The organism is Allobosea eneae (genome assembly GCF_042657265.1).
GTDB lineage: Bacteria > Pseudomonadota > Alphaproteobacteria > Rhizobiales > Beijerinckiaceae > Allobosea > Allobosea eneae.
The window spans coordinates 1-90,555 of sequence record NZ_JBHSLW010000042.1 but is presented as its reverse complement, the minus strand read 5'-3'; the positions used below and the strand labels follow the sequence as shown (position 1 = coordinate 90,555).

89 protein-coding genes and 1 tRNA gene are annotated in these 90,555 nt (G+C 66.7%); 57 read left to right on the top strand and 33 right to left on the bottom strand.

The genetic code is table 11. The features are described 5' to 3' along the window. Window positions 1-178: 178 nt before the first annotated feature. The 7 genes from recF to ACFPOB_RS24025 all read right to left on the bottom strand — a co-directional run bounded on the left by recF (window position 179) and on the right by ACFPOB_RS24025 (window position 7,596). Window positions 179-1,306 carry a DNA replication/repair protein RecF gene (gene recF / locus ACFPOB_RS24055; RefSeq protein ID WP_377800890.1) on the bottom strand — a complete coding sequence of 376 codons (1,128 nt, stop codon included), beginning with the start codon at window positions 1,304-1,306 and terminating at the stop codon, window positions 179-181. A gap of 15 nt (window positions 1,307-1,321) precedes the next feature. Next, the gene (gene dnaN, locus ACFPOB_RS24050) at window positions 1,322-2,440 is read right to left on the bottom strand and encodes a DNA polymerase III subunit beta (RefSeq protein ID WP_377800889.1); all 1,119 of its coding nucleotides are present in this window, start codon (window positions 2,438-2,440) and stop codon (window positions 1,322-1,324) included. Between the two features lie 137 nt (window positions 2,441-2,577). Next, complete coding sequence (gene dnaA / locus ACFPOB_RS24045; RefSeq protein WP_377800888.1) at window positions 2,578-4,080, bottom strand: chromosomal replication initiator protein DnaA; 1,503 nt, start codon at window positions 4,078-4,080, stop codon at window positions 2,578-2,580. A gap of 797 nt (window positions 4,081-4,877) precedes the next feature. Then, window positions 4,878-5,144 (bottom strand): 30S ribosomal protein S20, encoded by a 267-nt coding sequence (gene rpsT / locus ACFPOB_RS24040; protein ID WP_377800887.1) that lies wholly within the window; start codon window positions 5,142-5,144, stop codon window positions 4,878-4,880. A gap of 169 nt (window positions 5,145-5,313) precedes the next feature. Beyond that, entirely contained in the window at window positions 5,314-5,709 is a 396-nt protein-coding gene (locus ACFPOB_RS24035) for a RidA family protein (protein WP_377800886.1), read from the bottom strand. Next, a complete protein-coding gene (locus ACFPOB_RS24030) occupies window positions 5,706-6,704 on the bottom strand; it encodes a threo-3-hydroxy-L-aspartate ammonia-lyase (protein WP_377800885.1) in 999 nt (332 codons plus the stop codon). Before ACFPOB_RS24030 ends, ACFPOB_RS24035 begins: the two co-directional genes overlap by 4 nt. Window positions 6,705-6,822: 118 nt before the next feature. Next, a complete protein-coding gene (locus ACFPOB_RS24025) occupies window positions 6,823-7,596 on the bottom strand; it encodes an enoyl-CoA hydratase (RefSeq protein WP_377800884.1) in 774 nt (257 codons plus the stop codon). A gap of 180 nt (window positions 7,597-7,776) precedes the next feature. Here ACFPOB_RS24025 and ACFPOB_RS24020 point away from each other — a divergent pair, with 180 nt between their 5' ends. Continuing rightward, complete coding sequence (locus tag ACFPOB_RS24020; protein ID WP_377800883.1) at window positions 7,777-8,250, top strand: SRPBCC family protein; 474 nt, start codon at window positions 7,777-7,779, stop codon at window positions 8,248-8,250. Here the strand turns inward: ACFPOB_RS24020 and ACFPOB_RS24015 are convergent, their stop codons facing one another. Together ACFPOB_RS24015 and mutM are read right to left on the bottom strand one after the other, a co-directional pair. Beyond that, entirely contained in the window at window positions 8,251-8,832 is a 582-nt protein-coding gene (locus tag ACFPOB_RS24015) for a chloramphenicol phosphotransferase CPT family protein (RefSeq protein WP_377800882.1), read from the bottom strand. It lies immediately after the preceding gene. Window positions 8,833-8,837: 5 nt separating this feature from the next. Beyond that, a complete protein-coding gene (gene mutM, locus ACFPOB_RS24010; RefSeq protein WP_377800881.1) occupies window positions 8,838-9,728 on the bottom strand; it encodes a bifunctional DNA-formamidopyrimidine glycosylase/DNA-(apurinic or apyrimidinic site) lyase in 891 nt (296 codons plus the stop codon). 95 nt (window positions 9,729-9,823) lie between these two features. Between mutM and ubiE the strand changes: the two genes are divergently transcribed. The 3 genes from ubiE (at window position 9,824) to ACFPOB_RS23995 (ending at window position 12,980) form a co-directional block, all read left to right on the top strand. Beyond that, entirely contained in the window at window positions 9,824-10,585 is a 762-nt protein-coding gene (gene ubiE, locus ACFPOB_RS24005; protein WP_377800880.1) for a bifunctional demethylmenaquinone methyltransferase/2-methoxy-6-polyprenyl-1,4-benzoquinol methylase UbiE, read from the top strand. A 16-nt stretch (window positions 10,586-10,601) separates the two neighbouring features. Beyond that, window positions 10,602-12,161, top strand: a complete 1,560-nt coding sequence (ubiB, locus tag ACFPOB_RS24000; protein ID WP_377800879.1) for a 2-polyprenylphenol 6-hydroxylase — start codon at window positions 10,602-10,604, stop codon at window positions 12,159-12,161. Between the two features lie 180 nt (window positions 12,162-12,341). Further along, a complete protein-coding gene (locus ACFPOB_RS23995) occupies window positions 12,342-12,980 on the top strand; it encodes a L,D-transpeptidase (protein WP_377800878.1) in 639 nt (212 codons plus the stop codon). A 9-nt stretch (window positions 12,981-12,989) separates the two neighbouring features. Here the strand turns inward: ACFPOB_RS23995 and ACFPOB_RS23990 are convergent, their stop codons facing one another. Beyond that, the gene (locus ACFPOB_RS23990; RefSeq protein WP_377800877.1) at window positions 12,990-13,874 is read right to left on the bottom strand and encodes an aldose epimerase family protein; all 885 of its coding nucleotides are present in this window, start codon (window positions 13,872-13,874) and stop codon (window positions 12,990-12,992) included. Window positions 13,875-14,090: 216 nt separating this feature from the next. Between ACFPOB_RS23990 and ACFPOB_RS23985 the strand changes: the two genes are divergently transcribed. The 4 genes from ACFPOB_RS23985 to ACFPOB_RS23970 all read left to right on the top strand — a co-directional run bounded on the left by ACFPOB_RS23985 (window position 14,091) and on the right by ACFPOB_RS23970 (window position 18,236). Next, complete coding sequence (locus tag ACFPOB_RS23985) at window positions 14,091-14,987, top strand: 2-dehydro-3-deoxygalactonokinase (protein WP_377800876.1); 897 nt, start codon at window positions 14,091-14,093, stop codon at window positions 14,985-14,987. Beyond that, window positions 14,984-15,892, top strand: coding sequence for a ribokinase (locus tag ACFPOB_RS23980; RefSeq protein WP_377800875.1), 909 nt, complete (start codon window positions 14,984-14,986; stop codon window positions 15,890-15,892). The genes ACFPOB_RS23985 and ACFPOB_RS23980 overlap by 4 nt, the downstream gene beginning before the upstream one ends. A gap of 151 nt (window positions 15,893-16,043) precedes the next feature. Next, window positions 16,044-16,562, top strand: a complete 519-nt coding sequence (locus ACFPOB_RS23975) for a retropepsin-like aspartic protease family protein (RefSeq protein ID WP_377800874.1) — start codon at window positions 16,044-16,046, stop codon at window positions 16,560-16,562. 174 nt (window positions 16,563-16,736) lie between these two features. Continuing rightward, on the top strand, window positions 16,737-18,236 hold the full coding sequence (locus ACFPOB_RS23970) for a phosphomannomutase/phosphoglucomutase (RefSeq protein WP_377800873.1): 1,500 nt from the start codon (window positions 16,737-16,739) through the stop codon (window positions 18,234-18,236). 30 nt (window positions 18,237-18,266) lie between these two features. Here the strand turns inward: ACFPOB_RS23970 and ACFPOB_RS23965 are convergent, their stop codons facing one another. Then, a complete protein-coding gene (locus ACFPOB_RS23965) occupies window positions 18,267-18,722 on the bottom strand; it encodes a pilus assembly protein N-terminal domain-containing protein (protein ID WP_377800893.1) in 456 nt (151 codons plus the stop codon). Between ACFPOB_RS23965 and ACFPOB_RS23960 the strand changes: the two genes are divergently transcribed. From ACFPOB_RS23960 to ACFPOB_RS23915, 10 genes are all read left to right on the top strand, one after another. Next, entirely contained in the window at window positions 18,624-18,938 is a 315-nt protein-coding gene (locus ACFPOB_RS23960; protein WP_377800894.1) for a hypothetical protein, read from the top strand. The genes ACFPOB_RS23965 and ACFPOB_RS23960 overlap by 99 nt on opposite strands. A gap of 300 nt (window positions 18,939-19,238) precedes the next feature. After that, complete coding sequence (locus tag ACFPOB_RS23955; RefSeq protein WP_377800872.1) at window positions 19,239-19,406, top strand: Flp family type IVb pilin; 168 nt, start codon at window positions 19,239-19,241, stop codon at window positions 19,404-19,406. A 139-nt stretch (window positions 19,407-19,545) separates the two neighbouring features. Beyond that, a complete protein-coding gene (locus tag ACFPOB_RS23950; RefSeq protein ID WP_377800871.1) occupies window positions 19,546-20,058 on the top strand; it encodes an A24 family peptidase in 513 nt (170 codons plus the stop codon). Between the two features lie 126 nt (window positions 20,059-20,184). Continuing rightward, window positions 20,185-20,961 (top strand): Flp pilus assembly protein CpaB, encoded by a 777-nt coding sequence (gene cpaB, locus ACFPOB_RS23945; RefSeq protein WP_377800870.1) that lies wholly within the window; start codon window positions 20,185-20,187, stop codon window positions 20,959-20,961. A gap of 5 nt (window positions 20,962-20,966) precedes the next feature. Beyond that, a complete protein-coding gene (locus ACFPOB_RS23940) occupies window positions 20,967-22,457 on the top strand; it encodes a type II and III secretion system protein family protein (protein WP_377800892.1) in 1,491 nt (496 codons plus the stop codon). 28 nt (window positions 22,458-22,485) lie between these two features. Beyond that, the gene (locus ACFPOB_RS23935) at window positions 22,486-23,223 is read left to right on the top strand and encodes a CpaD family pilus assembly protein (RefSeq protein WP_377800869.1); all 738 of its coding nucleotides are present in this window, start codon (window positions 22,486-22,488) and stop codon (window positions 23,221-23,223) included. A gap of 8 nt (window positions 23,224-23,231) precedes the next feature. After that, window positions 23,232-24,479 carry an AAA family ATPase gene (locus ACFPOB_RS23930; RefSeq protein ID WP_377800868.1) on the top strand — a complete coding sequence of 416 codons (1,248 nt, stop codon included), beginning with the start codon at window positions 23,232-23,234 and terminating at the stop codon, window positions 24,477-24,479. A 1-nt stretch (window position 24,480) separates the two neighbouring features. Continuing rightward, entirely contained in the window at window positions 24,481-25,926 is a 1,446-nt protein-coding gene (locus ACFPOB_RS23925) for a CpaF family protein (protein WP_377800867.1), read from the top strand. A gap of 16 nt (window positions 25,927-25,942) precedes the next feature. After that, window positions 25,943-26,923 (top strand): type II secretion system F family protein, encoded by a 981-nt coding sequence (locus ACFPOB_RS23920; RefSeq protein ID WP_377800866.1) that lies wholly within the window; start codon window positions 25,943-25,945, stop codon window positions 26,921-26,923. Window positions 26,924-26,935: 12 nt separating this feature from the next. Then, window positions 26,936-27,913 (top strand): type II secretion system F family protein, encoded by a 978-nt coding sequence (locus ACFPOB_RS23915; RefSeq protein ID WP_377800865.1) that lies wholly within the window; start codon window positions 26,936-26,938, stop codon window positions 27,911-27,913. Between the two features lie 157 nt (window positions 27,914-28,070). Here ACFPOB_RS23915 and ACFPOB_RS23910 read toward each other — a convergent pair whose 3' ends face one another. Then, complete coding sequence (locus ACFPOB_RS23910) at window positions 28,071-28,901, bottom strand: tetratricopeptide repeat protein (protein ID WP_377800864.1); 831 nt, start codon at window positions 28,899-28,901, stop codon at window positions 28,071-28,073. A 150-nt stretch (window positions 28,902-29,051) separates the two neighbouring features. Here ACFPOB_RS23910 and ACFPOB_RS23905 point away from each other — a divergent pair, with 150 nt between their 5' ends. From ACFPOB_RS23905 to ACFPOB_RS23895, 3 genes are all read left to right on the top strand, one after another. Continuing rightward, on the top strand, window positions 29,052-30,440 hold the full coding sequence (locus ACFPOB_RS23905; protein WP_377800891.1) for a leucyl aminopeptidase family protein: 1,389 nt from the start codon (window positions 29,052-29,054) through the stop codon (window positions 30,438-30,440). Between the two features lie 75 nt (window positions 30,441-30,515). Continuing rightward, entirely contained in the window at window positions 30,516-30,869 is a 354-nt protein-coding gene (locus ACFPOB_RS23900) for a MarR family winged helix-turn-helix transcriptional regulator (protein ID WP_377800863.1), read from the top strand. Window positions 30,870-30,908: 39 nt separating this feature from the next. Further along, on the top strand, window positions 30,909-31,766 hold the full coding sequence (locus tag ACFPOB_RS23895; RefSeq protein WP_377800862.1) for a C40 family peptidase: 858 nt from the start codon (window positions 30,909-30,911) through the stop codon (window positions 31,764-31,766). 57 nt (window positions 31,767-31,823) lie between these two features. On the opposite strand, the gene ACFPOB_RS23890 is transcribed toward ACFPOB_RS23895, so the two are convergent. The 10 genes from ACFPOB_RS23890 to ACFPOB_RS23845 all read right to left on the bottom strand — a co-directional run bounded on the left by ACFPOB_RS23890 (window position 31,824) and on the right by ACFPOB_RS23845 (window position 41,881). After that, window positions 31,824-32,768: a 2-hydroxyacid dehydrogenase gene (locus ACFPOB_RS23890; RefSeq protein WP_377800861.1), complete on the bottom strand. Its 945-nt coding sequence runs from the start codon at window positions 32,766-32,768 to the stop codon at window positions 31,824-31,826. Window positions 32,769-32,781: 13 nt separating this feature from the next. Continuing rightward, window positions 32,782-34,089 (bottom strand): thymidine phosphorylase, encoded by a 1,308-nt coding sequence (gene deoA / locus ACFPOB_RS23885; RefSeq protein WP_377800860.1) that lies wholly within the window; start codon window positions 34,087-34,089, stop codon window positions 32,782-32,784. After that, window positions 34,089-34,850 carry a deoxyribose-phosphate aldolase gene (gene deoC / locus ACFPOB_RS23880; RefSeq protein ID WP_377800859.1) on the bottom strand — a complete coding sequence of 254 codons (762 nt, stop codon included), beginning with the start codon at window positions 34,848-34,850 and terminating at the stop codon, window positions 34,089-34,091. Before deoC ends, deoA begins: the two co-directional genes overlap by 1 nt. A gap of 2 nt (window positions 34,851-34,852) precedes the next feature. Continuing rightward, a complete protein-coding gene (locus ACFPOB_RS23875) occupies window positions 34,853-35,665 on the bottom strand; it encodes a purine-nucleoside phosphorylase (protein ID WP_377800858.1) in 813 nt (270 codons plus the stop codon). Window positions 35,666-35,726: 61 nt separating this feature from the next. Further along, the gene (locus tag ACFPOB_RS23870; RefSeq protein ID WP_377800857.1) at window positions 35,727-36,137 is read right to left on the bottom strand and encodes a cytidine deaminase; all 411 of its coding nucleotides are present in this window, start codon (window positions 36,135-36,137) and stop codon (window positions 35,727-35,729) included. Next, window positions 36,138-37,109: an ABC transporter permease gene (locus tag ACFPOB_RS23865; protein WP_377800856.1), complete on the bottom strand. Its 972-nt coding sequence runs from the start codon at window positions 37,107-37,109 to the stop codon at window positions 36,138-36,140. Window positions 37,110-37,112: 3 nt separating this feature from the next. After that, window positions 37,113-38,213: an ABC transporter permease gene (locus ACFPOB_RS23860; protein ID WP_377800855.1), complete on the bottom strand. Its 1,101-nt coding sequence runs from the start codon at window positions 38,211-38,213 to the stop codon at window positions 37,113-37,115. Window positions 38,214-38,430: 217 nt separating this feature from the next. Then, a complete protein-coding gene (locus tag ACFPOB_RS23855; protein ID WP_092159982.1) occupies window positions 38,431-39,963 on the bottom strand; it encodes an ABC transporter ATP-binding protein in 1,533 nt (510 codons plus the stop codon). A gap of 13 nt (window positions 39,964-39,976) precedes the next feature. Then, window positions 39,977-40,978 (bottom strand): BMP family lipoprotein, encoded by a 1,002-nt coding sequence (locus ACFPOB_RS23850; protein WP_377800854.1) that lies wholly within the window; start codon window positions 40,976-40,978, stop codon window positions 39,977-39,979. A 132-nt stretch (window positions 40,979-41,110) separates the two neighbouring features. Then, window positions 41,111-41,881 carry an SDR family oxidoreductase gene (locus ACFPOB_RS23845; protein WP_377800853.1) on the bottom strand — a complete coding sequence of 257 codons (771 nt, stop codon included), beginning with the start codon at window positions 41,879-41,881 and terminating at the stop codon, window positions 41,111-41,113. A 128-nt stretch (window positions 41,882-42,009) separates the two neighbouring features. Between ACFPOB_RS23845 and ACFPOB_RS23840 the strand changes: the two genes are divergently transcribed. Both ACFPOB_RS23840 and ACFPOB_RS23835 read left to right on the top strand, forming a co-directional pair. Continuing rightward, on the top strand, window positions 42,010-42,801 hold the full coding sequence (locus tag ACFPOB_RS23840; RefSeq protein WP_377800852.1) for a HesA/MoeB/ThiF family protein: 792 nt from the start codon (window positions 42,010-42,012) through the stop codon (window positions 42,799-42,801). Next, a complete protein-coding gene (locus ACFPOB_RS23835) occupies window positions 42,798-43,433 on the top strand; it encodes a histidine phosphatase family protein (protein ID WP_377800851.1) in 636 nt (211 codons plus the stop codon). Before ACFPOB_RS23840 ends, ACFPOB_RS23835 begins: the two co-directional genes overlap by 4 nt. Here ACFPOB_RS23835 and gshB read toward each other — a convergent pair. The 3 genes from gshB to rsmI all read right to left on the bottom strand — a co-directional run bounded on the left by gshB (window position 43,430) and on the right by rsmI (window position 45,748). After that, window positions 43,430-44,380 (bottom strand): glutathione synthase, encoded by a 951-nt coding sequence (gene gshB, locus ACFPOB_RS23830; RefSeq protein WP_377800850.1) that lies wholly within the window; start codon window positions 44,378-44,380, stop codon window positions 43,430-43,432. The genes ACFPOB_RS23835 and gshB overlap by 4 nt on opposite strands. Before the next feature lie 70 nt (window positions 44,381-44,450). After that, the gene (locus tag ACFPOB_RS23825) at window positions 44,451-44,831 is read right to left on the bottom strand and encodes a YraN family protein (RefSeq protein ID WP_377800849.1); all 381 of its coding nucleotides are present in this window, start codon (window positions 44,829-44,831) and stop codon (window positions 44,451-44,453) included. Beyond that, window positions 44,828-45,748, bottom strand: coding sequence for a 16S rRNA (cytidine(1402)-2'-O)-methyltransferase (gene rsmI / locus ACFPOB_RS23820; RefSeq protein ID WP_377800848.1), 921 nt, complete (start codon window positions 45,746-45,748; stop codon window positions 44,828-44,830). Before rsmI ends, ACFPOB_RS23825 begins: the two co-directional genes overlap by 4 nt. Before the next feature lie 170 nt (window positions 45,749-45,918). On the opposite strand from rsmI, the gene ACFPOB_RS23815 reads away from it, so the two are divergent. Continuing rightward, on the top strand, window positions 45,919-47,130 hold the full coding sequence (locus ACFPOB_RS23815) for a penicillin-binding protein activator (protein ID WP_377800847.1): 1,212 nt from the start codon (window positions 45,919-45,921) through the stop codon (window positions 47,128-47,130). A 134-nt stretch (window positions 47,131-47,264) separates the two neighbouring features. Here ACFPOB_RS23815 and ACFPOB_RS23810 read toward each other — a convergent pair whose 3' ends face one another. Further along, complete coding sequence (locus ACFPOB_RS23810) at window positions 47,265-49,553, bottom strand: NADP-dependent malic enzyme (RefSeq protein ID WP_377800846.1); 2,289 nt, start codon at window positions 49,551-49,553, stop codon at window positions 47,265-47,267. A 211-nt stretch (window positions 49,554-49,764) separates the two neighbouring features. Further along, window positions 49,765-51,597, bottom strand: a complete 1,833-nt coding sequence (locus ACFPOB_RS23805) for a methyl-accepting chemotaxis protein (RefSeq protein WP_377800845.1) — start codon at window positions 51,595-51,597, stop codon at window positions 49,765-49,767. A gap of 104 nt (window positions 51,598-51,701) precedes the next feature. On the opposite strand from ACFPOB_RS23805, the gene mutS reads away from it, so the two are divergent. After that, entirely contained in the window at window positions 51,702-54,428 is a 2,727-nt protein-coding gene (mutS, locus tag ACFPOB_RS23800) for a DNA mismatch repair protein MutS (protein WP_377800844.1), read from the top strand. Here the strand turns inward: mutS and ACFPOB_RS23795 are convergent. Next, entirely contained in the window at window positions 54,412-55,632 is a 1,221-nt protein-coding gene (locus tag ACFPOB_RS23795; RefSeq protein ID WP_377800843.1) for a BaiN/RdsA family NAD(P)/FAD-dependent oxidoreductase, read from the bottom strand. The two genes, mutS and ACFPOB_RS23795, sit on opposite strands and share 17 nt — an antisense overlap. Further along, on the bottom strand, window positions 55,629-56,672 hold the full coding sequence (locus ACFPOB_RS23790) for a GMP reductase (RefSeq protein ID WP_377800842.1): 1,044 nt from the start codon (window positions 56,670-56,672) through the stop codon (window positions 55,629-55,631). Before ACFPOB_RS23790 ends, ACFPOB_RS23795 begins: the two co-directional genes overlap by 4 nt. A gap of 189 nt (window positions 56,673-56,861) precedes the next feature. Between ACFPOB_RS23790 and ACFPOB_RS23785 the strand changes: the two genes are divergently transcribed. From ACFPOB_RS23785 to phoB, 16 genes are all read left to right on the top strand, one after another. After that, window positions 56,862-57,215 carry an ArsR/SmtB family transcription factor gene (locus ACFPOB_RS23785; protein WP_377800841.1) on the top strand — a complete coding sequence of 118 codons (354 nt, stop codon included), beginning with the start codon at window positions 56,862-56,864 and terminating at the stop codon, window positions 57,213-57,215. Further along, complete coding sequence (locus tag ACFPOB_RS23780) at window positions 57,212-57,685, top strand: SRPBCC family protein (protein ID WP_377800840.1); 474 nt, start codon at window positions 57,212-57,214, stop codon at window positions 57,683-57,685. The genes ACFPOB_RS23785 and ACFPOB_RS23780 overlap by 4 nt, the downstream gene beginning before the upstream one ends. Window positions 57,686-57,750: 65 nt before the next feature. Continuing rightward, a complete protein-coding gene (locus ACFPOB_RS23775) occupies window positions 57,751-58,425 on the top strand; it encodes a glutathione S-transferase family protein (protein ID WP_377800839.1) in 675 nt (224 codons plus the stop codon). Window positions 58,426-58,463: 38 nt separating this feature from the next. Continuing rightward, a complete protein-coding gene (locus ACFPOB_RS23770; protein ID WP_377800838.1) occupies window positions 58,464-58,940 on the top strand; it encodes an SRPBCC family protein in 477 nt (158 codons plus the stop codon). A gap of 145 nt (window positions 58,941-59,085) precedes the next feature. Then, the gene (locus tag ACFPOB_RS23765) at window positions 59,086-60,879 is read left to right on the top strand and encodes an ABC transporter ATP-binding protein/permease (RefSeq protein WP_377800837.1); all 1,794 of its coding nucleotides are present in this window, start codon (window positions 59,086-59,088) and stop codon (window positions 60,877-60,879) included. Window positions 60,880-60,957: 78 nt separating this feature from the next. After that, entirely contained in the window at window positions 60,958-61,521 is a 564-nt protein-coding gene (locus ACFPOB_RS23760) for a hypothetical protein (protein ID WP_377800836.1), read from the top strand. Window positions 61,522-61,850: 329 nt separating this feature from the next. Continuing rightward, on the top strand, window positions 61,851-63,374 hold the full coding sequence (locus ACFPOB_RS23755; RefSeq protein ID WP_377800835.1) for an ABC-F family ATP-binding cassette domain-containing protein: 1,524 nt from the start codon (window positions 61,851-61,853) through the stop codon (window positions 63,372-63,374). Between the two features lie 218 nt (window positions 63,375-63,592). After that, a complete protein-coding gene (locus ACFPOB_RS23750; RefSeq protein WP_244543452.1) occupies window positions 63,593-64,540 on the top strand; it encodes a lysylphosphatidylglycerol synthase domain-containing protein in 948 nt (315 codons plus the stop codon). A 102-nt stretch (window positions 64,541-64,642) separates the two neighbouring features. Continuing rightward, entirely contained in the window at window positions 64,643-65,749 is a 1,107-nt protein-coding gene (locus ACFPOB_RS23745) for a helix-turn-helix transcriptional regulator (protein ID WP_377800834.1), read from the top strand. 86 nt (window positions 65,750-65,835) lie between these two features. Continuing rightward, on the top strand, window positions 65,836-66,888 hold the full coding sequence (locus ACFPOB_RS23740; RefSeq protein ID WP_377800833.1) for an ATP-binding protein: 1,053 nt from the start codon (window positions 65,836-65,838) through the stop codon (window positions 66,886-66,888). A 108-nt stretch (window positions 66,889-66,996) separates the two neighbouring features. Beyond that, complete coding sequence (gene pstS / locus ACFPOB_RS23735) at window positions 66,997-68,022, top strand: phosphate ABC transporter substrate-binding protein PstS (protein WP_377800832.1); 1,026 nt, start codon at window positions 66,997-66,999, stop codon at window positions 68,020-68,022. A 104-nt stretch (window positions 68,023-68,126) separates the two neighbouring features. Then, window positions 68,127-69,095 (top strand): phosphate ABC transporter permease subunit PstC, encoded by a 969-nt coding sequence (gene pstC, locus ACFPOB_RS23730; RefSeq protein WP_377800831.1) that lies wholly within the window; start codon window positions 68,127-68,129, stop codon window positions 69,093-69,095. Window positions 69,096-69,110: 15 nt separating this feature from the next. After that, window positions 69,111-70,001, top strand: a complete 891-nt coding sequence (gene pstA, locus ACFPOB_RS23725) for a phosphate ABC transporter permease PstA (RefSeq protein WP_092160026.1) — start codon at window positions 69,111-69,113, stop codon at window positions 69,999-70,001. Between the two features lie 33 nt (window positions 70,002-70,034). After that, window positions 70,035-70,835 (top strand): phosphate ABC transporter ATP-binding protein PstB, encoded by an 801-nt coding sequence (gene pstB / locus ACFPOB_RS23720; protein WP_377800830.1) that lies wholly within the window; start codon window positions 70,035-70,037, stop codon window positions 70,833-70,835. 41 nt (window positions 70,836-70,876) lie between these two features. Continuing rightward, window positions 70,877-71,602 (top strand): phosphate signaling complex protein PhoU, encoded by a 726-nt coding sequence (gene phoU, locus ACFPOB_RS23715; RefSeq protein WP_092160029.1) that lies wholly within the window; start codon window positions 70,877-70,879, stop codon window positions 71,600-71,602. Between the two features lie 32 nt (window positions 71,603-71,634). Then, window positions 71,635-72,333, top strand: coding sequence for a phosphate regulon transcriptional regulator PhoB (gene phoB, locus ACFPOB_RS23710; protein ID WP_137883968.1), 699 nt, complete (start codon window positions 71,635-71,637; stop codon window positions 72,331-72,333). Between the two features lie 9 nt (window positions 72,334-72,342). On the opposite strand, the gene ACFPOB_RS23705 is transcribed toward phoB, so the two are convergent. Continuing rightward, window positions 72,343-72,663 carry a YnfA family protein gene (locus ACFPOB_RS23705; protein WP_377800829.1) on the bottom strand — a complete coding sequence of 107 codons (321 nt, stop codon included), beginning with the start codon at window positions 72,661-72,663 and terminating at the stop codon, window positions 72,343-72,345. Between the two features lie 79 nt (window positions 72,664-72,742). Beyond that, window positions 72,743-73,294 carry a GcrA family cell cycle regulator gene (locus tag ACFPOB_RS23700; RefSeq protein WP_377800828.1) on the bottom strand — a complete coding sequence of 184 codons (552 nt, stop codon included), beginning with the start codon at window positions 73,292-73,294 and terminating at the stop codon, window positions 72,743-72,745. 718 nt (window positions 73,295-74,012) lie between these two features. Between ACFPOB_RS23700 and ACFPOB_RS23695 the strand changes: the two genes are divergently transcribed. Genes ACFPOB_RS23695 through ACFPOB_RS23685 form a run of 3 tightly spaced genes read left to right on the top strand, consistent with a single transcriptional unit; the run spans window position 74,013 to window position 77,154 of the window. Then, entirely contained in the window at window positions 74,013-75,224 is a 1,212-nt protein-coding gene (locus ACFPOB_RS23695; protein ID WP_377800827.1) for an aspartate aminotransferase family protein, read from the top strand. Between the two features lie 2 nt (window positions 75,225-75,226). Next, window positions 75,227-76,156 (top strand): ornithine carbamoyltransferase, encoded by a 930-nt coding sequence (argF, locus tag ACFPOB_RS23690; RefSeq protein WP_377800826.1) that lies wholly within the window; start codon window positions 75,227-75,229, stop codon window positions 76,154-76,156. Then, window positions 76,156-77,154 carry an Hsp33 family molecular chaperone gene (locus tag ACFPOB_RS23685; protein WP_377800825.1) on the top strand — a complete coding sequence of 333 codons (999 nt, stop codon included), beginning with the start codon at window positions 76,156-76,158 and terminating at the stop codon, window positions 77,152-77,154. The genes argF and ACFPOB_RS23685 overlap by 1 nt, the downstream gene beginning before the upstream one ends. Window positions 77,155-77,274: 120 nt before the next feature. On the opposite strand, the gene argE is transcribed toward ACFPOB_RS23685, so the two are convergent. Both argE and apaG read right to left on the bottom strand, forming a co-directional pair. Further along, window positions 77,275-78,450: an acetylornithine deacetylase gene (gene argE / locus ACFPOB_RS23680; protein WP_377800824.1), complete on the bottom strand. Its 1,176-nt coding sequence runs from the start codon at window positions 78,448-78,450 to the stop codon at window positions 77,275-77,277. Beyond that, window positions 78,447-78,839 (bottom strand): Co2+/Mg2+ efflux protein ApaG, encoded by a 393-nt coding sequence (gene apaG, locus ACFPOB_RS23675; RefSeq protein WP_092160036.1) that lies wholly within the window; start codon window positions 78,837-78,839, stop codon window positions 78,447-78,449. Before apaG ends, argE begins: the two co-directional genes overlap by 4 nt. 243 nt (window positions 78,840-79,082) lie before the next feature. On the opposite strand from apaG, the gene ACFPOB_RS23670 reads away from it, so the two are divergent. The 13 genes from ACFPOB_RS23670 (at window position 79,083) to ACFPOB_RS23610 (ending at window position 90,348) form a co-directional block, all read left to right on the top strand. Beyond that, window positions 79,083-80,246, top strand: a complete 1,164-nt coding sequence (locus ACFPOB_RS23670) for a 2'-deoxycytidine 5'-triphosphate deaminase (protein ID WP_280142120.1) — start codon at window positions 79,083-79,085, stop codon at window positions 80,244-80,246. A gap of 259 nt (window positions 80,247-80,505) precedes the next feature. Next, complete coding sequence (locus tag ACFPOB_RS23665; protein WP_377800823.1) at window positions 80,506-80,802, top strand: hypothetical protein; 297 nt, start codon at window positions 80,506-80,508, stop codon at window positions 80,800-80,802. A 126-nt stretch (window positions 80,803-80,928) separates the two neighbouring features. Next, a tRNA-Gly gene (locus ACFPOB_RS23660) sits at window positions 80,929-81,003 on the top strand. 379 nt (window positions 81,004-81,382) lie between these two features. Continuing rightward, window positions 81,383-81,943: a glycosyltransferase family protein gene (locus tag ACFPOB_RS23655; protein ID WP_377800822.1), complete on the top strand. Its 561-nt coding sequence runs from the start codon at window positions 81,383-81,385 to the stop codon at window positions 81,941-81,943. After that, window positions 81,940-82,356 (top strand): glycosyltransferase family protein, encoded by a 417-nt coding sequence (locus ACFPOB_RS23650; protein WP_377800821.1) that lies wholly within the window; start codon window positions 81,940-81,942, stop codon window positions 82,354-82,356. Before ACFPOB_RS23655 ends, ACFPOB_RS23650 begins: the two co-directional genes overlap by 4 nt. Before the next feature lie 220 nt (window positions 82,357-82,576). Further along, window positions 82,577-83,632 (top strand): dTDP-glucose 4,6-dehydratase, encoded by a 1,056-nt coding sequence (gene rfbB, locus ACFPOB_RS23645; protein ID WP_377800820.1) that lies wholly within the window; start codon window positions 82,577-82,579, stop codon window positions 83,630-83,632. 17 nt (window positions 83,633-83,649) lie between these two features. Next, window positions 83,650-84,207, top strand: coding sequence for a dTDP-4-dehydrorhamnose 3,5-epimerase (rfbC, locus tag ACFPOB_RS23640; RefSeq protein WP_377800819.1), 558 nt, complete (start codon window positions 83,650-83,652; stop codon window positions 84,205-84,207). An 18-nt stretch (window positions 84,208-84,225) separates the two neighbouring features. Next, window positions 84,226-85,119, top strand: coding sequence for a dTDP-4-dehydrorhamnose reductase (gene rfbD, locus ACFPOB_RS23635; RefSeq protein WP_377800818.1), 894 nt, complete (start codon window positions 84,226-84,228; stop codon window positions 85,117-85,119). A gap of 6 nt (window positions 85,120-85,125) precedes the next feature. Then, on the top strand, window positions 85,126-85,992 hold the full coding sequence (gene rfbA, locus ACFPOB_RS23630) for a glucose-1-phosphate thymidylyltransferase RfbA (protein ID WP_377800817.1): 867 nt from the start codon (window positions 85,126-85,128) through the stop codon (window positions 85,990-85,992). 322 nt (window positions 85,993-86,314) lie between these two features. Further along, complete coding sequence (locus ACFPOB_RS23625; protein WP_377800816.1) at window positions 86,315-87,592, top strand: glycosyltransferase; 1,278 nt, start codon at window positions 86,315-86,317, stop codon at window positions 87,590-87,592. Window positions 87,593-87,626: 34 nt separating this feature from the next. Continuing rightward, window positions 87,627-88,595, top strand: a complete 969-nt coding sequence (locus ACFPOB_RS23620; RefSeq protein WP_377800815.1) for an NAD-dependent epimerase/dehydratase family protein — start codon at window positions 87,627-87,629, stop codon at window positions 88,593-88,595. Next, window positions 88,592-89,950, top strand: coding sequence for a glycosyltransferase family 4 protein (locus ACFPOB_RS23615; protein ID WP_377800814.1), 1,359 nt, complete (start codon window positions 88,592-88,594; stop codon window positions 89,948-89,950). Before ACFPOB_RS23620 ends, ACFPOB_RS23615 begins: the two co-directional genes overlap by 4 nt. Before the next feature lie 182 nt (window positions 89,951-90,132). After that, window positions 90,133-90,348 carry a hypothetical protein gene (locus ACFPOB_RS23610; RefSeq protein ID WP_377800813.1) on the top strand — a complete coding sequence of 72 codons (216 nt, stop codon included), beginning with the start codon at window positions 90,133-90,135 and terminating at the stop codon, window positions 90,346-90,348. The last annotated feature ends 207 nt before the right edge of the window (window positions 90,349-90,555 follow it).

The window sequence follows — 90,555 nt, the reverse complement described above, 5'->3', positions numbered from 1 at the left end:
CGCGTTGCCCTACGCTGCGAAAAGACCAAGCGAAATTTCGCAGCCATTGTCGCTCTCGCCGCAGCATTCGTCTTGGTAAAATCCGTCCACACCGCCTAGCAGCAAGCCGATCCCGCGTCTTATCGGCAAGCGTGATGGCGCTGATCACCGATTCTGACGCATCGCCGCACCGCCGCTGTCAGGAGACGGGGCGGACCTCGCCCGGCGTGACCAGCAAACGCTGCGCTCCATCAGGCAGATCGCCGAACAGGGCTGGGTCGGCGCCGGTCATCCAGACCTGGCAGCCGAGCTCAGCCAGTGTCGCGTAGAGCGCCGCCCGCCGGCGCGGATCGAGATGGGCGGCGACTTCGTCGAGCAGGACGAGCGGCGGCAGCTCGCTCATCGTCGCGACGAGGCGGGCATGGGCGAGCACCAGCCCGATCAGCAGCGCCTTCTGCTCGCCGGTCGAGCCCTGTCCGGCCGGGATGTCCTTGGCGGCATGGCGCACGGCAAGGTCCGAGGCTTGCGGTCCGGTGAGGGTGCGCCCGGCCGCCTTGTCGCGCGGGCGCATCTCCCGCAGCAGCTCGCGATAGCGGTCCTCGGCATCGAGCGCCGGCAGGGTGGCGACCAGCGCGTCGATCTCACCCTCCAGCGCGATATCGGCCTGCGGGAAGGGCGAGGTCTCGTCGGCCGTCTGCGCGATGATGGCGGAGAGCCGGGCTACGGTCTCGGCGCGGGCGGCCGCGACGGCGACGCCGAGCTCGGCGATCTCGCGTTCGACCGCGTCGAGCCAGCGCTGCTGATGCGGGCTCTCGTCGAGGATGCGGTTGCGCGAGCGCAGCGCCTTTTCGAGCGCGTTCGAGCGTGTACCATGGCCGGGATCGACCGCCAGAACCAGCCGGTCGAGAAAGCGGCGGCGATCACCGGCGGCGCCCCTGAACAGCCCGTCGAGATCGGGCGTCAGCCAGACGAGCCTGACATAATCGCTGAAGGCGAGGGCCGAGCCGGCCGGGGCGCCGTCGATGCGGGCGAGCCGCGCCCGACGCCCTTCGGCATCGGGCGGCTCCAGGCCGATGCCGAGCCGCGCGCCGTCATCGGCGAGCCCGATCGAGACGGCAAAGCCGCCATCGCCGGGCTGGCGCACCATCTCTGAGAGATCGGCGCGCCTGAGGCCGCGGCCGGGCGCGAACAGCGAGAGCGCCTCCAGCAGATTGGTCTTTCCGGCGCCGTTCTCGCCGCACAGCGCAACGAGCCGGCCCTCGATCATGAGATCAAGGGCCGGATAGGAGCGGAAATTCTGCAGTGTGAGGCGTTCGACCGCGGTCAAGATGCGCTCGCGGGATCAGACCCGCATCGGCATCAGCACATAGAGGGCCGAAGCGCCTTCACGGTCCTGGATCACCGTCGGCGAGCCCGGATCGGCGAGCTTGAGCAGGGCAGTGTCGCCGTCGAGCTGGGCGGCGATGTCCATCAGGTAGCGCGCGTTGAAGCCGATATCGAGCGGGCCGGCATCGTAGTCGACCTCGATCTCCTCGGTCGCCGAGCCGGAATCGGGATTGGTCACCGAGAGCGTCATCCGGCCATCGGCCATGGAGAGCTTCACGGCGCGGCCGCGCTCGGACGAGATCGTCGAGACGCGGTCCACCGACGCGGCGAAATCGCCCTTGTCGACGGTCAGCAGCTTGTCGTTCCCCGAGGGGATGACGCGCTGGTAGTCGGGGAAGGTGCCGTCGATCAGCTTGGAGGTCAGCACGACCTCGGCCGTGGCGACGCGGATCTTGGTGGCGGAGAGCTCGACCTGGACCTCGCTCTCGCCGTCTTCCAGTAGCTTCTGGATTTCGGCCACGGCCTTGCGCGGCACGATCACGCCGGGCATGCCGAGCGAGCCTTGCGGGGCGGCGGTGTCGACGCGCGCGAGGCGGTGGCCGTCGGTCGCGACCGCGCGCAGCACCGGGCGCCCGTCGACGTCGATGGCGTGCAGGTAGATGCCGTTGAGATAGTAGCGCGTCTCCTCGGTCGAGATCGCGAACTGGGTCTTGTCGATCAGGCGCTTGAACTCGCCGGCCGGCAGCACGAAGCGATGTGCCATCTCGCCGGCGGTGATGTCCGGGAAATCGCTTTCCGGCAGTGTCTGCAGCGTGAAGCGCGAGCGGCCCGAGCGCAGCACCATCTGGCCGGTCTCGCCGGTGGTCTCCAGCGAGACCTGCGAGCCGTCGGGCAGCTTGCGGACGATGTCGTAGAGGGTGTGGGCCGGAACCGTGGTCGCGCCGGACTCGAGCACGTCGGCCGGCACGGTCTCGACCACCTCGATGTCGAGGTCTGTCGCCTTCAGCTTCAGCCCGTCCTCGCTGCCGCGCAGCAGCAGGTTCGACAGGATCGGGATCGTGTTGCGCCGCTCGACGACACGATGGACATGCCCGAGCGACTTCAGGAGCGTGGAGCGTTCGACCGTAACCTTCATGGCGTCTTCTGGCATGCTGGCGCCCGCGGCGAGCCGGCAGGCAGAAAGGTGGCCAGCGACATTGCCGGACGGCTGGCCCATGCGCAAGGGCGCGTGAACCAGCCTGCACAGTTAACGAAGGCAGCGACGCCGAAGGCTCATTCCTGCAGCATGCGCTTCAGCAGGTCGACCTCGTCATGGAGCAGGCGGTCCTCGACGATCGCCTTCTCGATCTTGCGCACCGCATGCAGCACGGTGGTGTGGTCGCGCCCGCCGAAACGGCGGCCAATCTCGGGCAGGGAGCGCGGCGTCAGCGCCTTGGCGAGATACATCGCGATCTGGCGCGGCTTGACCACCGCCGCGGTCCGGCGCTCCGACAGGATGTCGGCACGGCTGACATTGTAGCGGGTCGCGACCAGCTTCTGGATGTCCTCGATCTTGACCCGGCGCGGCTCGCGCGTCCGCACGAGATCGCGGATTGCCGCTTCCGCGGTCTCCATCGTCACGCTAGCGCCGGTCAGCGTCGCATGGGCGAGAATGCGGTTGGCGGCGCCGTCGAGATCGCGGCCATTGGTGGCGACGAGCTTGGCGACATAGGCGATCACGTCGGGATTGACGTGGAAGCTGGGATGAGCGGCCTTCAGCCCGTCGAGCCGGGTCGTCAGGATCTTGACCCGCAGCGCCTCGTCGAGCTCGCCGATCTCGACGACGAGCCCGCCGGCGAGCCGCGAGCGGATACGCTCGTCGAGCGCCTCAAGATCGGCCGGCAGCCGGTCGGCGGCGACGACGATCTGCTTGCCGGCGTCGATCAGCGCATTGATCGTGTGACCGAACTCCTGCTGGATCGAGCGGCCCTGGATGAACTGGACGTCGTCGACGATCAAAAGGTCGATCCCGCGCAGCTTCTCCTTGAAGGCGAGCGCCGTCTGCGACTTCAGCGCGGCAACGAAGCCGTACATGAAGCGGTCGGCGGTAAAATAGGCGACGCGCTTGCCATGCTGACGCGCATCCTGGGCGATCGCCTGGATCAGATGCGTCTTGCCGAGGCCGACGCCGGCATGAAGGTAGAGCGGGTTATAGGGCGTCGAGCCGGCCGGGGCCGCCGAGATCCGCTCGGCTGCCGCGAAGGCGAGCGCGTTCGACTTGCCGACGACGAAGCTCTGGAAGCTCATGCGCCGGTCGAGCAGGGTGCCGCAGGCATCCATCGGATCGCGCTCGGAAGGCTGGTCGGCGGGAGTGACAACCGCAATTCCTGGGGCGGGTGCCGCCGGACGGGCTTGAGCCGGGCGGGCTCGGTGCGCCGAAAGGTCCTGGCTGGACTCAGCGCTCTCGCGTGCCACCTGGCGCACCGAAAGGGCCACGCCGTTGGGCGCATCGAGCTCGGCCATGCAGTGGGACCGCAGGCGCTCGGCGTAATGGGCTTCGAGCCAGCTCTTCAGGAAGCGGGTCGGTACGGTGAGATGGGCGACGCCCTCGACGATCGCGCCGATCTCGACGCGCGCGAACCAGCTGGAGAAGACATCCTCGCCGAGCTCTGCGCGCAGACGCCGGCGAACCCTATCCCAGCATTCCTTGATCCCGGCAACACCGGCAGGCTCGTTCAGGACAAGTCCCGTCAACGCCGTGGTGGTGGTTGCCTCGGTCAAGTTGCCAATCTCCATCCGTTCGAACATCCCGATTGCCCCGTTCAAGATCGTGCGCACTTACCCGCCCACCGAAGAATGCGTGGTTGTGCGATGTCAGGTTTCTAGGAAAAGCATCTCCCTCTCCGCCGGCATATGCCGCGAAGCCAGGTCACTCCAACGCTCTTCATGGTAATGCCGCCTGGCTCGAAAATCCGGCCGCGGCCATCAGTCATTTCAACGCTTTTAAATCTTCAAGACAAACAAGCCCATTCTTCCAACCCCTTCCGGTTGTAAGTCAAAACATCAACAATTCTGTGGAGAGCCGGTTGGACATTGCTGTCCGCCCGGCGATGAAAAGGACCTTACAGGGCCGCCTCGAACGGGGGCAATATCCCCCTCAGCCGGCTTCGTGGCTAAGGGGCATTCCGACCCCTGTCTGACCTACCGGAAAGTCCCTCGCAATCAGTTGGGGAAGTTAAGTTTTTCTTTACCGGGCGAGTCTCGTGCCGGCTCCGAATCTTTTTTTTTTGAGGCCGTCCACCGCCCCATCCGGGCCCCGGTGATTCACTCAACTGAATTGCTTTGCCCACTAAGATGATGAAAAATATAGAGGAATTTTGAGCGGCCTAAAGTCCCGTCCGGGACGATTTCCGACCTCCAAAACGATGCTGGTGTCAAGTCTGTAAAGTCGTGGAAAGATTGCGGAATTGGCGTTGACAGCGAGTGTTGCGCCGTAGCATCGGCCCCCTTTTTCCCAGGCTGTCCGGCAAAGAAAAACCCGGCCTTTCGGCCGGGTCGAAAACTGCGCAGAAATCCGCTCTGATGAACGGCGATCAGGAAGCCAGAGTGCTCACACGGTGAGCCAGACGCGAGACCTTGCGCGAAGCGGTGTTCTTGTGAACCACGCCCTTTTGCGCTGCCCGCATGATCTCCGGCTGCGCGGCCTTCAGCGCCTCGGCGGCGGCGCTCTTGTCGCCGGAGGCGATCGCCTCCTCGACCTTGCGCAGGAAGGTGCGCATGCGGCTGCGGCGCGCCTTGTTAACCTCGGTACGCCGCGCGATCTTACGCGTGGCCTTCTTGGCCGAAGTCGTGTTGGCCATGGTAACGTCCTCGTCCTCATCGCGGCAGGCGCCTGGCTATTTGCCGGCTGGCACGACCGCGAACCTTCGATGAAAATGCGAGCGACGGTCCTGCCGGAGCAAGACCGCCGCGAGGCCCGACCCTATAGTTCCTGCCGCGCCCGGCGTCAACGCGGAATCGTAGCCGCTTTCAATCCGTCTGGCGGCGGACCGCCACGGCCTCGATCTCGATGAGGTAGCCATGGTGCAGTTCCGGAACCGGAACGACGGTGCGAGCTGGCTTGTCCGCGCCGAAGACCTCGGCATAGATCGTGTTGAAGTCAGGCCAATGCGCGGCGCCGGCCAGATAGGCGGTGACCTTCAGCACATCGGCCGGGCCGCAGCCGGCGGCAGCGAGCACGGCGAGGAGATTGTCGAGCGCCTGGCGCGCCTGCACGGCGAAGGGCTCGCCGGCGGTAGGGCTGCCATCGGGCCGTGGTGCGAGCTGGCCGGAGACGAAGACCAGGTCCTTGTAGGCCACTGCCTGCGAATAATGTCCCGCCGGCGCCGGCACCTGCGGTGAGAGGATCGTCTCGATCTCGCTCAAGCGCCCTCGCCGACGAAGCGCGCGAAGCTGGCGAGATCGACATTGCCGCCGCTGAGGATGACGCCGACGCGCTTGCCTTCGACGGGCACGGCGCCGGTGAAGGCGGCGGCGGCGGCAAGGCAGCCGGTCGGCTCGACCACGAGCTTCATCCGCTCGGCGAAAAAGCGCATCGCCGCGACGAGAGCGGCATCGGGGACGGTGACGATGTCCTCGACCAGGTCGCGGATGATCGGGAAGGTGTAGTTGCCGAGAAAGGCGGTCTGGGCGCCGTCTGCGATGGTCTTGGGCACGTCGATCTTGACGATCTCGCCCTTGCGCAGCGACTGCTGGCCGTCATTGCCGGCCTCGGGCTCGACGCCATAGACCTTGCAGCCCGGATTGAGCGCCTTTGCCGCGAGCAAGGCGCCCGACAGCAGCCCGCCACCGCCGAGGCAGACCAGCAGTACGTCGAGTTCGCCTGCTTCCTCGATCAGTTCCTTCGTCGCCGTACCCTGGCCGGCGATGACCTCGGGGCGATCATAGGGCGGGATCAGCGTCAGCCCGCGCTCGCTCGCCAGCCGGTCGCCGAGCGCGAGCCGGTCCTGGGTATAGCGATCATAGGTCACGACCTCGGCGCCATAGCCCTTGGTCGCCGCCACCTTCGCCGCCGGCGCATCGAGCGGCATGATGATCGTCGCCGGCGCGCCGAGCAGCCTGCTGGCATAGGCGATCGCCTGGGCATGGTTGCCGGAGGAATAGGTCAGCACGCCGGCCCGGCGTTGCTCCGGCGTCAGCGCCGCGATGGCGTTGTAGCCGCCGCGGAACTTGAAGGCGCCCATGCGCTGCAGGTTCTCGGCCTTGAAGACGAGATTGGCGCCGGTGCGCTCATTGGCGGTGCGCGAGGTGAGCGCCGGCGTCCGATGCGCCACCCCGGCGATGCGCTGCGCTGCGGCCTCGACATCGGCATAGCTCGGCAGCGCGATGCCATCGGTGAGGGAGTGGGCTGCGGCGGTCATGGCGTATCCTGCGTGCTCTTCAGAGTGAGCCGCCATGGTCGAGCAGCGCCGCGGGCCTTTCAAGTGAAAGAAACTGGCGCCGGCCATGCGTGGCGCTGAGCTGCCGGGGCCTGTGGTCTCAGTAGTTCTTGAATTCGGGCTTCCGCTTCTCGATGAAGGCGGCCATGCCTTCCTTCTGGTCGTGCGTGCCGAACAGCGCCGAGAAGACGCGGCGCTCGAAGCGCAGGCCCTCGGCCAGCGTCGTCTCGAAGGCGCGATTGACCGATTCCTTCGCTGACAGCAGCGAGGGCAGCGACTTCGAGGCGATCTGCTCGGCCGCCTTGAGCGTCTCGGTCATGAGGTCGGCGAGCGGGACGATACGGGCGACCAGCCCGGCGCGCTCGGCCTCGGTCACGTCCATGAAGCGGCCGGTGAGGCAAAGGTCCATCGCCTTGGCTTTGCCGATCGCATGGGTCAGGCGCTGGGTGCCGCCGGCGCCGGGAATGACGGCGAGGTTGATCTCGGGCTGGCCGAACTTGGCGTTGTCGGCGGCGATGATGAAATCGGCCATCATGGCGAGCTCGCAGCCGCCGCCGAGCGCGAAGCCCGCGACCGCGGCGATGATTGGCTTGCGGCGCTGGCCGATCCGGTCCCAGTCGGCGAACTTGTCGTCGAGATAGGTGCCGGGATAGCTGCGCTCCTGCATCTGCTTGATGTCGGCGCCGGCGGCGAAGGCCTTCTCCGAACCGGTCATGACGATGCAGCCGATCTCGTCATCCTTCTCGAAGCCGTCGAGCGCCGCGTTGATGTCGGCGATCAGCTGGACGTTCAACGCGTTCAGGGCCTGCGGCCGGTTCAGCGTGATGATGCCGACCTTGCCCTTCACCTCGACGAGAATGGTCTCATAAGCCATGGCGGCCTCCCGGATGATCTTGTCGCGGCAGCATTAGCGGGCGGCGCGGGGGGAAGTCCATGCGCGCCCGTGCAAGGTGCGCATAGGGCTGAATGACCACGACAATTGATGGCACGAATTTTCGCCACCCAGAGGCCGTTCGCGCGTTGATGGTTCGCAGCTGTCGAATAGGAGGCGCGCATGGCCGACAAGACCCGAACCGATACCGCCTCGCGCCTCGTCAAGGCTTCGCCCGGCGTGATCTACAATGCCTTTGCCGATCCGGCCGTGCTGTCGCGCTGGCTGCCACCGAATGGGATGCGGGCGAAGATCGAGCGCTTCGAGCCGCGTCCGGGCGGCAGCTATCGCATGATCCTGACCTATGACGATCCGTCCGGCGCGCCCGGCAAGGCCAGCGCCGACAGCGATATCATCGAAGGCCGCTTCGTCGCGCTCGATCCGGGCCAGCGCATCGTCTGGGAGGTCGGCTTCGTCTCGGACGATCCGGCCTTCGCCGGCACGATGACGATGAGCTGGCGCTTCAAGGAGGTGCGTGATGGCACCGAGGTGACGATCCTGTGCGAAAACGTTCCCGCCGGCATCGGCAAGGCCGATCACGATGCCGGTCTGCGCTCGACGCTGGAGAACCTCGCGCGCTTCATCGAAAACGCCTGATCAGGCGGCCGGCCCGGCCTCGGCGAGCAGGCGTTGAAAGGCCGAGGGCGTCGCGCGCGAACGCCAGGCGGCGATCAGCCTGTCGGCATTGACCTCTGGTGGGACTACGGAATCCAGCTCCGCATCGTAGCGGCAATAGCTGTGGATCTGGTGGAAGTCGTGACGCGCATCGCCGATGCGCCGATCGCCGCGCGCGATCTCGCGGCGTTCCAATTCGGCGAGATCGCAATGCAGGCCAACGAAGAAAACATCCTGCCCTTCGAGCAGGCGAACCAGCCGCAGCAGCCAGGCGCGGCTCTCCATGATGTGCTCGACAATCAGGTTGTTGCCGCAGCGGACATAGGCCAGCAGCGACTGCTCGAAGCCCTCGAAGAAGGCGTCGCGCATTGTGGACCACTGGAATTCGCCCCTGCGGATGCGCGCGGTCGGCAGCACGCCGGAATCGCGCAGATGGTCGATCGAGATGTGCCAGAACGGCTCCTCGATCCGGGCCTGGACGGCGCGCGCCAGCGAGGATTTGCCGCTGCTGGAGGCGCCGTTGAGCAGGATGATCCGGCCGGGCGGCCGAGGCGTGTCCGGCATGATCCTCAGCCCCGCTTCTGGCAGCTCTTGCAATAGAAGGTCGAGCGACCGGACTGCACCACCCGCTTCACCAGATGCCCGCAGCCCGGCGTGATGCAAAGCTCGCCCTCGCGGTCATAGACCTTGAAGCGATGCTGGAAATAGCCGAGCGAGCCATCGGCATGGGCGAAATCGCGCAAGGTCGAGCCGCCGGCAGCGACGGCCTCCTCCAGGACGTCGCGGATGATCTGCGCCAGCAGATGCGCCTTCTCGCGTGGCTTGCCGGTCGGCGTCGCTAGCGAGCCTGCCTCGGCTTCGGGATGCAGGCCGGCGCGGAACAGCGCCTCGCAGACATAGATATTGCCGAGGCCGGCGATCAGGCGCTGGTCCAGCAGGGCAGCCTTGAGCGGTGCGACCTTCCCCGAGAACAGCTTGGCCAGCAAGTCGCCGGAGAGCTCGTTGCCGAGCGGCTCGATGCCCATTCCGGCGAAGTGTCTGCAAGTCTCAAGGCCGGCGCGGGGCAAAAGATCCATGAAGCCGAAGCGGCGCACATCGTTATAGGTGACGCGGGCGCCCGAGCCGAGATGGAAGACGACATGATCGTGGACGAGGTGCCGCCCGATCTCGTTGTAATAGGCGCCGGGCTCTGTCGGCGGCGTCCCCGGCGCCTCGACGATGAAGCGCCCGCTCATGCCCAGATGCATGACCAGCGCCTGGCCGTCGTCGAGATCGGCGATCAGGTATTTCGCTCGCCGCGACAGGGCTTCGATGCGCCGGCCGGTCAGGCGCTCGGCGAAGCGCTCGGGCAGGGGAAAGCGCAGATCGGGCCGGTTCTGCTCGACGCGTGCGAAGCGCTCGCCGAGCATGGCGGGCTCGAGCCCGCGCCGGACGGTTTCGACCTCGGGAAGTTCAGGCATGGCATCGGCTCTTCAGCATGCGTCGAGAGGGCCCGCGACAAGGCCCGACGCTTTCGCTATTCATCGCCTCACCCGAACACAAGAGCGGCCCAACCGTGACAGCAGCCTCCGACACCACCCATTTCGGCTTCGAGAACGTGCCGCTCGGCGAGAAGCAGGCCAAGGTCGACGACGTCTTCCACAAGGTCGCCGGCCGCTACGACCTGATGAACGACCTGATGTCGGCCGGGCTGCACCGCGCCTGGAAGGAGGCGCTGCTGACGGCGCTGAAGCCGCCGCGCGACCGGGCCTTTCATCATCTCGACGTTGCCGGCGGCACTGGCGACGTCGCCTTCAAGGTGCTGGAGGAGGGTGGGCCGCAGACCGAGGTCACCGTGCTCGACATCAACGCCGAGATGCTGGCCGTCGGCCGCGAGCGCGCGAACAAGCGCTTTCCGGAGGATCAGCGCATCCGCTTCGTCCAGGGCAATGCCGAGGAGCTGGCGCTGCCGGACAACAGCTTCGATGCCTATACGATCGCCTTCGGCATCAGGAACGTGCCGCGCATCGAGAAGGCGCTCGCCGAGGCCTATCGCGTGCTGAAGCGCGGCGGCCGTTTCCTCTGCCTCGAGTTCAGCCATGTCGACGTGCCTGTCCTCGACAAGATCTACGAGGCCTATTCGTTCAACGTCATCCCGCCGATGGGCAGGATGGTGACGGGCGAATCCGAGCCCTACCAGTACCTGGTCGAGTCGATCCGCAAGTTCCCGCGCCCGCAGATCTTCGCCAACATGATCGCGGACGCCGGCTTCCGCCGCGCCTCGTTCACGCCGATGACCGGCGGGGTCGTGGCGCTGCATTCCGGCTGGAAGCTGTGACGGGCGCTGCCGCCGCATGATCTCCGCGCTTGCCCATCTCGCCCGCTCGGCGCGGGTCGGCTTCGTGCTGGCGCGCGAGGGCGCGCTCGCGCTCGTCGACCCTTCCGTGCTGCCGCCGGCGGCGCGGGCGCTGATCGCGCTCGGCCGCCTGATCGAGCGGCGCGGCGCCGGCTCCTCCGCCACCCGCCTTGCCGCGGCGCTGACCCGCCTCGGCCCGTCCTATGTCAAGTTCGGCCAGTTCCTGGCGACCCGGCCCGACGTCGTCGGCATGAAGATCGCCGAGGACCTCTCGGCGCTGCAGGACCGGATGGCGCCCTTTCCGATGGCGCAGGCACGCGCCGCGATCGAGGCCGCCCATGGCGAGCCGGTCGAGGCGATCTTCGCCGAATTCGGCGAGCCGGTCGCGGCCGCCTCGATCGCGCAGGTCCATCGCGCCCGCCGCAAGGATGGCAGCGAGGTCGCCGTCAAAATCCTTCGGCCCGGCATCCGCGACCGCTTCCACCGCGACCTCGCGGCCATGCGCTTCGGCGCGCAGCTCGCCGAACGCCGTTCGCCCGAGGCGCGCCGCCTGCGTTTCGTCGCCATCGTCGAGACCCTGGCGCGCTCGGTCACCATGGAGATGGACCTGCGCCTGGAGGCGGCGGCGCTCTCCGAATTCGCCGAGAACACCAGGGAGGATGCCGATTTCCGCGTGCCGGTGCCGGATTGGCAGCTGACCGCCCGCGAAATCCTGGTCGACGAATGGATCGACGGCATCCGCCTCTCGGATGTCGAAGCGCTGCGCGCGGCGGGGCACGACACGGTCGCCCTCGGCCGCAACGTCATCCAGTCCTTCCTCAGGCACGCGATCCGAGACGGCTTCTTCCATGCCGACATGCATCCGGGGAACCTGTTCGTCGATGCGCAGGGGCGCCTTGTGGCGGTCGATGGCGGCATCATGGGCCGGCTCGGCCACAAGGAGCGGCGCTTCCTCGCCGAGATCCTGTTCGGCTTCATCACCCGCGACTATCGCCGCGTCGCCGAGGTGCATTTCGAGGCCGGCTATGTGCCGCCGCACCATTCGGTCGACGACTTCGCCCAGGCGATCCGGGCCGTCGGCGAGCCGATCCACGACAAGCGCGCCGACGAGATCTCGATGGCGAAGGTGCTGACGCTGCTGTTCGAGATTACCGGTCTGTTCGACATGGCGACGCGCACCGAGCTCGTCATGCTGCAGAAGACCATGGTCGTGGTCGAGGGCGTCGCCCGCACGCTCGATCCGCATCTGGACATGTGGACCACGGCCGAGCCGGTGGTGCGCGACTGGCTGACGCGCAATCTCGGCCCGATCGGGCGCATCGAGGATGCCGGCCGCAGCGTGCGCAGCCTCGTCGGGAGCCTTGCCAACCTGCCGGAGACAGTCGGCCGGGCCGAGCGCGTGCTCGGTCAGCTGGAAGAGTCGTCGCGCCACGGCTTTGCGCTCGACGAGGCCAGCATCCAGGCGATCGGCCGGGCGGAGGCGGCGCGCAACCGCTGGGGCAACTGGGCGCTCTGGCTGATCGTGGCGCTGCTCGCCTGGATCGTGTTCTTCGACTAGCGCCGAGCGTTTTCACAAGCGCGGGATTGGAAACCATTTGAACGGTTTGCGCTTTACAAGCGCCCGCCCCTCGGGATTCCTTTACGGCAAGGCCGGGGCTGGCTTCGCATGGCGCACGCGCCCGAGCGACAGCGACCAAAGAGCCGTTTTCTTCAGGTTGCGTCGTTCAGGAGTCGCGTCATGTCCCGCCTTCTCGGCATTCTCGCCTTTCTATGCGCGTCGTTTGCCGGCCTTGCGTCGGCGCAGGCCAAGCTCGATGTCCGCGTCGATATCGCCAACCAGCGCATGAGCGTCGCCACCAGCGACGGTGAAACCTACAACTGGGCGATCTCGTCCGGCCGTAAGGGCTTCCGCTCGCCCAACGGCGTCTATCGCCCGACGCGGCTCGAGCGCAGCTGGTACTCGCGCAAATATGGTGGGGCGATGCCCTATTCGGTGTTCTTCCGCGGCGGCTACGCCATCCATGGCACGACAGCCGTTGGCGCGCTCGGCCGCCCGGCCTCGCATGGCTGCATCCGCCTGCACCCGGCCAACGCCGCCAAGCTCTTCGCTCTGGTCAAGAAGCACGGTGCTGGCGGCACCCGCATCGCGCTGAACGGCGCCGCGACCGACAATCTCTCGCGCTTTGCCAAGGCGTCCTCGGGCAGCAAGCACAAGATCGCCAAGGCCAAGATCAAGACGCAGAAGGCCGTGCTGACCGCCAAGCAGCAGCGCCAGGGCCCCGCCTGGGGCGAAGCACGCGAGCAGATGCTGCTCAGACCGGCCATGCCGGCCGGCGCGATCGGCTTCCAGCCGTTGTCGGGGCCGGGCTGGCGCTAGCTTCGAGGTTCAGATCGCCTCGGCGGCGATCCGCACCCAGCCTGCCAGCGTCTCGCCCGGTTGCAGCCGGGCGAGCGGCGAGGCCTCGCGCACGATCCTTTCGCTCGGCGCTCCCGCGGCGTGGCTCTGCGGCTCGGCGCAGAGGAAATCGACGCCGGCCGGGGCCCAGACCATGGGATAGCGCAGGTTCTCGCTCGCGCTCAGCGTGATGGCGAGGCCGGTCGAGGGTGTCTCGATCCGGGCGGTGCCGTCCCAGCCCAGAAAGCTCCAGGCGCTCTCCGCTCCGGTGGCGAAGACCGGATTGTCGGCATAGGGGCCGCCATCTGCGAAAGTCTGCGTGCCGGTAGCCCGGAACTGGTTGTCGAAGATCAGCGCGCCGGTCGCCGTCATCCGCAGACGCGTATCGGCGGCGCAGGGAAACCAGGGATGCAGGCCCATGCCGAACGGTAGGGCCTGGTCGGCCTCGTTGGTCAATGCAAGCGTCACGGTCATACCGTCCTCGCCCAGCCGGATGTCCTGCCGCGCCAGGTAGCGATAGGGATCCGGGCCGTTCGTCCGGCGGTGCACCAGCACGGTATGACCGGCGGACTGTTCCTCGACCTGCCAGGCGGACTGCCAGCCGAAGCCGTGGATCGTGCCGGCAGGATTGTTGGACGGCACGGTGAAGCGGGTATGACCGTCGTCGACCAGGCTGTCGAAGGCGCGGTTGGCGAAGGGCAGCATCGCCCAGGCCCCGAACTTGTTCGGCGTCTCGGTTTGTGGCGCGACGCCGGCGGGCGCATGCAGTAGCGGCAGCGTGGTCCCGTCCGGCTTCTGCCAATCGAGCGCGGCGATCGTCCCGCCGGCGTCGGGGGCGATCCGGGCGATATAGCCGCCGGATGAGAGCGTGAGCATGGCAGTGTCCTTCACGGCAACCGGAGGAATGGCCCCCGGCTGGCGCTTTGCGGCACCGGACGGTTGCGTTCGCTCCCCTGCCTCGATTGCGCCCGCAGGCCCCATCGTCAAGGGCCGGCCGGGCTTGACCGGGCCGCGCTGGCCGGGGAGATTCCACGCCTCTTCGCTTCGCCTCGGCCGGAACGCCGGACAAGCCATGCAATTCCGGAGCCTGCCATGCCCACACCCCTGATCGCGCTCGACTGGGGCACGACGCGAGCCCGCGCTTTCCTCGTCGGCGAGGACGGCGCGGTGCTGGGCAGGCGCGTCGCCGATCGCGGCATCCAGTCAGTGCCACCGGGCGGCTTTCCGGCCGCCTTTGCCGAGATCGCCGGCGAGTTCCGCGAGGCGCGGCCCGACGCCTCGGTGCTGCTCGCCGGCATGGTCGGCAGCCGCAATGGCTGGGTCGAGGCGCCCTATGTCGCCTGCCCGGCGAGCCCGGACGAGATCGCAGCCGCGGGCCTTGCCGTCACGCTCGGCGACGGCACGCGCGCCACCATCCTGCCCGGCCTCTCCTGCGACGAGGGCGCCTTCGACGTGATGCGCGGCGAGGAGACGCTGATCGTCGGCCTCGGGTTGACCGACGGCATCGCCTGCCTGCCCGGCACGCATTCGAAATGGGCGCAGGTCGAGGGCGGCCGCATCACCCGTTTCGCCAGCTTCATGACCGGTGAGATCTACGGCCTGCTGCGCGAGCATTCGATCCTGTCTCGCCTCGCCACTGAGCCGAGCGGCGACGACACGACCGAGGGCATCAGGCGCGGGCTGGCCGCGGCGCAGCGGCCGGGAGGCTTCCTCAACGCCGCCTTTCATGCCCGCAGCGATGTTCTGGGCGGTCGCATGGCAGGCGGAGCGGTCGGCCCCTATCTGTCCGCCTTGCTGGTCGCGCAGGAAATCGAAGGCGCCCGCGCCCTGTTCGGCAGTCTGGACAACCTGCATCTCGTCGCCGATGGCGTACTGGCGCAAAGCTATGGCCGCGCGCTCGCCGCCGCCGGCCTGGACCATGGCCTGACCACGCCAGAGGACGCCTTCGTCGCCGCTGTGACCCGCCTCGCGCGGGGCCTTCAGGCATGATCGTCGTCTTCGGCTCGCTCAATGTCGATCTGGTCACGCCGGTCGAACGCCTGCCCGGCGCCGGCGAGACCGTGCTTGGCCCGGGCTACGCGCTGCATCCCGGCGGCAAGGGCGCCAACCAGGCGCTGGCAGCGAGGCGGGCCGGCGCCGGGGTGACACTGGTCGGGGCGGTCGGCCGCGACGGCTTCGCCGAGATCGCGCTCGGGCTGTTGGCCGAGGATGGCGTCGATCTCTCGCATGTCGCCCGCGTCGGGGCACCCACTGGCGCAGCCTTCATCGCCGTCGATGCCGCCGGCCATAACCAGATCGTCGTCGCGGCCGGCGCCAATGCGCTGGCAAGGGCCGATGCGGTCGAGGCCCTGAAGCCCGGCGAAGGTGATCTGCTGCTGCTCCAGCGCGAGGTGCCGGAGGGCGAGTGCCTGCGGGCCGCGCGGGCAATGCGCGCTGGCGGCGGCCGGGTGATCCTCAATCTCGCTCCGGCCGGGGAGCCGGCGCCCGACCTGCTTGCGCTCACCGACATCCTGATCGTCAACGAGCACGAGGCGCAGATCCTGGCCGGCTCGCTCGGCTGGGCCGAGACCGAACCCGATGCCATTGCGCAGCGGGTCGACGCCGAGCGCGGCATCGCCAGCATCGTCACGCTGGGCGCCGCCGGAGCGGTCGGCTGGCATGGCGGCGTTCGGCGCCGGCTCGAGGCACCAGTCGTCGAGGCGGTCGACACCGTCGCGGCCGGCGACAGTTTCGTCGGCGCCTTCGCCGCGGCGCTGCAGGCCGGCTTCGGCTTCTCGGGCGCGCTCCAGCGCGGGCTTGCCGCCGGCTCGCTCGCTTGCACGATTGCCGGCGCCCAGCCGAGCGTGCCGCGGCGCGCGGCGATCGAGGCGCTGGTCGGCAAGAGTTTCCTGTAAAACGCCTGCGGTTTCATTGACCGCGAGGTAAGCCTGGAATCGCTCTGCCGTTCGCAAATGCACGCCGAGCGACCGTTTCGGCAAGCCGATTTACGGTTGGTCAGCACCTTTTCGGCAGCCTTGCCGGCAGTGTGCGAGGGAGGGGCCGATCATGGCGCGGCCAGCCTTGTTGTTTCTGGGCTTTGGCGGGCTTGCCGCATTGATCGCTCTCGGCTCTGCCGGCACGCTCGACCGGATGGCCAGCAAGCGGCCGGCTATAGCCAATGCCGGCACGAACGAGCAGGCGCCAGCGAATGCCGATCGCGTGCTCGCGGTGCACGCCGACTATCACGGCCAATATGTCGTCTATCCGTCGATCGACAATTATCGGGTCAGGATGATGGTCGATACCGGCGCGAGCTTTGTCGTGTTGACCGATGCCGATGCCCGCGCGCTCGGGATCAGGCCGGATCGTGCCGCCTATTCGGTCGGGCTGAGCACCGCCAATGGTATGGTTCAGGGGGCTAGGACCAAGCTGCGCGAGGTGCGGCTCGGCGACATCCTGGTGCGCGATGTCGACGCCATCGTGCTGCCGGCTGGCGCCCTGTCGATCAGCCTGCTCGGCACCTCCTTCCTGCGCAGGCTGCGCAGCTACGAGGTCCAGAGCGGTCGGATGATCCTGCGCGGCTAAACAGCCGGCCGTCGGTTTCCAACCTCATACCGATGAGCTATGCCCGCCTTGCGTCCTTGCCCTGTCATGCTCAGGCTGCATTCATGTAGCCTGTGGCGTGTCCGTTCCGCACGCGTCAGCTGCATGGTTCCGCGCAGGCCTCACGGCCGGCGCTCCTCGAAGATGGATGGCCCGATGTTTCCGAAGCCCCTGCCCGAGCTCTTCCCCAACACGTTCGACTACGAATCGCTGCCGATGGTGAAGCCAACCGGCTTTCGCGAATACGACGCGCGCTGGTTCTTCGGGAAAGAGCTCAACCTGATGGGCGTCCAGGCCGTCGGCATGGGGCTGGGCACGCTGATCCGGCGCATGGGGGTCAAGCCGGAGATCGTCACCGGGCATGATTTCCGCGGCTATTCCTCCTCGATCAAGATGGCGCTGGTCACCGGGCTGATGGCGGCCGGCTGCAAGGTCCACGATATCGGCCTCTGCATGTCGCCCATGGCCTATTTCGCCCAGTTCGAGCTCGACGTGCCTTGCGTCGCCATGGTCACCGCCTCGCACAACGACAATGGCTGGACCGGCATCAAGATGGGCGCGCAGCGCCCGGTCACCTTCGGCCCCGACGAGATGGGGCAGTTGCGCGACATCGTTCTAGCCGGCGATTTCGACCTGCCGGGCGGCGGCTCCTACCAGTTCGTGCCGGATTTCCCGGCGCGCTACATCGCCGACCTGACCAACCGCCCGAAGATCACCCGCAAGCTCAAGGTCATCGCGGCCTGCGGCAACGGCACGGCCGGCGCTTTCGCGCCCCAGATCCTCGAAGCGCTCGGCTGCGAGGTCATCCCGATGGATGCCGAGCTCGACCACACTTTCCCGCGCTACAATCCGAATCCCGAAGACATGAAGATGCTGCACGCCATGGCCGATGCCGTGAGGGAGCATGGCGCCGATGTCGCGCTCGGCTTCGACGGGGACGGCGACCGCTGCGGCGTCGTCGACAATCATGGCGAGGAGATCTTCGCCGACAAGATCGGGGTGATGCTGGCGCGCGACCTCGGCAAGCTCAATCCGGGCGCGCAGTTCGTCGTCGACGTCAAGTCGACCGGCCTGTTCTCGACCGATCCGGAATTGCAGAGGCTCGGCGTCAAGACCGACTACTGGAAGACCGGCCACTCCTATATCAAGCGCCGCGTCCGCGACCTCAACGCCCTCGCCGGCTTCGAGAAGTCAGGCCACTTCTTCTTCAACGCCCCGGTCGGGCGCGGCTATGACGACGGCGTCGTCACCGCCATCGCGGTGATCGACATGCTCGACCGCAACCCCGGCAAGTCGATGGCCGAGCTCTACGCCGCGGTGCCGAAGACCTGGGGTACGCCGACCATGGCGGCCAAATGCGCTGACGAGGTCAAATATGGCGTCAGCGACAAGATCACCAAGCGCATCCAGGCGATGCAGGCGGCGGGCGACAAGATCGCCGGGCAGCCGATCGTCGACGTCATCACGGTCAACGGCGTGCGCGTCGTCAACGAGGACGGCACCTGGGGCCTGATCCGCGCCTCCTCGAACAAGCCGGAGCTGGTCGTGGTCTGCGAGAGCCCGGTCTCGGAAGCGCGCATGCGCGAGATGTTCAAGGCGATCGACGGTGTGCTGCGCGAGAACCCCGAAGTCGGCGCCTACAACCAGACGATCTGACGGGCCTTCGGGGCGGGCGCGGGAGAGAGCCTACTTCTTCTCCCCGCCCGTCGCCGCGGCATTGCGGGCGCCGCTCTGACCGGTGGTGCTCTCGAAGAAATTCTTGGAATCGCCGAGCTGCGCACTAGGCTGGCAAGCGGGCGTGCACGAATAGCTCTCGCGTTCGAGACCGCGCTGCACGGTCAGGATCGAATCGCTGGCGGCGCCGACCCGGACAGTGGACTCGGCCAGCAGCGCACCGGTTGCATCGAGCGCGATCAGATTGGTGACGCCATAGCTCTTGCCGGTCACGACCATCACGCCGTTGCGCTGGACGGTGACGTCGGCGATGGCCGGATTGCCGACGATCACCGTCTGGGCCTTCTCGGGCAGTCGCAGCACCTTGGCGTGATCGACCGTCACCTGGACCGCTTCGATTCTTGCATCGCCGGTTTCACCCCCCGTTTCCGGGGCCGGCGCTGGAACAAGCCGGGCCTGCGCGCGCACGACATCGGCCGAAAGGCTCGAGCCGGCAGCCGCTACGAGTCCGGCAAGGGCCAGCCTCTGGAAGGATTGGAAGAGCCGCGATCCCGGCATCACAATGGACCTCGCACGCGTCTCAAGGTTTCGAACGCGACGAGGAAAGCCGAAAATGATGAATGGATTGCTAAGATGGCGATTTCCCGAGCCAATCGGGCTCCCGCTTCGGTGCGGGAAGCCTGATCGCCCACAATGAAGAACGCTTTGTGGTGCCGGCGCGCGCACGCTAACGAAGCGTCATGTGGCATTTGTCTGATCGGCACAGCGAGTTTTATTTTAAGTATCGAAGGGTTTATACCTCTCATTAACTGACGCAGCGCCCTAAAAGCCCGTTAACCATGGAGTGAAGACCTGTAAAATTCGGCGAGTTATTGGATCGCTTTAACTGATCGGCAAGATGGGCGCCGTAATGTCACTCCTGTCGCTGACCGAAGCCATCTAGAGCGAAGGCAGCAGTCAAACGTGGTGCAAAGGAGCTACCCCATGAAGAACCTGTTTGCGCGCTTCGCCAAGGACGAGTCCGGCGCGACCGCCATCGAATACGGCCTGATCGCCGCCCTGATCGCCGTCGTCTGCATCGGCACCTGGACCGCCATCGGCCCGGCGCTCGACGCCAAGTTCAAGGACGTTCTGAAGGGCCTCGGCGGCTGATACCCCGCCACGATACGGAAACAGACGCCCCGGACATCGTCCGGGGCGTTCTATCGTGCTTCGGTCGCCAGCTGCCGCATAAGGTTCTGGTGATATCCGGCGCCTATAATCCCTGATGTTACTCATCCGGATGGATGCCATGTCCCTGTCGCTGATCGCCGTCCTTATCGTCTTCCCGGCTGCGATGGCCTACGCGGCGGCGAGCGATCTCACGACGATGACGATCCCGAACTGGCTTTGCTTGGCGCTGCTCGTCGCCTTCGGATTGTGCGCGGCTTTAACAGGCATCGGCTGGACAGCCGCCGGTTGGCATCTCGCGGCCGGGGGGGTGGTGCTCGCCGTCTGCTTCGCGATGTTCGCCGCCGGCTGGATCGGTGGTGGCGATGCCAAGCTTGCCGCGGTGACGGCCCTTTGGATTGGCTTCGATCAATTGCTCCCCTATCTTTTCATCGCATCGCTCGGCGGTGGACTGCTGACGGCATTGATCCTTAAGCTGCGTGCCGCGCCGCTGCCCGCTCTGGCGAGCGGCTGGGCCTGGGCGCAGCGGCTGCACGACGTCAAGCAGGGTGTGCCCTATGGCATCGCGCTCGCCGCGTCCGCGCTCGTGGTTCTGCCCGATACTGCGATTTGGCGCGCCGCGATTGGGGCCTGAGCGTTCGGATCCTGTTTCGAAACGGTCGATCCGCGCAAAAAGATACCTCCGGTTAACCATAAGTTGACGATTCGAAGGCCACGATCCGGCTGAGGGTTGGCGCATGCCGACCAAGGATCCTGCGCCATGAGTTCCGCCCGCATCATCATTCTCGCCATTGCGGTGGTCGCCGGCCTCGGTGCAGCCCTGCTGATCAGCCGGCCGCCCAAGGTCACCACGCCATCGCAGACCAAGGTCATGCCCGCGCCCACGGTCGAGGTGCTCGTGGCGGCCGCAGACGTGCCGCTCGGCAACAAGCTTGCCGCCGGCGATCTCAAATGGCTGGCCTGGCCGCTGGCGAGCCTGCCGACCGAGGTGATCCGCCGTCAGGATCTGCCCGGCGGCGAAGCCGAGTTCGTCGGCCAGATCGCCCGCGCCCCGCTCTATGCCTCAGAACCGATCCGGCGCGAGAAACTGCTCAAGGCCGATTCCGGCTTCCTCTCGGCGATCCTGCCGCAGGGCAAACGTGCCGTCGCCATCACCACTGACAATCGCGGCGCCAACACCGCCGGCGGCTTCATCCTGCCGAACGACCGCGTCGACGTGATCCGCACGACCCGGGACGACAGCAACTCGAAGGACGGCTCGCCGCCGATCAGCGAGACCCTCATCGCCAATGTCAGGGTGCTGGCGATCGGCCAGAGCATCCAGGAAAAGAACGGCGAGAAGGTCGTCGTCGGCGAGACGGCGACGCTCGAGCTCGATCCCAAGCAGGTCGAGGCCGTGACGCTGGCACAGAAGACCAGCAGCCTCTCGCTGGCGCTGCGCAGCCTGCAGGATGCCGGCGACAAGAGCACTCCGGTCGATGACGGCGGCCTCACGCTTGTGCGCTACGGCGTCGTCACCAAGGCGGTGAAGCCATGATCCCGATGCCGATTTCAGAACTGCTGTCCCGTCCTGCACGCAAGCGCCGCCTCGCATTGTCGCTGGCGATCCTGCCTCTGGCCATGCCGCTCCCCATCATGCCGGCGCTGGCGCAGAGCAAGGGTGCCGCGCCGGTGCTGAATGTCGGGGCCAGCGAGCATGCGATCTCGCGCCGGCTCGACCTCTCGATCGGGCGCTCGCTGATCGTCGAACTGCCGCGCGACGCCAAGGAGGTCTTCGTCGCCAATCCCAAGGTGGCGAACGCCGTGGTCCGCTCGGCCCGCAAGCTCTTCGTCATCGGCATGGCCGACGGCTCGACCTCGATGTTCGTGATGGATGCCGAAGGCAGGCAGATCACGGCGCTGGAGATCGAGGTCGGCCGCGACCTCAACGTGCTGCGCCAGACGCTGCGCACGGCGATGCCGGGCGCCGACATCCAGGTCAAGCCGGCGGGCGATTCGATCCTGCTCGTCGGGACGGTCGCCAATGCGTCCGAAGCGACGCAGGCGGTCGACATCGCCAACGCCTTCGTCGGTTCGTCGACCACGCAAGGAGCGATCCAGACGACGAGCAAGGGCGCGGTGATCAACTCGCTGACTATTCGCGGGCGCGACCAGGTGATGGTCAAGGTCACGGTCTCCGAGGTCGCCCGCAAGGCGATCAAGCAGCTCGGCATCAACTCGACCGGCGAATGGAAGCTGGGCAATCTCAGCATCACGCCGACCATCGACAACCCGTTCTCGGTGCAGCCGCAGCAGCTCGCCGCGACGGCGATCGGCGCCGGGATCGGCAAATCGTCCAATATCACGATGCGGGCGCTCGAGCGGGCGGGCCTGTCTCGCATCCTCGCGGAGCCCACGGTCACGGCGATCTCCGGCGAGAGCGCGAAATTCACGGCCGGCGGCGAGATCCCCGTCCCGAACGGCTATAGCTGCGACATCTCGGGGCGCTGCAATCTCAGCATCGTCTACAAGACGATCGGCGTATCCTTGAACTTCACGCCGATCGTGATGTCGGAAGGCCGGATCTCGATGCGCATCGGGACCGAGGTCACCGAGCTCGACGCCGAGAACCAGCTGCGCCTCGCCGACAGCACCCAGACGGGCTCGGTCAATGCGCCAGGCTTCCGGACGCGCAAGTCGGACACCACGGTTGAACTGCCCTCCGGCGGCACCTTAGCGACGGCCGGGCTGATCCAGCGCGTCTCGCGCCAGGCGATCAACGGCCTGCCCGGGCTGATGAACATTCCGATCATCGGCACGCTGTTCCGCTCGCGCGACTATCTGCGCGAGGAGACCGAATTGATGATCGCGGTGACCCCCTACATCGTGAAGCCGGTCGGCCCCAACGCACTGCAGCGCCCCGATGACGGCTTCGTCGAGGCGCATGACGCCCAGACCATTCTGATGGGGCGTCTGAACAAGATCTACGGGTCGACGAGCGGCGGGCCGATTCCGCAGGCCTACAAGGGCCGCGTCGGCTTCATCGCGGATTGAGGATGGAGCCACGACAAGGATGGCGATCGTGATCGTGACTAGCAATCCGCACCACGCAGGCCGGGCTGCGCTGCCCGTCGCAGTGCTTGGCGTTGCGCTCCTGCTCGGGGCCTGCGCCAAGGGTGACCTCTCGACCTCCGGTGTTCCCATCGACACCCGTGAGCGCCACCCGATCGTGCTGCGCGACGCGCCGCGTTCGCTCGACGTCTTCGTCGGCCGGGCCGGGGGCGGACTCGACCCGCGCCAGGCCGACGACGTCGCCCGCTTCGGCGAGGACTATCGCCGCAGCGGCAAGGGCGGGCTCGTCGCCGAGGTGCCGACGGGAACCGGGCGCGATCTTGCGACCCACGACACGCTCGACGGCATCCGCCGCTCGCTCGCCCGGGCCGGGGTCTCGCCCGGCGCGCTTTCGGTCAGGACCTATCGCATCGCCGATCCCGAGCTCGCCTCGCCGATCCGCCTGACATACGCCTCGCTGCAGGCCGGATTGCCGCATTCCTGCGGGCAATGGCCGACCGATCTCGGCGCCTCCAGCTACAAGACGGGTGCGATGAACGAGCCCTATTGGAATCTGGGCTGCGCCAGCCAGGCCAATCTGGCGGCGCAGATCGCCGACCCGCTCGACCTGGTGCGAGCGCGCGGCGAGGGCCGCCTCGACACGCAAAAGCGCATGGAGGCGATCAAGAAGCTGCGCGAGGGCAAGGACCCCTCGACACAGTATCGTCAGGAGCAGACCAAGCTCAGCGACGCCGTCGGAGGCAAATGATGGCGAACATGCCGGGATTCGAGCCGGACATGGGCGGCGAGGAGATCATCGCCCCGCTGCCGCGCGTGACGTTGCAGGCCTTCTGCGAGACGCGGGAGGTGGCGGACGCGATGCAGACGGTTGCGGCCGACCGGCGCATGGACAAGGTCCAGGCGCGCATCCAGATGGGCGGGCCGGCCGCGGCGGTCGAGGCGTTCCGCGGTGCGCCGACGCCCAATGTTATCGTGCTCGAAACTGTCACCGAGCCGTCTGCGCTCATCGCCAATCTCGAGGCGCTTGCCGAAAGCTGCGATCCCGGCACCAAGGTGGTTGTGATCGGCCACGTCAACGACATCCAGCTCTATCGCGAGCTGATCCGGCGCGGCGTCAGCGACTATCTGGTTGCCCCGTTCGGGATTCTCGACCTGTTGCGCACCTTGTCGGAACTCTATGCCGCTTCGGGCTCGGCGGCGCTGGGGCGCACCGTCGCCGTCGTCGGTGCTAAGGGCGGTGTCGGCGCCTCCACCGTCGCGCACAATGTCGCTTGGGCGATCGCCCGCAATCTCGACGCCTCGACGGTGATCGCCGATCTCGACATCGCTTTCGGCACCGCCGGGTTGGATTTCAACCAGGACCCGCCGCAGGGTATCGCCGATGCCGTGTTCGCTCCGGAACGGCTAGACGCCAATATGCTCGACCGGCTCTTGTCGCGCTGTAGCGACAATCTGTCTTTGCTGGCCGCTCCGGCCATGCTGGATCGGACCGTTGACCTCGGCGAGGACGCGTTTGAGCTTCTTTTCGATCTGTTGCGCGGCAGCGTGCCCTGCATCGTGCTCGACGTGCCGCATCTGTGGACCGGCTGGGCCAAGCGCGCGCTGATCGGAGCTGACGAGGTCGCGATTGTCGCCGCTCCCGAGCTCGCCTCGCTGCGCAACGCCAAGAATCTGGTTGATCTGCTTCGCGCGGCCCGGCCGAACGACTCGATGCCGCGAATGATCCTGAACCAGGTCGGATTGCCCAAGCGCCCCGAGATCGACGCCGGCGAATTCGCCAAGGCGATCGGGATCGAGGTGATGAGTTCGATCCCCTTCGACGCCCAGCTCTTCGGTACGGCCGCCAACAACGGCCAGATGATCGCCGAAATCCAGTCTGGTGGAAAGGTTGCGGAAGCCTTCGTCCAGATCGCCACCGTTCTGACCGGACGCGGCGAGCAGAAGCGCGGCAAGCGCAGCCTGCTCGAGCCGCTCGTCGCGAAGCTCATACGTCGGAAGGTCTGACATGTTCGGCAAGCGGCAGGCAACAGCCTCAGCCACGGCCCAGACGACACTGGCGAGCCCGGCGCCGTCCGCGCTGGCGCGCTCGGTCGAGATGCGCCCGGCCGCCGCCGAGGCGCGCCGCGCGCCGCCGCCGCCGCCCGTCGAGGCGCCGAAGTCCGACGAATACTACCAGATGAAGAGCATGATCTTCGGTGCTCTCATCGAAGCGATCGATCTCTCGCAGCTGGCCAAGCTCGACGGCGAATCGGCCCGCGAGGAGATCCGCGACATCATCAACGAGATCATCTCGCTGAAGAACGTCGTGCTCTCGATCTCCGAGCAGGAAGAGCTGCTCGACGACATCTGCAACGACGTGCTCGGCTATGGTCCGCTCGAGCCGCTGCTGGCGCGCGACGACATCGCCGACATCATGGTCAACGGGTCCGGCAAGACCTATATCGAGACCGGCGGCAAGATCCAGCTGACCAGCATCCGCTTCCGCGACAATGCGCAGCTGATGAACATCTGCCAGCGCATCGTCAGCCAGGTCGGGCGCCGCGTCGACGAGGCCTCGCCGATCTGCGACGCGCGCCTCGCCGACGGCTCACGCGTCAACGTGATCGCGCCGCCGCTCGCCATCGACGGCCCGGCGCTCACCATCCGCAAGTTCAAGAAGGACAAGCTGACGCTCGACCAGCTCATGCGCTTCGGCGCGATCTCGCCGCCCGGCGCCGAGATCCTGAAGATCATCGGGCGGGTCCGCTGCAATGTCGTGATCTCAGGCGGTACGGGCTCGGGCAAGACGACGCTGCTCAACTGCCTGACCAACTATATCGAGCACGACGAGCGCATCATCACCTGCGAGGACGCGGCCGAGCTGCAGTTGCAGCAGCCGCATGTGGTACGCCTCGAGACGCGCCCGCCCAATCTCGAGGGCTCCGGCGCGGTGACGATGCGCGATCTCGTCAAGAACTGCCTGCGCATGCGCCCCGAGCGCATCATCGTCGGCGAGGTGCGCGGACCCGAGGCCTTCGACCTGCTCCAGGCGATGAACACCGGCCATGACGGCTCGATGGGCACGCTGCACGCCAACACTCCGCGCGAGTGCCTGAGCCGCATCGAGTCGATGATCACCATGGGCGGCTTCAGCCTGCCCTCGAAGACATTGCGCGAGATGATCTGCTCCTCGATCGACGTGATCATCCAGGCGCAGCGCATGCGCGACGGCTCGCGCCGCATCACCCACATCACCGAGGTGATGGGCATGGAAGGCGACGTGATCATCACCCAGGACCTGATGCTCTACGACGTGCTCGGCGAGGATCCGAACGGGCGGCTGATCGGCCGCCATCGCTCGACCGGCATCGGCCGGCCGCGCCTCTGGGAGCGTGCGCGCTATTTCGGCGACGAGCAGCGGCTCGCCACGGCGCTCGACCAGCTCGAGGCCGAGGGCGTGGCCGAGGCCTGAGCGCGGGGAGAAGGTCATGGACTATGGCCAGGTCGCAGCCGCCATCCTCGCCGCCATCTCGGCAGGCGGCATCGCTTACGCCCTGCTCTATCCGCGGCTCAGTGGCCAGGCGCGCGCCGAGCAGCGTCGCCGCGAATTCGCCGCCCCGGCAGCGGTCCGTGCGGCGGCCGACCGCGAGGCGCAGAGCCAGGCCAGGCGCGGGCAGGTCGCGCAGAGCCTGAAGGATATCGAGAATCGGGAGAAGGCGCGCCACAAGCTCACCATCGAGGGTCGTATCGAGCAAGCCGGCCTGTCGTGGTCGCTCAAGCAGTATTGGCTCGTCAGCGCCGTGGCGGGCGTCGTGCTGGGCATCCTGCTCTTCGCCGGCTCGGGCAATTGGGGCGTAGGGCTGGTCGGCTTCCTGATCGGCCTGTTCGGCCTGACGCGCTGGTATCTGTCCTATCTCGGCAAGAAGCGGATGCTGCGCTTCACCAATGAATTCCCGAACGCGCTCGATGTCATCGTGCGCGGCATCAAGTCGGGCCTGCCGCTGAACGACTGCCTGCGGATCATCGCCAACGAGGCCCAGGAGCCGGTCAAGACCGAGTTCCGGCTGATCGTCGAGGCGCAGACGCTCGGCCTGTCCCTGACAGATGCCGCGACCAAGCTGTTCGAACGCATGCCCTGCGCCGAGGCCAATTTCTTCGGCATCGTGCTGGCGATCCAGCAGAAGACCGGCGGCAATCTCGCCGAAACCCTCGCCAACCTCTCGCGCGTCATCCGCGAGCGCCGCAAGATGCGGGACAAGATCAAGGCCGTGTCGATGGAAGCGAAGGCATCGGCCGCGATCATCGGCTCCTTGCCCCCCGCGGTGGCGGGCCTCGTCTACCTGACGAGCCCCGGCTACATGGACGCGCTCTGGACGACCGATGCAGGCCGGATCGCGCTCGTCGGCTGCGCCGTCTGGATGACGACCGGCGTGCTGGTGATGCGCAAGATGATCAATTTCGAGATCTGAGGAGCCCTCGGCATGCTTGCGCTCCTGATCGACAGCCTCACCGATATGAGGGTCATGCTCGCGCTGGTCGGCGGCGTGGCCGTGACGGTGACCATCATGACCGTGGCGGCGCCCCTGCTCGACGGCAATATGCTGGGCAAGCGCATGAAATCCGTCGCCACCGAACGCGACAAGATCCGCGCCCGCGAGCGCGACCGGCTGGCGCGGCAGGTGGACAAGATCTCGCTTCGCCAGGAGCCGAAGGCGTTCATGCGCGATATCGTCGAGCGCTTCAAACTCGGCGACTGGCTCGGCACCGAGACCGCCAAGCGGCAACTCACAATGGCGGGATTCCGCGGGCAGCAGGCCGAGATCGGGTTTCTCTTCTTCAGACTGATCACCCCGATCGGCCTGTTCCTGTTCGCGCTGTTCTACCTCTTCGTGCTCAACAGCCTAGGCCAGACCGTGCTCGTCCGGGTCGGGCTCGTGATCGGCGCGGCCTATCTCGGCATCAAGGCCCCCGAGATCTATCTCTCCAACGCGATGAACAAACGGCAGCTGTCGATGCGGCGCGCCTTCCCGGACGCACTCGACCTGATGCTGATCTGCGTGGAATCGGGCATGTCGATCGAGCTCGCCTTCCGCAAGGTCTCGGCAGAGATCGGCAGCCAGTCGGTGCCGCTGGCCGAAGAGTTCGCGCTCTGCACGGCCGAGCTGTCCTATCTGTCCGAGCGCCGGCAGGCCTATGAGAACCTAGCCGCGCGCACAGGGCTGGAATCGGTGAAGTCGGTCTGCACGGCGCTGATCCAGGCCGAACGCTACGGCACGCCGCTCGGCACCGCCCTGCGCACGCTCGCGCAGGAAAGCCGCGATCAGCGGATGAACGAAGCCGAGAAGAAGGCAGCCGCCCTGCCGCCGAAGCTGACCGTGCCGATGATCCTGTTCTTCCTGCCGGTGCTCTTCGTGGTGATCATGACCCCGGCCGTGCTCAAGGCCTTCAAGGCCTTCTGACGGCGGGCGGCCAGGCGCCTGCGCCCGTGTCCATCTTTTCTCGGGCGATGCCTGGTCATGCGCCGGCGGTGGTCCGAGCGCCGGACGGGACGACGCTTCGCCCCGCTGTCGCGGCAAGTCTGGGACAGTGCGTGTCTAGGACAGGGCGCGGACGCGATCAGCCAGCCGGCTGCGCAGCCTTATCAGGGGCTGCCGCGCGTGCCGCCGGCTTGCCCTTGCCGCCGCGCAGCATGTCCCAGCTGTTGGGTTGGCTGACCGAACGGCGCAGATAGGCGATCGTCGCTGCGGCGTCCGCCGAGCTCATATCCTGCCGGGCGATCTGCTCAGCGTCTTGGAAACGCCCCTGCAGGCCGAGGACAAGAACCAGGTTCTGGCGCACCCGGGCATCGGCCCGAGGCGTCGCTGCCGCCTCGCGCAGAACGCGCTCGGCATCCGGCAGACGCTTCGCCAGGGCGAGCGAGAGACCGAGATTGGACATCACCGTCGGCTCGTTCGGCATGATCTTCAATGCGGCCGAATAGAGCTGCTGGGCGCGATCGTGCTCGCCGAGCTGGTCGGCCACGGTGCCTTGCGCCGACAGGATCCGCCAATCCGGCTTTTCCGGCAGATGCGCCCGGCTCAGCACGTCATCGGCCTGCTTCAGCCGGCCGTTGTCGGCGAGCGAACGGCCATAGGCGCCGAGCAGCTCGCGATCCTCGGTATGGATGATCACGGCGCCTTCCAGAATGGCGAGCGCCTGGGCGTTCTTGTCCAGCGCCCGCAGCGCCCGCGCGTAGAAGAACGCAGCGTCGCGGTCCCTCTGGTTCGCTTCATAGCGCTTGGCCCAGTCGGCCTCTTCGCTGCGCCATTGCGCCTCGGTTTGGGGCTGGGTCGGCCTAGCGCCGATCGAACCGGTGACGTCGCCGGGGCCGCCGCGCATCTGGCAGGCGCCGAGCGCGAGGCAGAGGGCGGAGGCGGCGGCGAGATGGCCGAAACGGAGGGCACGCATGCGGATGGACATAGACTCAAAATGCCTCGCCGATACGGGAAAGCTGTTGCCCTCGGTGATAAAACGTTAACCCTAACGGATTGTTAATCAGGCCAGCCGGAGCCGGCAGCCCATGCCGGCTCCGATGCTTTCGCCATCCGAGGTTCGTCGATCGTGCACCCCTTGCTGCTGCCTGCCGGAACGCCCGCCATCCCCGTCCATTGCGTCGCCAAGGCCGATTGGCCGGCCCTGCGTGACGGGCTCCCGCCGGTCCCGCGCAGCTTCGCGCGGGCGCAGGGGTTCGAAGCACGGCCGGGCCAGCACGTCCTGCTGCCGGATACGACCGGCGCGCTCGCCGCCGTGATGCTCGGTGTCGAACCGGTTAGCCCGCGCCGGCGTGATCCCTTCGCACCCGGCCGCCTTGCCGCGACGCTGCCACCGGGCAACTACGCCCTGGCCGGTGATATCGGCGACCCCAATCTCGCCGCGCTCGGCTGGTTGCTGACCGCCTATCGCTTCGAGCGCTACCGCAAGCCGAAGCCGATCACTGCACGGCTGGTCCTGCCCGAGAGGGTCGACGGCGAGGAACTGACCAATCTGGCGCAGGCGAGCGCGCTGGCGCGCGATCTCGTCAACACCTCCGCTGCAGATTTGGGACCGGCCGAGATCGAGGCCGCGGTCCGCGGGCTCGGCGAAACCCATGACGCCGAGGTTTCCAGCACCGTCGGCGACGAGCTGCTCACCGGCAATTTGCCGATGATCCATGCCGTCGGCCGGGCTTCGCCCCGGGCGCCGCGGCTGATCGATCTGCGTTGGGGCAAGGAGGGCGATCCGAAGCTGACCCTGGTCGGCAAGGGTGTCGCCTTCGACACCGGCGGGCTCAACCTCAAGACCGATGCCGGCATGCTGCTGATGAAGAAGGACATGGGCGGCGCGGCGGCGGCGATTGCCGCTGCGAGCATGATCATGCAGGCGAAGCTGAAGGTCCGCCTGCGCCTCTTGGTGCCCGCGGTCGAGAACGCCGTCTCCGGCTCCTCCTTCCGTCCCGGCGACGTGCTGCAGAGCCGCAAGGGACTGACCGTCGAGATCGGCAATACCGACGCCGAGGGCAGACTCATCCTTGCCGATGCGCTGGCGCTCGCCGACGAGGAGGCGCCGGAATTGCTGATCGATTTCGCCACGCTGACCGGCGCGGCCCGCGTCGCGCTCGGGCCCGATCTGCCACCCTTCTACAGCCATGACGACGGGCTCGCCGCCGAGATTGCCCGTCTCAGCGCCGCGGTGAACGACCCGGTCTGGCGCATGCCGCTCTGGCCGCCCTATGACGGCATGCTCGAGTCCAAGATCGCCGATCTCAACAACGTCTCTGGCGGCGCTTTTGCCGGCTCGGTGACGGCGGCGCTGTTCCTCAACCGCTTCGTCGAGAAGAGCCGCTCCTACGCCCATTTCGACATCTATGGCTGGAACCCCTCGACCAAGCCCGGCCGGCCCGAAGGCGGCGAGTGCCAGGCAGCGCGGTTGACCTACGCGCTGGCGAAGCAGCTTTACGGAGGCCGTTAAGCCTGCTCGGCGACTCCGGTTGCGCGCTGTTCTCGGTGCGATAATGATACGGCCCCGTAACGATCCGGGGACGGCATGGTGCTGGAGATCAAGCCGACGCAGGCGCTCAGGCTCTGGCGCGAGGTACATCTCGATCTGGTGCGCGATACGCAAGCCGATCTTTCGGTGCGCCAGACCGCGATCCTGCTGACGATCTACCTGGAATTGCCGCCACACACCGTGCGTGGCCTTGCCGCACGCCTCGGCGTGACCAAGCCGGTGATCACCCGCGCGCTCGACAGCATGGGCAAGCTCGGCCTGGTCAGCCGCAAGCGCGACGAGTTCGACAAGCGCAATGTCGTCATCCAGCGGACCGTCGCAGGCGCCTTGGCGGTCGAGCATCTCGCCGATCTCGTCACTGGCCGGGCGCGCGAGCTCGGCCCGGCCTGAGCGCTTCGCCCGTTAACCGGACAGGGTTACTGTGCTGCCATGAGCACGAATCTCGACCGCCGCCTCACCCCCGCTCGCCCGGACCTCGCCGCCCGTCACCTCGACGGCAAGGTCGAGGCCCTCGCCTTCGCCGATCCGATCCCGATGCGGGTGGTCACGCCTTCGGCACCGCTGCGGCGCGAGCCCCGGCCGGATGCGCCGCTCGACACCGAGGCGCTCGCCGGCGAGGCGGTCCGGATCTATGAGCAGCATGAGGGCTGGGCCTGGGGCCAGCTCGTCGGCGATTCCTATGTCGGCTACCTGCCCGAGGATTGCCTGGCGGGTGACGCGGCCGTCCCGACGCATCGCGTCAGCGCGCTCCGGACCTTCGTCTATCCCGGCCCCTCGATCAAACTGCCGCCAAGGGAGGCGCTATCGCTCAATGCAGGGGTGGCGGTCACCGGCGAGAGCGGCGATTTCTTCACCGCCGGGCATGGCGGCCACGTCTTCAAGCAGCACCTCACCCCCCGCGACCAGCATGAGCCGGATTTCGTCGCGGTGGCCGAGCGCTTCCTCAACGTGCCCTATTTCTGGGGCGGCAAGACCAGCCTCGGCCTCGACTGTTCGGCGCTGGTCCAGCTCTCGCTGGCGGCTGCTGGCATCGCCGCGCCGCGCGACTCCGACATGCAGGAGCGTGGCCTCGGCGAGGCCGTGGCCTTCGACGACCGTCTCGACGGCCTGCGTCGTGGCGACCTCGTCTTCTGGAAGGGGCATGTCGGCCTCATGACCGACCCCGACACGCTGCTGCACGCCACCGCCTATATGATGAGCGTGATCCGCGAACCCCTGCGCCCGGCGCGGGACCGCATCCTCTCCCGCAATGGCGGGCCGATCACCGCGATCCGTCGGCTGGGCTGAGCCTCCGCCGTTTTCCGGGGCTCTTTGCTTCGCGAAGCCCCGGAATGACGTCTTGCCTCAATAACCCCGGCTGGGATCGACGACGTTCTGCAGCTCGCCGCCGGCCTCCAGACGCCTGATCTGCGCCGCGATCTGGTCGGCGACCGTCTCGGGCGCCGACATCGCGGCATTGTGCGGCGTTATCGTCACGGCAGGGTGATCCCAAAGCGGCGAATCCTGCGGCAGCGGCTCGGTCTCGAAGACGTCGAGCACCGCTTCCCGGAGCTCGCCGGCATCCAGTGCTGCGAGAATGTCCGCCTCGATCTGCAGCTTCCCGCGGCCGGCATTGATCAGCGCCGGCCCGCCGAGCCGGCCGTCGCGCGCCAGCCTGGCGAGCAGCGGGCGGTTCAGGATACCTTCCGTCTCCGGCGTATGCGGCAGCAGCACGACCAGGATGTCGGTGCGGGTAAGGAAAGCCGCCAGGCCGTCCTCGCCGGAGAAGGTGGAGAGCCCCTCGATCGCCTTGGGCGAGCGGCTCCAGCCGGCGACGTCGAAGCCGATCACCTGCAGCTTGCGCGCCGCGTCCTGGCCAAGCTCGCCCAGTCCCATGACACCGACGCGAACCTCGCGTGCCGCCGGCTGGTGGCGATCGTCGTCCCAGGACTTCTCGCGCTGCTGCCGCTCGTAGCGGCGCTGCTGGCGCAGCTGCATGAGGCAGTGCATGACGACATATTCGCTCATCCGCGTCGTCAGGTCGGGATCGATCACCCGGGCGATCGGCGCCTCCGGCAGGCGGCTGTCGGTGAAAAGGTGGTCGACGCCGGCGCCGAGCGAGAAGATCGCGGCGAGATTGGGCAGGCCGGCGAGGCTGCCCTCCGGATGCTTCCAGCTCGCGACATAGTGCACGGCGCGCCGGTCGAAGGGCTCGCCGAGCGTAACGATCGGCAGGTCGGGCAGCAGCGCCGCGAAGCGCTCGCGCCAGCTCTCGACATGCCAGCCGGTGATCGCCAGAAGCAGGCTCATGGAAGGGACTCTCCTAGGCAGGGATGATCAGCGGCCCACGCGTAACAGCGCTCTCGCCGCGGCGATAGGCGCTCTTCAGGCGGATGCGGGCGGCGTCAAAGCCGGCTTCGCTGCGGGCATGGATGATACCGAGCGGCCTGTCCGGCCCGACCCGGTCGCCGAGCCCGGCGAGCTCGGTGATCCCGACGGCATGGTCGATCGCGTCCTGCGGGCGCGTGCGGCCGCCGCCGAGCGCCACCACGGCGAGGCCGACGCCGCGCGTGTCGATCGCCTCGACCAGTCCGGGCCGGTCGGAGAAGACCGGGCGAACGATCGGCGCCCGGGGAAAGTGCCGTTCGGGATGCTCCAGCAGGTCGGCCGGGCCGCCGAGCGCCGCGATCATGTGGATGAAGCGCTCCGCCGCCGCGCCGCTGGCGAAGGCATCCTCGATTTTCGCGATCGCTTCTTCGCGCGTCGTCGCCAGCCGGCCGAGCAGCAGCATCTCGGCCGAGAGCGCGACCGTGACCTCGTGGAAACGCGGCTCGCGCCGCCGTCCGGTCAGATGATCGAGCGCATAGGCGACCTCGAGCGCATTGCCGGCAGCAGAGGCGAGGGGTTCGCTCATGTCGGTGAGCAGCGCCCGCGTCGGCAGGCCGGCGCCATTGCCGACATCGGACAGGCTCTGCGCCAGCGCCTCGGCCTTGTCGAAATCGCGCATGAAGGCGCCGGAGCCGAACTTCACGTCCATGGCGAGGCCGGAGAGCCCGGCGGCGAGCTTCTTCGACAGGATCGAGGCGGTGATCAGCGGGATCGATTCGACCGTGCCGGTCACGTCCCGGATCGCATAGAGCCGCTTGTCGGCCGGGGCGAGATCGGCGGTCTGGCCGATGATGGCGCAGCCGGCCTCGCGCACGACATGGCGGAAGAGATCGATGCCAGGCTGGGTGACATAGCCCGGCACGGCATCGAGCTTGTCGAGCGTGCCGCCGGTATGGCCGAGGCCGCGACCCGAGATCATCGGGACATAGCCGCCGCAGGCCGCGACCGCCGCTGCGAGCGGCAGCGAGACCGTATCGCCGACCCCGCCGGTCGAGTGCTTGTCGAGCGCCGGGCCCGGCAGGTCGCGCCAGTCCAGCACCGTGCCGGAATCGCGCATGGCCAGCGTCAGCGCGACGCGCTCCTCGGCATCCATGTCGCGGAAGAAGATCGCCATCGCGAAGGCCGCCGCCTGGCCCTCGCTGACCGCGCCGTCTGTCAGCCCCGCGATCATCTGGTGGATGTCCTGGGCGCTCAGGCGCTCGCCGTCGCGCTTGGCGGCGATGATTTCCTGCGGCAGGCGCATCAATAGGCTCCGTCGGTCCGTTCGGCCGGGGCCGTGCCGGCGATGATGTCTACGAGCACGCCGTAGAGGCCGCTGGCGCCGAAGCGGAAGGTCTTCGCCGTCGCCCAGTCCGGGCCCATGATCTCGTCGGCGAGATCGAGATAGGTTTTTGCGTCGGCCAGCGTACGCAGCCCGCCTGATGGCTTGAGGCCGACTGGTTTGTCCGAGGCCTTGATTGCCTCCAGCATGGTGCGGGCGGCCGCCGGCGTGGCGGAGGTCTTGGTCTTGCCGGTCGAGGTCTTGATGAAATCGGCGCCCGCAGCGATCGCAAGCTCGGACGCGGCGCGCACCGCGAGCTGATCGGGATACTCGCCGGTTTCGAGGATGACCTTGAGCGTCTTGTCGCCGCAGCTGCCGCGCGCCTCGGCGACCATCTCGCGGGTGATCTCGGCATCGCCGGCGAGGAAGGCGCGCCAGGGCAGCACCAGGTCGATCTCGTCCGCGCCATCCGCGATCGCTTCGGCGATGTCGCTGCCGATCAGAGTGCAATTGCTGTTGCCGGCCGGGAAATTGATCACCGTCGCGATCCTGACCGGCGACGCCTTCAGCGTCTGGCGCGCCAGCTTGAGGAATTGCGGCCAGATGCAGATCGCCGCGACCGGGCCAGGCGCCGCGACGGCGCGGGCGCAGAGCTGCAGCGTGCCTGTTTCGCTAGCCTGATCCGACAGGTCGGTCAGATCGAGCAGGCGCAATGCGCGTAAAGCGAGATCGGCGTCGGACATGGTCAGAGCTCGCTCAGGAAGGCGCGCAGCACCCGCCGCAGCGCCGTGGTCGCCGTCGCGGCGACGTCGCGCGTCTCACCATGGCTGGGCGCGCCGCCCAAAATGCCGGCGCCCATATTGGTGACGATCGAGAGGCCGGCGACGCGCAAGCCGTAGCGCCGCGCCAGGATCACCTCCGGCACGGTTGACATCCCGACGAGATCGGCCCCGAGCGTCTTGGCCATCTTGATCTCGGCCGGCGTCTCGAAGCTCGGCCCGGAGAACCACATATAGACGCCCTCGCCCAGATTGGCGCCGCTCGTGGCAGCCGCTTTCTTCAGTCGGGCACGCAGATGCGGGTCATAGGCGTCGATCATCGGCACGAAGCGGCCGTCACCGGTATCGCCGACCAGCGGATTGGGGCCGCTATAGTTGATGTGGTCGGTGATCAAAGCGAGGCTGCCCGGCCGAAGATCGGGCCGCAGCGAGCCGGCGGCGTTGGTCAGCACCAGCGGCGGCGAGCCGAAGGCGGCGAGCATGCCGAGCGGCACGCGCATGATGGCGGGATCCCCGGTCTCGTAGAAATGCGCGCGGCCCTCGAAGACCAGCACCCGCTTGCCGTGCAGCACGCCATAGCTCAGCCGCTTGGCATGGCCGGAGACCGCGCCCTTCGGGAAGCCGGGAATCTCCTCGAACGGAATCGAGATCGGCTCGACCATGTCGTCGATGATGCGGCCGAGCCCGGTGCCGAGCACGATGGCGCAGTCGATGCCGCCATCGATGCCACGATCGATCAATACCGATGCCGCTTGGTCGAAAAGCGCATCCGCTGCCATGTTGTCTGCTCCATCGGCGCGTTGGCCGCGCTCATCGGGTCGCCGTGTCAGCGCCCGCAAATCAGGCCGGCAAATTGGCTGGTCCGAACGAGGCTGGCAACAGCTCGGCCAGAGAAAAGCGGGCGCGGATTCCGTCCGGCCCGGCGATGACGATCGGCACTTCCGGCGCGGCGAACTCGCGGATGCGCTGGCGGCAGGCGCCGCAGGGCGTCACCAGCTCGGCCCCATCGCCGACGACGACGATCGCGCGGATAGCACGCCCGCCTCCGGCGATCATCGCCGAGATCGCGCCGGCTTCGGCGCAGGCGCCGACCGGATAGGCGGCGTTCTCGACGTTGCAGCCGGGATAGACCTTGCCGTCGTCGGCCAGGATGGCCGCGCCGACCTTGAAGCGGGAATAGGGCGCGTAGGCCTTCTGTTGTGCGGCCAAAGCCGCGGTGAAGAGCGCCTCGAGATCGGGGGCGGCGGACACTCAGCGTTCCTTGACATAGGGCAGGCCGGAGGCCTTGGGCGGCGTCGCCTTGCCGATGAAGCCGGCGAGCAGCACCACGGTCATCACATAGGGCAGAGCCTGGATCGCCTGCACCGGCACCTGGCCGATGCCGGGTAGGACGACGCCTTGAAGTCTGATCGCGACGGCATCGAGCAGGCCGAAGAGCAGGCAGGCGAACAAGGCCGGCCAGGGCCGCCAATTGGCGAAGATCACAGCGGCCAGCGCGATGAAGCCCTTGCCGGCCGTCATCTGCGGCAGGAAGCCGGCCGATTGCGAGACGGCGAGATAGGTGCCGCCGAGGCCGCAGAGCGCCCCGCAGATGATCACGGCGGCATAGCGTAGGCCGGCGACGGAGACGCCGGCGGTGTCGACGGCAGCCGGATTCTCGCCGACGGCGCGCAGGCGCAGGCCGAAGCGGGTGTGCTTCAGCGTCAACGCCGTCAGCACGAGGGCGAGCACGGCGAGATAGACCGGCGCCGCGTGGCCGGAGATGGCGATGTCGTAGATCGGGCCGAGGACCGGGATATCCTTCAGCGTCGCGACGAAAGGCAGGTCTAGTTCGGGAAAGCGGGCGGCCCCTTCGAGGTTTGGCGTGCGCCCACCCTGGCCATACCAGGCATTGCCGAGGATGGCGGTCAGCCCGATCGCCAGCATGTTGATCGCGACGCCGGAGACGATCTGGTTGCCGCGCCAGGTGACCGCCGCGAAGCCATGGACCAGCGAGAGCGCGATCGCGGCGAGCATGCCGGCCCCTAAGCCGGCCCAGGCCGAGCCGCTATTGTAGGCGACGACGGCCGAGGCGAAGGCCGCGATCAGCATCTTGCCTTCGAGGCCGATGTCGACGACGCCGGAGCGCTCCGACCAGAGCCCGGCCAGCGCGGCGCAGAGCAGCGGGATCGACAGGCGGATCGTCGAATCCAGGATGACGGCGAGGGTCTGCACGATCTCCATCGCCTAGCCCCTGCGCCCGGGCGCGAGCACGCTGGCGACGAGCCGTCGGAACAGGCCGTCGAGCGCGCCGGCGAAGAGGATGACGATGCCGCCGATCACCACGACCATGTCGCGGGTGATGGTCGGCTTGTCGAAGGAGAGCTCGGCGCCGCCCTGGTAAAGCACGCCGAAGAGCAGGGCCGCGAGGCCTACGCCGACCGAATGCCCGCGTCCCATCAGCGCCACAGCGATGCCGACGAAGCCGTAGCCGGCGGTGAAATCGAGCACCAGCCGATGCTGCACGCCCATCGCTTCGTTGACCGCGAGCCCGCCGGCGAGTGCGCCGGAGATCGCCATCGCCACCATGATGATCCGCGCCGGCGAGATGCCGGCATAGGCGGCGGCGCGTGGATTGGCGCCGACGGTGCGGATCGCATAGCCGAGCCGCGAGCGGTAGATCAGCGCCCAGACCGCGACGAGCGACGCCAGCGCCAGCAGGAACGAGGTGTTGAGCGGCGTCGAAGGCAGCTTCAGCCCGAAGGCGCCGAGCAGCTCATGGATCGGCGTCAGCACCGCCTGCTTCGGGAAATCCGGAGTTTCCGGCTGCATCGAACCGGTTTTCCCCATCACCTCGACCAAGAGGTAGACGATCAGCGTCGCCGCGATGAAGTTGAACATGATCGTGGTGATCACGACATGGCTGCCGCGCGTCGCCTGGAGATAGCCGGGGATGAAGGCCCAGAGCGCCCCGCCCGCCGCCGCGGCGAGGATGGCGAGCGGCACCAGCAATATGCCTGGCAGCGGCGCGAGCCAGAGACAGGCGAGCGCGGCGAAGATGCCGGCGATGGTGGCCTGGCCCTCGCCGCCGATATTGAACAGCCCGGCATGGAAGGCGACCGCGACGGCAAGGCCGGTGAAGATGAAATTGGTGGTGTAGTAGAGCGTGAAGCCGAGGCCTTCGAGGCTGCCGAGCGAGCCCTTGAGCAAGAGCGTCGTCGCCTCCAGCGGGCTTTCGCCGATCGAGAGCACGACGAGCCCGGCGACGATGAGCGCAGCGGCAACCGAGACCAGCGGCACCAGCGCGGTATCGGCCCAGCGCGGGAGATCGATCGGGGCGGCGCTCATGGCTGGATCGGCTTGGTCAAGAAAGCGCGACGCAAGCCCTCCCCCCTTGTGGGGGAGGGTTGGGAGGGGGGTATCGCACCCGCAAACCTCTGCGCGCCAGGTTGGACCCCTGTCGAGGGTGGCATACCCCCCTCTCTAACTCTCCCCCACAAGGGGGGAGAGGACCTGTCGGTGCCAGGGCTCTTGGTCGCGCCTTTCCCCATCGCGGCCACCACCATCACGCCGCCCGCTCGCTGACGCCGGCCATCAGCAGGCCGAGATCGCGCTCATCGGTCGCCACCGCCTCGCGTTCGCCGGTGATCTGGCCGCCGCAGAGCGCCAGGATCCGGTCGGACAGCGCCATCACCTCTTCCAGCTCGACCGAGACAAGCAGGATCGCGACGCCCTGATCGCGCAGGGCGATCAGGCGGCGATGGATGAACTCGATCGCGCCGATATCGACGCCGCGCGTCGGCTGGCCGACCAGCAGCACCTTCGGCGCTCGCTCGATCTCGCGGGCGAGCACGATCTTCTGCTGGTTGCCGCCGGAGAATTTGGCGGTCTTCAGGCTGGGGTCGACCGGGCGGACATCGTAGTCCTGCATGCCGATGCGTGCATGCTGCTCGACCAATGTCGGCGAGAGGAAGGGCCCGCGCCCGAAGGCCGGGTCGTCATGATAGCCGAGAATCGCGTTTTCGGCCGCGGCAAAGGCGGTGACGAGGCCGGTCCGCAAGCGATCCTCGGGAATATGCATCAGGCCGAGCTTGCGCAGATTGGCCGGGTTGCGGTCGGCGACGTTGAGGATTTGGCCGCCGAGCCGGATCACCCCGCGCGCCGGCTGGGTCAGGCCGGCGAGCACGTCGAGCAATTCGCTCTGGCCATTGCCGGCGACGCCGGCGATGCCGACGATCTCGCCTTCATGGAGTGTCAGGCTCGCGTCCCGCAGCGTCTCGCAGCCGCGCTCGTCGACCACCGTCAGACCGGCTGCTTCGAGGACCGGCGCGCCGCGCTCGCGCGGGCTCTTTTCGACGCGCAGCAGCACGCGCCGGCCGACCATCGCTTCCGCCAGCTCGGCCGGGGAAGTCCGTTCCGTCTCGACATGGGCGACCATCTCGCCGCGCCGCATCACCGAGATGCGGTCCGTCACCGCCATGATCTCGCGCAGCTTGTGGGTGATCAGGATCACCGTCTTGCCCTGCGCCTTCAGCGCCCGCAGCAGTTCGAAGAGCTGGTCGGCCTCGGCCGGAGTCAGCACCGCCGTGGGCTCGTCGAGGATCAGGACCTCAGCCCCGCGATAGAGCGCCTTCAGGATCTCGACGCGCTGCTGCAGGCCGACCGAGAGCTCGCCCACGATCGCGTCGGGATCGATGGCGAGGCCGTATTCCTCGGAGAGGCGCGCCAGCTCGGCCCGCGCCTTGCCGATGCCGCGCTTGAGCAGCGCCCCGCCCTCGGCGCCGAGCACGACGTTCTCGACGACCGAGAGCGGCTCGACCAGCATGAAATGCTGGTGGACCATGCCGATCCCGGCGGCGATCGCATCAGAAGAAGAGCGGATGCGACGCGGCTCGCCGCGCACCCGGATCTCGCCGGCATCGGCCTCGTAGAAGCCGTAGAGGATCGACATCAGCGTCGACTTGCCGGCGCCGTTCTCGCCGACGATGCCGTGGATCGAGCCGGCGGCGACCGTGAGCGAGACGTCCTTGTTGGCCTTGACCGGGCCGAACGCCTTGCTGATGCCGCTGAGCTCGATGGCGGGATGCGGGCTCGTCACCGTTGGTGCAAGCTCACATCGTGCACTTGGAATCCGACATGTAGTCGTGGACCTTGACGGTGCCGGCGATGATGTCGGCGCGTGCCTTGTCGGCGGCGGCCTTCATCTCGGGCGTGATCAGCGCCTTGTTGTTGTCGTCGAGCGCCCAGCCGACGCCGTCCTCCTTCAACCCGAGCACCGAGACGCCCGGCTTCCAGGTGCCGTCGCGCGCCGCCTTGAATGAGCTGTAGGCGGCGACGTCGACGCGCTTCAACATCGATGTCAGCACCTTGCCGGGATGCAGCATGTTCTGGTTGGAATCGACGCCGATGCCGAGCTTGCCGGCGTCGGCCGCGGCGCGCAACACGCCGATGCCGGTGCCGCCGGCGGCGTGGTAGATCACGTCGGCGCCGCGGTCGATCTGCGACTTGGCGAGCTCGCCGCCCTTGACCGGGTCGTTCCAGGCGGCCGGGGTCGAGCCGGTCATGTTCTGGAAGATCTCGGCGTCCTTCTTGCCGGCCTTGACGCCCTGGACGTAGCCGCAGGCGAATTTCCGGATCAGCGGGATGTCCATCCCGCCGACGAAGCCAACCTTGTTGGTCTTCGAGGCGAGGCTGGCGAGGAGGCCGACGAGATAGGAGGCCTCGTGCTCCTTGAACACGACCGACTGCACGTTCGGCAGCTCGACGACCATGTCGATGATGGTGAACTTCAGGTTGGGGAACTCGGCTGCGACCTTCTGCAAGGCGGTCGCCTGCGAGAAGCCGACGGCGATGATCGGCGAATGGCCGTCGCGGGCAAACCGGCGCAGCGCCTGCTCGATCTGGGCGTCGTTGGTCGGCTCGAAATCGCGGAACTCGACGCCGGTCTCGGCCTTGAACTTCTCGGCCCCGGCGAACACGCCCTCATTGAAGGATTTGTCGAACTTGCCGCCCTTGTCATAGACGATCGCCGGCTTGATGGCGGTCTGGGCGACGGCCGCCATGGCCGAGAGGGCGACGCCCGCCAGAGCGAGCGCGAGAGATGTCAAACGCATCGAGCCGTTCCCCTGTCACATGCGGAATGGTTGCGCCATTCCTGCCTAGGATCACGATGGCACGGCTTGCGGGCGGGGCCAAGCGGGCTTGCGGGTCCGCTCGGCGATATCGGTCACATATGAACAGTCGCCTTAGCCGCGCTGGATTGAGACGCCGCCATCGGCGAGGAAGGCCGTGCCGGTGACGAAGCTCGACGCGTCCGAGGCGAGGAAGAGCGCGGCGCGGGCGATTTCCTCCGGCTGCGCCATGCGCTTCAGGGCATGAATGCCTTCGACGAAGGCGAGCACCTCGGGGCCGGCGCCCGGCGCATTGGTCGTCGCGGCCGGCGTGTCGGTACCCCCCGGCAGCAGGGCGTTGACGCGGATGCGCTTGCCGCCGAGCTCGGCTGCGAGCGCCTTCGCGAGGCCGATCTGCCCGGCCTTGCTGGCGGCATAGACCGACATGCCGGCAAGTCCGGCGGTGTAGCCGACAAAGCTTGAGGTGAAGATCAGGGAGCCGCCGCCGCGCGCCTCCAGCGCCGGAACCTGATGCTTTGCGCCGAAGAAGGCGCTGGTCAGGTTGATCGCGATCACGTCGTGCCAGTTCGCGCTCGACATCTCAGCTATCGGGCCGAGCTCGCCGATGATGCCGGCATTGTTGAAGCCGATGTCGAGCCCGCCGAAGCGCTCGGTCGCGGTTTCGACCAGACGCTGCGCCAATGCCTCCTCGCGGATGTCGCCGGCAACGGCGATCGCTTCACCGCCTTCCGCCTCGATCTCGCCGACAAGCGCATCGAGTTCGCTCTGCCGCCTTGCGGTGACGACGAGCCTGGCGCCCTCCGCCGCGAACAGTTTTGCAGCCGCACGGCCGATGCCGGAGCTCGCGCCGGTGACGATCGCAACCTTGTCCTTCAGTGCCGTCATGTCCCGTTCCTTCGTTCAGACGATGAGGCGCGGGTGATCGCAGGCGCATGGACGGTGCAGACACCCGCTTCCTGTCACCGCATCGCACCCGATTGCTGACGTGGACGGATCGGCCTAGCTTGCCGGCCATGACGCTGAACGAAGCCGAGATCGAGCGCTATGCCCGCCATCTGGTGCTGCCGGAGATCGGCGGCCCCGGCCAGGCAAAGCTCAAGCGCGCCCGGGTTCTGGTGATCGGCGCCGGCGGCCTGGGCGCACCATTAATCCCCTATCTGGCGGCAGCCGGCGTCGGCACGATCGGCATCGTCGACGACGATCATGTCTCGCTCTCGAACCTGCAGCGGCAGATCATCTTCGGCGCGGAGGATATCGGGGCACGCAAGGTGGTCGCCGCGGCCAATTTCGTCACACGGCTCAACCCGCGGGTCGAGATCGAGGAATACGTCACCCGGATCGACCCGCACAACGCGCGCGCCCTCATCGCCTTCTATGACGTGGTCGCCGATGGCTCCGACAATTTCGCGACGCGCTATGCTGTCTCCGACGCCTGCTTCCACGAGAAGAAGCCGCTGGTGACGGCGGCGCTCGGCCGTTTCGACGGCTCGCTCACCACGATCCGCGCGCATGAGACGGCTCCGGACGGGAAGCCCAACCCGACCTATCGCTGCCTGTTCCCGGACGAACCGCCGCCCGGCACGGTCGCGCCCTGCGCCGAGGCCGGCGTGCTCGGCGCGCTCGCCGGCGTGATGGGCTCGCTGATGGCGTTGGAGGTGATCCGGGCGATCACCGGCTTCGGCGAGCCGCTGGTTGGCAAGCTCCTGCTCGTCGATGCGATGGCGATGCGCTTCGAGACGATGAAATATGGCTGGGACCCGGAGAATCCGCTGAACGGGACCGCGGCCGTAAGCGGCGCGGCTTGAGCCAGTCGGACAGCCGCATCTCCAGCCATGTTCAGGTAGGAATGCGAATCCTCTTCATCACTCATCCCGAGGTGGTGGTCGATCCCTCGGTCCCGGTTCCGGAATGGCCATTGTCCGAACGCGGCCGTGAACGCATGAACCTGTTTGCGGACGCCCTCGCCGGCGTATCGGCCTTGGCTGTCTGGTCAAGCGCCGAGCGGAAGGCGCTGGACGGTGCCCAGATACTGGCCGATCGTCTGTCAATCCCGCATCATGTCGATCCGGCTCTGGGAGAGAACGATCGATCCTCGACGGGCTATATCCCGCAGCCCGAGTTCGACCGCATTGCCGCAGAGTTCTTCGCATCTCCGACGACGAGCATCCGGGGTTGGGAAACAGCGGCTGCGGCGCAGAAGCGGATCGTCGGCGCGATCGAGACAGTCCTGGCGCGCGGGGCTGGTCTGAAACTCGTCGTCTCGCATGGCGGCGTTGGCCGTTTGCTGCGAGCACGGCTTGAAAATGTTCCGATCGGTTCAGAGACTCGCCCCGGCCATTCGGGCGGCGGGTGCTGCATGATGCTGCGCGGTCTACCGCTGGAGCCGCTTTCGCCCTGGACCGATATCGAGGATTGGCCCACAGCGGCGTCGAGCTAAAGGTCGCCTCGGCGCTTCGCCTCGATTACATCGAAGAGCTGGGCCGCGAGGTCCGGCCCGCCGAGCTTCTTGATGGCGCGCACGCCGGTCGGGGCGGTGACGTTGATCTCGGTCAGCTTGCCGCCGATCACGTCGATGCCGACGAGCAGCAGGCCGCGCTCCCTGAGCGCCGGGCCGATCCGCTCGCAGATCTCGAGCTCGCGCTTCGAGAGATCCGTCGGCCTGGCGGCACCGCCGCGCACCATGTTGGCGCGCAGGTCCCCGACCGCCGGCACGCGATTGACCGCGCCCGCCGCCTTGCCGTCGATCAGGATGATGCGCTTGTCGCCCTCCGTGACCTCCTTGAGGAAGGCCTGGATCACCCAGGGCTCGCGGAAGAGATTGGCGAAGAGGTCACAGAGCGAGCCGAAATTCGGGTCGGCCTTGCCGGTCTTGAACACGGTCGCGCCGCCATGGCCGTAGAGCGGCTTCATCACGATCTCGCCGAACTCTTCGCGAAAAGCCTCGATCTCGGCCCGGTCGCGCGTGATCAGCGTCGGCGGCATCAGCTCGGGAAAATGCGTGACGAAGAGCTTTTCCGGGGCGTTGCGGACCTCGGTCGGGTCGTTGACGACCAGCGTCTTCGGATGGATGCGCTCGAGCATATGCGTCGAGGAGACATAGGCCATGTCGAAGGGCGGATCCTGGCGCAGCAGCACCACGTCGAGCGTCGAGAGATCGGTCCGCTCAGGCTGGCCCAGCGTGTAGTAGTCGCCCTCGACGTCGCGGACCTCGACCGGATTGATCACGGCCGTGACCTTGCCGTCGCGCAAGGTGAGCTTGTCGGGCGTGTAGGTGAAGAGCCTGTGGCCGCGCGCCTGCGCCTCCAGCATCAGGGCGAAGCCGGTGTCGCCGGCGATGCGGACTTGTCCGATCGGGTCCATCTGGATGGCGACGTTCAGCGGCATGGCGGAAGCTCCGGTTGCGGCCGTTATATCGGCTGCGGCAGCCCATTCGTGCAAGTGGCTGAGTCTTGCGTCAGAGCACGAGCTCGAACACACCAGGCACATGGCGGGGCAGGCGCCAGGGCGCGACGAAGACCGCGTCGGCCCGCAGATTGCGCTGCATCGCCCAGGGATTGCGCGCCAGCCATTGCCGGATGCGCGCTTCCATCAGCCGGCGCTTGTCCGCCGTGATCGCGCTCGCGGCGGCGTCGAGCGCTGCGCGAGCCTTGACCTCGACGAAGACGATGTCGTCGCCGCGGGCCATGATCAGGTCGATCTCGCCCCCCTTGCCGCCGAAGCGGCGCTGCAGCAGGCGGTAGCCCTTGAGGCTGAGGAAAGCGATGGCGAGCCATTCGCCGCGGCGGCCGGCGCGGCCGGAGAGGCGGGCACGCCGGCTGCGCAGCGCCTCGCTCACGGCGCCCGCGTCAGTTCGAGGGCGCGGGCATAGACGACGCGGCGCGGCTGCCCGCTGGCGGCGGCAACCTGCGCCACCGCCTCCTTAAGCGAAACCTTGGCCAGCGCCGTGCGCAAGGCCTCGTCGAGCGTGTCGCCCTGGGCTGCTGCGGTGGAGGCATCGGGCGGGCCGATCACCACGACGATCTCGCCGCGTGCTTCTTCGGCCTCTGCATAGTGGTTGGCGAGCTCGGGCAGCGGGCCGCGCCGGACGTTCTCGTAATACTTGGTCAGCTCGCGCGCGACCGCACCAGAGCGTGCGCCCAGCACGGCGGCGGCGTCGGCCAGCATTTCGGCAAGGCGGCGCGGCGATTCGAAGAAGACGAGCGTGCCGGGAATGGTGGAAAGCTCGGTGAGGCGCGCCTTCCGCGCGGCGCTCTTCGGCGGCAGGAAGCCCTCGAAGAAGAAGCGGTCGGTCGGCAGTCCTGCCAGCACCAAAGCCGCCAGCACGGCGGAAGGGCCGGGTATGCCGGTGACCGGCAACCCTTCCTCGACGACTTCGGCGACGAGCTTGTAGCCGGGGTCGGAGACCAGAGGCGTGCCAGCATCGGAGATCAGCGCGAGCTTGCCTCCCTGGCGCAGTTTTTCCAGGATTCTCGGGCGCATCTGCGCGGCGTTGTGCTCGTGATAGGGCAGCAGCGGCGTCGCGATGCCGTAATGCGCCAGCAGCGTCTTCGAGGTCCTGGTGTCCTCGGCCAGCACGGCGTCGGCGGCGGCGAGCGTCGACAGCGCCCGGAACGAGATGTCCTTGAGATTGCCGATCGGCGTTGCGACGATATGCAGGCCCGGTACGAGCGGCTCGGCCTCGGCCCGGAGCCCGAAGGCCGCATAGCTCGGGGCGCGACCTGGGGCGGGCGGGGCGGATACAGGGCCGGACATGGCGGCGAAACTGCCACAGCAGTCAGGAAGATGCCACTGCCGGCGCGGCAACCTAGAGTTAACAACTTGAAAATAGCCTTGCTGGCTGGCAGGACTTGTCCACGGTTCGGGACAAGATTCAGCTGGTGCGGGTTCGTCTCGCGCCTCGCCGAGGAGTGGAGACGAAAGCCGTGTCGCGTCAGAGCAAGCTCCTCACTCCGCCGAGCCGCCGCCTCATCCTGCTCTCCGGTGTCGGCGCGGCGCTCGCCGCCTGCAGCGGCGGAACCGGCGGCCTGCCCGGGTTCGACAGCTCCACTGCGCCGCAGGCGGGTGGCGCTGCCCAGCCGAGCGGCCCGACCATCGGCACCGGCTCGGTCAAGGTCGGCCTGATTCTGCCGCTCACCGCCGAGGGCTCGGGTGCGACCGTCGGCAACTCGCTGAAGAACGCCGCCGAGATGGCGCTCGCAGAATTTCCCGGCGCCGACCTCACTTTGCTGGTCAAGGACGATCGCGGCACGCCGGACGGAGCCCAGGCCGCGGCGCAGGAAGCCTTCCGCGAAGGCGCCGAGCTGATCATCGGCCCGCTTTTTGCCCCCTCGGTGCAGGCCGTCGGCCAGGTCGCTAGGGGCGCCGGCCGCCCGGTGATCGCTTTCTCCAGCGACAGCAATGTCGCCACGCGCGGCGTCTACCTGCTCTCCTTTCCGCCCGAGAACGACGTCAACCGCGTCATCGCCTATGCTGCGGCGCAGGGGCGCAAATCCTTTGCGGCGCTGGTGCCCGAGACCGCCTATGGCAAGGTCGTCGAAGGCGCCTTTCAGCAGGCCGTCGCCAATCGCGGCGCTCGCGTCGTGGTGATCGAGCGCTTCGGCTCCGATCAGAACAGCATGCGCGCCGCCGCCACCCGCCTGGTGCCGGCGCTGCAGCAGGCCGATGCGCTGTTCGTCCCGGCTGACGCGGCTGCAATGCCGACGCTCGGCCTTGTCCTGCAGCAGGCCGGCTACGACCCGGCCAAGGTCAAGCCGCTCGGCACTGGCGTCTGGAACGATGCCGGCGTCGCCCGCGTCCCGGCGATCCAGGGCGGCTGGTTCGCCTCGCCCGACACCGCCGGTTTCAACGCCTTTTCCGGCCGCTACCAGAAGCGTTTCAACAGCGCCCCGACCCGTACCGCGACCTTGTCCTATGACGCGGTCTCGCTGGCAGCCGCGCTTGCGCGCACGCAGGGCAGCCAGCGTTTCTCGGAGAGCGTGCTGACCAATCCGTCAGGCTTCGCCGGCGCTGACGGCGTCTTCCGCTTCCGCCCCGACGGGCTCAACGAGCGCGGTCTTGCCGTGCTCGAATTGCGCAACGGCCAGATCGTCACGGTCAACGCCGCCCCGCGCGATCTCGGCCCGCGGACGAACTGACGGGCCGCACGCGCGTCATTCTCGGGCGGTGCGCAGCGCCGACCCGAGAATCTCCAGCAGGAAGAGGCACCCCTTCAAGGGCTCCTTTTTGGTCATGAGATGCTCGGGTCTTCGCCCGAGCATGACGGCAGGTCTCACCCGCCGATGTTGAACGCCGCCAGCGCCGCCATGTTGACGATGTCGGAATCCTTGGCGCCGAGCGGGACGATCTGCACCGGCTTGTCGAGGCCGACAAGAAGCGGGCCGATCACGGTGGCGCCGCCGAGCTCCTGCAGCATCTTGGTCGAGATCGAGGCCGAGTGGAATGCCGGCATCACCAGCACGTTCGCCGGCCCGGTCAGGCGGCAGAACGGGTACTGCGCCATCAGGTCTCGGTTGAGCGCGACATCGGCCGACATCTCTCCATCGTACTCGAAGTCGACGCGCTGGCCGTCGAGGATGTTCACGGCATCGCGCACTTTCTCGGAGCGCTCACCGGCCGGGTGACCGAAGGTCGAGAAGGCGAGCATCCCGACTTTTGGCTCATAGCCGAGCCGGCGCGCCACGCCGGCAGCCTCGATCGCGATTTCCGAGAGCTCCTGCGCCGACGGCATCTCCGTGATCGCGGTGTCGGCAACGAGCACGGTGCGTCCGCGGGTGATCGCTATCGAGACGCCGATCAGGCGGTGGCCCGGCCGGTCGTCGATGACGCGGCGGATCTCTTCCAGCGCGATCGAATAGTTGCGGGTGACGCCGGTGACCATCGCATCGGCGTCGCCGAGCGCGACCATCGAGGCCGCGAAATGGTTGCGGTCCTGGTTGATCAGGCGCTGGCAATCGCGGAAGAGATAGCCTTGCCGCTGCAGCCGCTCGTAGAGATGCTGCGCATAGGCCGAATTGCGGTGCGAGAGCCTGGCGTTCTGGATCTCGATGCCCTTGGCGGCGAGGTCGACGCCGAGATGCTCGGCGGTCTCGTTGATCCGTTCCTCGCGCCCGACCAGGATCGCCTTGCCGAGCTCCTGGTTGACGAAGGAGGCGGCAGCACGGATGACCTGCTCCTCCTCGCCCTCGGCGAAGACGACGCGCTTGGGATAGCGCCGGACGCGCTCGAAGATGCGGTTGAGCGCGCCGGTGACGGGGTCGCGCCGTGCCGAGAGCTGCGCCCTGTATGCGCCGGTATCGACGATCGGCTTGCCGGCGACGCCCGTGTCCATCGCCGCCTTGGCGACCGCCATCGGCACGACATGGATCAGCCGCGGGTCGAACGGCACCGGGATGATGTAGTCCTTGCCATAGCGCGGGCGCGCACCCTGATAAGCGGCGGCGACCTCGTCCGGCACGTCCTCGCGCGCCAGCATCGCCAGCGCCTCGGCCGCGGCGATCTTCATTTCCATATTGATCGTGGTGGCGCGCACGTCGAGCGCGCCACGGAAGATGAAGGGGAAGCCGAGCACGTTGTTGACCTGGTTGGGATAGTCCGAGCGCCCGGTCGCCATGATTGCGTCTTCGCGAATCGCGTGGACCTCCTCCGGGGTGATCTCCGGATCGGGATTGGCCATGGCGAAGATGATCGGGTTCTCCGCCATTGACGCGACCATTTCAGGCGTCACCGCGCCCTTCTGCGACAGGCCGAAGAAAGCGTCAGCCCCCTCCAGCGCCTGCGCCAGCGTGCGCCGGTCGGTGACCGCCGCATGCGCCGATTTCCACTGGTTCATGCCCTCGGTGCGGCCCTGATAGATCACACCCTTGGTGTCGCAGAGGATGACGTTGTCGGGCTTGAAGCCCATCGCCTTGAGCAGCTCGATGCAGGCGATCGCGGCGGCGCCGGCGCCGTTGATGACGAGCCTGGTCGACTTGACGTCGCGGCCGGTCAGGTCGAGCGCATTGATCAGGCCGGCGGCGGCGATGATCGCAGTGCCGTGCTGGTCGTCATGGAAGACCGGAATGTCCATCAATTCGCGCAGGCGCTGCTCGATGATGAAGCATTCCGGCGCCTTGATGTCCTCCAGGTTGATGCCGCCGAAGGACGGGCCGAGATAGCGCACGGCCTCGATAAACTTGTCGGCGTCCTCGGTGTCGACCTCAAGATCGATCGAATCGACATCAGCGAAACGCTTGAACAGGATCGACTTGCCTTCCATCACCGGCTTGGAGGCGAGCGCGCCGAGATTGCCGAGGCCGAGGATTGCGGTGCCGTTCGAGATCACCGCGACGAGATTGGCGCGGGCCGTGTAGTCATAGGCCCGGCTGTGGTCCTCCGCGATGGCCAGCACCGGCACCGCGACGCCGGGCGAATAGGCCAGCGACAGGTCGCGCTGCGTCGCCATCGGCACGGTCGGAATGATCTCGAGCTTGCCCGGCCGCCCCTGCGAGTGGAACAGCAGCGCCTCCTGGTCGGTGAAGGTCGGACGGGTGCGCTTGGTCGGCGGGGAGCGATCGTTCATGCGCTTGTTCTTTTTCACAGGCGTTTCCTCAGGGGGAAACGACCATAGGGCAGCGCTGCTTTCCTCGACAAGCGCGATTGCGCGACAGCAGTTTTACCGTGCCGGCAGGGATCGCGCGGCTTCGGTTCCCGGCGGGGACCCCTCGCCGTCATTCCGAGCTCAGCCCTGCGGGCCGCCCCGGAATCACGGAAAAGGCTCCTTGGGAAGCGCTCTACAGACCGGCGCGCATGCGTGCGACGCTGTCTCCGACATAGCGGTCGAGCTCGACGGCCTGCGCGCTGACCAGTCGCGCCGCCTCGACGACGCGCGCTGCAGCCTGGCCGGTGGCGCGAGCTTCGCCGCCGGCGCTGGCGACGTTCGCCGTGACCGTGGCGGCCGAGCCGGCGACGGCCTGCGCGTCGAGGGCGATGCCCGAGGCGATCGCGCCCTGGCCGGTCACCACCTGCGCGATCGCGTCCGAAGTCGTCTCGATCGTCCCCATCGTGCCCTCGATCTGCTCGACGGCCTCGGCGACGGCGGCGGCGGCGGCGCGGATCTCCTGCAGCGTCGCGGCGATGTCCTGTGTCGCCTGCTGGGTCTGCTCGGCGAGGTTCCTGACCTCGCCGGCGACCACCGAGAAGCCGCGCCCGGCAGCGCCGGCGCGCGCCGCCTCGATGGTCGCGTTGAGCGCCAGAAGGTTGGTGCGCACCGCGATGTCCTCGATGAAGGCGAGCACGGCGCCAACCTTATCGGCGGCGGCCGCGAGCCCGTCGACATCGGTCCTGGTCGAGCGGACGTGCCGCGCTGCCTGCCGAGCGGTCTGCGCGGCAAGATCGGTCTGGCGCGTCAGCTCGCGGATCGAGGCGTCGATCCGCTCGGCGGCGTGGGCGACGCTGCCGACGCGCTGCGAGGCGAGTTCGGCCTGCTCGGTCGCTTCTCCGGCGCGGGCCGTGGTGCGGTCGGCGTTCGCGGCCATGCCTTGCGCCGCCTCGAGCATGCTGCGGGCGGAAGTCCCGACCTCGCGCAGGGCCTTGCCGACGGTGGCTTCGAGATTGGCGGCCAGATTGTCGAGGGTCGAACGACGCAGGGCCTCGATCTCGCCGCGATCGGCTTCCAGCGTCTTCTCGGGCGTGACGTCGAGCAGGATCCCGTCCCAGATCAGCGTTCCGTCCGGCAGACGCCGCATCGTCGCCTCGCTGCGCAGCCAGACAATGCCGCCATCGGGGCCGGCATAGCGCGCCTCGAAGCGCCAGACATCGGTGGTCGCCTGCTGCACGGCGCGTGCGGCTTCGAAGCGCTGGCGGTCCTCCGGCAGCATCTTGCCGAGCCAGACCTCGGGGTCGCGCTCGACCTCCTCCTTGCTGATGCCGAGTAGGCGGTCGATGGCGAAAGAGGCGAACTGGTAGTGCAGAGTGCCGTCCGGCGAGACCACGCGTTGGTAGAGCGTGCCGGGCGCACGCCGGATCAGCGTGCGCAGGCGATAGGCGGTTTCGCGCCGGTCGCGGTCATGGCTCAGGACGAGTCCGACCAGGACCGTGCCGATCGTGCTGACCACGATCATGGTCGGCACAGCCTCGGTGAGGAAGCGCTCGGCCGCGGCCGGGTTCGGCATGAACATGGTCGAGGCGAGCAGGCAGCCCGCGCTGATCAGACTGAGCCGGACGAGGTCGTGCACCGTCAATGAACGCTTCTGCCGGCTGAGCCAGGCGGCATAGATCACGCCCGCCAGCGCGTGCAGGACGATGCCGGCGATCCCAGTCGGCATGCCGACGCCGCCGAGATTATACCGCGCCGCCGCCAGCGGGAGCGCGGTCAGCAGCGCCGCGATCGGGCCGCCGATCGGCCCGGATAGGATCGCGAAGGTGTTGCGCGAATCGACCACCAGTCCCGGCTGAATCACGAAGGGATTGGCCATGCTGCACAGCGCCCCGGCGGCGAAGAGCACGCCGACTGCGAGCTGGCGCAGCAGGGGGCGCTGGTCGATCCAGCTTGCGGCCGCCGTCAGGATCAGGGCCGCCAGCAACAGGAAGGACAGGCTCTCGATCAGGTTGATGAACAGCGACATGACGAACCCTTAGCCGGGAAACGGCACGTCGACCCTGCTTTAATATGTTGAAAGCGATCCTAACGGATGGCCTTGTCGGCGCGATTTGCTAGCGTGCGCGCCCCATGCGCCACACCACGCCATCCGACATTGCGGACGCCAAGCCCGCCGCGGCAGCCGATCCAGGCCGGGTCACGCCGATGATGGCGCAGTACGTCGAGATCAAGGCCAACAATCCGGACTGCCTGCTGTTCTACCGGATGGGCGATTTCTACGAATTGTTCTTCCAGGACGCCGAGATCGCCTCGCGCACCCTCGGCATCGTGCTGACCAAGCGCGGCAAGCATCTCGGCGAGGACATCGCCATGTGCGGTGTCCCGGTCGAGCGTGCCGACGACTACCTGCAGAAGCTGATCGCCGCCGGCCATCGCGTCGCCGTCTGCGAGCAGACCGAGGACCCGGCCGAGGCCAAGAAGCGCGGCGCCAAATCGGTGGTGAAGCGCGACGTCGTCCGCTTGGTCACCCCCGGCACCATCACCGAGGAGCGCCTGCTCGATCCCGGCCGGGCGAGCCTGCTGGTCGCGGTGGCCCGCCGCCGGGTCTCGGACGAGGTTTACGCCTATGGCATCGCGGCGCTCGACATCTCGACCGGCCGCTTCGCCGTGCTGGAAACAGACCAGCGCGGCCTTTCCGTCGAGATCGCCCGGCTGGAACCGCGCGAGATCGTCTGTCCCGACGCGATCCATGACGATCCCGAGCTCAGGGAATTCTGGCGCGATATCGCCGCGCCCGTGACGCCGCTGGCGCGCGAGGGGCTCGATCCCGCCTCCGGCGAGCGCCGGCTCAAGGAGTTCTTCGGCGTCGCCACACTCGACGCCTTCGGCGCCTTCAGCCGTGCCGAGATCGCTGCCGCCGCTGCGGCGCTCGCCTATGTCGAGCGCACCCAGCTCGGCGCCCGACCGCCTCTGTCGCCGCCCGTCCGGGAGGGGATGAGCGCGACCATGCTGATCGACGCGGCGACGCGGGCCAATCTCGAACTGAGCCGGACGCTGGCTGGCGAGCGTACCGGTAGCCTGCTCGCCACGATCGACCGTACGGAGACGCCGGGCGGCAGCCGCCTGCTGGCCGAGCGCCTAGCGGGGCCACTCACCGACCCGGAGGCGATCGGCAGGCGGCATGATGCGGTCGCATTGCTGGTCGAGGCCCCCTCCCTGCGCGAGGCGCTCCGGCGCGATCTGGCGCGCGTGCCCGATATCGCCCGGGCGCTGGCTCGACTCTCGCTCGATCGCGGCGGCCCGCGCGATCTCGCGGCGCTCGGCGCGGGCCTCGACGCTGCTCGCGGTGTCGCCGCCGCGCTGCTGCGTCAGGGCGATCTGCCCGACGAGTTGCGCGAGGCGGCGCTGGCGCTGGGGCGCACCGATCCCGATCTGGCGACGCGCCTCTCCACTACGCTCGCGGACGAGCTGCCGCTGCTCAAGCGCGACGGCCGCTTCGTGCGCGAGGGTTTCGATCCGGCGCTCGACGAGCTCCGCCTGCTCCAGGTCGATTCGCGCAAGGTGATCGCGCAATTGCAGGCGCGCTACGCCGCCGAGACCGATTGCCGGACGCTGCGCATCAAGCACAATTCCATGCTCGGCTACTTCGTCGAGGTGCCGCAGGCGGTCGGCGAAACCTTCTTGAGGGAGCCTTGGCGCGCCGTCTTCGTGCATCGCCAGACCATGTCGGACGCGATGCGCTTCTCCTCGGTCGAGCTCGGCGAGCTCGAGGCCAAGATCGCCTCCGCCGCCGACCGGGCGCTGAAGCTGGAGCTCTCGATCTTCGCCGCCCTGACCGAAGCGGTCCTTGCCGAGGCCGAGCCGATCAAGGCGGCGGCGCAGGCTTTGGCGGTGATCGACGTTGCCGCGGCACTGGCCGAGCTTGCCATCGATGGCGGCTGGACCAGGCCCGAGGTCGATGACGGAGCCGCCTTCACCATCAAGGCCGGTCGCCATCCCGTGGTCGAGGCGGCTTTAAAAAGGCAGGGCCAGCCTTTCGTCGCCAATGACAGCGAGCTGTCCGCGTCAGGCAAAGACCGCGATGGCCGCATCTGCCTGATCACCGGCCCGAACATGGCGGGTAAGTCGACCTTCCTGCGCCAGAACGCGCTGATCGCCGTGCTCGCCCAGATGGGTTCCTTCGTGCCGGCGCAAAGTGCCCATATCGGCATCGTCGACCGGCTGTTCTCGCGCGTCGGCGCCGCCGACGATCTGGCGCGGGGCCGCTCGACCTTCATGGTCGAGATGGTCGAGACCGCGGCGATCCTCAACCAGGCCGGGCCGCGGGCGCTGGTCATCCTCGACGAGATCGGCCGGGGCACCGCGACCTTCGATGGCCTCTCGATCGCCTGGGCCGCGATCGAGCATCTGCACGAGGTCAATCGTAGCCGGGCCTTGTTCGCGACGCATTACCACGAGCTGACCGCGCTGGCCGAGCGGCTCGACCGCGTCGCCAACGCCACCGTGCGCGTCACCGAATGGAACGGCGAGGTCGTCTTCCTGCACGAGGTCGTGCCGGGTGCGGCCGATCGCTCCTACGGCATCCAGGTCGCCAAGCTCGCCGGCCTGCCGCCGGCCGTGGTCGAGCGCGCCCGCGCCATCCTCGCCGAACTGGAGAAGAGCGAGCGCGAAAAGCCGGTCGCGGCCCTGGTCGACGATCTCCCGCTCTTTGCCGTGCAGATGCGCAAACCCGCACCGGTTGCGGCGCCGGCCGCTGGCCCCGACGAATTGCGCGAGACGCTCGCCGGGCTCGATCCCGACGAGATGACGCCGCGCGAGGCGCTGGAGGCGCTCTACAGGCTCAAGCGGCTGACCTGAGCCTGCGTCTGATCCCCTCCGCCGCCGCGACGCCCGTGGCGAAGCAGGCCTGCAGCAGATAGCCGCCGGTCGGCGCCTCCCAGTCGAGCATCTCGCCGGCGATGAAGCTGCCGTGCAAGCGCTTCAGCATGAAGTCCTCGTCGACCTCGCCGGCAAGAATGCCGCCGGCGGTGGAGATGGCGCGGGCGAGCGAGGCCATGCCGGTCAGCCGCAGGGGCGCGCCTTTGATCAGGCGTGCGAGCGCGTCCGGCTCGGCTGGCAGCGGCCCGCTTGCCGTCTCGCGCAGCACCGCCGCGGCGACCGGCGAAAGCCCCGCCGCCTTGCGCAGATGGTTGCTCAGCGTCTCGCCCGGACGACGCTTCGCCAGCCGCGTTGCGAGTTCTGTTTCGGTCAGGCCGGGTCGCAGATCGATCGTCAGGATCGCCTCGCCATTGCGGGCGATCGCCTCGCGCAGCGGGCCGGACAGGGCGTAAACCGCGCCGCCCTCGATACCACCAGCGTCGATCATCGCCTCGCCCGCGGCGCGCTGCCCGGCGAGGCTCAACGCGATCCGCTTCAGCGGTTGCCCTGCGAAGCGTTCACGCATCAGAGGCGACCAGGCGACCGAGAAGCCCACATTGGCGGGCCGCAGCGGCGCGATCGTGACCCCTTTCGCGGCCAGCAGCCCAACCCAGGATCCATCCGCGCCGAGGCGTGGCCAGCTCGCCCCGCCGAGCGCCAGCAGGGTCGCGCGGGGTTTGACGATCTCCTCGCCGCCATCGCGCAGGGCGAACCGCAGCCCGTCGCTCTCGTCCCAGCCGGTCCAGAGCTGCCCTGCATGCAGCTGCACGCCGAGCCCATCGAGCCGCGCCAGCCAGCTGCGCAGCAGTGGTGACGCCTTCATCGCCCTGGGGAAGACGCGCCCGCTCGACCCGGTGAAGCTCTCCGCCCCGAGCCCGTCGGCCCAGTCGCGCAGCGCCTGCGGCGGGAAGGCGCGGATCGCCGGCTCCAGCCAAGCGCGGGCGGCGCCATAGCGCCCGAGCAGGGCGTCGAGCGGCTCGGAATGCGTCAGGTTGAGCCCGCCGCGCCCGGCGAGCAGGAACTTGCGCGCCGGCGAGGCCATCCGCTCGTAGAGCGCGACCTTGTGGCCGGCCTGCGCCAGCCGCTCGGCCGCGATCAGCCCGGCCGGGCCGGCGCCGATGATGGCGACGTCCGGTCCGCTCAATTGCCGAACACGGTGTTGAGCTGGCTGCCGACCATGATGAACGTGGTGCGCTTCGGCATCTCCTTGAGCCGGACGGCGCCGATATAGGTCATCGCCGAGCGCACCCCGCCCATGATCTCCTGCATCGTGCCCTCGACCGGGCCACGATAGGGCACCTCGACCGTCTTGCCTTCGGAGGCCCGGTATTTGGCGACGCCGCCGGAATATTTCTTCATCGCCGTGTCCGAGGACATGCCGTAGAACACCATCGCGACCGGCACCTTCTCGCCATCATGGGTCTCGTAGCGGATCTCGCCCTCGCATTCGTCATGGCCGGCGAGCATGCCGCCCATCATCACGAAGTCGGAGCCGCCGCCATAGGCCTTGGCGACGTCGCCCGGCACGGTCAGCCCGCCATCGCCGCAGACCAGTCCTTTCAGGCCATGGGCCGCGTCGGCGCATTCGATGATCGCCGAGAGCTGCGGATAGCCGACGCCGGTCATCTTGCGGGTGGTACAGACCGAGCCGGGGCCGATGCCGACCTTGACGATATCGGCGCCGGCCAGGATCAGCGCCTCCGTCATGTCGCCGGTGACGACGTTGCCGGCCATGATCGCCGCATTCGGGAAGGCGTCGCGGGTCGCCTTGACGGTGTCGACGAATTTTTCGGTGTAGCCATTGGCGACGTCGAGGCAGATCTTGTCGATCGGCGCCTTGGCATGCACCGCCTTGAGCTTGTCATGGTCCGAATCGGTCGTGCCGAGCGAATAGAAGGCGTTGGCCGAGCCCGGTTCCTTGAAGAAGGCGATCAGCTCGTCGGCGTCGTAATGCTTGTGCAGGGCGACCATGGCGCCGTGCTTCAGCAAGGCGCGCGCCATCGCCATGGTGCCGACCACGTCCATGTTCGCGGCGATCAGCGGGAAACCGCTCCATTCGCGGCCGGTATGCGCGAAGCGGAAGCTCCGGTTGACGTCGACCTCGGCGCGGCTGCCGAGCGTCGAGCGCTTCGGCCTGATCAGCACGTCGCGGAAGTCGAGCTTCGGATCGTTCTCGATGCGCATGATCAATGCTCCGGCAGCTGGCGCAGGTCAAAAAAGGCGCACGCAGCAACAGGGAGCGTGCCGGGATTCATAGCCGCTCGAACTCTTGGGAGCAATGCGCCGGCTGCCGGTGGAGTTCCCGGGACAGAAACTTTAGCAGTCTCTAAAGTTTTCTCTGGACAGAAGGCATGCATCGCGATACTTAAGCGCATGCTTCACCAACCTGACCAGCTCGATCTCATGTTCCAGGCGCTGGCGGACCCGAACCGCCGGCAGATGTTGCAGAGGCTTTGCGAGGGGCCGGCGAGCGTCAGCGAGCTCGCTCAGCCGTTGCAGATGACGCTGTCGGCGGTGGTGCAGCATCTCGCGGTTCTGGAAGGAGCGGGGCTGGTGCGGACGCAGAAGATCGGGCGGGTCCGCACCTGCCAACTCGATACGCAGGCGCTGCGGGCGGCGGAGCGCTGGATCAGCGAGCGCCGTGCCCTCTGGGAGCGACGCTTCGACCGGCTCGGCGCCTTCCTTGCCGAGCAGGACCGGGATTCGAAGCAAGGAGACGAGCCATGACCGAACGGACCGTCGTCCACGCCGATTTCACCATCGAGCGCCATTACGATGCGAGCCCGGCCCGCGTCTTCGCCGCCTTTGCCGATCCCGCCGCCAAAAGGCGCTGGTCGGCTTGCCATGACGAGGGCGGGCTCGGCGAGCACAGGCTTGATTTCCGCGAGGGTGGCCGCGAGACCATGCGCGGTGCGCCGGCAAAAAGCGGTGACTTTGCGATGAACGCGACTTTCGCGGAGATCGTGCCGGAGCAGCGCATCATCTACAGCTACGAACTGCTGCGCGATGATATCCGCCTGTCGATCTCGCTGGCGACGATCGAGTTCCATCGCGACGGCGCCGGCACCAGGCTTCGCTTCACCGAGCAGGCCGCCTTCCTCGACGGCCATGACCGGCCCGACTGGCGCGAGCAGGGCTCGCGCATCGGCTTCGAACGACTGGCGGACTATCTCGCGCAGGAGCAGGCGCCAGCCTGAACCGCAGCCATCGTCGACCGATCCCGTTTCAGCCCGCTCCTTCCCAGAAGCAGGAATGCACACTCATGTCCTTGACGCTCTATTTCCACCCGCTCTCGGGCTTCTGCCAGAAGGTGCTGGTTGCGCTCTACGAGAACGAGACACCGTTCAAGCCGCAGCTCGTCAATTTCGGCGATGCCACCGAGCGCGCCGATTTCCTGAAGCTCTGGCCGATCGGCAAGTTCCCGCTGCTGCGCGACGACAGCAATGGAAGGCTGATCCCGGAGACCAGCCTGATCATCGAATATCTCGCCTTGTATTATCCCGGCAAGGTTACGCTGCTGCCGGAGAACCCGGTCGCTGCGCTCGAAGTCCGGCGGCTCGACCGCCTCTTCGATCTTTATGTCGCCATTCCCATGCAGAAGGTGATCCTCGACCGGCTGCGTCCGGACGGCAGCCATGACCCGGTCGGCGTCGCCGAGGCCAAGGCGACGCTCGCTTGCGCCTATGACGTGCTGGAGGCGGAGATCGGCGAGAGGCAATGGGCGCTCGGCGACGCTTTCACCATGGCCGACTGCTCGGCCGCGCCGGCGCTCTTCTATGGCGAGCGGGCGCTGTCCTTCCGCGACAGCCATCCGCGACTCTGGGCCTATTTCGAGCGGTTGCGCACGCGGCCTTCCTTTGCCCGGGTGCTGGCCGAGGCCGAGCCCTATTTTCAGTTCTTCCCGCGCAATCCCGGCGATGCCGAGCTCTCACGCTAACCCGGCTTCGCTACCTCTCTCACCGAAAGGATAAGACCATGACCACCGCTCCCGTCGTCCATGCCAGCTTCACCATCGAGCGCAGCTATGCCGCCTCGCCAGCCCGCGTCTTCGCCGCCTTCGCCGATCCCGCCCAGAAGCGGCGCTGGTTCGCCGAGGGCGAGGGCTGGGAGGTCGAGCAATTCGACGTCGATTTCCGCGTCGGCGGCTTCGAGCGCAGCCGCTTCCGCTACCAGGGCGGCCCGCCGATCACCAACGACAGCGTCTACCAGGTGATCCAGCCGAACGAGCGCATCATCCTCGCTTACGCTATGGCGATCGACGGCGCGCCGCTTTCGGGTTCGCTGCTGACGATGGAGTTCGTGCCGGAGGGTACCGGCACCAGGCTCGTCTTCACCGAGCAAGGCGCCTATCTCGATGGCAAGGACGGCCCGATCCATCGCGAACAGGGCTCGCGGGAATTGCTGGAGACGCTTGCCAGGATGCTCGGCGAGCCGGCCGACGCGGTGGCCTGACGCCTCGACCAGGCTGAATGCTGTGCCAACTCCATTCAGCCACAGTTCATCCCCGGGCTGCTAACCGGCATTCTGGCGGCGTCCGAACCGGGAAAACCCGGCGGATGCCGCATCCGATGTCGCGATCCGGGGGGATCTCTCGACTGTGCTGAAGGCCGTCGATCCGAACACCGTGCCTGCCGGCCCGCCATCCGATTGGCAGGTCACCAAGAGCTTCGCCCGTCTCACCGGCGGCTTCTGGCGTGGCGGCACGGCCGGCCGGGCCTGGTTCTGGTCGGTCGCGCTGGCGAGCGCGATCATCCTCTCTGTCTTCTCCAACGTCACCGTCAACCGCTGGAACGGCTGGTTCTTCGACGCGCTCGAGAAGAAGGACGGCGAGAGCGCGCTGATCGCCATGGCGGTCTTCCCGGTGCTGGTGCTGATCGCGGCCGGCCTCGGCGTCGTCATCCTGGTCTCGCGCGAGACCTTCCAGGTCCATTGGCGCGCCTATGTCACGGCCAAGCTCGCCGATGGCTGGATCGGCGAGCGCCGCTTCTACCGGCTCGGCCTCTCCGGTTATGAGCCGGCCAATCCCGAATACCGCATCGCCGACGACGTGCGCTGGGCCACCGAGCCGGTGGTCGATTTCGCCATCGGCCTGCTCTCGGCCGTCATCACCGCCATCACCTTCATCGGTATCCTCTGGTCGATAGGCGGCTCGCTCAGCGTCGAGATCCGCGGCACAGCCTTCGACATCCCCGCCTATATGGTGCTGGCGGCAATCGTCTATGCCGTCCTCGTCTCCAGTCTAATCACCTGGGTCGGCCGGCCGCTGCCGCGCCTGATCGCCGCCCGCAACGAGGGCGAGGCGCGCCTGCGCTTCTCGCTGATGCGCATCCGCGACCACGGCGAGACGATCGCGCTCTCTCGCGCCGAGACCGGCGAGCGCCGCGCCGTCGCCGCGACCTATGACACCCTGGTGACGCGCTGGCTCGCCATGATCCGTCAGCGCGGCCGTTTGACCTGGATCACCAATGGCAGCGGCGCACTGGTACCGGTCGTGCCGCTGCTGCTGGCGGCGCCGAAATACCTCTCCGGCGAGATGTCGCTCGGCGATGTCGTTCAGGTCGCCGCCGCCTTCGTCGCGGTGCAGAACGCTTTCAACTGGGTACTCGACAACTTCATGCGCATCGCCGAATGGCTGGCCTCGGCCCGGCGCGTCAACGAGCTTGCCGTCGCGCTTCACGCGATCGAGGACGGTGCGGCGCAGAGCGACATCGCCGTCCTAACCAGCGACGGCGGTGGCCTGCGGCTGGACGACCTCACCCTGACGGATCGCGACGGCCGCACCTTGCTCGCCGATTTCTCGACGGCCTTGCCCGCCGGCGCGACGCTGCATGTCGCGGGCGAACTCGGCCATGGCAAGGCAGCGCTGATCCAGGCTGTCGCGGGCCTGTGGCCCTGGGGGCGCGGCGCGGTGGCGCTGCCGGAGGGCGCGCGCCTCGCCGTATTGCCGCAGCACCTGCATCTCTCGGAAGGCAGCCTGCGCGCTGCGCTCGACCCGATCGGCGGCCATAGTGACGACGAGGCGGCTGCAGCGCTGCGGCATTACGGGCTTTCGGGCCTGGTGCCGCAGATCGATCTGTCGCGCGACTGGGACAAGGCGCTGACCACCGGCGACCGCCAGCGCCTCGCTCTGGCCCGGACCGAATTGGCGGCGCCCGATATCCTCGTACTCGACGAAGCCACCAGCGGCCTCGAAACCGAAGCGGCGCTCGACCTGCTGTCGCGGCTGCGGGCAGCGAGGCCGCAGGCGGTGATGCTGCTGATCGGCCAGAGCCCGGGCTTTGCCGAGACAGCCGACCATCACCTCACCATGCGCCGGGCCGGCGGCGTCGCGCGCGTCGCCTCGTCCGACGCGCCGCGTGCCGCTGCACTCGCCGAAACCGGCGCAGGCTGACGTTCAGGCGCAGTTCAGGACCTTTTCCATCCAGTGCCGGGCAGCCTTCCCGGTCCTTTCCGACACGGAGCCAAACGCATGTTGAACATCTGGGACGTCTATTGGGGCCTGCGCGTCGAACAATGCCCCTGCGATGTGCATTTCGTCGAATGGCTGGAAGAGCAGGGCCTGACCGACAAGCGCATCTATCATTTCGGCACGGGCGGCCACCATTATGTCGGCATCCGCTGCGCCGAGCCAGAGCTGAACAGCACGGTGCTCGGGATCACCGCCTCGCCCAAGGAATATGAGGCCTTCGTCAAGCTCGCGATCGACAATCCGGCGATCACCAAGACCTATTCGGCCTATTTCGGCGACATCTACACCAGCAATGCCCGGCTTTTGCCGCGCTTCGACATCGTCACGCTGTTCCACTCCTGCGAATTCCGCAGCGAGAAGAACGATGCCTATGGCGCGCTGACCGATCTCGAGGTGATGCAGCTCTTCACCGACCAGACCGATGCCGGCGGCTATATCCTGTTCTATACCGGCTCCTTCGCCTATGAGGCGGCGAAGCCGATCATCGCGGATTGGGCGAAGTCGCGGGCGGTCGAGGAGATCGGCGAGTTCAAGACGCTCCGGGTCTTCCGCAAGTCCGCCTGAAGCGGTTGCGCCGGTCGCTTAACGGCGCTAATTCCCGTCCGTCGATCCACTCGAAACCAAGGAGGGCTGCGTGATCACGTTCTTTCGTCACCATCGTCAGCGCGGCCCCGTCCAGGCCCTGCAAGCCGGCTTGCAGGGCTGACCGCACAGGCGATACCTCAGCTTTTCGTCCAGGTCTGCCCTTCGTGAGGGCGTAGCGTCTTCGAGCCCGGTGCTCGGCCAGCTGCGTCCATCCCCTCATCGAGCCAAGGCGTTCCGCATTCGTAGTGCTCGGGGCAAGGCGCCCCGGCCGAATGATGGCGCGCGGCTCGGGCAGTTCCGAGACGACCATGACCCTGATCACCCTGCGCAATCTCGGCGTCACGCTGGGCGCCCCGCTCTTTTCCGAGCTGTCCTTCTCCCTGATGGCGGGTGACCGCCTCGGCCTCGTCGCCGCCAATGGCCGCGGCAAGTCGACCCTGCTGCGCTGCCTTGTCGGCTCGCTCGATCCATCTGTCGGCGAGATCACGCGCTCACGCGGCCTGCGCATCGGCCATGTCGAGCAGGACGCGCCGGCGCAGCTGCTCGACCAGCCCGTCGACCAGCTGCTGCTCGACCAATTGCCGGCCGACCAGCGCGAGAGCGAGCATTGGCGCGTCGAGGTTGCGCTGGATTCTCTTGCGATACTGGAGGAGCTACGCCGCCGCCCGCTCGGGCAATTGAGCGGCGGCTGGCAAAGGCTCGTCCTGCTCGCCCGCGCCAGCATTGCCGAGCCAGATCTGCTGCTGCTCGACGAACCCACGAACCATCTCGATCTCGCGCGCATCGGCCTGCTGGAAAGCTGGCTCGCCGCCCTGCCGCGTGATGTAGCGGTGATCCTGTCGAGCCATGACCGCGCCTTCCTCGACGCGGCCACCAATCGGACGCTGTTCCTTCGCCAGGAACGCTCGCAAGTGTTCGCGCTGCCCTATTCGCCGGCGCGCGCCGCGCTCGACGAAAGCGATGCCGCCATGGCCGCCCGCCATGAGCGCGATCTCAAGGCCGTCCAGCAGATGCGGCGCCAGGCGGCCAAGCTCAACAATATCGGCATCAACTCCGGCAGCGATCTCCTGCTCAGCAAGACCAGGCAGCTCAAGCGCCGGGCCGACGAGCTCGAAGCTTCAGCGCGCCCGGCCCATCGCGAACGCACGGCCGGGGCGATCAGGCTCGCCAGCAGCGCGACGCATGTGCGGGCGCTGGTCGAGCTCGACGACGCCGCGGTCGAGACCCCGGACGGGCGTTTGCTGTTCAGGACAGGCAAGCGCTGGATCAGCCCCGGCGACCGGATCGTGCTGCTCGGCTTGAACGGCGCCGGCAAGTCGCGCCTCATCAATGCGCTCCACGCCGCAATTCGTGGCGATGACCGGCCTGCTATCCGGGCGACGCCTTCGCTGGTGCTCGGCCATGCCAGCCAGAGCCTCTCCGAATTGCCCGATGACGACACCCCACATGGCCTGATCTGCCGACGCTTCGATGTCGGCGACCAGCCCGCCCGCGGTCTGCTCGCCGGCGCCGGCATCGTCATCGATCGCCAGACCGGGCCGATCGGCGCGCTCTCCGGCGGGCAGCGGGCAAGGCTGGCCATGCTGGCGCTGCGCCTCGCCAGGCCAAATTTCTACCTGCTGGACGAACCGACCAACCATCTCGACATAGAGGGCCAGGAGGCGCTGGAGGCGGAGCTCACCGCCGGCGAGACCAGCTGCCTCCTGGTCTCGCATGATCGCAGCTTCGTGCGGGCAGTCGGCAATCGCTTCTGGCGGATCGACAAGCGGCGGCTGTTCGAGGTTGATGATCCCGAGGCCTTCTTCCAGGAGGCGATGGAAGCGGAAGGCTGATCACCGCTGTCACGATCGGCACAAAGCGGCCGGCGCGTCCTGCGCCGGCCTCATGGCGCGCATTCGCCGCGCTGCCCCGTCTTGTGCATCGCGGCGAAGGCGCTATCTCTCGGGTCCGGCCGTCAGGCCAGCCGCCAGCAACCCGCCTTGCTCGTTGTCTTCCGTGCGAGCGCAACCCGATAAGAGTGCTGATGTCGTTCGGCCCGCACGAGCCAGGAATGCCGCTGCGCAAGCGCAGCCGCTGGTGGTGGCTCGGCCCGCTCGCCTCGTCGGTGATCTTCATCGCCTCGCTGGTGGTGCTCTACTACATCGTCCGCGAGATCGAGCCCGGCGAGCTCGCCCGCGCCTTCGCCAATGCCAGCCAGCGCCAGCTCCTGCTCGCGCTCGGCTTCACCGCGCTGAGCTATCTGCTGCTCACCGGCTACGACGCGGTGGCGCTGCGGCGACTTGGCCTGTCGATTCCCTATCGGACGACGGCGCTCGCCTCCTTCACCAGCTATTCCGTCGCTTTCACGCTCGGCTTCCCGATCGTCACCGGCGGCACGGTGCGCTACTGGATCTATTCGGCCAAGGGCGTGCGCGCCTCGGAGGTGGCGAGCCTCACCGTCATCGCCGGCCTGACCTTCTGGCTCGGCCTCGGCATGATCCTCTGCGCCAGCCTGTTCTATGCGACGGAGTCGGTGGCGCAATTGGCGCGCACCTCGCCGCTGGTCGTGCAGGCCGTCGGCGCGGCCGTGGCGCTTGGTACGCTCGGCTATCTCTTCTGGGTCGCGACCGGTGAACGCACCTTGCGGGTCAGCGGCTGGAATCTGCCGCTGCCCGGCCTCGGCGTCACGCTGACGCAGATGCTGCTTGGCGCCGCCGAGGTCTGCGCCGCCGCCGCCGTGCTCTATGTGCTGCTGCCGGGCGGGCACAACCTGCCCTATGAGAGCTTCCTGGCCGCCTATATCTTTGCCTGCCTGATCGGCATCGCCAGCCATGCGCCGGGCGGGCTCGGCGTCTTCGAGGCGACCATGCTGATCGCGCTCAGCCGTCTGCCTTTCGAGCAGGTGCTCGGCGCGCTGCTACTCTTCCGCATCATCTACTACATCCTGCCCTTCATCCTCGCGCTGGTCCTGCTGGCGCTGAACGAGATGATCCGGCGCATCCGGCGGCACGAGATCTGACGCCGCATCTTGGGCGCACATCCTTGACGCCGCTTCCAGCCGACGCAAACTCCTGTCCGCCGGGCATGATCGAGGACACCGCCGGCTCATGGGATGGAGCCAGTGGACGCGACCAATCTGATCGACGAGATCTATGAAGCCGCCATCGTGCCGGAGAAATGGGCCGATGTGCTGGACCAGCTGGCGACCCGGGCAGGCGGGGTCGGCACGATCCTGTTCGCGGCTTCGCCGAACCGGTTCCAATGGACCTCGTCCGAATCAATTCATGCTGTCACAGCCGAATGGGTAGCCTCGCCCTTCGTCGCGGATAATCTGCGAGGCAAACGCCTGGTTCCGCTCTACGAGCCGCGTTTTCTGACCGATCTCGACGCAATCACGCCAGAGGAGATCGAGCAGGATCCGTTCTATCGCGATTTCCTCAGGCCGCGCGGCTGGGGCTGGTGCGTCGGCACCTCGATCCGCTTGACGAGCGGCGACAGCATCGTCTTCTCGATCGAGCGCCTCTATGCCGACGGCCCGGTCCCGCGCGAGACGGCCGAGACGCTCGATCCCCTCCGGCCGCACCTTGCGCGGGCGTCGATCATCGCGGCGCGTCTCGGCCTGGAGCGCGCGCGTGCCAGCGTCGCGGCTCTGGAGCTGATCGGACTGCCGGCGGCGATCATCACGGGCCGCCACAGCGTGCTGGCGGCCAACGCGTTGCTCCTGAGCTGCACGGCAGTCGAGATCGGCGCCTTCGATCGCATCCGTCTCGCCGATTCCGTGGCGAACGAACACTTGCAGCGGCACCTCGATGTGGCGGGGGGCGCTGGCCTATCCTTTCCGATCCGGGGGACGAGCGAGCGGCCTGCCTTCGTGGCGCATCTGGTTCCGCTCAGGCGAGCCGGGCTGGATGTGTTCTCCGGCGCGGCGCAATTGTTCTACCTCACCGAGGTCGGCCGCGGCGCGGCGCCGCCCGCAGCGATCCTCGAAGCCCTCTTCGATCTCAGCCCGGCCGAAGCGAAGGTCACGCGGCTCTTGCTCGCGGGCGGCACGGTCGCCGGCATCGCCAGCAGCCAGGGCATCCGGCCCGAAACCGTGCGCGGGCAGCTCAAGACCGTCTTCGCCAAGACCGGCGTGCGCCGGCAGGCTGAGCTGGTCCAGCTCCTTGGCGGGATCCCGGTTCCCGGCCCGCCGCGCTTCGGCCTGTCGGGGGCCATTGTACGCAAATAGCAGTTGGCCCCGCGCAGGGGAATTGCGCTGCACCACCGCTCCGGCATAAGACGCCTCGCCGCAGGCCACGCAAAGGCAGGAGCCGCATGCACGCTCTGGTCGACCCAAAGGCGCCGGTCACGGCGGCGCTGATCGAGGCTATCGGCGTTCCCGCCGTATTGCTCGACCCCCAGGGCGTGATCCAGGCGCTGAGCCCGACCGCGCCGGCGCTTGTCACCGCGCTCGCCAAGGGCAAGCCGCTCGCCCTGGTGATGCGCGACCCCGATCTGATCGATGCGATCGAGCAGGTCTCGCGCCATGGCGGCCGGCGCGCCGTCGAGCTGATCGAGCGCGTGCCGGTCGAGCGCACCTTCCGCATCCACATCGCTGCGCTCGCCGGCAGCGGCTGGCGCCGGGCCGTGCTTCTGACCTTCGAGGATCTCAGCGAGCAGCGCATGACCGAGCGGATGCGCGTCGACTTCGTCGCCAATGCCAGCCACGAATTGCGTACGCCGCTCGCCTCCGTGCTCGGCTTCGTCGAGACCCTGCAGGGGCCGGCGCGCAACGATGCCGCCGCCCGCGACCGCTTCCTGGCGATCATGCGCGAGCAGGGCCTGCGCATGGCCCGGCTGGTCGACGACCTGCTCTCGCTCTCGCGCATCGAACTGCGCGCCCATCTCGCGCCAGAGACGCCGGTCGATCTCTCCAGCATCGCCCGCGAAATTCTCGACTCCCTTGTTCTGATGGCGCGCGAGCGCGAGGTGACGCTGAATCTCGACGTGCCACAGCACCCAGTCACCGTCGCCGGCGATCGCGACGAATTGCTGCGGCTGATGGAGAACCTGGTCGAGAACGCGATCAAATACGGCCAGCGCGGCGGCGAGGTCGGCATCACCGTCGCGATCTCCGGCGAGGAGGCGAGCATCAGCGTGCGCGATGACGGGCCGGGCATCGCCCCGGAGCATCTGCCGCGCCTGACTGAGCGCTTCTACCGGGTCGACACCGCCGCCAGCCGCGAGGCCGGCGGCACCGGCCTCGGCCTCGCCATCGTCAAGCACATCGTCCTTCGCCATCGCGGCAGGCTGACCATCGAGAGCGTCGTCGGCCAGGGCGCGACCTTCCGGGCGATCCTGCCGCGCCTGCCGGAGTCGACCCGTTAACGATTTGTGACGGCAGCAGGCGCGCTTTCATGACTGTGTGTCATGTGGCTGTCATATAGCCGGTGTTCTAGCAAGGCCGCTGCTCTTGCGACCCAGAGAGGACATCTCATGCGCAAACTTCTCATTCTCGCGGCCGCTGCCGCCGGACTTTCGGGTGTTGCCCAGGCTGCCGACATCACCGGCGCCGGCGCGACCTTCCCCTTCCCGATCTACTCCAAATGGGCCGAGGCCTATAAGAAGGAGACCGGAATCGGCCTGAACTATCAGTCGATCGGCTCGGGCGGCGGCATCCGCCAGATCAAGGCGAAGACCGTCGCCTTCGGCGCCACCGACGCTCCGCTCAAGGGCGAGGATCTGACTAAGGACGGCCTGATCCAGTTCCCGACCGTGATGGGCGGCGTCGTCCCGGCGATCAACATCGCCGGTGTCGATGCGGGCAAGCTCAAGCTGACCGGCCCGATCGTCGCCGAGATCTACATGGGCACCATCAAGAAGTGGAACGACCCGAAGATCACGGCGATCAACGCCGGCGTCACCCTGCCGGACGCCAACATTAACCCGGTCTACCGTTCGGACGGCTCGGGCACGACCTTCGTCTTCACCGATTACCTCTCCAAGGTTTCGCCCGAGTGGAAGTCCAAGGTCGGCGCTAACACCTCGGTCCAGTGGGCCGTTGGCATCGGCGGCAAGGGCAATGAGGGCGTTTCCGCCTCGGTGAAGCAGGTCGCCAACTCGATCGGCTATGTCGAGTACGCCTACGCCAAGCAGAACAAGCTCAACTTCGCGCTGATCCAGAATGCCGACGGCAACTACCCCGCGCCGGACGACAAGTCCTTCCAGGCCGCCGCCGCCAACGCCAACTGGAATGAGGCCCCCGGCTTCGGCATCTCGCTGAACAACCAGAAGGGCGCTCAGGCCTGGCCGATCACCGCTGCCACCTTCCTGCTCGTCCACGCCAAGCCGGAGAAGCCGGAAGAGGTGCAGGCCGCGCTGAAGTTCGTCGACTGGGCCTACAAGAACGGCGACCAGCTCGCCCTCGACCTCGACTATGTGCCGCTCCCGGCCAACGTCAAGGATCAGGTCCGCAACGCCTGGAAGGGCGTCACCGACCCGGCCGGCAAGCCGATCTTCTGATCGCGCCCGCCCCTAGAACGACCGGCGGGGGCCGTCACCGGCCCCCGCCGCCTTGCGCGACGAGACCGACTCTTTCCGTCTTCACGTGATTCGGAGTTCCACGGATGGCTGCCGTGACTGACCAGATGGCGCCCGGCGCGCATGTTGCCCGCAAGACTCCGAAGGGCACGTTCGACATCGTCTTCCGCAACGCGAGCTTCCTGTCGGCCCTGTTCGTGCTGCTGCTGCTCGCCGGGATCATGGTCTCGATGGTGATCGGCGGCTGGCCGGCCTTCCGCGAGATGGGGCTGGGCTTCCTGACCTCGAGCGTCTGGGATACCCAGAACGATCAGTACGGCGCCTGGCCGGCCATCGCCGGCACCCTCTCGACCGCCTTGATCGCGCTCGTCATTGGTGTGCCGCTCTCGCTCGGCATCGCCGTCTTCCTGACTCAGCTCGCGCCGCCCTGGTTCAAGCAGCCGGTTTCGACCGCGATCGAGCTGCTCGCCGCCGTGCCGTCGATCATCTACGGCATGTGGGGACTCTTCGTCTTCGTGCCGCTCTTTGCCGCCTATGTGCAAGTGCCGCTCTCGAACGTCGTCGAGGGCATGCCGATCCTCGGTACGATCCTCTATTCGCGTTCGCCGTCCGGCCTCGGCATCCTCACCGCCGGCTTCATCCTGGCGTTCATGATCATCCCGTTCATCGCCTCGATCACCCGCGACATGCTCGACCAGATCCCCTCGGTGCTGCGCGAGAGCGCCTATGGCATCGGGGCGACGACCTGGGAGGTCGTGCGCCATGTGCTGGTGCCGCAGGCCGGCGTCTCGATCATCGGCGCTATCATGCTCGGCCTCGGCCGTGCGCTCGGCGAGACCATGGCGGTGACCTTCGTCGTCGGCAACGCCAACCGGCTGTCCGGCTCGATCATGGATCCCGGCTCGACCATCGCCTCGCGCATCGCCAACGAGTTCAACGAAGCGCTTGGCCTGCAGCTCAACGCGCTGATCGCGCTCGGCTGCATCCTGTTCTTCGTCACCTTCGTCGTCCTCGTGATTGCGCGCATCCTGGTTGCGCGGGTAAAATCCTACTGAGCGGATGGAAAGACCATGACTCTCGCCACCCCCTCGACCGTTCGTGCCCTGCCGCCCGCGACCTGGGGGCGCGTGCGACAGTCGCGCCGAACCGCTGACCGGGCGATGAAGATCATCGCGACCACCTTCACCCTGCTGGCGATCTCCGTGCTGTTCTGGATCCTCGGCATGCTGATCGTGAAAGGCATCGGCGGCCTTTCGGTCGCGACCTTCACCCAGATCACGCCTGGTCCCGGCTCGGAAGGCGGCGGTCTCGCCAACGCCATCGTCGGCTCGCTGGTGCTGACGTTCCTCGGCATCGCGGTGGCGACGCCGATCGGCGTGCTGGCCGGCACCTATCTCGCCGAATACGGCAAGGGCTCGAAGCTGGCCGACCTGATCCGCTTCATCAACGACATCCTGCTCTCGGCGCCCTCGATCCTGATCGGCCTGTTCGTCTACGTGATCATGGTTCAGCCGCTCGGCGGCTATTCCGGCTGGGCCGGCGGCGTCGCGCTCGGCATCATCGCGATCCCGGTGATTGTGCGCACCACCGAGGACATGCTGCGGCTCGTGCCCGGCCCGCTGCGCGAGGCCGGCTCGGCGCTCGGCGCCCCGCCCTCGGTGGTGATCACCTCGATCACCTGGCGGGCGGCGAAATCGGGCATGGTCACCGGCATCCTGCTGGCGCTCGCGCGCATCGCCGGCGAGACCGCGCCGCTGATCTTCACCGCCCTGAACAACAATTTCTGGTTCTCGCCCAGCCTGTTCGGCGGCGTCTCCAACCTGCCCGTGACGATCTACCAGTTCGCCTCCGCCCCTTACGAGAATTGGCAGCAGCTCGCCTGGGCCGGCTCGCTGATCATCACCGTCTCAATCCTCGTGCTTTCCATCATCGCCCGGCGCATCGTGCGCGGCGGCAAGTGATCCAAGTAGCGTCCGATCGGAAGGACCATGAAGATGCTCTCGACCCTGGAACTGAGCCCGCAGACGCTGGACGCCGACGCTCCCGTCCGCATCGCCGTCAAGAATCTCGATTTCTACTACGGCGAGCACAAGGCGCTGAAGAACATCAACCTCGACTTCCGTGACCGCCACGTCACGGCGCTGATCGGCCCGTCGGGCTGCGGCAAGTCGACCCTGCTGCGCATCTTCAACCGGATCTACTCGCTCTATCCCGAGCAGAAGGCCACCGGCGAGATTCTGCTCGACGGCCGCAACATCATCTCCAACAATGTCGACGTGAACGAATTGCGCTCGCGCATCGGCATGGTCTTCCAGAAGCCGACGCCCTTCCCGATGTCGATCTACGACAACGTCGCCTTCGGCATCCGCCTCTACGAGAAGCCGCCGAAGTCGGAGCTCGACGACCGCGTCGAGGGCGCGCTGCGCCGCGCCGCGCTCTGGGACGAGGTCAAGGACAAGCTGAAGAGCTCCGGCATGGGCCTCTCCGGCGGCCAGCAGCAGCGCCTGTGCATCGCCCGCACCATCGCCCAGAAGCCCGAGGTCATCCTGTTCGACGAGCCGACCTCGGCGCTCGACCCGATCTCGACCGGCAAGATCGAGGACCTGCTCGAGCAGCTCAAGACCGATTTCACCATCGTCATCGTCACCCACAACATGCAGCAGGCGGCACGCATCTCGCAGTACACCGCCTTCATGTATCTGGGCGAAGTCATCGAGTTCGACGCCACCAACACCATCTTCATGAACCCGCACAAGAAGCAGACGCAGGACTACGTCACCGGCCGCTTCGGCTGAGGTCCACGCAGTCGTCGGCCAGCCCCGAAGGATACGCCCCGATGTCGGATCAACATATCGTCCGCTCCTACGATGCCGATCTCGAAGGCCTGCGCCGCAGCCTCGCCGAGATGGGCGGCATGTCCGAGCGCATGCTCGGCGATTCCACGGTCGCGCTGGTGCGCCGCGACACCGCGCTTGCTCAGAAGATCATCACGGCCGACCAGCGCCTCGACAATCTCCAGCGCGAGGTCGAGGAGAAGGCGGTGCTGACCATCGCCCGGCGCCAGCCGCTCGCCAATGATCTGCGCGAGCTGATCTCGGCGATCCGCATCGCCGCCGACATCGAGCGCGTCGGCGATCTCGCCAAGAACATCGCCAAGCGCGCCGTCGCGATCTCCGGCCAGTTCTCGCCGCCGCATCGCGCCGTGGTCGGCCTCGAGCATATGAGCCGCCTGGTCCAGGCCCAGCTCAAGGACGTGCTCGACGCCTATGCCGCCAGCAACGAGCAGAAGGCGATGGAGGTCTGGCGCCGCGACGACGAGATCGACGCGCTCTACACCTCGCTGTTCCGCGAGCTCCTGACCTATATGATGGAGGATCCGCGCAACATCACCTTCTGCACGCATCTGCTGTTTTGCGCCAAGAACGTCGAGCGCATCGGCGACCACACGACGAACATCGCCGAGACCATCCATTACCTCGTCACCGGCCAGTCCATGGACGAGACTCGGCCGAAGCTCGACACCACCAACATCCTCGTCGACCTGCCGGCGGCCAATGGCTGAACTGGTAGGCGGTTGAGCGAAAGCGAGACCCTATGCCTGCACGCATCCTGATCGTCGAGGACGAGGAGCCGCTGACCCTGCTGCTGCGCTACAACCTCGAGGCCGAGGGCTTCGAGGTCGACAGCGTGGCGCGCGGCGACGACGCCGAATTGCACCTGCGCGATCACACGCCGGATCTCGTCCTGCTCGACTGGATGCTGCCCGGCCTCTCCGGCATCGAGCTCTGCCGACGCCTGCGCACGCGTCGCGACACCGAGCGCGTGCCGATCATCATGCTGACCGCCCGCGGCGAGGAGACCGAGCGCGTGCGCGGCCTCGCCACCGGCGCCGACGACTATGTCGTCAAGCCGTTCTCGCTGCCCGAGCTGATTGCACGCATCCAGGCGCTGCTGCGCCGCGCCAAGCCGGGCCATGTCGCCGGACTGCTCGCCGCCGGCGATCTCGAACTCGACCGCACCACCCGCCGGGTCCGCCGCGCCGGGGCCGAACTGCATCTTGGGCCGACCGAGTTCCGACTGCTCGAATTCCTGATGCAGGCGCCGGGCCGCGTCTATTCGCGGGCGCAGCTGCTCGATGCCGTCTGGGGCCGCGACGTCTATATCGACGAGCGCACCGTCGACGTCCATGTCGGCCGCCTGCGCAAGGCGATCACCCCGGCCAATTCCAAGGATCCGCTGCGCACCGTGCGCGGCGCCGGCTATGCCTTTGACGAGACGTTTGCGCGCGGCTGACCGTTTTGGTCAGCGCGGCGTAGCGATAATGACCGCTGCGCCGGCAAGGCAGAGCGCCGAGCCGGCGAGATCATAGCGATCCGGCGGTATTTTCTCGACCAGTGCCATCCAGGCCAGCGAGGCGAGGATGTAGATGCCGCCATAGGCGGCAAAAGCGCGTCCGGCCGCGGGGCTGTCGATCAAAGCCAGCTGCCAGGCGAAGGCGGCGAGTAAGACCAAGCCTGGCAGCAGCCACCAGACCGGCTTGCCGAGTTTCAGCCAGGCCCAGAAGGCGAAGCAGCCGGCGATTTCGGCCAGCGCGGCGCCGAGATAGATCGCGAATGTCGCCATGCGCGGGCCCTCTGGTCCTGCCCATGAGCAACCGGCCTTGCGGCCGGCTTTCATGGTTATGCAATCGCGTCGCGAGCACTCAGGCGCGGATGGCCTTGCTGCGGTCGCGCCGACGGTCTGCCGCAGGCTGGTAGGCGATGCGAGCATGATAGGCGCAATAGGGCAGGCCGGTCGCGCTGCGGCCGCCGCAGAAGCGGAATTCCGGCGAGGTCGGGTCACCCATCGGCCAGCGGCACATATATTCGCGCAGATCCATGATGGTGACCCGCTCGGAGAACGGCACCACCACGTCCTCGGACGGGGCCGGCTCGCGCTCGACCTGCGCCTCGGCCTCGATCTCGGCCGCGAATTGCGGGGCGAGCGCGGTGTTGCCGCGGGTCAGCCCGGCGCCGCCGTTCTGATGTCCGGCCGGGTGGCTCGGCGGGCGGGCTGCCGGCTTGCGCGGACGCGGCGCGGCCGAGCCCGGGCTCTTGGCCCGGCCTGACAGGCCGAGACGATGGACTTTCCCGATGACCGCGTTGCGCGTGACATTGCCGAGCTCGGCGGCGATCTGGCTCGCGCTCAGGCCGTCGTTCCAGAGCTTCTTGAGCAGTTCGACGCGTTCGTCGGTCCAGGCTCCGGCTTCGGTCATGGGGTTGCACCTGTCTTCGTCATGTCCCACCGGCGGGCCGGCGAGGCATAGGGAGAGATCATGGCGGAATCCGATACCGGCAGCGTCCGTGGTTAAACGGAAGCCGTTACGCCCGGGACTGACGATACTGGAGACGCCGCACGAGATGTCGTATCTGACGAAGACGACCATACAAGATGGCCTGACTCGGCCACAAGAGTCGCCGAATCCTAATTCGGCTTTTCCCCAGCCAATCGCCGCAGATGGTGTGGCAGTGAGTCCAATCGGCAACGCTGTCGCGAGGTCATGGCTCTTGCAGAAGAAGCTTCAGCCCTCCTCCTGAGGAGCGGACGTCAGTCCGCGTCTTGCAGGATGCTCCAGCTGGTGCCGGAGCCTCCGGCAGCATCCTTCGAGACGCCGCTGACGCGGCTCCTCAGGATGAGGGCTGAGGGCAGGGCCAATCGCCCTCCCGCCAGGGCTGCTGCAATTGACAGGGCCTGGCCGGTTTTGCATAGTCGCGTGACGCAGCCGCCCCAAAGGGCGGCGCTTATGTTTTTGAGCGATCGGGATTTTCCTTCGATGCGGCTTGACGCGCGACGAGACGACGGGAACGGCCAGCGACGATAATGTCGCCGGCGGGTCGCATCGTGCCGGCATCATGCCGCCTTGCGTCCCAACCTGCCGTTCCCGGCCCGAGATTCCGCGCTACCCTCCTGTTTCGCCGCAAGGATTTCGCTCCATGAGCATCGCTTCCGCTTCTTCCGTTCTCCTGCCGACCTATGCCCGCGCCCCGATCGCGCTCGAGCGCGGCGAGGGCGCCTGGGCGATCACCGCCGACGGCACCCGCTATCTCGATTTCGGTGCCGGCATCGCCGTCAATTCGCTCGGCCATGCCCATCCGCATCTGGTCGAGGCCCTGACCCAGCAGGCGCAGCGGATCTGGCACACCTCCAACCTCTACACGATGCCCGAGGGCGAGAAGCTCGCCCGACGGCTCTGCGAGGCGACGTTTGCCGAACGCGTCTTTTTCACCAACTCGGGCGCCGAGGCGAACGAGTGCGCGATCAAGATGGCGCGCAAATACCACGCCGCGAAAGGCCATCCCGAGCGCTACCGGATCGTCACCTTCGAGGGCGCCTTCCATGGCCGCACGCTTGCGACCATCGCTGCCGGCGGCCAGCAGAAATACATCGACGGCTTCGGCCCCAAGGTCGATGGCTTCGACCAGGTGCCCTTCGACGACGAGGCGGCGCTGAAGGCTGCGATCACGCCGGAGACCGCGGCGCTGATGATCGAGCCGATCCAGGGCGAGGGCGGCCTGCGCTCGGTGCCGATGCGCTTCCTGAAGCGCCTGCGCGAGCTCTGCGACGAGCATGGCCTGATGCTGATCTTCGACGAGATCCAGACCGGCGTCGGCCGCACCGGCAAGTTCTTCGCCTATGAGCTGGGTGGCGTCGTCCCCGACATCATGTCGATCGCCAAGGGCATCGGCGGCGGCTTCCCGATGGGCGCCTGCCTCGCCACCGAGGAGGCGGCCTCCGGCATGACGCTCGGCACGCACGGCACCACCTTCGGCGGCAACCCGCTCGCCATGGCGGTCGGCAACGCCGTGCTCGACGTCATCCTGGCTGATGGCTTCCTCGACCATGTCCAGAAGACGGCCTTGCGCCTGCGCCAGTCGCTGGCCCAGCTCAAGGATCAGCATCCCCAGGTGATCGAGGAGATCCGCGGCGAGGGGCTGATGCTCGGCCTCAAGCTCAAGACCCCGAACACCGATTTCGTCGCGCAGGCCCGCGCCGCCGGCCTGCTGGTGGTCGCGGCCGGCGACAATGTCGTGCGCCTGCTGCCGCCGCTGATCATCGGCGAGAGCGAAGTGGCCGAGGCGGTGGCGCGGCTGGACAAGGCGGCTGGCGCGGTCGAGGCGGAACTCGCCCGGCCGGCGGCGGAGTGAGCATGATGTCTGCGACGCGTCACTTTCTCGATCTCTCGGATTTCTCCGCCGGGGAACTCCGCGCCATCCTCAAGGCGGGCGAGGAGATCAAGGCCCGCCGGCGCACGCCCGCGGCCGCCGGTGATCGCCTGCTCGAGGGCAAGGTCATCGCCATGATCTTCGAGCAGCCTTCGCTGCGGACCCGCGTCTCCTTCGACGTCGGCATCCGCGAACTCGGCGGCTCGCCGATGATGGTGACCGGCCAGGAGATTGAGCTCGGCGAGCGCGAGACCATCGCCGACACCGCCCGGGTGCTCTCGCGCTATGTCGACGCGATCATGATCCGCATGCTCGACCACGATTCCGTGGTCGAGATGGCGAAATACGCCACCGTGCCGGTGATCAACGGCCTGACCAAGCGCCAGCATCCCTGCCAGGTCATGGCCGACGTCATGACCTTCGAGGAGCGCAAGGGCTCGATCAAGGGCAAGCGCATCGCCTGGACCGGGGACACCAACAACGTTCTGACCTCCTGGGTCCACGCCGCCGGCCGCCTCGATTTCGAGCTCGCCATCGCCACCCCCGAGGAGCTCGCGCCGCCGCCGGCCTTGCTCGATTGGGCCCGCAAGCAGGGCGCGAAGCTGCAATTGACCAATCGCCCCGAGGCCGCGGTCGAGGGCGCCGATTGCGTCATCACCGATTGCTGGGTCTCGATGGGCGACGAGGAAGGCACGCGCCACAACCTGCTGCGGCCCTATCAGGTCGATGAGCGCCTGCTCGGCCGCGCCGAGAAGGATGCGATCTTCATGCACTGCCTGCCGGCCTCGCGCGGCGAGGAAGTGACCGACGCGGTCATGGATGGGCCGCAATCGGCTGTCTTCGACGAGGCCGAGAACCGCCTGCATGCCCAGAAGGGCATCCTGGCCTGGTGCTTCGGCGGAGTGGCGGCCTGATGGCCGACGCCTCGCCCGCGGGCGCACCCGACGACCGGGTGCTGCCCTTCGCCGTGCCGGCGCTCGATGTGCGCGGCCGGGTCGTCCGGCTCGGCCCCTCGCTCGACCAGGTCCTCGAGCGGCATCATTATCCCGAGCCGGTCGCGCGCGTCCTCGCCGAGGCGGCGGCGCTGACCGTCATGCTCGGCACCACGCTCAAGGGCGAGGGCCGCTTTCAGCTCCAGACCAAGAGCGACGGGCCGATCTCGATGCTGGTCGTCGATTTCAACGCGCCGGACTGCTACCGCGCGATGGCCCGCTACGATGCCGACCGCCTTGCGGCAGCGATCGATGCGAATGCGATCGCGACCGGCGAACTGCTCGGCAAGGGTCATCTTGCCATGACTGTCGACCAGGGCACCGATGCAACGCGCTATCAGGGCATCGTCGCGCTCGACGGGCAGAGCCTGGAAGAGGCGGGCCATCAGTATTTCCGCCAGTCCGAGCAGATCCCGAGCCGCATCCGCCTCGGCGTCGGCACCGTCCTGACCGGTGAAGGCCTCGCCTGGCGCGCCGGCGGCCTGATCGTCCAGTTCATGCCGACATCGCCGGAGCGGCTGCGCGCCGCCGATCTCCACCCCGGCGATGCGCCGGAGGGGCACGAGATCCTCGCCGCCGGTGACGATGACGGCATCAGCGACGACGCCTGGGCCGAGGCGCGCTCCCTCGTCGGGACGATCGAGCATCACGAACTGCTCGATCCGCTGCTGGAGAGCGAGCGCCTGCTCTATCGGCTCTTCCATGAGCGCGGCGCCCATGTCTTCGAGCCCGTCGCGGTGCAGGAGGCCTGCCGCTGCTCGCGCGAGCGGGTGCTCGGCATGCTCAAGGGCTTCTCGGCCGACGACCGCAAGGCGATGGTCGCCGATGACGGCACGCTCGGCGTCACCTGCGAGTTCTGCTCGCGCCGCTACCAGTTCGACCCGGCCGAGGTCGAGGCGGAGATCTCGGCGGAACAATAGGCGTGCGTCATGCTCGGGCTTGACCCGAGCATCTCAGGCCGGAAGAGGCGCCGGTTGGCGTGTTCGCGTCACGAGATTCCCGGGTCTGCGCTTCGCTTCGCCCGAGAATGACGATGTCGCTTACCCCCGGCACTCGGCCATCAGCTTGCGCATGAAGGCCTCTCCGGCCGCGAACTGCTCCAGTGTGATGTATTCGTCCGGCTGGTGTGCCTGGTCGATCGAGCCCGGGCCGCAGACGATGGTCGGCAGGCCGGCGCGCTGGAAATGCCCGGCTTCGGTGGCATAGGCGACGGCGATGGTGCGGTTGCGCCCGGCGAGGCGCATCACCAGCGTCTCGGCCTCGGAGCCAGGATCGGGCGCCAGGCCCGGCACGTCCGAGCTCATCACCGTCTCGATCGCAGCCGATGGCGCGGTCTTGCGCATGCGGGCGAGCACCTCGTCCGACAATTTGGCGAAACGGGCCGGCACCTCCTCGGGATCGGAACCCGGCAGCGTGCGCACCTCCCAGGCGAGATCGCAGCGATCGGCCAGGATGTTGCGGGCGATGCCGCCATGGAATTTGCCGATATGGATGGTGTCATAGGGCGGGTCGAAGCGGCCGCTCTCGTCGATCCGGCCCTCGCGCTCGTCCGCCATGGCGACGAGGCCGGCGGCGAGGCGGGTGCCGGCATGGACAGCGCTGGCGCCGAGATGCGGCTTCGAGGAATGCGCGGCAAAGCCGGTGATCGCGGTGAAGAAGGTGCGGATGCCCTTATGCGCATCGGCGAGCTCGAGCGAGGTCGGCTCGCCGACGATGACGGCGCGCGGCCTAGGCAGGCTCTTGCCCATGGCGGCGATGCCGTCGACGACACCGAGGCAGGTCACCTCCTCGTCATAGGAGAAGAACAGGTGGATCGGCGTCTTCAGGTCGGCGGCGAGGAAATCCGGCACCAGCGCCAGCGCCAGCGCGACGAAGCCCTTCATGTCGACCGAGCCGCGGCCATAGGCCTTGCCGTCCTCGACATGCAGGGTGAAGGGATCGCGCGACCAGGCCTGGCCCTCGACGGGCACCACGTCGGTATGGCCGGAGAGGACGATGCCGCCCTTGTCCTGCGGGCCGATCGTGGCGAACAGCGCCGCCTTGTCGCCGGTCGCGTTCGGGAAGCGCACCGACGGCACCCCCCAGCCGGTGAGATAGCCCTCGACGAAGGCGATCAGGTCGAGATTGGATTTGTGGCTCACCGTGTCGAAGGCGACGAGGTGGGCCAGCATGTCGAGCGGCTGGTAGCGCTGCCCGGTCGGAACGGTGGCGTTCAATGCAGGACCTTCTTCACATAGGGCGAGTCGAGCGGAAACAGCGGCACCTCGACGTCGAAAAGCGCGCCGTCCTCGCCGAGCATCGCGTAGACACCGCGCATGCTGCCGTCGGGCGTCATCAGCGGGCAGCCCGAGGTATAGCTGAAGCGCTCGCCCGGCTGCAGCACCGGCTGCTGGCCGATAACGCCGTCGCCACGCACTTCATGAACCTCGCCACGCCCGTCGGTGATGAACCAATGCCGCGTCATCAATTGCAGGGTGCGCGGCGAGAAGTTCTCGATCTCAATGGTGTAGGCCCAGAAATAACGGCTCTGGTCCGGGGCGGACTCGCTGTCCATGAACTTGGGCGAGGCGGTGACGCGCACGCCATGCGTTTCGGCCTGGTACATGATCGCGGCTCCGTGCCGCCTCCTTACGGCTCACGCCGGGGCGGCGGGAAGGCCTTGTTATGACCTGGGACGGCGCAGCGTCAATGCCGCCAACCGGCCGTAGACCCGATGATCCGCGACGCGCGGGCATGTGGACAACCCGACACCGGACTCGCCAGCCGCATCCCAGCGCGGCAAGAAGAAGATCAATCTCGCGGCGGACTTAGCTTTGCGCCGCATTGAACAAGGTGATCTGATAGCGCCATGGCGACGTCGCCCGACATGCAGGCCGAGATCGCGACCGCGCCGGCTTCGCTCGCCGGCCCCGTCGGCGTGCTTCCGCGCCAGGACATCCGCAAGCTCGTCCATTGTGGCATGGTCCGCTCGACCTCCGGCGCCTTCTCCGAGAGCCAGTACCAGCCGGCGAGCCTCGACCTCAGGCTCGGCCACAAGGCCTATCGCGTCCGCGCCAGCTTCCTGCCCGGGCCTAACAAGAGCGTTGCCCAGATGCTCGCCGACCTGACCCAGGACGAGGTCTCGCTCGAGGAGGGCGCGATCCTCGAGAAGAACTGCGTCTACGTCGTCGAGCTGATGGAGTCGCTGCACGAACTGCCGGCGACAATTTCCGCTTTCGCCAATCCGAAGAGCTCGACCGGCCGGCTCGATGTCTTCACCCGCCTGATCGCCGACCGCAGCGGGGCCTTCGACAGCGTTGCCGGCGGCTATTCCGGCAAGCTCTATGCCGAAATCTCGCCGTCGAGCTTCTCGATCAAGGTGCGCAAGGGCAGCCGCCTCAACCAACTGCGCTTCCGCCGCCGCAGCTCCGGTCAGGAGGAAGCGGAGGGCTTTCGCGTTTCCGACCGTGAGCTGCGCGAGGTGCATCGCCACACGGCGTTGGTCGACGGTCCCGCGACGATCCGCAACGGCCTGATCTTCAGCATCCATCTCGGCGATGCCGAGGGCGAGATCATCGGCTATCAGGCCCAGCGCTTCACCGACGTCATCGATGTCGACCGGGTTGCAGGCTACGAGATCGACGATTTCTGGACGCCGATCCCGGCCAAGCGCAAGCGGCTGATCCTCGATCCGCATCAGTTCTACATCCTCGCTTCGAAGGAACGGATTCACATTCCACCGGCCTTCGCCGCAGAGATGGCGCCGATCGACCCGGCCATGGGCGAGTTCCGCGTGCACTATGCCGGCTTCTTCGATCCGGGTTTCGGCGTCGCTGCCGATGGCGTTCCCGGCAGCCGCGGCGTGCTCGAGGTCAGGAGTCATGAGGTGCCTTTCCTGCTCGAGGACGGGCAGGTAGTCGGCCGGTTGGCGTTCGAGCGCATGGCGACCGAGCCGGATGCTCTCTATGGCGCGATCGGCACCTCGAACTATCAGGGCCAGGCTCTCAAGCTCTCCAAGCATTTCCGCAGCTAGACTGCAGGAAAGGGCATTTTGCTCGGGCCCGGCTCAACCCTTCCTTAGCCGCAAAAACGCAACGCACGCAGGAAGATTGCCCGTTCTGCAACCTTCCCGGCGACAAAACGGCGATTCCGTGTCAGATGGCTCCAAGCGCCGATGGCGTCGCAGGCCGCTGGCCTGCGGCGTGTTCATGCTTGTGTCACCGGCGGGAGGCATCGACCGCCCTCCGCTCAATGGCTTTCGTGGCCAAATGTCTACAGGGAAAGGATTTCTCATGCGCGCCCTCATCATCGCCGGTGTTCTCGCCGCCGCTCTCGGCGGCTGCCAGAGCGTCGAGCAATCGGCCGCCGAAGCCGACGACGTCTGCATCAATGCCGGCCACAAGCCCGGCACCCGCGCCTTCGAGCGCTGCCGCAGCGACGTCTTCCAGAGCTTCCGCCGCTCCAATGCTCAGGCGAGCAACGCGGTCGCGGCCGGCGTCGTCGCCGGCGCGGTCGGCGGTGCGGTCATCGCCGCCTCGTCCCGCCGCCACTATGGCTATTATGGCTGCGGCTATTACGGCTGCTGGTAAGACGCACCGCGTCTGATCCGAACCGCGCCGGGCGACAGGGGTCCGGCGCGGTTTTTCGTTTGCTGCTGAAATCTCGGCTCGACCGGCTTGCGGGCGATGGCTGCACCCGGCTATACGGGCAGGCGTGCGGGCGTAGTTCAGTGGTAGAACGTCAGCTTCCCAAGCTGAATGTCGTCGGTTCGATCCCGATCGCCCGCTCCAAATTTGTTGGAACTCAGCTGGTTAAACGGCCTACCGTTGAACTCGCGTTCCCTACGTTCCCAATCCGTTCCCTATCGTCGGACAGGATGCTGCTTGCGCTCTCTCGTGAATTCGAGAGGGGTTATGGCAACGGCTTGGCGGCATCTGGTGCATGGAGCCTGTCACGCGGCTAATGACCAGCCTCGGGACATGACCCGCAACCCAGCCTGAGCCTATGCCCGCTTTCGAGAGTGGACGGCCGCCTCCTCGTCTTCGAAGCGCCGTTCAGCGCTTCTGATGGCAATGGTTCGGCAGACCTTGGTGCCTGTGCAGCGCGCTCCTGCATGGTTCGACGGTTCTCGACGACCGGGGGTGCTGCCATGAACTGTCCGGCGTGATAATGCGCGGCCAGATTGGACCGGACAACGCGCTACGAGGCAGCGTGACCGACGGCGGTAGCACCGCAATGACAGCGAAAGAGACGCAGATGCGAGGCGCTCGCGCCTGTGCCGGCGTCGTGCTGTACCGTCCCGACAAGGCGCTGCTTGCGCGTCAGGCCGAGGGTCTGCGGGGCCTCGGGTTGTTCGCCTTCGCCAACGGCCCCGTCGACGCTGATACGCTGGCGGCACTGGCGCCGACCGACCTGCACCTGATCGAGAGCGAAGAGAATGTCGGGCTGGGCCGGGGCCTCAACGTCGTCATGGCGACGGCCGCCAGCGAAGGCTTCACCCATGTCATGCTCCTCGACCAGGACAGCGAGCCGCCGCGAGACTTGCTCGACCGGCTGACGTCACGCTGCACGGCGCTGGAAGAGCTGGAGAGAAGATCGCCGTCGTCGCCCCCCGTCTCGTGCCGCCGCAGGAAGGCTTCTACAAGCCGATCCGTTATGAATGGCGCCGAGGCAGGAACGGTCGCGACCTCGCGGCCCTCGATTTCGCACCGACATCAGGCTCGTTGGTGAGCCTTGCCGCCTTCGAGGCAGTCGGGCCGTTTCGTGACGATTTCTTCATCGCCGGGATCGACGTCGAAGGGGGCTTCCGCGCCTGGGAACGCGGCTGGGGCTCCTATCTGGCGACCGATCTCGTCATGCCGCCCCGCTGGGGGGAAGCGGTGAGCGAGGAGGACCTGGTCAAGCCGCAGATTCTGCGGCATTTCAAGCTCGGCAACTATTATTACGTTTGCAATGTGGTTGCCGTTGCCCGACTTCGGCACGTGCTGCTGGCCTGGCGGGCCAAGTCCAGCTTGGCACTGATGGCGCAAATCGCCTTGCTTGCGCTGAAGGGGCAGCCTGGCGCGCTACGCCCTGTGTTCAAGGGTATTCGTGACGGCCTGGCCGGCCGGCTATACAGGGCTCTGGGTGATGTTGTGTTTTAATGCAGCTCACATCCTGTGGCTTCCGTAAGGTCGTCAATGGCTGGGGTGCAATCGTCGAAAACGGCATTGGATGCAGCCGATTTTGGGCGGGCAGCGTTGGAGCATACCTCGTTTCATAGCTCAGCAATGCTTGTGGCACTCTATTGCTTGACTTCCGAGAGAGACACTGCTTTCTCCCTGCCCAACTGAGCTATGTTGGACGCTTTTGGGGTCGAGGTGCATGCCGTTGAAATTTCTGGTTACCGGCGGCGCTGGCTTCATCGGTTCGGCGGTGGTGCGCAAACTGATCGGCGAGACGCAGCATGAGGTCTGTGTCGTCGACAAGCTGACCTATGCCGGCAATCTCGCTTCGCTGGCACCAGTTTCGGGCAGCAACCGTTATCGCTTCGAGCAGGCTGATATCGGCGATGCCGAGCGGATGCAGGCGATCTTCGCCGGATTCCGGCCGGATATTGTCATGCACCTTGCGGCCGAGAGTCATGTCGATCGCTCGATCGACGGGCCGGCGGCTTTCATCGAGACGAATGTTGTCGGCACCTTCGCGCTGCTGCAAGAGGCGCTCCGCTACTGGCGCAGCCTTAGTGGCGACGAGCGAGATCGCTTCCGGTTCCACCACATTTCGACCGACGAGGTCTTTGGTTCGCTGGGCAGCGAAGGCTTCTTCCGGGAGGACACGCCCTATCAGCCGAACTCTCCCTACTCGGCCTCCAAGGCGGCCTCCGACCATCTCGTGCGGGCCTGGCACCATACCTATGGTCTGCCGGTCGTGATGACAAACTGTTCGAACAATTACGGGCCCTATCACTTCCCCGAGAAGTTGATCCCGCTGATGATCATCAATGCGCTCGAGGGCAAGCCGCTGCCGATCTACGGCAACGGCCTCAATATCCGGGACTGGCTGTATGTCGATGACCATGCCGATGCACTTTTGACGGTGGCGCAGCGCGGCGTGCTTGGCGATAGCTACAATATCGGTGGACACAACGAGAAGACGAATATCGACGTCGTGAAGGGCATCTGCGCCATCCTCGACGAGTTCAGGCCTGATCCGGCCGGCCCGCATGAGCGGCTCATCACCTATGTGACAGACCGTCCCGGCCATGATGCGCGCTATGCGATCGACGCCGGAAAGATCGGTCGCGAGCTAGACTGGAAGCCAAAGGAAACCTTCGAGACCGGCCTGCGCCGCACCGTCGAATGGTATCTCGCAAACGACAAGTGGTGGGGCGATATCCGTTCCGGCGTCTATCGTGGCGAGCGCCTTGGCGCGGCTTGAACCGGACAGATTACACCATGCTCAGCGCCGAAGACACTGCCATCCCTGCGGTCAAGATTATCACCCCGAAGAAGCATGGCGACCATCGCGGCTTTTTTTCCGAGGTGTATAAGCAGTCAGATTTGGCTTCAGCCGGGATCGAACTCGTCTTTGTGCAGGACAATCACTCGCTCTCAGCGCAGGTCGGAACGCTGCGCGGCCTGCATTTTCAGTCGGCGCCCTTCGCCCAGGACAAGCTTGTGCGGGTGGCAAGGGGCCGCGCACTCGACGTCGCCGTCGACCTGCGGGCTTCGTCGCCCACCTTCGGCAAGCATGTCGCGATCGAACTTTCGGCGCAAAACTGGCGCCAGCTCCTAGTGCCGATCGGGTTCGCGCATGGCTTCGTCACGCTAGAGCCAAATACCGAGGTGCTTTATAAGGTAACGGCGCCGTACAGCCCCGCCAATGACCATGGCCTCGCCTTCAACGATCCAGCGCTCGGCATCGACTGGCGTTTGCCTCATGGCGAGCTTGTGCTCTCGGACAAAGACCAAAAGCATCCGCGCTTGGCCGACCTGCCGCGCTATTTCGACTGAGGGCTGGGACCAAGCCGGATGAGGGTCACCGTCACGGGACAATCGGGCCAGGTTGTGCTCTCCATGCTGGAGCGCGCACCGCAAGGCGTGACGGTGACGGCGCTCGGGCGACCCGCTCTCGATCTGAAGCAGTTGGATTCGATCGACTCGGCGATCGCCGCTTCGCAACCAGATCTCGTCGTCAATGCCGCGGCCTTCACCGCTGTCGACCTCGCAGAGACTGAAGAAGCGACGGCTCGAACAGTGAACGGCGCCGCGGCCGGCGAGGTTGCGCGCGCCGCGGCCGGGCTCGGGGTGCCGGTCATCCAGATCTCGACGGATTATGTCTTCGACGGCAGCGTCGACCGACCCTATCGCGAGGACGACCCGGTCGCGCCGATCTCGGTGTATGGCCGGAGCAAGCTCGCTGGCGAAGAGGCGGTGGCTGCGGCCAACCCGAACCACGCCATTTTGCGAACGGCCTGGGTCTACAGCCCCTTTGGCAAGAACTTCGTCAAGACCATGTTGCGGCTGGCCGAAACCTGCGATGAGGTCGGCGTCGTTGCCGACCAGGCCGGTTGCCCGACGAGCGCGCTCGACATCGCCGGTGCGATCTTCGCCGTCGGCCGCAACCTGCTTGATCGTCCGGGCGATCCATCCCTGCGCGGCGTCTTCCATATGGGCGCACAGGGCGAGGCGGTCTGGGCCGACGTGGCAAAGGCGATCTTTGCCGAGCGCGAGCGGCTGGGCGGCAAGCCCGTGCGGGTCAAGCGCATCGCGACCGCAGATTACCCAACGCCCGCGCGTCGGCCGGCTAATTCGCGGCTGGACTCCTCAAAGCTCAAGATGGTTCATGGGGCCGGCCTGCCGTATTGGCAGGCCTCGCTCGCATCTTGCGTGCGCCGGCTCTTGAGCACCGAACAGACGGGATAGACGACGATGAAGGGCATAATCCTGGCCGGCGGCTCTGGCACACGGCTGCACCCGATGACGCTGGCAATGTCGAAGCAGCTGCTGCCGGTCTACGACAAGCCTATGATCTACTACCCGCTATCGACGCTGATGCTGGCCGGCATCCGCGAGGTGCTGATCATCTCGACACCACACGACCTGCCGCATTTTCAGCGGCTGCTGGGCGATGGCTCGGCTTGGGGCATGAGCTTATCCTACGCCGAGCAGCCCCATCCGGGCGGGTTGGCACAGGCCTACATCATCGGCGCCGACTTTGTCGCGGGTAGGCCGTCGGTGTTGATCCTCGGCGACAATTTGTTCTACGGACACTCGCTTCCGGAGATGATGGCCTCGGCGGCCTCGCGCGCCAAGGGCGCCAGCGTCTTCGCCTATCATGTCCGCGATCCGGAGCGTTACGGCGTCGTTGATTTCGACGCGAGCGGCAAAGCCGTCTCGATCGAGGAGAAGCCGAAGGTCCCGAAATCGAATTGGGCTGTCACGGGCCTGTATTTTTACGACGAACAGGTGGTCGAACTCGCCAGGACTCTCAAGCCTTCGCCTCGCGGTGAGCTCGAGATTACCGACATCAACCGCGTTTACCTCCAGCGAGGCGAGCTTGCAGTCGAAACAATGGGCCGTGGATTTGCTTGGCTCGACACCGGGACACCCGATAGTCTTCTGGAAGCGGGAGAGTTTGTTCGCACGCTCGAAAGCCGGCAGGGCCTGCGTGTCGCCTGCCCGGAAGAGATTGCCTATCGTCGAGGATGGATTTCGGCCGAGCAACTTTCTGCACAGGCCCAGAAGCTCGCCAAAAGCGACTATGGCCGCTATTTGCTCGGAATTGTCAATGACTAAGTCCCAGTTATCTAGGACGTCCAGCGCTTTCGCAGGGCTTACTCCAAATTATTGCCAGTTTTTGCATCAGCACCAGCGATCGCAAACTGTCGGCTCTCTAGCGAGGCCTGTGGTTCGATTCAATCTATTCCAAAGCTGCACGCGACAAAACAGCCAATATCGCTGCAGTTTTAAGCCCCAATAACCATGCGTTCGCTTACGGAGGCCCACTCGGTGTAAGCGGATGAGACAGGGGAACAGTACAGGGCATAAAGCGTTGCGCCTGCGGATAGCCTTTGTGGTCCATCAATTCCTGCCACGTCACGCTGCAGGAACGGAACAGTTGACGTTGAAGATCGCGAAAGCCATGAGCGCTCGTGGGATGGATGTCGTGATTGTGGCGGCGGAACCAACGTCGAACGCAGTTCCTTCGATTACCCAAGATAGCGTCGATGGTGTGCTCGTCTTGCGCCTACAGGCAATCGCCATCCACGATCCTTTTGTTAGCATCCGAAATGAAAAAGCAGACGCCTTGTTGTACGAAGCACTGGAGAGCGTATCGCCCGACGTGGTTCATGTTATTCATTTTAGCCATGTCGGTATAGGTGTTATCGACGTAGCTGACGCATTGCGCCTGCCTTTAGTATTCACTGCTACCGACTTCTGGTGGCGCTGCCCGCTTGAGCGGTTGCAACTGCCAAACGGAGCACGCTGCGCGGGCCCCGGTTTATTCGGGGCAGCGTGCCTTCGCCACCGCCTGGCGCTCCACTACAGCCCCGAAACGCTCGCTGCGCGCGCTTATGCAGCAGTCCCATCGTGGGTGTATGCATTCCTGTCGCTGGCAGCGCGCGGCCTTTCGTCGCTTTTCCCATTCGCCATGCGAGCCGCTGAGCTGTCGCGCCGCCAGGAACAACTGCGCCTCTACGCGCGTCGCATTGAGTTGTCCCTCGCTCCTACACCAGCGGTTCGCGAAGAGATGCTAGCGGCCGGGTTCCAGCCGGATAGTGTTCGTCTTTTGCCATTCGGCATCGAAGTCCCCGAAGCAGGCCATTCCAAAAATTCCCAGCGTCCTTTCACGATCGGGTTTGTCGGAACCTTGCGCCCGCACAAGGGAGCTCATTTCCTTCTGGAAGCGGCGAGTCGGCTCCCTGCCGGTACCGAAGCTAAGATACAAATTTATGGCGATCGTCAGACTGATGCTGCCTATACGCAAACTCTCGACGACCTAGCTCGCGCCTCCGCCGTACCCGTGACATTTGAAGGCGCTTTCGCAGAGGGCCAGTTCGGACGCGTTCTATCAGGTCTCGATGTGGTTGTAGTTCCTTCACTTTGGATGGAAAACCGTCCACTGGTGCTACTTTCGTCGTTGGCTAGCCGCAAGCCTGTCATTGTGACTGATCAACCGGGGCTCACCTGCGAGGTGGAGCACGGCAAGAACGGCTTGATCGTTCCCCCTGACGATCCCGAAGCTCTGGCCAAATCGCTACATCAGTTAGCCTGTGACCCCAGTTTGCTTGAGCGTCTAGCCAGTCATCCCAAACGGCCAATGCGAATGGAAATATATATTGATGCGCTACAGGCGATCTATCGGGAAGTTGCGTACTCGACCCGCAGCGAATAACAAGCGCTGCTAGAAATTGGGATTGGTTCGGCTGATGGCTTGTCATTTGATTCTCGGCGCTGGCGGTTTTGTGGCTAGGCATGTCGCGACGCTGCTTGCTATGCGCGGCGAGTCAGTGCGTCTCGCGGCTCGATCAGCTACGCCCGTGATCGATACAATGCTGGCACGAGGCATGACGGCAGTTTTCGGTGACCTTCGCGATGCTGACTGGGGAGCTTTGCTGCAGGGTGTCGATGTGGTGCATCATTATGCTTGGTCAACAGTGCCTAGCACCGCGGATCGCGACCCGCTCGGAGATATCGACGGGAACGTGCGTCCTACGCTCGCCCTGCTGGAAGCAATGCGCGCCCGAGGGGGTGGGCGCGTCCTCTTCGCTTCCTCGGGTGGGACAGTCTACGGGCATTTACGTCAAATCCCGGTCAGCGAGGACCAGCCTGTCGAACCAGTATCTATTTATGGAGTGGGGAAAGCGACAATTGAGCGATATCTCTCGGTGTATAAGAATCAGCATAATATCGACGCACGCATCGCGCGACTTTCTAATCCCTTTGGAGTAGGGCAGAGTTTGGCTGGAAATCAAGGCGCTGCGACGCTGTTCCTGCACCAAAGCATGGCCAACGATCCGATACATATTTTTGGAGACGGGAGTGTCGTTCGCGATTATGTCCACATCGCAGACGCCGCTGACGCGCTAGTTGCGTTGGCTACGCTGGCGCTGCCGCCGGAGGCACCACACGTTTTCAACATCGGAACAGGGGTGGGCGTGAGCTTGAATGAGATCTTGATCGTACTCGAGCGTTGCCTGGACCGGAAAATCAATATCCGACGCGTGGCCGGCCGCGCCTACGATGTTCCGATAAACGTGCTAGATGTCCGTCGTGCCCGGCAGTGGCTAGGCTGGTCGCCTCAATTGAATTTTGAAGAGGGCATGCTGCGGGCGATAAGCGATTTGAGGATTGGGACTGGCACTATGTCGTCATTAAATGCGGTACGCCCCCAGTGAAAGTCGCGTTGTTCGTCCATTGCTTCTTTCCAGAACACTTCTACGGCACAGAAACCTATACACTCGGACTCGCGAAGAACCTCCAGGCCCTGGGCCATGACGTTACTGTTGTAGCCGGGGTTTTCCAGGGAGAGCCGCGCCGCCAAGCCATCATCGAACACTCCAGCTTTGACGGGGTACCCGTCGTTACGATCGATAAAAATTACGTCCCCCATTCGCGGGTGAGGGAGACCTATTTTCAAGAAGAAATGCGGCCGCATTTGACTGAAATTCTGCGCGAAATCGCTCCTGATATCGTCCATGTTACTCACCTGATCAACCATACAGCGGTATTGCTAGAAGTTGCCAATCAACTAGATATTCCGCTGGTCGCAACGCTGACAGATTTTTTCGGGTTTTGTTATAACAACAAGCTCGAAGCTGCGGACGGAGTACTTTGTGCTGGGCCTAACCGCTTGCGTTCGAATTGTATTGCCTGTCATTTGAAGGCTGCGGCTTTGGGTGGGGAGCCGCGCGCGAAGAAGCTTTCTAGAATTCCCTATGGCTGGCACCTCGGGGCGCTGGCTTTGCGGGCTGGTGAAGCCTTCGGCTGGCCTCGTGTCGCAGGAGCCGATGCTGTGGTCTCAGACATCGTTGACCGCCCCCGGATACTGGCGCGGGCTTACCGGGGCTACGACGCCATGATCGCGCCAACACATTTCTTGCGTGACGCGTATGTTCGAAATGGTTTCAGCGATCAACATATGAGCCTGCTTCGGTTCGGTGTCGATATCGACAGATCACCAAAGCCGGTGCGAGCGCCTGCTACTCCTTTGACGATTGGGTTTATCGGTCAGATCGCCGCTCATAAAGGTACCTCGCTTATTGTGCAGGCGGCGCGCGCATTGCCACCCGGAAGCGTGCGTCTCATTATCTACGGACCTGCGGATCAGGATCCTGACTATATGCGCTCGCTGCGGCAAGCGGCCGGACCGGAGACAGAGTTCCGTGGAACGTTCGCACCCGAGCGGATGGCTGCTGTCATGGCAGAAATGGATATCCTTGCCATACCGTCGACTTGGTACGAAAACAGCCCGCTCGTGCTATTGAACGCGTTGGCGACCCACACCCCGGTCCTTGTGTCGGACGTTCAGGGGTTAACCGAGTTCATTACGGAAGGCCGCGATGGGTGGAGTTTTCGTCGAAGCGACCTCGCCGACCTAACCCGAGTCATGGCGGGCCTTGCGGCGAATCCTGAGGTGGTTCAAGCAGCCAGTGCAAACACGGTGTATGATCGGACAACGCGGTCGATGGCGACCGAGGTCGGAGCAATTTATGCCTCGCTTGTGAGGGGTAGACTTGTCAAATCGCGTTGAAGCGCGGCTCTGACGCATCAGTTTTGAACTGATGGGGTGGATGCCCCCTCCGGCCGGCATCGTAAGGTGCCTGCGAGTGCCATCAAGGCGCGGTCGAAGGAGGAGCCCATGTCCGACGTTGACCTACCACTGAGTTTTTCCTCCATGCGGAGTTAGCGTCCGGCCCTGACGAGGACGGACTGATGAAGCGTAAGCCTCCGGTGAAGGCCACGCCGCTGTCAGGATGCCTGGCGTCACGGACTATCGGCGAACGCGGTCTTGATAACGGCGTGGGCCGGATGGTCTGCTTCGAACCAGACGGCGGCAATGTGCGCCACGAAGCGATCAGGGTCGAGCGTAAGCGCTGCTCTGAGAGCACCTTTCAGCCGGTGAGCTCAGGGTCGATGGTGGAAGCCTGAGGGCTTCGACACATGACGATTTCAGAGCATACGCTTAAAAACCAGCGCGGACGAGCCGGTCCGGCGGTTCGAAGTTTTTACCGGCGCGGGACGCCGGTGGGATTGGTCCGTACGCACACGAGGAGGGCCGCATGACTGAAGCCTTCGCGCGAGGGCCGCTGGCGCGATGATGGGGCGCGTGAAGGTCAGGCGGCCTTCTGATCTGCG

What these genes read in the sequence shown, in the direction of transcription:
- dnaN (WP_377800889.1), bottom strand. Translation starts at nt 2,440, where the DNA reads ATGAAGGTTACGGTCGAACGCTCCACGCTCCTGAAGTCGCTCGGGCAT.
- dnaA (WP_377800888.1), bottom strand. Translation starts at nt 4,080, where the DNA reads ATGGAGATTGGCAACTTGACCGAGGCAACCACCACCACGGCGTTGACG.
- rpsT (WP_377800887.1), bottom strand. Translation starts at nt 5,144, where the DNA reads ATGGCCAACACGACTTCGGCCAAGAAGGCCACGCGTAAGATCGCGCGG.
- ACFPOB_RS24030 (WP_377800885.1), bottom strand. Translation starts at nt 6,704, where the DNA reads ATGACCGCCGCAGCCCACTCCCTCACCGATGGCATCGCGCTGCCGAGC.
- ACFPOB_RS24025 (WP_377800884.1), bottom strand. Translation starts at nt 7,596, where the DNA reads ATGGCTTATGAGACCATTCTCGTCGAGGTGAAGGGCAAGGTCGGCATC.
- ACFPOB_RS24020 (WP_377800883.1), top strand. Translation starts at nt 7,777, where the DNA reads ATGGCCGACAAGACCCGAACCGATACCGCCTCGCGCCTCGTCAAGGCT.
- ACFPOB_RS24015 (WP_377800882.1), bottom strand. Translation starts at nt 8,832, where the DNA reads ATGCCGGACACGCCTCGGCCGCCCGGCCGGATCATCCTGCTCAACGGC.
- mutM (WP_377800881.1), bottom strand. Translation starts at nt 9,728, where the DNA reads ATGCCTGAACTTCCCGAGGTCGAAACCGTCCGGCGCGGGCTCGAGCCC.
- ubiB (WP_377800879.1), top strand. Translation starts at nt 10,602, where the DNA reads ATGATCTCCGCGCTTGCCCATCTCGCCCGCTCGGCGCGGGTCGGCTTC.
- ACFPOB_RS23995 (WP_377800878.1), top strand. Translation starts at nt 12,342, where the DNA reads ATGTCCCGCCTTCTCGGCATTCTCGCCTTTCTATGCGCGTCGTTTGCC.
- ACFPOB_RS23990 (WP_377800877.1), bottom strand. Translation starts at nt 13,874, where the DNA reads ATGCTCACGCTCTCATCCGGCGGCTATATCGCCCGGATCGCCCCCGAC.
- ACFPOB_RS23985 (WP_377800876.1), top strand. Translation starts at nt 14,091, where the DNA reads ATGCCCACACCCCTGATCGCGCTCGACTGGGGCACGACGCGAGCCCGC.
- ACFPOB_RS23980 (WP_377800875.1), top strand. Translation starts at nt 14,984, where the DNA reads ATGATCGTCGTCTTCGGCTCGCTCAATGTCGATCTGGTCACGCCGGTC.
- ACFPOB_RS23975 (WP_377800874.1), top strand. Translation starts at nt 16,044, where the DNA reads ATGGCGCGGCCAGCCTTGTTGTTTCTGGGCTTTGGCGGGCTTGCCGCA.
- ACFPOB_RS23970 (WP_377800873.1), top strand. Translation starts at nt 16,737, where the DNA reads ATGTTTCCGAAGCCCCTGCCCGAGCTCTTCCCCAACACGTTCGACTAC.
- ACFPOB_RS23955 (WP_377800872.1), top strand. Translation starts at nt 19,239, where the DNA reads ATGAAGAACCTGTTTGCGCGCTTCGCCAAGGACGAGTCCGGCGCGACC.
- ACFPOB_RS23950 (WP_377800871.1), top strand. Translation starts at nt 19,546, where the DNA reads ATGTCCCTGTCGCTGATCGCCGTCCTTATCGTCTTCCCGGCTGCGATG.
- cpaB (WP_377800870.1), top strand. Translation starts at nt 20,185, where the DNA reads ATGAGTTCCGCCCGCATCATCATTCTCGCCATTGCGGTGGTCGCCGGC.
- ACFPOB_RS23940 (WP_377800892.1), top strand. Translation starts at nt 20,967, where the DNA reads ATGCCGATTTCAGAACTGCTGTCCCGTCCTGCACGCAAGCGCCGCCTC.
- ACFPOB_RS23930 (WP_377800868.1), top strand. Translation starts at nt 23,232, where the DNA reads ATGCCGGGATTCGAGCCGGACATGGGCGGCGAGGAGATCATCGCCCCG.
- ACFPOB_RS23925 (WP_377800867.1), top strand. Translation starts at nt 24,481, where the DNA reads ATGTTCGGCAAGCGGCAGGCAACAGCCTCAGCCACGGCCCAGACGACA.
- ACFPOB_RS23920 (WP_377800866.1), top strand. Translation starts at nt 25,943, where the DNA reads ATGGACTATGGCCAGGTCGCAGCCGCCATCCTCGCCGCCATCTCGGCA.
- ACFPOB_RS23915 (WP_377800865.1), top strand. Translation starts at nt 26,936, where the DNA reads ATGCTTGCGCTCCTGATCGACAGCCTCACCGATATGAGGGTCATGCTC.
- ACFPOB_RS23910 (WP_377800864.1), bottom strand. Translation starts at nt 28,901, where the DNA reads ATGCGTGCCCTCCGTTTCGGCCATCTCGCCGCCGCCTCCGCCCTCTGC.
- ACFPOB_RS23900 (WP_377800863.1), top strand. Translation starts at nt 30,516, where the DNA reads ATGGTGCTGGAGATCAAGCCGACGCAGGCGCTCAGGCTCTGGCGCGAG.
- ACFPOB_RS23895 (WP_377800862.1), top strand. Translation starts at nt 30,909, where the DNA reads ATGAGCACGAATCTCGACCGCCGCCTCACCCCCGCTCGCCCGGACCTC.
- ACFPOB_RS23890 (WP_377800861.1), bottom strand. Translation starts at nt 32,768, where the DNA reads ATGAGCCTGCTTCTGGCGATCACCGGCTGGCATGTCGAGAGCTGGCGC.
- deoA (WP_377800860.1), bottom strand. Translation starts at nt 34,089, where the DNA reads ATGCGCCTGCCGCAGGAAATCATCGCCGCCAAGCGCGACGGCGAGCGC.
- deoC (WP_377800859.1), bottom strand. Translation starts at nt 34,850, where the DNA reads ATGTCCGACGCCGATCTCGCTTTACGCGCATTGCGCCTGCTCGATCTG.
- ACFPOB_RS23875 (WP_377800858.1), bottom strand. Translation starts at nt 35,665, where the DNA reads ATGGCAGCGGATGCGCTTTTCGACCAAGCGGCATCGGTATTGATCGAT.
- ACFPOB_RS23865 (WP_377800856.1), bottom strand. Translation starts at nt 37,109, where the DNA reads ATGGAGATCGTGCAGACCCTCGCCGTCATCCTGGATTCGACGATCCGC.
- ACFPOB_RS23860 (WP_377800855.1), bottom strand. Translation starts at nt 38,213, where the DNA reads ATGAGCGCCGCCCCGATCGATCTCCCGCGCTGGGCCGATACCGCGCTG.
- ACFPOB_RS23850 (WP_377800854.1), bottom strand. Translation starts at nt 40,978, where the DNA reads ATGCGTTTGACATCTCTCGCGCTCGCTCTGGCGGGCGTCGCCCTCTCG.
- ACFPOB_RS23845 (WP_377800853.1), bottom strand. Translation starts at nt 41,881, where the DNA reads ATGACGGCACTGAAGGACAAGGTTGCGATCGTCACCGGCGCGAGCTCC.
- ACFPOB_RS23840 (WP_377800852.1), top strand. Translation starts at nt 42,010, where the DNA reads ATGACGCTGAACGAAGCCGAGATCGAGCGCTATGCCCGCCATCTGGTG.
- gshB (WP_377800850.1), bottom strand. Translation starts at nt 44,380, where the DNA reads ATGCCGCTGAACGTCGCCATCCAGATGGACCCGATCGGACAAGTCCGC.
- rsmI (WP_377800848.1), bottom strand. Translation starts at nt 45,748, where the DNA reads ATGTCCGGCCCTGTATCCGCCCCGCCCGCCCCAGGTCGCGCCCCGAGC.
- ACFPOB_RS23810 (WP_377800846.1), bottom strand. Translation starts at nt 49,553, where the DNA reads ATGAACGATCGCTCCCCGCCGACCAAGCGCACCCGTCCGACCTTCACC.
- ACFPOB_RS23805 (WP_377800845.1), bottom strand. Translation starts at nt 51,597, where the DNA reads ATGTCGCTGTTCATCAACCTGATCGAGAGCCTGTCCTTCCTGTTGCTG.
- mutS (WP_377800844.1), top strand. Translation starts at nt 51,702, where the DNA reads ATGCGCCACACCACGCCATCCGACATTGCGGACGCCAAGCCCGCCGCG.
- ACFPOB_RS23790 (WP_377800842.1), bottom strand. Translation starts at nt 56,672, where the DNA reads ATGCGCATCGAGAACGATCCGAAGCTCGACTTCCGCGACGTGCTGATC.
- ACFPOB_RS23785 (WP_377800841.1), top strand. Translation starts at nt 56,862, where the DNA reads ATGCTTCACCAACCTGACCAGCTCGATCTCATGTTCCAGGCGCTGGCG.
- ACFPOB_RS23780 (WP_377800840.1), top strand. Translation starts at nt 57,212, where the DNA reads ATGACCGAACGGACCGTCGTCCACGCCGATTTCACCATCGAGCGCCAT.
- ACFPOB_RS23775 (WP_377800839.1), top strand. Translation starts at nt 57,751, where the DNA reads ATGTCCTTGACGCTCTATTTCCACCCGCTCTCGGGCTTCTGCCAGAAG.
- ACFPOB_RS23770 (WP_377800838.1), top strand. Translation starts at nt 58,464, where the DNA reads ATGACCACCGCTCCCGTCGTCCATGCCAGCTTCACCATCGAGCGCAGC.
- ACFPOB_RS23760 (WP_377800836.1), top strand. Translation starts at nt 60,958, where the DNA reads ATGTTGAACATCTGGGACGTCTATTGGGGCCTGCGCGTCGAACAATGC.
- ACFPOB_RS23755 (WP_377800835.1), top strand. Translation starts at nt 61,851, where the DNA reads ATGACCCTGATCACCCTGCGCAATCTCGGCGTCACGCTGGGCGCCCCG.
- ACFPOB_RS23750 (WP_244543452.1), top strand. Translation starts at nt 63,593, where the DNA reads ATGCCGCTGCGCAAGCGCAGCCGCTGGTGGTGGCTCGGCCCGCTCGCC.
- ACFPOB_RS23740 (WP_377800833.1), top strand. Translation starts at nt 65,836, where the DNA reads ATGCACGCTCTGGTCGACCCAAAGGCGCCGGTCACGGCGGCGCTGATC.
- pstS (WP_377800832.1), top strand. Translation starts at nt 66,997, where the DNA reads ATGCGCAAACTTCTCATTCTCGCGGCCGCTGCCGCCGGACTTTCGGGT.
- pstC (WP_377800831.1), top strand. Translation starts at nt 68,127, where the DNA reads ATGGCTGCCGTGACTGACCAGATGGCGCCCGGCGCGCATGTTGCCCGC.
- pstA (WP_092160026.1), top strand. Translation starts at nt 69,111, where the DNA reads ATGACTCTCGCCACCCCCTCGACCGTTCGTGCCCTGCCGCCCGCGACC.
- pstB (WP_377800830.1), top strand. Translation starts at nt 70,035, where the DNA reads ATGCTCTCGACCCTGGAACTGAGCCCGCAGACGCTGGACGCCGACGCT.
- phoU (WP_092160029.1), top strand. Translation starts at nt 70,877, where the DNA reads ATGTCGGATCAACATATCGTCCGCTCCTACGATGCCGATCTCGAAGGC.
- phoB (WP_137883968.1), top strand. Translation starts at nt 71,635, where the DNA reads ATGCCTGCACGCATCCTGATCGTCGAGGACGAGGAGCCGCTGACCCTG.
- ACFPOB_RS23705 (WP_377800829.1), bottom strand. Translation starts at nt 72,663, where the DNA reads ATGGCGACATTCGCGATCTATCTCGGCGCCGCGCTGGCCGAAATCGCC.
- ACFPOB_RS23700 (WP_377800828.1), bottom strand. Translation starts at nt 73,294, where the DNA reads ATGACCGAAGCCGGAGCCTGGACCGACGAACGCGTCGAACTGCTCAAG.
- ACFPOB_RS23695 (WP_377800827.1), top strand. Translation starts at nt 74,013, where the DNA reads ATGAGCATCGCTTCCGCTTCTTCCGTTCTCCTGCCGACCTATGCCCGC.
- argF (WP_377800826.1), top strand. Translation starts at nt 75,227, where the DNA reads ATGATGTCTGCGACGCGTCACTTTCTCGATCTCTCGGATTTCTCCGCC.
- ACFPOB_RS23685 (WP_377800825.1), top strand. Translation starts at nt 76,156, where the DNA reads ATGGCCGACGCCTCGCCCGCGGGCGCACCCGACGACCGGGTGCTGCCC.
- apaG (WP_092160036.1), bottom strand. Translation starts at nt 78,839, where the DNA reads ATGTACCAGGCCGAAACGCATGGCGTGCGCGTCACCGCCTCGCCCAAG.
- ACFPOB_RS23670 (WP_280142120.1), top strand. Translation starts at nt 79,083, where the DNA reads ATGGCGACGTCGCCCGACATGCAGGCCGAGATCGCGACCGCGCCGGCT.
- ACFPOB_RS23665 (WP_377800823.1), top strand. Translation starts at nt 80,506, where the DNA reads ATGCGCGCCCTCATCATCGCCGGTGTTCTCGCCGCCGCTCTCGGCGGC.
- ACFPOB_RS23655 (WP_377800822.1), top strand. Translation starts at nt 81,383, where the DNA reads ATGCGCGGCCAGATTGGACCGGACAACGCGCTACGAGGCAGCGTGACC.
- rfbB (WP_377800820.1), top strand. Translation starts at nt 82,577, where the DNA reads ATGCCGTTGAAATTTCTGGTTACCGGCGGCGCTGGCTTCATCGGTTCG.
- rfbC (WP_377800819.1), top strand. Translation starts at nt 83,650, where the DNA reads ATGCTCAGCGCCGAAGACACTGCCATCCCTGCGGTCAAGATTATCACC.
- rfbD (WP_377800818.1), top strand. Translation starts at nt 84,226, where the DNA reads ATGAGGGTCACCGTCACGGGACAATCGGGCCAGGTTGTGCTCTCCATG.
- rfbA (WP_377800817.1), top strand. Translation starts at nt 85,126, where the DNA reads ATGAAGGGCATAATCCTGGCCGGCGGCTCTGGCACACGGCTGCACCCG.
- ACFPOB_RS23620 (WP_377800815.1), top strand. Translation starts at nt 87,627, where the DNA reads ATGGCTTGTCATTTGATTCTCGGCGCTGGCGGTTTTGTGGCTAGGCAT.
- ACFPOB_RS23610 (WP_377800813.1), top strand. Translation starts at nt 90,133, where the DNA reads ATGAAGCGTAAGCCTCCGGTGAAGGCCACGCCGCTGTCAGGATGCCTG.